Annotated in this window: 97 protein-coding genes and 2 pseudogenes; 61 read left to right on the forward strand and 38 right to left on the reverse strand. The window is 71.5% G+C overall.

Annotation, left to right across the window (positions count from 1 at the left end; all coding sequences use genetic code 11):
- From ABD481_RS10945 to ABD481_RS10960, 4 genes and pseudogenes are all read right to left on the reverse strand, one after another.
- Positions 1-434 (reverse strand): annotated as a pseudogene (locus ABD481_RS10945) (F0F1 ATP synthase subunit alpha); the annotation flags it as partial.
- Complete coding sequence (locus ABD481_RS10950; RefSeq protein ID WP_344665469.1) at positions 431-883, reverse strand: STAS domain-containing protein; 453 nt, start codon at positions 881-883, stop codon at positions 431-433. The pseudogene ABD481_RS10945 and the gene ABD481_RS10950, both read right to left, overlap by 4 nt.
- A 165-nt stretch (positions 884-1048) precedes the next feature.
- Positions 1049-1213: a hypothetical protein gene (locus ABD481_RS10955; protein WP_344665470.1), complete on the reverse strand. Its 165-nt coding sequence runs from the start codon at positions 1211-1213 to the stop codon at positions 1049-1051.
- 30 nt (positions 1214-1243) lie between these two features.
- Positions 1244-1600 carry a PRC-barrel domain-containing protein gene (locus ABD481_RS10960; protein WP_344665471.1) on the reverse strand — a complete coding sequence of 119 codons (357 nt, stop codon included), beginning with the start codon at positions 1598-1600 and terminating at the stop codon, positions 1244-1246.
- Between the two features lie 134 nt (positions 1601-1734).
- On the opposite strand from ABD481_RS10960, the gene ABD481_RS10965 reads away from it, so the two are divergent.
- Positions 1735-2979, forward strand: coding sequence for a HEAT repeat domain-containing protein (locus ABD481_RS10965; RefSeq protein ID WP_344665472.1), 1245 nt, complete (start codon positions 1735-1737; stop codon positions 2977-2979).
- A gap of 175 nt (positions 2980-3154) precedes the next feature.
- Here the strand turns inward: ABD481_RS10965 and ABD481_RS10970 are convergent, their stop codons facing one another.
- Both ABD481_RS10970 and ABD481_RS10975 read right to left on the reverse strand, forming a co-directional pair.
- Positions 3155-5143, reverse strand: a complete 1989-nt coding sequence (locus ABD481_RS10970) for a cell wall-binding repeat-containing protein (protein ID WP_344665473.1) — start codon at positions 5141-5143, stop codon at positions 3155-3157.
- 177 nt (positions 5144-5320) lie between these two features.
- On the reverse strand, positions 5321-5875 hold the full coding sequence (locus ABD481_RS10975) for a MarR family winged helix-turn-helix transcriptional regulator (RefSeq protein WP_344665474.1): 555 nt from the start codon (positions 5873-5875) through the stop codon (positions 5321-5323).
- Between the two features lie 65 nt (positions 5876-5940).
- Here ABD481_RS10975 and ABD481_RS10980 point away from each other — a divergent pair, with 65 nt between their 5' ends.
- The 12 genes from ABD481_RS10980 to ABD481_RS11035 all read left to right on the forward strand — a co-directional run bounded on the left by ABD481_RS10980 (position 5941) and on the right by ABD481_RS11035 (position 21277).
- Positions 5941-7251, forward strand: coding sequence for an amidohydrolase family protein (locus tag ABD481_RS10980; protein ID WP_344665475.1), 1311 nt, complete (start codon positions 5941-5943; stop codon positions 7249-7251).
- A gap of 76 nt (positions 7252-7327) precedes the next feature.
- Positions 7328-7615 (forward strand): hypothetical protein, encoded by a 288-nt coding sequence (locus ABD481_RS10985; RefSeq protein WP_344665476.1) that lies wholly within the window; start codon positions 7328-7330, stop codon positions 7613-7615.
- A gap of 109 nt (positions 7616-7724) precedes the next feature.
- Positions 7725-8705: a hypothetical protein gene (locus tag ABD481_RS10990; protein ID WP_344665477.1), complete on the forward strand. Its 981-nt coding sequence runs from the start codon at positions 7725-7727 to the stop codon at positions 8703-8705.
- A 121-nt stretch (positions 8706-8826) separates the two neighbouring features.
- Positions 8827-9825 (forward strand): LacI family DNA-binding transcriptional regulator, encoded by a 999-nt coding sequence (locus ABD481_RS10995; protein ID WP_344665478.1) that lies wholly within the window; start codon positions 8827-8829, stop codon positions 9823-9825.
- A gap of 364 nt (positions 9826-10189) precedes the next feature.
- A complete protein-coding gene (locus tag ABD481_RS11000) occupies positions 10190-11578 on the forward strand; it encodes an ABC transporter substrate-binding protein (protein ID WP_344665479.1) in 1389 nt (462 codons plus the stop codon).
- Between the two features lie 112 nt (positions 11579-11690).
- Entirely contained in the window at positions 11691-12419 is a 729-nt protein-coding gene (locus tag ABD481_RS11005; RefSeq protein WP_344665480.1) for a ThuA domain-containing protein, read from the forward strand.
- 173 nt (positions 12420-12592) lie between these two features.
- Positions 12593-13624, forward strand: a complete 1032-nt coding sequence (locus tag ABD481_RS11010; RefSeq protein ID WP_344665481.1) for a Gfo/Idh/MocA family protein — start codon at positions 12593-12595, stop codon at positions 13622-13624.
- A gap of 91 nt (positions 13625-13715) precedes the next feature.
- The gene (locus tag ABD481_RS11015) at positions 13716-16199 is read left to right on the forward strand and encodes a glycosyl hydrolase family 95 catalytic domain-containing protein (protein WP_344665482.1); all 2484 of its coding nucleotides are present in this window, start codon (positions 13716-13718) and stop codon (positions 16197-16199) included.
- On the forward strand, positions 16196-17095 hold the full coding sequence (locus ABD481_RS11020) for a carbohydrate ABC transporter permease (RefSeq protein ID WP_344665483.1): 900 nt from the start codon (positions 16196-16198) through the stop codon (positions 17093-17095). The genes ABD481_RS11015 and ABD481_RS11020 overlap by 4 nt, the downstream gene beginning before the upstream one ends.
- Positions 17095-17973, forward strand: a complete 879-nt coding sequence (locus ABD481_RS11025; protein WP_344665484.1) for a carbohydrate ABC transporter permease — start codon at positions 17095-17097, stop codon at positions 17971-17973. Before ABD481_RS11020 ends, ABD481_RS11025 begins: the two co-directional genes overlap by 1 nt.
- A gap of 9 nt (positions 17974-17982) precedes the next feature.
- Positions 17983-20193, forward strand: coding sequence for an alpha-galactosidase (locus tag ABD481_RS11030; protein ID WP_344665485.1), 2211 nt, complete (start codon positions 17983-17985; stop codon positions 20191-20193).
- Between the two features lie 40 nt (positions 20194-20233).
- Positions 20234-21277: an NAD(P)-dependent alcohol dehydrogenase gene (locus ABD481_RS11035; protein WP_344665486.1), complete on the forward strand. Its 1044-nt coding sequence runs from the start codon at positions 20234-20236 to the stop codon at positions 21275-21277.
- A gap of 69 nt (positions 21278-21346) precedes the next feature.
- Here ABD481_RS11035 and ABD481_RS11040 read toward each other — a convergent pair whose 3' ends face one another.
- Positions 21347-21943: a TetR/AcrR family transcriptional regulator gene (locus ABD481_RS11040; RefSeq protein WP_344665487.1), complete on the reverse strand. Its 597-nt coding sequence runs from the start codon at positions 21941-21943 to the stop codon at positions 21347-21349.
- A gap of 72 nt (positions 21944-22015) precedes the next feature.
- On the opposite strand from ABD481_RS11040, the gene ABD481_RS11045 reads away from it, so the two are divergent.
- Positions 22016-22204, forward strand: coding sequence for a hypothetical protein (locus tag ABD481_RS11045; protein WP_344665488.1), 189 nt, complete (start codon positions 22016-22018; stop codon positions 22202-22204).
- A gap of 1 nt (position 22205) precedes the next feature.
- Here ABD481_RS11045 and ABD481_RS11050 read toward each other — a convergent pair whose 3' ends face one another.
- Positions 22206-23117: a helix-turn-helix domain-containing protein gene (locus ABD481_RS11050; RefSeq protein ID WP_344665489.1), complete on the reverse strand. Its 912-nt coding sequence runs from the start codon at positions 23115-23117 to the stop codon at positions 22206-22208.
- 208 nt (positions 23118-23325) lie between these two features.
- Here ABD481_RS11050 and ABD481_RS11055 point away from each other — a divergent pair, with 208 nt between their 5' ends.
- Entirely contained in the window at positions 23326-23910 is a 585-nt protein-coding gene (locus ABD481_RS11055) for a papain-like cysteine protease family protein (RefSeq protein ID WP_344665490.1), read from the forward strand.
- An 11-nt stretch (positions 23911-23921) separates the two neighbouring features.
- Positions 23922-24743 carry a hypothetical protein gene (locus ABD481_RS11060; RefSeq protein WP_344665491.1) on the forward strand — a complete coding sequence of 274 codons (822 nt, stop codon included), beginning with the start codon at positions 23922-23924 and terminating at the stop codon, positions 24741-24743.
- A 335-nt stretch (positions 24744-25078) separates the two neighbouring features.
- Here ABD481_RS11060 and ABD481_RS11065 read toward each other — a convergent pair whose 3' ends face one another.
- Complete coding sequence (locus tag ABD481_RS11065) at positions 25079-25621, reverse strand: YbaK/EbsC family protein (protein WP_344665492.1); 543 nt, start codon at positions 25619-25621, stop codon at positions 25079-25081.
- Positions 25622-25630: 9 nt separating this feature from the next.
- On the reverse strand, positions 25631-26152 hold the full coding sequence (locus ABD481_RS11070; RefSeq protein WP_344665493.1) for a MarR family winged helix-turn-helix transcriptional regulator: 522 nt from the start codon (positions 26150-26152) through the stop codon (positions 25631-25633).
- Between the two features lie 117 nt (positions 26153-26269).
- Between ABD481_RS11070 and ABD481_RS11075 the strand changes: the two genes are divergently transcribed.
- The gene (locus ABD481_RS11075) at positions 26270-27796 is read left to right on the forward strand and encodes an MFS transporter (protein WP_344665494.1); all 1527 of its coding nucleotides are present in this window, start codon (positions 26270-26272) and stop codon (positions 27794-27796) included.
- 157 nt (positions 27797-27953) lie between these two features.
- A complete protein-coding gene (locus tag ABD481_RS11080) occupies positions 27954-28358 on the forward strand; it encodes a hypothetical protein (protein ID WP_344665495.1) in 405 nt (134 codons plus the stop codon).
- 21 nt (positions 28359-28379) lie between these two features.
- Here ABD481_RS11080 and ABD481_RS11085 read toward each other — a convergent pair whose 3' ends face one another.
- The gene (locus ABD481_RS11085) at positions 28380-28793 is read right to left on the reverse strand and encodes an organic hydroperoxide resistance protein (RefSeq protein ID WP_344665496.1); all 414 of its coding nucleotides are present in this window, start codon (positions 28791-28793) and stop codon (positions 28380-28382) included.
- 100 nt (positions 28794-28893) lie between these two features.
- Here ABD481_RS11085 and ABD481_RS11090 point away from each other — a divergent pair, with 100 nt between their 5' ends.
- Positions 28894-29424 carry a TetR/AcrR family transcriptional regulator gene (locus ABD481_RS11090; RefSeq protein WP_344665497.1) on the forward strand — a complete coding sequence of 177 codons (531 nt, stop codon included), beginning with the start codon at positions 28894-28896 and terminating at the stop codon, positions 29422-29424.
- Between the two features lie 47 nt (positions 29425-29471).
- Here ABD481_RS11090 and ABD481_RS11095 read toward each other — a convergent pair whose 3' ends face one another.
- Complete coding sequence (locus tag ABD481_RS11095) at positions 29472-31061, reverse strand: CocE/NonD family hydrolase (RefSeq protein ID WP_344665498.1); 1590 nt, start codon at positions 31059-31061, stop codon at positions 29472-29474.
- 94 nt (positions 31062-31155) lie between these two features.
- Here ABD481_RS11095 and ABD481_RS11100 point away from each other — a divergent pair, with 94 nt between their 5' ends.
- Entirely contained in the window at positions 31156-31893 is a 738-nt protein-coding gene (locus ABD481_RS11100; RefSeq protein ID WP_344665499.1) for a TetR/AcrR family transcriptional regulator, read from the forward strand.
- On the opposite strand, the gene ABD481_RS11105 is transcribed toward ABD481_RS11100, so the two are convergent.
- Positions 31829-32809: an AraC family transcriptional regulator gene (locus tag ABD481_RS11105; RefSeq protein ID WP_344665500.1), complete on the reverse strand. Its 981-nt coding sequence runs from the start codon at positions 32807-32809 to the stop codon at positions 31829-31831. The genes ABD481_RS11100 and ABD481_RS11105 overlap by 65 nt on opposite strands.
- 91 nt (positions 32810-32900) lie before the next feature.
- Here ABD481_RS11105 and ABD481_RS11110 point away from each other — a divergent pair, with 91 nt between their 5' ends.
- A complete protein-coding gene (locus ABD481_RS11110; RefSeq protein ID WP_344665501.1) occupies positions 32901-33731 on the forward strand; it encodes an NAD(P)H-binding protein in 831 nt (276 codons plus the stop codon).
- Here ABD481_RS11110 and ABD481_RS11115 read toward each other — a convergent pair whose 3' ends face one another.
- Positions 33732-34835: an FUSC family protein gene (locus ABD481_RS11115; protein ID WP_344665502.1), complete on the reverse strand. Its 1104-nt coding sequence runs from the start codon at positions 34833-34835 to the stop codon at positions 33732-33734.
- A gap of 170 nt (positions 34836-35005) precedes the next feature.
- Between ABD481_RS11115 and zwf the strand changes: the two genes are divergently transcribed.
- Positions 35006-36478, forward strand: a complete 1473-nt coding sequence (zwf, locus tag ABD481_RS11120; protein WP_344665503.1) for a glucose-6-phosphate dehydrogenase — start codon at positions 35006-35008, stop codon at positions 36476-36478.
- A gap of 96 nt (positions 36479-36574) precedes the next feature.
- Here zwf and ABD481_RS11125 read toward each other — a convergent pair whose 3' ends face one another.
- Complete coding sequence (locus ABD481_RS11125) at positions 36575-38014, reverse strand: sugar porter family MFS transporter (RefSeq protein ID WP_344665504.1); 1440 nt, start codon at positions 38012-38014, stop codon at positions 36575-36577.
- Positions 38015-38184: 170 nt separating this feature from the next.
- On the opposite strand from ABD481_RS11125, the gene ABD481_RS11130 reads away from it, so the two are divergent.
- Positions 38185-38817 (forward strand): class I SAM-dependent methyltransferase, encoded by a 633-nt coding sequence (locus tag ABD481_RS11130; RefSeq protein WP_344665505.1) that lies wholly within the window; start codon positions 38185-38187, stop codon positions 38815-38817.
- A gap of 74 nt (positions 38818-38891) precedes the next feature.
- Here the strand turns inward: ABD481_RS11130 and ABD481_RS11135 are convergent, their stop codons facing one another.
- Positions 38892-39722: a helix-turn-helix domain-containing protein gene (locus ABD481_RS11135; protein WP_344665506.1), complete on the reverse strand. Its 831-nt coding sequence runs from the start codon at positions 39720-39722 to the stop codon at positions 38892-38894.
- A gap of 85 nt (positions 39723-39807) precedes the next feature.
- Between ABD481_RS11135 and ABD481_RS11140 the strand changes: the two genes are divergently transcribed.
- Both ABD481_RS11140 and ABD481_RS11145 read left to right on the forward strand, forming a co-directional pair.
- A complete protein-coding gene (locus tag ABD481_RS11140) occupies positions 39808-40821 on the forward strand; it encodes a zinc-dependent alcohol dehydrogenase family protein (protein WP_344665507.1) in 1014 nt (337 codons plus the stop codon).
- A 145-nt stretch (positions 40822-40966) separates the two neighbouring features.
- Positions 40967-41890 carry an RNA polymerase sigma-70 factor gene (locus tag ABD481_RS11145; RefSeq protein WP_344665508.1) on the forward strand — a complete coding sequence of 308 codons (924 nt, stop codon included), beginning with the start codon at positions 40967-40969 and terminating at the stop codon, positions 41888-41890.
- Here the strand turns inward: ABD481_RS11145 and ABD481_RS11150 are convergent, their stop codons facing one another.
- The gene (locus ABD481_RS11150; RefSeq protein WP_344665509.1) at positions 41891-42694 is read right to left on the reverse strand and encodes an ABC transporter permease; all 804 of its coding nucleotides are present in this window, start codon (positions 42692-42694) and stop codon (positions 41891-41893) included.
- Complete coding sequence (locus ABD481_RS11155; protein ID WP_344665510.1) at positions 42694-43431, reverse strand: ABC transporter ATP-binding protein; 738 nt, start codon at positions 43429-43431, stop codon at positions 42694-42696. Before ABD481_RS11155 ends, ABD481_RS11150 begins: the two co-directional genes overlap by 1 nt.
- 133 nt (positions 43432-43564) lie before the next feature.
- On the opposite strand from ABD481_RS11155, the gene ABD481_RS11160 reads away from it, so the two are divergent.
- Both ABD481_RS11160 and ABD481_RS11165 read left to right on the forward strand, forming a co-directional pair.
- On the forward strand, positions 43565-44950 hold the full coding sequence (locus tag ABD481_RS11160) for a sensor histidine kinase (RefSeq protein ID WP_344665511.1): 1386 nt from the start codon (positions 43565-43567) through the stop codon (positions 44948-44950).
- The gene (locus tag ABD481_RS11165; protein WP_344665512.1) at positions 44947-45612 is read left to right on the forward strand and encodes a response regulator; all 666 of its coding nucleotides are present in this window, start codon (positions 44947-44949) and stop codon (positions 45610-45612) included. The genes ABD481_RS11160 and ABD481_RS11165 overlap by 4 nt, the downstream gene beginning before the upstream one ends.
- Here ABD481_RS11165 and ABD481_RS11170 read toward each other — a convergent pair.
- On the reverse strand, positions 45575-46594 hold the full coding sequence (locus ABD481_RS11170) for an RNA ligase family protein (protein WP_344665513.1): 1020 nt from the start codon (positions 46592-46594) through the stop codon (positions 45575-45577). The two genes, ABD481_RS11165 and ABD481_RS11170, sit on opposite strands and share 38 nt — an antisense overlap.
- Before the next feature lie 121 nt (positions 46595-46715).
- On the opposite strand from ABD481_RS11170, the gene ABD481_RS11175 reads away from it, so the two are divergent.
- The 5 genes from ABD481_RS11175 to ABD481_RS11195 all read left to right on the forward strand — a co-directional run bounded on the left by ABD481_RS11175 (position 46716) and on the right by ABD481_RS11195 (position 55581).
- Positions 46716-48626 (forward strand): DUF7507 domain-containing protein, encoded by a 1911-nt coding sequence (locus tag ABD481_RS11175; RefSeq protein WP_344665514.1) that lies wholly within the window; start codon positions 46716-46718, stop codon positions 48624-48626.
- A 373-nt stretch (positions 48627-48999) separates the two neighbouring features.
- Entirely contained in the window at positions 49000-51018 is a 2019-nt protein-coding gene (locus tag ABD481_RS11180; RefSeq protein ID WP_344665515.1) for a S53 family peptidase, read from the forward strand.
- Between the two features lie 201 nt (positions 51019-51219).
- Entirely contained in the window at positions 51220-52833 is a 1614-nt protein-coding gene (locus ABD481_RS11185; RefSeq protein WP_344665516.1) for a hypothetical protein, read from the forward strand.
- A 1-nt stretch (position 52834) separates the two neighbouring features.
- Entirely contained in the window at positions 52835-54049 is a 1215-nt protein-coding gene (locus ABD481_RS11190; RefSeq protein ID WP_425559142.1) for a sigma 54-interacting transcriptional regulator, read from the forward strand.
- Between the two features lie 44 nt (positions 54050-54093).
- On the forward strand, positions 54094-55581 hold the full coding sequence (locus ABD481_RS11195) for a vWA domain-containing protein (RefSeq protein WP_344665518.1): 1488 nt from the start codon (positions 54094-54096) through the stop codon (positions 55579-55581).
- A gap of 244 nt (positions 55582-55825) precedes the next feature.
- Here the strand turns inward: ABD481_RS11195 and ABD481_RS11200 are convergent, their stop codons facing one another.
- Positions 55826-56638, reverse strand: a complete 813-nt coding sequence (locus ABD481_RS11200; protein ID WP_344665519.1) for a 3-oxoacyl-ACP reductase family protein — start codon at positions 56636-56638, stop codon at positions 55826-55828.
- A gap of 106 nt (positions 56639-56744) precedes the next feature.
- Here ABD481_RS11200 and ABD481_RS11205 point away from each other — a divergent pair, with 106 nt between their 5' ends.
- On the forward strand, positions 56745-58241 hold the full coding sequence (locus tag ABD481_RS11205) for an SLC13 family permease (protein WP_344665520.1): 1497 nt from the start codon (positions 56745-56747) through the stop codon (positions 58239-58241).
- A 4-nt stretch (positions 58242-58245) separates the two neighbouring features.
- On the opposite strand, the gene ABD481_RS11210 is transcribed toward ABD481_RS11205, so the two are convergent.
- The 4 genes from ABD481_RS11210 to ABD481_RS11225 all read right to left on the reverse strand — a co-directional run bounded on the left by ABD481_RS11210 (position 58246) and on the right by ABD481_RS11225 (position 63673).
- Positions 58246-59349, reverse strand: coding sequence for an alpha/beta fold hydrolase (locus ABD481_RS11210; protein ID WP_344665521.1), 1104 nt, complete (start codon positions 59347-59349; stop codon positions 58246-58248).
- 146 nt (positions 59350-59495) lie between these two features.
- Positions 59496-62309 (reverse strand): helix-turn-helix transcriptional regulator, encoded by a 2814-nt coding sequence (locus ABD481_RS11215; protein WP_344665522.1) that lies wholly within the window; start codon positions 62307-62309, stop codon positions 59496-59498.
- 48 nt (positions 62310-62357) lie between these two features.
- Positions 62358-63071, reverse strand: a complete 714-nt coding sequence (locus tag ABD481_RS11220) for an AAA family ATPase (RefSeq protein WP_344665523.1) — start codon at positions 63069-63071, stop codon at positions 62358-62360.
- The gene (locus ABD481_RS11225) at positions 63068-63673 is read right to left on the reverse strand and encodes a VOC family protein (RefSeq protein WP_344665524.1); all 606 of its coding nucleotides are present in this window, start codon (positions 63671-63673) and stop codon (positions 63068-63070) included. The genes ABD481_RS11220 and ABD481_RS11225 overlap by 4 nt, the downstream gene beginning before the upstream one ends.
- Positions 63674-63933: 260 nt before the next feature.
- Here ABD481_RS11225 and ABD481_RS11230 point away from each other — a divergent pair, with 260 nt between their 5' ends.
- Positions 63934-64389 (forward strand): hypothetical protein, encoded by a 456-nt coding sequence (locus ABD481_RS11230; protein ID WP_344665525.1) that lies wholly within the window; start codon positions 63934-63936, stop codon positions 64387-64389.
- Between the two features lie 38 nt (positions 64390-64427).
- Positions 64428-64850: an Ohr family peroxiredoxin gene (locus tag ABD481_RS11235; RefSeq protein ID WP_344665526.1), complete on the forward strand. Its 423-nt coding sequence runs from the start codon at positions 64428-64430 to the stop codon at positions 64848-64850.
- 92 nt (positions 64851-64942) lie between these two features.
- On the opposite strand, the gene ABD481_RS11240 is transcribed toward ABD481_RS11235, so the two are convergent.
- A complete protein-coding gene (locus ABD481_RS11240) occupies positions 64943-66610 on the reverse strand; it encodes a tannase/feruloyl esterase family alpha/beta hydrolase (protein WP_344665527.1) in 1668 nt (555 codons plus the stop codon).
- A gap of 702 nt (positions 66611-67312) precedes the next feature.
- Here ABD481_RS11240 and ABD481_RS11245 point away from each other — a divergent pair.
- Positions 67313-70027, forward strand: a complete 2715-nt coding sequence (locus ABD481_RS11245; protein WP_344665528.1) for an AAA family ATPase — start codon at positions 67313-67315, stop codon at positions 70025-70027.
- Between the two features lie 130 nt (positions 70028-70157).
- On the opposite strand, the gene ABD481_RS11250 is transcribed toward ABD481_RS11245, so the two are convergent.
- On the reverse strand, positions 70158-73190 hold the full coding sequence (locus ABD481_RS11250) for a helix-turn-helix transcriptional regulator (RefSeq protein WP_344665529.1): 3033 nt from the start codon (positions 73188-73190) through the stop codon (positions 70158-70160).
- Positions 73191-73309: 119 nt separating this feature from the next.
- Here ABD481_RS11250 and ABD481_RS11255 point away from each other — a divergent pair, with 119 nt between their 5' ends.
- Positions 73310-74149: an oxidoreductase gene (locus ABD481_RS11255; RefSeq protein WP_344665530.1), complete on the forward strand. Its 840-nt coding sequence runs from the start codon at positions 73310-73312 to the stop codon at positions 74147-74149.
- A gap of 77 nt (positions 74150-74226) precedes the next feature.
- On the opposite strand, the gene ABD481_RS11260 is transcribed toward ABD481_RS11255, so the two are convergent.
- From ABD481_RS11260 to ABD481_RS11275, 4 genes are all read right to left on the reverse strand, one after another.
- Positions 74227-75486: a S53 family peptidase gene (locus ABD481_RS11260; RefSeq protein ID WP_344665531.1), complete on the reverse strand. Its 1260-nt coding sequence runs from the start codon at positions 75484-75486 to the stop codon at positions 74227-74229.
- Between the two features lie 265 nt (positions 75487-75751).
- Positions 75752-76426 (reverse strand): TetR/AcrR family transcriptional regulator, encoded by a 675-nt coding sequence (locus tag ABD481_RS11265; protein WP_344665532.1) that lies wholly within the window; start codon positions 76424-76426, stop codon positions 75752-75754.
- Positions 76416-77174, reverse strand: a complete 759-nt coding sequence (locus ABD481_RS11270; protein ID WP_344665533.1) for a hypothetical protein — start codon at positions 77172-77174, stop codon at positions 76416-76418. Before ABD481_RS11270 ends, ABD481_RS11265 begins: the two co-directional genes overlap by 11 nt.
- A 485-nt stretch (positions 77175-77659) precedes the next feature.
- Positions 77660-78367: an ABC transporter ATP-binding protein gene (locus tag ABD481_RS11275; protein WP_344665534.1), complete on the reverse strand. Its 708-nt coding sequence runs from the start codon at positions 78365-78367 to the stop codon at positions 77660-77662.
- 229 nt (positions 78368-78596) lie between these two features.
- Here ABD481_RS11275 and ABD481_RS11280 point away from each other — a divergent pair, with 229 nt between their 5' ends.
- The 3 genes from ABD481_RS11280 to ABD481_RS11290 all read left to right on the forward strand — a co-directional run bounded on the left by ABD481_RS11280 (position 78597) and on the right by ABD481_RS11290 (position 84782).
- Entirely contained in the window at positions 78597-83117 is a 4521-nt protein-coding gene (locus tag ABD481_RS11280) for an RHS repeat-associated core domain-containing protein (protein ID WP_344665535.1), read from the forward strand.
- Between the two features lie 18 nt (positions 83118-83135).
- Positions 83136-83948 (forward strand): barstar family protein, encoded by an 813-nt coding sequence (locus ABD481_RS11285; protein ID WP_344665536.1) that lies wholly within the window; start codon positions 83136-83138, stop codon positions 83946-83948.
- Between the two features lie 108 nt (positions 83949-84056).
- The gene (locus ABD481_RS11290; RefSeq protein WP_344665537.1) at positions 84057-84782 is read left to right on the forward strand and encodes an alpha/beta fold hydrolase; all 726 of its coding nucleotides are present in this window, start codon (positions 84057-84059) and stop codon (positions 84780-84782) included.
- A gap of 183 nt (positions 84783-84965) precedes the next feature.
- Here the strand turns inward: ABD481_RS11290 and ABD481_RS11295 are convergent, their stop codons facing one another.
- Complete coding sequence (locus ABD481_RS11295) at positions 84966-85394, reverse strand: MarR family winged helix-turn-helix transcriptional regulator (protein ID WP_344665538.1); 429 nt, start codon at positions 85392-85394, stop codon at positions 84966-84968.
- A gap of 121 nt (positions 85395-85515) precedes the next feature.
- Here ABD481_RS11295 and ABD481_RS11300 point away from each other — a divergent pair, with 121 nt between their 5' ends.
- From ABD481_RS11300 to ABD481_RS11320, 5 genes are all read left to right on the forward strand, one after another.
- The gene (locus ABD481_RS11300) at positions 85516-86364 is read left to right on the forward strand and encodes an SDR family oxidoreductase (protein ID WP_344665539.1); all 849 of its coding nucleotides are present in this window, start codon (positions 85516-85518) and stop codon (positions 86362-86364) included.
- 241 nt (positions 86365-86605) lie between these two features.
- Complete coding sequence (locus ABD481_RS11305; RefSeq protein WP_344665540.1) at positions 86606-86842, forward strand: hypothetical protein; 237 nt, start codon at positions 86606-86608, stop codon at positions 86840-86842.
- 11 nt (positions 86843-86853) lie between these two features.
- A complete protein-coding gene (locus ABD481_RS11310; RefSeq protein WP_344665541.1) occupies positions 86854-88191 on the forward strand; it encodes a hypothetical protein in 1338 nt (445 codons plus the stop codon).
- Positions 88192-88251: 60 nt separating this feature from the next.
- Entirely contained in the window at positions 88252-89124 is an 873-nt protein-coding gene (locus ABD481_RS11315) for a hypothetical protein (RefSeq protein WP_344665542.1), read from the forward strand.
- 124 nt (positions 89125-89248) lie between these two features.
- Positions 89249-90013, forward strand: a complete 765-nt coding sequence (locus tag ABD481_RS11320) for a hypothetical protein (RefSeq protein WP_344665543.1) — start codon at positions 89249-89251, stop codon at positions 90011-90013.
- 30 nt (positions 90014-90043) lie between these two features.
- Here the strand turns inward: ABD481_RS11320 and ABD481_RS11325 are convergent, their stop codons facing one another.
- On the reverse strand, positions 90044-90454 hold the full coding sequence (locus ABD481_RS11325) for an SgcJ/EcaC family oxidoreductase (protein WP_344665544.1): 411 nt from the start codon (positions 90452-90454) through the stop codon (positions 90044-90046).
- Between the two features lie 170 nt (positions 90455-90624).
- Here ABD481_RS11325 and ABD481_RS11330 point away from each other — a divergent pair, with 170 nt between their 5' ends.
- The 3 genes and pseudogenes from ABD481_RS11330 to ABD481_RS11340 all read left to right on the forward strand — a co-directional run bounded on the left by ABD481_RS11330 (position 90625) and on the right by ABD481_RS11340 (position 93013).
- Positions 90625-91587, forward strand: a complete 963-nt coding sequence (locus ABD481_RS11330; RefSeq protein ID WP_344665545.1) for a purine-nucleoside phosphorylase — start codon at positions 90625-90627, stop codon at positions 91585-91587.
- 29 nt (positions 91588-91616) lie between these two features.
- Positions 91617-92093: pseudogene (locus ABD481_RS11335) on the forward strand (cupin domain-containing protein); the annotation flags it as partial.
- Positions 92094-92209: 116 nt separating this feature from the next.
- Positions 92210-93013 (forward strand): SDR family NAD(P)-dependent oxidoreductase, encoded by an 804-nt coding sequence (locus ABD481_RS11340; protein ID WP_344665546.1) that lies wholly within the window; start codon positions 92210-92212, stop codon positions 93011-93013.
- Positions 93014-93120: 107 nt separating this feature from the next.
- Here ABD481_RS11340 and ABD481_RS11345 read toward each other — a convergent pair whose 3' ends face one another.
- From ABD481_RS11345 to ABD481_RS11360, 4 genes are read right to left on the reverse strand one after another with little or no spacing between them, the layout of a single operon-like run.
- Positions 93121-94065, reverse strand: coding sequence for a hypothetical protein (locus tag ABD481_RS11345; protein WP_344665547.1), 945 nt, complete (start codon positions 94063-94065; stop codon positions 93121-93123).
- 36 nt (positions 94066-94101) lie between these two features.
- Positions 94102-94578: a hypothetical protein gene (locus ABD481_RS11350; protein ID WP_344665548.1), complete on the reverse strand. Its 477-nt coding sequence runs from the start codon at positions 94576-94578 to the stop codon at positions 94102-94104.
- A gap of 24 nt (positions 94579-94602) precedes the next feature.
- Positions 94603-95415 carry a hypothetical protein gene (locus tag ABD481_RS11355; protein WP_344665549.1) on the reverse strand — a complete coding sequence of 271 codons (813 nt, stop codon included), beginning with the start codon at positions 95413-95415 and terminating at the stop codon, positions 94603-94605.
- Positions 95416-95422: 7 nt separating this feature from the next.
- Positions 95423-96148 carry a WXG100-like domain-containing protein gene (locus ABD481_RS11360; protein WP_344665550.1) on the reverse strand — a complete coding sequence of 242 codons (726 nt, stop codon included), beginning with the start codon at positions 96146-96148 and terminating at the stop codon, positions 95423-95425.
- Between the two features lie 392 nt (positions 96149-96540).
- Here ABD481_RS11360 and gadC point away from each other — a divergent pair, with 392 nt between their 5' ends.
- The 9 genes from gadC (at position 96541) to ABD481_RS11405 (ending at position 107600) form a co-directional block, all read left to right on the forward strand.
- Positions 96541-98028, forward strand: coding sequence for a glutamate/gamma-aminobutyrate antiporter GadC (gene gadC, locus ABD481_RS11365; protein WP_344665551.1), 1488 nt, complete (start codon positions 96541-96543; stop codon positions 98026-98028).
- On the forward strand, positions 98028-98504 hold the full coding sequence (locus ABD481_RS11370; RefSeq protein WP_344665552.1) for a hypothetical protein: 477 nt from the start codon (positions 98028-98030) through the stop codon (positions 98502-98504). Before gadC ends, ABD481_RS11370 begins: the two co-directional genes overlap by 1 nt.
- Positions 98505-98576: 72 nt before the next feature.
- Positions 98577-99926, forward strand: coding sequence for a dipeptidase (locus ABD481_RS11375; protein WP_344665553.1), 1350 nt, complete (start codon positions 98577-98579; stop codon positions 99924-99926).
- Between the two features lie 91 nt (positions 99927-100017).
- A complete protein-coding gene (locus tag ABD481_RS11380) occupies positions 100018-101139 on the forward strand; it encodes a M24 family metallopeptidase (RefSeq protein WP_344665554.1) in 1122 nt (373 codons plus the stop codon).
- A gap of 2 nt (positions 101140-101141) precedes the next feature.
- Entirely contained in the window at positions 101142-102716 is a 1575-nt protein-coding gene (locus ABD481_RS11385) for an MFS transporter (protein ID WP_344665555.1), read from the forward strand.
- A 122-nt stretch (positions 102717-102838) separates the two neighbouring features.
- On the forward strand, positions 102839-103771 hold the full coding sequence (locus ABD481_RS11390) for a hypothetical protein (RefSeq protein ID WP_344665556.1): 933 nt from the start codon (positions 102839-102841) through the stop codon (positions 103769-103771).
- A 1-nt stretch (position 103772) separates the two neighbouring features.
- Positions 103773-105566, forward strand: coding sequence for a peptidoglycan-binding protein (locus tag ABD481_RS11395; protein ID WP_344665557.1), 1794 nt, complete (start codon positions 103773-103775; stop codon positions 105564-105566).
- Between the two features lie 29 nt (positions 105567-105595).
- Positions 105596-106237 (forward strand): ABC transporter ATP-binding protein, encoded by a 642-nt coding sequence (locus tag ABD481_RS11400; protein ID WP_344665616.1) that lies wholly within the window; start codon positions 105596-105598, stop codon positions 106235-106237.
- Positions 106230-107600, forward strand: coding sequence for an ABC transporter permease (locus ABD481_RS11405; protein WP_344665558.1), 1371 nt, complete (start codon positions 106230-106232; stop codon positions 107598-107600). The genes ABD481_RS11400 and ABD481_RS11405 overlap by 8 nt, the downstream gene beginning before the upstream one ends.
- Positions 107601-107693: 93 nt before the next feature.
- Here the strand turns inward: ABD481_RS11405 and ABD481_RS11410 are convergent, their stop codons facing one another.
- Positions 107694-108167, reverse strand: a complete 474-nt coding sequence (locus ABD481_RS11410; protein WP_344665559.1) for a hypothetical protein — start codon at positions 108165-108167, stop codon at positions 107694-107696.
- 143 nt (positions 108168-108310) lie between these two features.
- On the opposite strand from ABD481_RS11410, the gene ABD481_RS11415 reads away from it, so the two are divergent.
- The 4 genes from ABD481_RS11415 (at position 108311) to ABD481_RS11430 (ending at position 114809) form a co-directional block, all read left to right on the forward strand.
- The gene (locus ABD481_RS11415; RefSeq protein WP_344665560.1) at positions 108311-111130 is read left to right on the forward strand and encodes a DUF6185 family protein; all 2820 of its coding nucleotides are present in this window, start codon (positions 108311-108313) and stop codon (positions 111128-111130) included.
- A gap of 257 nt (positions 111131-111387) precedes the next feature.
- Positions 111388-113439, forward strand: a complete 2052-nt coding sequence (locus ABD481_RS11420) for a cell wall-binding repeat-containing protein (protein ID WP_344665561.1) — start codon at positions 111388-111390, stop codon at positions 113437-113439.
- Between the two features lie 253 nt (positions 113440-113692).
- Positions 113693-114103 (forward strand): hypothetical protein, encoded by a 411-nt coding sequence (locus tag ABD481_RS11425; protein ID WP_344665562.1) that lies wholly within the window; start codon positions 113693-113695, stop codon positions 114101-114103.
- A 7-nt stretch (positions 114104-114110) separates the two neighbouring features.
- The gene (locus ABD481_RS11430; protein WP_344665563.1) at positions 114111-114809 is read left to right on the forward strand and encodes a TetR/AcrR family transcriptional regulator; all 699 of its coding nucleotides are present in this window, start codon (positions 114111-114113) and stop codon (positions 114807-114809) included.
- A 277-nt stretch (positions 114810-115086) separates the two neighbouring features.
- Here ABD481_RS11430 and ABD481_RS11435 read toward each other — a convergent pair whose 3' ends face one another.
- On the reverse strand, positions 115087-115329 hold the full coding sequence (locus tag ABD481_RS11435) for a hypothetical protein (RefSeq protein ID WP_344665564.1): 243 nt from the start codon (positions 115327-115329) through the stop codon (positions 115087-115089).
- Positions 115330-115343 lie beyond the last annotated feature (14 nt).

Genomic DNA, 115343 nt, shown 5'->3' on the forward strand with positions numbered 1-115343 from the left:
GACTGCCGCGCCATCACACCGGGAGCCTGCAACTCCAGGATGCGCGTGCCCTCGGCCTCGACCGGACCCAGACCGTCGATCGGCTCACCCAGCGGGTTCACCACCCGGCCCAGGAAGTTGTCACCGACCGGCGTGGACAGGATCTCGCCGGTACGCGTCACGGGCTGCCCCTCCGCGATCCGCCCGTAGTCGCCGAGCACGACCACGCCGATCTCGCGGACGTCCAGGTTCAGCGCGATGCCCAGGGTGCCGTCCTCGAACTTCAGCAACTCGTTCGTCATGGCCGAGGGCAGACCCTCGACCTTGGCGATGCCGTCGCCGATCACGGTCACCGCGCCGACCTCGTCCCTCGCGGCCTCGGGCTGTTCATAGGAGGCGACAAAGCGTTCCAACGCGTCGCGGATCTCCTCCGGACGGATAACGAGCTCTGTCATGAGTATCCCTGCTCTGTGTGTTCGGTCGAACCAGGTTCGACATCGGCGAAGGCATCGGCGGCGGTCGGATAGCAGCGCAGCGTCGAGCCGAGCCCCGTGACAGCGAGGACTTTCCGCAGCCTGGGGTCGGTACCGCAGAGCCTGATCCACCCGCCGTTGGCGAGAGCCCGCTTGTGGACGTGAAGAAACGCACTCAGACCCGCGCAGTCGCAGAAAGACAGTCCAGCGACGTCGACGACAGCGTGCGGGCGACCGTAGGTATCGAACGTATCGAGACAGACAGCCCTGAGCGCCGGAGCAGTGGAAATGTCCAGCTCGCCGGCCAGGGCGATCACCGGGCCGCCCGGAACCGTGTGGACCGAGATGCGCAGTGAGTCTGGTGATGTGCGGGTCAGTGTACGGGAACGCTGAATGAAATAGTCTTTCTCACCTAAGGGACTACCCGCCATGACGGCCTCTCTCGGAACTGCCGCTAGGTGTGCAAGAGTCACCGGGGTCCAGGGAGACCGCCCAGATCGGCTGGGCCTACCCCCAGCCTAGCCCCCTCGACGTGCAACGTCGCCTCAATCACCAGACCGGCCAAGAAACGCCCGACCAGGCAACGCCGAAAACCCTCACCGCAACCGCTGCCGCGGACGCCGCAACCGCACCACGCCGTAGACGAGGTCCGCGACCACGAGCACGCACCCGATGAGCAGCAGGTAGAAGAGGCCATGCGCGACAGCCCCGACGATGCCGAGCACCATCGCGACCAAGATGACGAGCAGAAACACAACCATGACGGCGCTTCTCCCTATTGAGCCAAACGGTCAACGACGGGCAAGCTGCCGCTCCCCAGCAGCACCCACCTCATAGGGCAACCCGTAATGCTGGAACACCACTTCCTCATCCTCGACGGGCAGAACATCATCGGTCCCGATCGCCGGACTGCTCTTGACCTGCGCCTTGACATAGTTGACCTTGACGTACCCGGGCCCGACAACCACATCGTCCAGAGGAACGAACACCAACCGCCGCCTAGTGGGCAGGCCCACCCGAACAGTCGCCATAGCCGGCTCGTCAGTAGCGGTGTCCACATAAACCGCCTCCAACGACCCGATCTTCCGCCCACCGGAGTCGACCACATCGCAGGTCCGCCACTCCCGCAGGTCCGCTGCCTGGATCATCGTGTCTCCTCCCGCATCGGCCGAGGGTGTGTGCTGCGTGACCTATGCGCTTCCCTTATGTGCTGATCTGCACGAATGAAACGGTGGGCGGAGCATCGGGCTGCTTGTCACACCCACCATCGAGAATCCCAGCCGTGACGACTGACGATGTCTACGCGGGGATCGACGATGTCGCCTGGGCCGAATCGGAGCATTGCCGGGGGCCGGCGGTCGACACGCCTGGCTACCTGCGGAAGTTGCGGTCGTCCGTAGCGGAGGAGCGCGACGAAGCAGTGGATGAGCTCGGCGCCAGCCTCTACCATCTGGGAGCGCGGTATCCCGCGACGCATCTGGCCGTGCCGTTTCTGCTGCGGATTGTGCATGCTCCGGACACCGATGGTCGTGGTGGGCTTATCGAGTTCCTGATCATGCTTGCCATCGGTGACGATACGGACCACTTTCCCAGTGGGTTCGATGTGGACGCCCAACGGCAGTGTCTTGCCGACTTTCGTTCGTGCACTGCGGAGGGCTGGGAGCGGCGGCTGGATGTATGGGTCGCCGCCGCAGTTGATCAAGGTCAACGTGGGCGACGCGAGCGCCATCGAAGGTACTGGGCTTTGGCCAGCGTCCTGCGCAGCGCAGAATCCGCGATGCTTGCGTATGAGGCCGTGCGCGCTGGTGTCCCGGGTATGCGTCAGCTGCTGGCTGACGAGGATCCGTACGTCCGGGCGGCGACAGCCTATTTGTTGGCCTGGTTCCCGGAGGACTCCGCCGACTCGGTAACTGCCCTGACCGCGCTGTTGCGTCGCGAGTCGGACTCCGGTGTGGTAATCAATGCACTGATTGCGCTTGGGCTTCTTCCGGGTGCGCCGACGGCCACGATCGCTCCCTACCTGAGCAGCGATGACGACCCAATCGCGTGGGCTGCCGCGGCTGCTCTGGTGGCGGCCGATGCCGTGGACGCGACGGTGATCGAGCGGCTCGGTGCCGCGCTGGGCTCGGATTCGTCGAACAAGACCGGGCTGTTGTACCGGTATGGAGAGTTCTCCAGGTGCGCATCGAAATGTCTGGCAGCAATCACCGGCGACTTGGTTCCGTTGGCCATCGATACCACCATCGATGCATTCTCCGAGAGTTCTCTGACCCAGATGTGGGCGGCGGCCCCCGCAGCTATTGCTCTTGCCTTCCAAGGTACTGCGCCTGCTCATGAGCCGGCCTTTGCTGAGCTCAATCCGTACCAAAAGCGAGCACTTCGAGCCCTGGTGGCAGCGGGCCCTAGGCCGTGGCGGCAGAACAACAAGCTCGGCCTTCTGCTGAAGCCGTTAAGGGTGCCCCATATTTACAATGATCTGCGTGCTTATGTCGAAAGTGGCGTGTCGATGGAAGCAGGACGGGCTTAGCTGTTGGCCTCTGGGTAAATGCGCATGGCGATGCAGCTTCCTGAGCCCCGCCCGCCTCCCCACCTCACACCAAGGGCCGGACCCCGAGACTCCCGTCTCGCAGTCCGGCCCTCATCACTTCACTCCCTACTTCACTCCCTCACCAGCGGCAACCAACCACCCCGCTGGACGTACCTCATCCCACCCGCACATCCGGCGTCGCCAACTTCGGCGCCACCGCCACGTTGTGCCCCGGCCCCGTTGTCGAGCCGGTCGCCGTTGCGATGTCCGCTGCCAGCTGCGTGTCGATACGTAGCGGCAGGGCGTTGATTCCGCCGAAGACGTAGCCCCAGTTCGCTGCGCCGCGGTTGGCGTCGAGGAGGGTGTCGTCGTCGTGGGACAGGCCGGCCTTTGGGTCGACGAGGAGGAGGGGGCCGTGTTCGGTGCCCATCATGGCGCCGCCGGACAGGGAGTCGGGCCAGTCCTCGCCGGTGGCCACGCCTACGGCGTCGAAGCTGCCGAAGATGCGGTGCGCCACCATGTACGAGGTCTGGTAGCGGTCGGCGCCGACCAGGGGGTCGTAGTCGGACCACTTCGCGGACTTGAGGGCCTTGTCGGCCGCGCCGCCGATCGCGGCCAGGTAGGTCAGCTGCGCGGCGCCCTTCTTGGCGTGGAGGTAGTCGTCCGTCGCCTTCGGCATGGTGTTGCCCGCGGTCAGGACCACGACGGTGCTGTCGTAGGCGCCGGCGGCGGCGCCGGCCGACAGGGCGTCGGGGAAGCTCTCGCCGGTGGCGACCAGGATGTGGTCGGCGTTCTTGTCGACGGTGTTCGCGATGTTGATCGCGGTCGTGTAGCGGTCCGCGCCGGCGATGCGCTGGATCGTGTAGCCCAGGTGCGCGAGCTTGTCCTGCACCGACTGGGAGATGGCCGCCGTGCCGCCGAGGATGTAGACCGTGCCGCCGCCGGGCAGGACGCGCTGGAGTTCGGTCAGCGTCTCCGGGCTCAGCGTCTTGCTGTTGGTCAGCAGCAGCGGCCCGTTCTTGTGGGCCGCCAGGGCCGCGCCGCCGAGGGCGTCGGCGAACAGGTCGTCTCGGGACAGGACCACCGACTGGGCGGCCTGGCGGGAGTCGTCGGCCGGTGCGCCGACGGTGCGCCACACCTGGTGGGAGGCCTTCACCGCGGTGTCGGTGCGGTCGACGCCCGCGAACCGGATCACGTGCGACGGGCTGTCGGGACGGACCGTCAGCTCGCCGGAGGCGCCGCTGAGGTCCTGCTCCAGGCCCGGCGCGGGCGCCGTGGCGGCGAGGGCGTCGGCGAGGTCCACCTTGCGGGTGCCCGGCGGCTCCTCGCCCTTGGGAGCGTTCGGGTCGGTGTACTCGAAGGCGACGGTCTTGCCGTCGGGGGCGAACACCGGCGTCGTGTGGTCGCCCTTCGCCCAGGTGATCTGCTTCGGCGTGCTCCAGCTGGTCGGCGAGCTGTCGCGGGTGATCGCGAAGAGTTGTGTGGTTTGGTCCGGCGTCTTCTTTGAGAACACGATTGTGTTGCCGTCGGGCGAGATCGTCGGCGAATGGCCGCCGGCGCCCTGGGATATGTGCCAGTACTGCGGCTGCCCATTGGCGTCGTAGTAGGTCAGCCCAAGCGTGTCCTCGACGTCAAGAGAGTGGACCTCCGTGACGGCGCTGCCATCGGCGGCGAAGTCCGGGAACAGGAGCATCGTGTTCCCCGGCAGTGTCCCCTTGAACAGCGGGAACGTCGGTTGTTGCGTGCCGAGCGACGAGCCGTCGGCAAACGCCCCCTTCACTACGGAAACGCCATTGGGTTCGGTCCAGTACACGGCTTTCCCGGACGGCTCCCAGACGGTGCGTCGGGGAGTGTTCCCTTGGGCGATCTTGATCGGATGCGATCCGTCGGTGTCGGCGGTGTAGATGGCGTCGTCGTCGCCGATATAGGCGAGACGGCCGCCGCGCGGAGCCCAGGAAACGTCATGGGCGCCCTCGGGCAGGGTGATCGTGGTGCTCTTGCCGTCCAGGACGTAGACGGTTCCGCCCGTCGTGATCGTGAACGGGCTGGACGGGCTGCCGGACGGCGTCGCGTGCGCGGCGCCCCCGGCCGCGAGCGCTGAAGCGATGGAGGAAGCCAGGATCGCGGCGACCGCGATCGGCTTCCGGGAGAACGTTCTCGACACTGGGAATCCCTCCCCGAGCGGGATGCCGACATCGGGTTCGACATCGTCAGAAAGTGCAAGGATACCCATACGGCCGCGTGTATCTGTGCTCTGATTCACCCGGTCGCGCTCTGTGGAGAAACCGTTACAGGCCTGCGCTTGCTCTCTGTCGCGCGTGGGTGACGCAGCGCCGACGACTCACGATCGCGCCCCCGGCCGCCGCGATCGCGCGGACTGTGCCGGACGCGGATCGAGCGGCGGCAGCGGCGGGACCGGGATGGCGCGCAGTGCCGCGGTCGCGGTCGCGATCGTCTCGGGCGTCAGGTCGGCGAACACCTCGTTGTGCGCGGCGGTGTTCACCAGGACCGCGCGCTCGGCCAGGGCGACGCCCTCGGGCGTCAGGCGGATCAGGGTACTGCGACCGTCGTCGGGATCCGGGTCGCGGTGCACGAGGCCGTCGGCGGCCAGCCGGTTGATCACGTTGCTGGTCCCGCCGGTGGACATCATCAGCGCGTGGGTGAGCTCGTTGGAGCGCATCCGGTACGGATCGCCGGCCCGGCGCAGCGTGACCAGTACGTCGAAGGCGGCCACGGTCAGGCCAAGTTCCGGCAGCACCGCGCGGGTCGCGGCGTCGAGCCGGCCGGCCAGCAGCAGCACCCGCTTGGTCAGCTCGCTGGCCGGACCCAGCACCTCAGGGAGCTCGGCCTGCCAAGCTGCCAGCAGCTCGTCGACGCGGTCCGGGGTGCTGGTCACGCTTGACAGCCTAACCCCCTTCCCGGATAGCTTTAAAGAAAGCTTTCTGTGAAGGGGGTTCCCCGATGAGTGCTTCCCGGCTGCTCGTCTCCGACATTGCCTGGCTCGTCGACTTCGCCGACGACCCGGCCGCCGCGCCGATCGTCCGTACCGGCGTCGACCTGCTGATCGAGGACGGCCGTATCGCGGACTTCGGTACCGGTCTGGATGTCCCGGATGCCGAAGTCGTGGACGGCAGACACCGCGTCGTGCTGCCCGGCTTCGTCGATACGCATCGCCATCTGTGGCTCACCGCGCTCCGCGCCCTGACCACGGACTCCGATCTCGGCTCCTACCTGGAGCTGGTCCTCGGCACGATGGCGCCGCGCTACACGCCCGAGGACGTATATACGAGTACGTATTTTGGCGCGCTGGAGTGCCTCGACGCCGGGGTCACGACGGTTCAGGACTTCGCCCACGTCATGTACTCGCCCGAGCACGCCGACGCCGCCGTCTCCGCGCTGGCCGACGCCCGCGTGCGCGCCGTCTTCGGCTACGGCTACCCGGCTTTCGACGCCGAGGCGCGCGACCTCGCCGATGTCCGCCGGGTCCGGGCCCAGCACTTCGCCTCCGACCACGGCCTGCTCACCATGGAGTTGTCCCCGGCCGGGCCGTCTTACGCCCCGATCGAGACCGTCCGCGAGGACTGGGAACTGGCGCGGGAACTCGGCCTGCCGATCACGGTGCACGTCGGAGCCGGTCCGGTTGCCGAGCGGCCGATCCTGGCGCTTCAGCGCGAGGGCCTGCTGGCTGCCGGGACGGTCTACGTCCACGGCAACTCGCTGCCGGACGAGGAACTCGCCCTCATCGCCGAATCCGGCGGTGCGGTGGCCATCGCCCCGGCGGTCGAGGCGCAGATGGGGCACGGCGCGCCGATGATCGGCCGGCTGCGCGCGGCCGGGGTCCGGCTGGGGCTGGGCGCCGACGTGGTCACCGCCACGGCCGGCGACATGTTCACGCTGATGCGCGCCGCGCTGGTCACCGGCCACCTCGGCGCCGGGTCCCGGCCCACCACCGCTGACGTGCTGCGCGCGGCCACCTTGGGCGGCGCCGAGGTGCTGGGGCTGGCCGATCGGATCGGCTCGCTGCGGCCCGGGAAGCGCGCGGATCTGGTGCTGCTGCGCGCCGACGACTCCAACCTGAGCCCGTTCGGCCACGACCCGGTCGGTGCCGTCGTCTCCTCGGCGCACCCCGGCAACATCGACGCCGTCGTCGTCGACGGCCGGGTGGTGAAGCGCGGCGGCGTGCTGGTCGGGGACCCCTCCGCGGGCGTGCTGGATAACCTCGTCAGCAGTGCGGAGCGGATGGTGAGGGCGGCCGCCGGAGGCGTCCGGTGACAGCCCCTCCCCAGAGATCCATATTTTTATAAACTCGACTGCGGACAAAGGTCACTGCCACGAGGGGGACGTGCACATGCCGGATCTCGTCGTCGACGTCGACGCGCTGGACACATTCGGGACGCAGCTGGAGTCCATCAGGACCCGGATGAACGCGGCGCGCGACTGGACGCATCAGTATGACGGACAAATGGGCGCCAAAGAGGTCGAGGACGCTCTGCACGACTTCTCCAACGGCTGGCGCGACGGCCGCAAGGAGATCGACGGATCGCTCCAGGCGTTGTCGCAGATGCTGACCAACTCCGCGGAGAACTTCCGTCAGGCGGACCAGAACCTGGCGCAGCCGTTTCAGCAGGGCGCCTGACGCTCCGGAACGGACGGCGGGCGGACCGGCCTTCGGGCCGATCCGCCCTACCGAGCACAGCTGGCGGTACCCTGTCAGCTGCTTGTCAGCAGTGTGGGAGGGACTTCTGATGACCGATCAGCCGATGCGCCATGCGCCGCCGCAGGGGCCGGGGGCTCCGCAGCAGCCGCCCCAGCAGCAGTATCAGCAAGGGCCGCCGGGGCCGCCGGGGCCGCCCGGCTACCAACAGCAGCCTTCGCAGCAGGCGCCGCAGGGTCCTGGCTATCAGCAGCAGGCGCCGTACGGCCAGGTGCCGCAGCAGTATCAGCAGCCGCAGATGCCGGCACAGCAATATCAGCCGCAGCAGCAGCCACCGCAGCAGCAGCCACCGCAGCCGCAGCCGCAGTACCAGCCGCAGCAGCCACCGAACCACCAGGCCACGGTGGTGCTCCAGCCAGGCCAGCAAGCGCCCGGCCAGCAAGCGCCCGGTCAGCAGGCACCAGGTCAGCAAGCGCCCGGTCAGCAAGTACCCGGCCAGCAAGCACCCGGTCACCAGGCGCCCGGTCAGCAGTGGCCCAACCAGCAGCAGCCGAACCAGCAGCCGAACCAGCCGCTGAGCCAGCAGCAAACCGTCCTGCTCCAGCCGGGCCAGCAGCTGCCGCAGCATCAGCAGTACCCGCAGCCTCAACAGCAGTACCAGCAACCGCCGCAGCAGTACCAGCAGCAATACCAGCAGCAGCCGGCGCCGCCCCAGGACGCGGAGCCCGCCAAGAAGCCGAAGAAGCGGCGCGGCTTCTGGGCGATCCTCCTGCTGGTCATCTTCAGCCCGTTCATCGGCATCGCGTACTTCTTCGTGGGCCTCTACTGGGTCTTCCTCTGGCTGCTGACGCCGGTCGCGATGGTCCTGCATTTCGTGTTCTGCGGGCTGGGCCTGATCTGGTACACGCCGGTGAAGCTGATGGCCTCCGGCAGCTCCAAGTACCGCATCCTCCAGCCGCGCTATCCGGCCTTCCCGCCGTTCTGGACCGGCCAGTACTGGGTGCGGATGCGGCTGCGGTCCAAGCAGACCTGCGAGTTCGCGTTCGGTCTGGCGCAGCTTCTGGCACCCTGAACCGGCGTCGTATCGAGTACGGTGAACCCCGTGGGGCGGTGTCGCCCCGCCCGAAGTGCATGCGGCGCCCCCGGTCCGGGGGCGCCGTTGCTTCGCGTCCGGCCCGCAGGAGGCGACCGTCTTGAACGTTTCCCCGGAGCCCCGGGCCAAGCGCGCGACGATCGAGGACGTCGCGAAGCTGGCCGGGGTCTCGCGTCAGACCGTCTCCCGGGCGGTCAACGACAAGGCGGAGATCGACGCCGAGACCAAGCGCCGGGTGCTGGAGGCGGCCCGCACGCTGAACTACCGTCCCAGCCGCTTCGCCCGCGGGCTGATCCGCCAGGACACCACCACGCTGGGCCTGATCATCTCCGACATCGGGAACCCGTTCTTCCCCGAGCTGGCCTCCGGCGTGCTGCGCGCGGCGCAGGCCCGGGACTGGCAGGTGGTGCTCTACGACACCGGCGAGGACCCCGAGCGCGAGGTCCGCGCCCTGACCACGCTCGCCGACCAGGCCGATGTCGGCGCCGGCTTCCTCAGCACCCCGGCGGTCCTGGCGCACGCGGTCAAGCTCGGCGTGCCGTTCGCGGTCCTGGACCCGGGCTGGGACACCGGATCGGCCCCCGGCGTCGGGATCGACGTGCCCAGCGGGGTCCGGCTCGCGGTCGAGCACCTGGCCGCCGCCGGCCACCGCCGGATCGGCATGATCGACGGCGCCGACGACCCGCGCGACAAGCGGCGCGCCAGCTTCCTGGCCATCGCCCGCGAGCTGGGGCTGGCCGTCGACGACGACGCGGTCGAGAGCGCCCCGCGGAGCATCGAGGGCGGCGCCGCCGCGGTGCGGGCCCTGACCTCCCGGCGTCCGGAGATCACGGGCATCTTCACCTACAACGACGTGCTGGCGGTCGGCGCGGTGCGCGGGCTGAAGGCCGCCGGGCTGCGCGTCCCCGAGGACTGCGCCGTGGTCGGCTTCGACGGTCTGCCCCTCGGCGAGCTGGTGGAGCCGCCGATCACGTCGGTCTACGTCGACATCCGGCGGATGGGCGAGCTCGCGGTGGCGGCCGCCGCCGAACTGCTGGCCGGGCGGGCCCCGGAGCCGGTGCTGATGCGACCCGAACTGCGGGTCCGCGGGTCGGCGTGAGCGGCCCGGCGGCTCAAGAGAAGTCCGGCAGCTGAAGCAAGCCCGGCAGCTGAAGTCCGGCACCTGAAGCGCGGCACCTGAGCGCGGCAGTCCGAAGCTCGCGCGGCCGAGCCCACCCCGCCCGCGGTTCCCCCTTGTTACCGGTCGTTCTCTAAGATCAAACGACCACCATCAGCCAGATCATCGCTTCCGATCCCCCCTCCCCTCCCGCACCCCGTTCCGCATCCAATCTGATAACGGCTCTTGACGAGACCGTGTGATCTGCCCCACGCTTACGTCCCGTGAGCGCTCCCGTGAGCGCTCACGGGACCCGGGCGAGGCTGGGCTCCCCGGGTTCCCACCCCTAGCCCCCAGGAGGCAGCGGATGTTTCCACGGCGTCACCTAGCACCGACACCCGTCCTTTCCACGTCCGGCGTCCCGGCCGCCCGGCAGCGCCGGGGCACCGCCCCGCGGCTCGCCGCCGGCGCCGCGGCCGCGCTCTGCGCGCTGGCGCTCTCCGCCTGTTCGGCCGCCGGCGGCTCGGGGGCCAAGTCCGGGTCCGGCGGCTCCGGCTCCGGCGACGACACCACCATCACGTTCCTGACCTTCGAGACCCCGAACCTGACCCCGGCCTACTGGGACGCGGCCATCAAGCGCGTCACCGACAAGTACCCCGGGATGAAGGTCAAGCGGCTGGTCTCCCCGACCGCGGACCGGACCAGCTACGCCAAGCAGCTCAAGGCCTCGGGCCAGTTCCCGGACGTGATGATCGCGGTCACCCCGGCCGGCTTCGCGCAGGCCGGCGACCTCTACGCGTGGCAGGGCAGCGACCTCGGCGAGTTCGAGGTGCCGGACGGCGGGGCCATCGGCGGCAAGGTCTACCAGCTGCCGGCCAACACCCAGACCATCCCGATGGTCTACTACCGCAAGTCGATGTTCGCCAAGGCCGGCATCGCCAACCCGCCGGCCACCTACGCCGAGCTGCTCGACGACGCCGCCAAGCTCAAGGCCGCCGGGGTGCTGCCGTTCCAGGTCGGCGGCGGCTCGGACGCCTTCGCCGCGGTGCTGCCGCTGTCCGCGACCGTCGCCACCCAGGTCTACCGGCAGGACCCGAACTGGCTGGTGGAGCGGCACACCGACAAGGTGAAGTTCTCCGACCCCGGGTTCGTCGACGCGCTCCAGCGGGTCGGGGACCTGGCCGCCAAGGGCTACATCGACCAGTCCGGCCTGTCGCGCAACTACGCCGACAGCCAGAAGGCGTTCCTGGACGGCTCCGGCGCCATGTACCCGATGGGCGTGTGGTTCGCCTCGGCCGCCGACGCCAGCCCGATCAAGGACGACATCGGCGTGTTCGCCTGGCCGACCGACGACGGCAAGCTCGTCATGCCCGCCTACACCGGCGGCGGCCTGGAGGTCAGCGCGCACGCCAAGAACCTCGACGCGGCCAAGAAGTTCGCCCTGGGCTTCCAGCTGGACAAGGACAACCTCGACAACAACGTGCTGCACGACGCGCTGTTCCCGGCGATCAAGGGCTACACCCCGCCGGCCAGCACCGGGCCGGTGTTCAAGGCGTCCTACGACCTGTACCAGAAGGCGAAGACCGAGGGCACCGTCGTGAAGGCGTTCAGCTGGGAGGCCGGCGACGACGCGCTGATCCCCGGCATGACCGACGCGGTCTACGGCGCGGTCGAGGACGTGATGCTCGGCAAGAAGTCGGCCAAGGACGCCGCGTCCTATCTCGACTCGGAATGGGCCAAGAAGGCTTCGAGCTGACGCGTCGGCGCGACCGGCCGCGGGATCCGGAGGGATGGCCGGATCCCCGCAGCCCACTGCTTTTCGAACCCCTCGCTCCACGGCACGGCACCACTTTGAGAGGACTTCCGCAGTGCGGATACTCGTGTTCAACGAGAACCACCACGAACTGACCCGCCCCGAGATCGCCGAGCGCTATCCGCTCGGCATCCACGGCACCGTCGCCGCCGCGCTGGCCGAGCGCCTGGGCCCGGCGGCGGAGATCGCCACCGCCACCCAGGACCAGCCCGGATACGGCCTCACCCCCGAGGCGGTCGACGCCGCCGACGTCCTGGTCTGGTGGAGCCACCTGCTGCACGCCGACATGGACGACGCCACGGTCGCCCGGCTCCGGCGCCGGGTGCTCGACGGCATGGGCCTGGTGGTGCTGCACTCCGGCGCCGGCTCGAAGCTGTTCACCTCGCTGATGGGCACCAGCTGCGACCGGCGCTGGCGGCACGGCGAGGACCGGCACCTGGTGTGGACCGTCAAGCCGGGGCACCCAATCGCGGCCGGCATTCCGCAGCCGCTGGTGATCCCGCACGACGAGATGTACGGGGAGCCGTTCGACATCCCGGAGCCGGACGAGCTGGTGTTCATCTCGTCCTTCACCGGCGGCGAGGTGTTCCGCAGCGGGGCCTGCTACACCCGCGGCGCCGGCCGGATCTTCTACTTCGGCGCCGGCGACCAGGAGTGCCCGGTGTACCACCAGGCCGAGGTCCAGGACGTCATCGCCAACGCCGTGCGGTGGGCCGCGCCCACCGGGCCGGTCGGCGGCCACTTCGTCGACGCGCCGTCGCCGGTCGGGTGGTGGGAGCGGTGAGCGGCGTGCCCGGGGCCGGATCCGAATCCGAATCCGCGACCGACCATCAGGGCCCTGCTATCGCTGAAGACCGAGACCGCCGACAGCACCGAGCCCGCCGACAGCACCAAGAAGGCCGACCGCACCAAGAAGGCCGACAGCACCACGAAGGCCGACAGCGCCGAGAGGACATCGTGTTCGCCACCGTCACCACCCCCGGGCCGCTGCGCGCGGTCGTCGTCGGCGCCGGTTTCATGGGCCGGAACTGGGCCCGCGAGATCGCGCTCCAGCCCGACACCGAGCTGGTCGGCTGGGTCGACCTCGACGAGGCCGCGCTCCAGGACGCCGCGAAGGAGGCCGGTGTCTCCGTCGTGCTCGGCACCGATCTGGCCGCCCTGCTCGACGACCTCCGGCCGGACATAGTCTTCAACAGCTCGCCCCCGGCCGCGCACCGGGCCGTGACCACCGCCGCCCTCGAACACGGCTGCGCGGTCCTCACCGAGAAGCCGATGGCCATGTCGCTGGCCGAGGCGCGCGACCTGGTCGCCGTGGCCGAGCGGACCGGCCGGCTGCTCGCCGTCACCCAGGACCGGCGCCAGCTCTCGGGCACGCGGGCGCTCAAGGAGGCCGCGCGCCGCCTGGCCCCGCTGACCCGGCTGGAGATCGACTTCCGTCTCCCGCACCGCGCCGGGCCCTACGTCCACCTCTGGGACGAGCCGCTGCTGCGCGAGATGGCGATCCACCTGTTCGACGCGGCCCGCGCCGTGACCGGGGCCGATGCAACATCCGTGTTCTGCAACGCCTATCGCACCCCGTGGTCCTGGTACCCGGGCAACGATTCGGCCGAGGCGCTGTTCCGGATGGACGGCGGCCTGCACTTCGCGTTCACCGGCTGCTGGACCGCGCGCTCGGACTTCACGTCCTGGACCGGCTCCTGGTACCTGGAGGGCGCCGGCGGCTGCGCGACCTGGGACGGCGTCAACGCCCCGGTGCTCACGCCGGCCCGGGAGGAGGGCCAGGCCGAGCCGCCCGCCGAGCCGCTGCCGGTCGCGCCGCAGTCCGCCGAGTTCCCCGGCCTGGCCGAGGTGCTCGCCGGATTCGTGCGGGCCCTGCGCACCGGCGAGGTCCCGGACGGCGAGTGCCACGACAACCTGCGCAGTCTGGCGATGGTCGAGGCCGCGGTGTTGTCGGCGCGGACCGGACAGTCCGCCGTCGTCGAGCACTGACCACACAGTCGGCCGCTTTCCACCCGGCCGGCCCTTCGATGTCCAGCTCAGTCCCACCGTTCCGCCCCCTTCCGCACCGTGAGGAGAGAACGTGAGCACCAACGAGCAACCGCAGGTCGGACGTCGCGCACTGCTCGGCGGAACCGCCGCCGGGATCGGCGCGGCGCTGGTCGGTACCGGCGCCTCCGCTGCCGACGCCGCCGAGGCCGCCGATCTCAGCTGGTCCGCCGCGCCGGCGGGCCAGGACGCGATCGCCGGTACAGCCGCAGCCGCGGCCACCTCCGCGGCCACCCCCGCCGGCACCGCCGCCGCCACCGCGACCGGCGTCGACTGGTCGGCCGTCCAGACCCAGCTCGCCGCCGTCGGCCCGAGCGTCACCGCGCCGATCAGCGGCGTCGTGACGAACAAGTACACGACCGGCATGCTGCTCGGCAACGGCTACTTCGGCGCCGTCGTCGGCGACTCCTCGGCCGCGCAGCAGACCTACCACTTCGGCTTCCACACCTTCTGGGGCAATGCCCGCAACGGCACGTCGTGGCAGAACTCGATCCTGGCCGCCAGCACGCTCACCATCGCCGCGCCCGGGGCCGCCACCGCCTCCGGCTACTCGATGAAGACCGACCTCGCGGGCGCGGCGGTGACGACCGTGCTGGCGTTCTCCGGGGTCAAGGTGACGCTCCGCTCGTGGACCGCCGACCAGGACAGCGTCCTGATCACCGAGATCTCCTCGCCGGCCGGCAGCTCCGCGATCAAACTCAGCGCGCAGCAGGTCGTCGCCTCGGACGCCGCCTACCCGTCGGCCGGCGGCGTGACCAACGGCGCGGTGTGGACGACCCGGCAGAACAACGCCTCCGGTTACAGCCCGACGACCCTGCTGTCCACCGTGGCCTCGGCGACCAAGCTGGTCGGCGCGGCGTTCAGCGGCACCAGCTCCACGGCGGTGTCCGGGGCCGGGACCTTCACGCTGACCGGGGGCAGCCCGGTCACGTTGGTCACCGTGCTGCGCGCGGCCGCGCAGGACGTGTCCGCGACGACCACGATGCCGACCCCGACCTCGTTGCGGGACAAGGCGATCACGAAGCTGGCCTCCATCGACGCGGCGTGGCTGTCGTCGTCCCAGGCCACGCACACCGCGTTCTGGCAGGACTTCTGGACCCGGTCGAACATCGCCGTCGGGGATTCGCAGCTGGAGTCGTACTACTTCAACGCGCAGTACGTGCTGGGCTCGGCGACCCGGAGCGGCGCGACGCCGCCGTCGTTGTGGGGGATGTGGCCGACCAACGACACTCCGAGCTGGGGCGGCCGGTACTTCCTGAACTACAACGAGGAAGCGCTGTACTACGGCGCCTTCTCCTCCAACCGCGCCGACTTGTCGGAGCCCTATCGGCGGCTCATCTACACCGAGGTACCCTGGCAGCAGAACAAGACGGCGGCCGCCGGGTATCAGGGCACAGCGTTCCAGCGGAGCCTCTCGCCGTTCCACCTGTTCGAGACGGCTCCGGCGCCGGTCACGGTGGCGTCGACGAAGGACTATACGAAGCTGCCCGCCGACCAGAAGTCCAACGCCACCTTTGCTGCGCTGCCGCTGATCTGGCACTGGGAATACACCCGGGACCAGACCTACCTCCAGAACCAGCTGTATCCGCTGTTGAAGCAGCTCGACGCGTTCTGGCGCGACTTCGCGGTGTGGGACGGCACGCGGTGGGTGTTCCAGCACACCTCCGCGCACGAAGGCGGCGACGACACCAATCCGAACCTGGACCTCGGGTTCGCGCGCAAGGTCGTCAATACCCTGCTTCAGACCTCGGTCATCCTCGGCGTCGACGCGTCGTTGCGGCCGACCTGGCAGGACTTCCTGACCAAGCTGAGCGCCTACCCGACCGGCACCTACAACGGCGTCACCGTCTTCTACACCGCCGAGGTCATCAACAACCCGCAGCTGCCGGACAAGTTCGAGCCCGGCAACCAGCCGATCAACATGGAAGGCGTCATCTTCCCCGGCGAGCAGTGCTCGATCGGCGGCGACGCCAACCTGCTGCAGTACGCGATCAACTCCCTGACACAGATGAATTCGTGGGGCGTCACCTCAGGAGGCAACTCCAACAACGGGTTCCCCAAGGAGTTCCCCATCGCGGCGCGCGTCGGCTGGCCGGCCGAGGACCTGTTCCAGAAGTTCAAGGCGGCCATCGCGCACCTGTGGCGGTCCAGCAACGACACCGTGTTCCAGGGCGGCGGCGGCATCGAGACCACCGGATCCACCGAGACCCTGAACTCGATGCTGATGCAGAGCGAGGGCGGCGTCGTCCGGGTCTTCCCGGCCTGGCCGACGGCGCGCAACGCCTCCTTCACGCTGCTGGCCAAGGGCGCCTTCCTGGTGTCCAGCGCCATCAGCGGCGGCAGCGTCGCCTCGGTCGGGATCACCAGCCAGGCCGGCGGCAGCGTGACGCTCGTGCTGCCGTGGAACACCGGCACGGCCGCCGTCACGGCCAACGGATCCTCCGTCCCCGTCACCGTCTCCGGTGGTCGGGCCACTTTCGCCACCACGGCGGGCACCACGTACAAGGTCACTCCATGACATCACGGCAAGGCATGAGGGCTCGGCGCGCGGACCTGGGGTACTTCCTCGGGTTCGGCGCGCCGGGGCTTCTCTTTTATGCGTGTTTCGTCTTCGCACCTCTGGTGCTGAGCGTCGGTTACAGCTTCACCAACGCCGACGCGTTCCTGCCGAACACGAAGTTCACCGGGTTCCACAACTACGTACGGCTGTTCCACGACTCCGACTTCCTGATGCAGCTGCGGGTCACGACGGTTCTGACGTTCATCATCGTGCTGGTGCCGAACCTCGGCGGGCTGGCGATCGCGGTGCTGCTGAACCGGTCGGGCCGGCTGTACCGGGCGCTGCGGACGGTGTTCTTCGTGCCGGTGGTCCTCAGTTCGGTGGTGGTCGCGGTGGTGTGGCAGGCCATGCTCACCGACGGCGGGCTGCTGGACCGGCTGCTGGGCTCGCTCGGGGTCGAGCACCCGCCGGGCTGGCTGTCCGATCCGTCGATCGCGCTGTACTCGGTGGGGTCGATCGCGAGCTGGCAGCTGCTGGGGTTCTGCACGGTCGTGTACCTGGCCGGGCTCCAGGGCGTGCCGGACGACCTGCTGGAGGCGGCGGCCATCGACGGGGCCGGGACCTGGACCCGGTTCCGGCGGGTCACGTGGCCGATGCTGGCGCCGTCCTTGACGATCAACACGGTGATGCTGCTGATCACCGGGTTCAAGACGTACGACTTCGTGCAGGTGATCACGCACGGCGGCCCCGGGACGGGGACCACGGCGACCGTGGCCTACGGGGTGATCCAGACCGGGTTCACGGAGAACAAGACCGGGCTGGCCTCGGCGATGGCGGTGGTGATGCTCGCGATCGTCGCGGTGGTGTCGAGTGTGGCGCTGCGGATCCTGCAGCGGCGGGAAGTGGAGCTGTGATGGCGGGCGAGGCGACGCCGACCAAGGACGCGAAGCGGGCCGGCCGGCGCGACGAGTCGCGGGCCCCGTGGGTCCGTCCGTTGTTCGCGCTGGCGGTGACGGCGCTGTTCGCGCTGCCGCTGTATCTGGTGGTGGCCAACGTGTTCAAGCCGGGCGACGACATCTCGGGCTCGCCCGCGTCGCTGCCGTGGCCGCCGACGCTGGACAACCTGAAAGCGGTGCTGAACCGGCCGGACAACCTGTACTGGAACGGCCTGATCAACAGCGTCGAGATCACGGTGGTGTCGATCGTGGTGCTCGCCGTGCTCTCGGCGATGCTCGGCCACTACCTGTGCCGGACCCGGAACCGGTTCGCCCGGATCATGCTGCTGGTGCTGCTGGCCGGGCTGATGATCCCGCCGCAGGTGATCCTGGTGCCGGTGGTGCGGATCCTGCGGCTGACGCACCTGATGACCACGCTGACCGGGATGGTCGCGTTCAACGTCGGGTACTACATCCCGTTCGGGGTGTTCGTGTTCGCGGGCTTCATCCGCTCGATCCCGATCGAGCTGGAGGAGGCGGCGGCGCTGGACGGCGCGGGACGGTGGCGGACGTTCTGGGTCGTCGTGTTCCCGCTGCTGCGGCCGGCCACCGCGAGCGTGCTGATCTTCCTGGGGGTCTGGATCTGGAACGACTTCCTCGACCCGCTGATCATTCTGGGACCCGTGGGAGGGACGACGGTGACCGTCGGCGTGTACCGGGCGCTGGGGGAGCACCAGTCGAACTACGGGCAGCTGTTCGGGCTGATGTTCCTGGCGGCGCTGCCAGTGGTGATCTTCTACTTCCTGTTGCAAAAGCACTTCGTCAAGGGCTTGACCGGCGGCGCGGTCAAGGGCTGAGAGGGAATCATGACGCTCATTCGGTCGATTCCCGGGGTTCGGGGCTGGATGCTGACCGCCGGCCGGTCGTGCTCGGTGCTGCGGGTGGACGCGAAGGACCGGTTGTTGTCGGCGCATTGGGGGCGGGAGCTGAGTCTGGAACAGGCGGGGGCGCTGCTGGGGGTGGTCGAGGGGTCCGGGTCTGGGTCCGGGTCCGAAGGCGGGCCCGGGTCCGGGGACGGAGCGCACGAGGCGGCGGAGAAGCCCGGATTCGGGCACGTCGGGGCCGGCGGGCAATGGCCGTTCGAGGACGACGTCGAAGGGCCGTTGGAACTGGCGGCGGGCGCGGCGTTCCAGTTCGGGCACGCGCAGCTGGCCGTGCGGTTCGGGGACGGGACGCGGGACCTGGAGCTGGTGTTCGCGGGGGCCGAGGTGGAGGTCGGGGCGGAAACCGAGGAGTTGGTGCTGACCTTTGTGGATCGGCACTATCCACTGGCTGTGGAAAGCCGGCATCGGGTGCGCAGCGGGAGCCCGGTGATCGAGCGGCACTTGGTGGTGCGGCACAGCGGGGATGCCGAGGACGCGCCGATCGAGGTGCTGCGCGCTGATTCGGCGTCGTGGACGCTTCCGCCGCTGCCGGACTACCGGCTGAGCCAGGTGCGGGGGCGGTGGGCGGCGGAGACGCGGCTGAACCGGTCGGCGCTGCCGTACGGGGAGACGGTGCTGACGAGCCGGCGCGGGATCACGAGCCACCACGCGAACCCGTGGGTGATGGTCGACGACGGCGGCGCGAGCGCGGTGCACGGCCAGGTTTTCGGCTGCACGCTGGCCTGGAGCGGGAGCTGGCAGCTCACGGTGGAGCGGACGCCGGCCGACCGGGTGGCGGTGGCCGCCGGCTTCGGGCACGAGGGCCTGGTCTGGCCCCTGGCCCCGGGGGAGGCGCTGACCACGCCAGTGACGGCGGGAGCGTGGACGGACGGCGGGTTCGACGCCGCGTCGCAGGCTTGGCACACGTACTTCCTGGGCCAGGTGCTCCCGCACGCGGGGGATCCGCGGCCGGTCGTCTACAACTCGTGGGAGGCGACCGGGTTCGCCATCTCCCTGGAGGGGCAGCTGGCGCTGGCCCGGCAGGCGGCGGAGCTCGGGGTCGAGCTGTTCGTGATGGACGACGGGTGGTTCGGGGGGCGGACGTCGGACCGGGCGGGGCTGGGCGATTGGTGGCCGAATCCGGAGCGGTTCCCGGACGGCCTGGCGCCGTTGGTGAAGGGGGTGCGGGAGCTGGGGATGGATTTCGGGCTGTGGGTCGAGCCCGAGATGGTGAACGCCGATTCGGAGCTGTACCGCGCACGCCCGGACTGGGTGCTGCATCAGCCTTTTCGGACGCGCAGTGAGCACCGGAACCAGATGGTGCTGAACCTGGCCCGGAAAGATGTGGCGGAGTGGGTGCACGGATGGCTCGACCGGCTGGTCGCGGAGAACGAGATCGGGTTTTTGAAGTGGGACATGAATCGGCCTTTCTCGGAGGTGGGGCCGGGAGCGGGCGACGAGGTCTGGCGGGGGTATGTGGACGGGCTCTACGGGATCCTGGATCGGCTGCGAGCGGACCATCCGGACCTGCGGATCGAGTCGTGCAGCGGGGGCGGCGGGCGAGTGGACGCCGGGATCCTGCGGCGGGTCGATCAGGTGTGGACGTCGGACAACACGGATGCTCTGGATCGGCTGGCGATTCAGGACGGATTCGCGCAGCTGTATCCGGCGCGGGTGATGTCGGCTTGGGTGACGGATTCGCCGAACCCTCATACCGGGCGCCGGATCCCCTTGGAGTTTCGGTTTCATGTGGCGATGTCAGGAGTTCTGGGGATTGGCGGGGACCTCGCGCGCTGGGACGAAGGGGAATTTGCGACCGCCAGAGAGATGGTCGCGCAATACAAGCGGATTCGGCCGGTGGTGCAGGGCGGGATTCGATATGCGTTGGGCGATGCCGCTGGGGATCTGAGCGGAGTGGAGTATGTCGCCGCGGACTTGGCCGAGGTGGTCGTGTTCGTCTACCGGCGTGAGCGGCGGTTCGCGCAGATGGAACGACCTGCGGTACTGCGGGGACTGGATCCGGCCGGGCGATACCGCGATGTGCGCAGCGGTGTGGTCCACCACGGCGCCGTGTTGATGAGCCGAGGGCTGCCGCTGGGGCTGGGGGGTGGGGATCCGGTCAGCGCGGTCGTGCATTTGGTGCGGGAGGGATGAGCTTGGGTCCGAGGTGAGGCAACAGGAGAGGCAAGAGGGAATGCGCGCGATACAGGTAGTGGAGTTCGGCTGTCCGGTGGCGGTGACGGAGATCCCGGAGCCGGAGATCCAGAAGCCTGATGACGTGGTCGTGAGGATCGCCGGGGCGGGGATCTGCCGTACGGACCTGCACATCGTCGAGGGCGGGTTGGAGGCCGCGTTCCAGCAGCGGCTGCCGCTGACGCTGGGGCATGAGAACGCGGGCTGGGTCGAGGCTGTGGGCAGTGGCGTCTCGCACCTGGCGGTGGGGGATCCGGTGATCGTGCATCCGGCGGTGACCTGCGGGGTCTGCGACGGGTGCCGCCAGGGGCGGGACATGCATTGCGGGACGTGGCGGTTCCCGGGGGTCGACGGGTGGGCCGGAGGTTATGCCGAGCGGATGGTGACGTCGGCGCGGGCGTTGGTGAAAGTGGGGAGGGCGGGCGCGGAACCGAGTGCTCTGGCAGGGCTGGCGCCGTTCGCCGACGCCGGATTGACGGCGATGCACGCCGTCCAGCGGCTCGTTCCGTTCGCGGGGGTGGGCGCGACCGTCGTCTGCCTTGGGTCAGGAGGCGTGGGGCAGGTCGCTGTGCAACTGCTGAAGATCCTGACCCCTGCTGCGGTGGTGGTCGTGGAGCCTGACGCGGAGCGCGCGCAGGCCGCCCGGGCGCTGGGCGCCGATGTGGTGCTGGAGCTGCCGGCCGAGCAGGCGGCGGACGCGGTGCTGGACCTGACCGGCGGGCGCGGGGCGCGGGCGGTGCTGGACCTGGTGGGAGAGGGCGGGGTGCCGGAGCAGGCGATGCGGATGCTGGCGAAGGGGGCCGTGTACTCGATCGTCGGATACGGCGGGGGAGTCCGGATCGAGCACCTCGACATGATCAATCGTGAGCTGACGATCCTCGGGAATCAGATTGGCACGCATGCGGAGCTCAGTGAGCTGATGATGTTGGTGGAGGCGGGAAAGGTCTCGCTGGCGACGGAGCTGTTCCCGCTGGAAGACGCTGCGGAGGCGATGGCCGCTGTCGCTGCGGGAAGGGTTGCGGGGCGGGCTGTTCTGGTGCCGTAGCCATTCGCGGCGTGTTCTGCAAGGTGTTCGCCCGCAGGATCGGCCACGGGTCGTCGGAGGTCGTTTGCCTCATCCGGTCAGATCCGCCAGCTGCTGCGCGATCACTTCCCGGGCCTCTTCCACGCCGACCCGCGGCGGCTCGGCCATCAGCTGGATCACCAGCCCGTCCAGCAGCGCGTGCAGCCGCCGCGCCTCCAACTCCGGGTCCCGCCCCTTGCGCAGGCGGCCGATCTGCTCCAGCGCCGTCACGATGCTCCGCACCGACTCGCGGATCATGTCGTCGATCTGCGTGCGGCGCTCGGCGACCCGGGCGTCGCTGTGCGCGAGCGTCACGAGCGCGAACCAGACCTCGGACTCGATGCGCCTGGTGGCGTCCAGCGGCAGCAACTGCTCCAAGTGCTGCTGGATCGTCTCGGGCGTCGCTTGCTGGTGTCCCTCGTAGACCGTCTGGATCCGGCCGGCCGATTCCTGGGCCACCAGGTCCATGGCGAACAGGACCATCTCGGCCTTGTCCGGGAAGTAGTGGCGGAGGGCGCCGGGGGACCAGCCGGCTTCTTGGGCCACGGAGCGGACCGTCACCGCGTCGAAGCCGTCGCGGAGGGCCACGCGCCAGAGGGCTTCGGTGAGTTCGGCACGGCGGGCGGCGTGGTTGACGACTTTGGGCATGGCGGGATTATCACACGGGTGTGTTAGATTGGGTTGTGATACGGGTGTGTTAAATACGAGGGGAGTCGGGCCGTGCCGAGGTTTCCGTGGGGCGTCTTCATCGTGCTGGCGATCGGGCTGAACGTGGCGCGGCAGCTGGTGTTTCCGCCGGGGCGGGTGGGGACGGCCGCGACCGTGGGGCTGTTCTTCGTCGTGCTGGGGATCTCGTACGCGGTGGTGGGGCTGCTGCGGGCGCTGGGGATGGGGCGCGCGCGGGAGTGAGTCAGATCCAGTCCCAGCGGATGCCGACGATCCCGGGCGGGACGGGGTCGACGTTGATGTGGACCGCGTGGTGGCCGGTCATCGGCAGTTCGTGCTCGGCCGCGCCCCGGTAGGCGAAGCAGGCCACGGGCAGGTGGGCCGGGTCGAAGCGGACCTGGAGGGCGTACTGGCCGGCCGGGAAGCGGAAGCCGCGGTGGAAGTCGCGGCATTCGACCGCGGCGTGGTCGGTCACCGCGTAGCGGATCAGGTGGGTCTGGTCCGGGCGCAGGGTCAGGTCGAAGAGGAGTTCGGCGACCAATAGGCCCGCTTCGGCGTCGCGGCGGACGCGGCCGAGGCGGCAGTTCTCCAGGGCTTCGACGTGGACGCGCTCGATATCGGCTCCAGGGTCGGCGTCGACGATGGCCACGTAGCGGTCGACGCCGTCCTGGTGGGCGCGCAGGATCTGGAAGTTCTCGCGGCGGGGCGAGCAGCCGGCGCCGTCGATCCAGACCTGTTCGTGCTGGGCGGCTATGTGCAGCTTGTTGTCGGCCACGGTGCCCAGGGAGGCGAGCAGGTCGGTCAGGGCGGCCCAGGTGGGGAGGATGTGCCGGTACTCGCGGCTGCCGGCGGGCAGGCCGACGCCGTGGCCGCGGGGCCGGGGCGGTCCGAGCAGGACCAGCAGCGAGCCGCCGGGCAGGCCGAGGATCTCCTCCAGGGCGGAGACGGCGCGCAGCGAGTCCGGGCGTTCGGGGCGGCGGCGGCCGTTCTGCCAGCAGCTGAGGGTGGCGGTGCCGACCCGGACGCCGCGGTCGGACAGCCGGCGTTGGAGGCTGTCGAGCGAGAGTCCGCGGGCGGTGATGGCGGCGCGCAGGGCCTCGGCGAAGGGGCCGGTGCGCAGGGCCGCGTTGGCGGGGGTGCCGGTGTGAATGTTCACAGGGAAACAGGCAACTGCGGTGTTCAGGAGCCTGTCAAGGTGCGCTGACCGGGGGTTTGCGCGGTGTTCACACCGGCCCGGCGCGTGAACGGCGACCGCGCCCTTCACCGTGTCCCGCAGGCGGCCTTCGGGACCCTGTCGGGCCTGGTCAGAGGGGTTCTACGCTCACGCCACCATCCCACCCGGACGGACCCGAAGGGAGTCCCCCGTGCCCCCCACCACCCTCGTCAAGCACACCGGACGGCGGCGTGCGGCCGTGATCGCGGCGGCCGCCGCGCTGTTCGCCGCCGTCGCGGTGCCCGCCTCCGCCGCGACCGCCAACCAGCTGAACATCACCATGCAGGCACAGCAGAACTCGAACTGGTGCTGGGCCGCCTCCGGCAACACCGTGGCGGCCTTCTACGGCTACAGCTATTCACAGAACCAGTTCTGCAACATGGCGTTCGGCAACTCCCTCAACGCCTCGTGCTCCAACTCGCAGGCGTCGCTGGCCAACGACCAGACCGCGTTCCAGCGGATCGGCATCTCGCCCGGCAACTACGTTACCGGCTACCTCTATTACTCGTCGATCATCCGCGAGGTCGACGCCGGGCGGCCGGTGCTGGCCCGCATCCAGTGGTCGTCGGGCGGCGGGCACATGGAGGTGCTCTACGGCTACGACCAGAGCCAGAGCTGGGTCTACTGGGGCGACCCCTGGCCGTCGGACTATCGCTACAACTGGGGCGCCTACAACTACTACGTGAGCAACGGGTCGTTCTCGTGGACCCACTCTCTCGACTACATCGGCGCGTGAGGAGGCGACGGATGATGAAGAAGACCAAGATCGGCAGGATCTCCGTCGCCGGTGCGGCGATGGCGGCGACGTTCGCGGTGACCGGCGCCGCGCACGCGGGGACGGCGGGGGCGTCGGTGCCGGCAGCGCCGTCCGGCACCGACGTGGCGGCGGCCCGGGACGCGGCGAGCAGCGCCCTCGGAACGGTCGGGCAGTTCTTCGCCTCGGGCGGCCAGAAGCCGCAAGGCGACGCCCGCCAGCTGGCGGCCGCGGCCACCGCCGCGGCGCCACGCATCGACAGCGCGACGGTGCCGGTCTACTACCTGGACCCGGCATTCGTCGCGGACACCTCATCAGCGGGGACAGCAGCCCCGGTATCGCAGCTGACGTTCATGGCCACGGACACGGTCAGCACCGCCGGCGCCCACGCATCGGTGTGGACGGCACAGGTCGACGGGGCATGGAAGGTCGTCAACATAGCCTCCGGCTCCGACGAGACGTCCTACACCGCCGGCGCCAAGCCGGGCGCCACCGTCTTCAAGGAGCCGCAGATCGGCGCCTGGTACCAGGTGCTGAACGGCCGGATCCTGCCCCTGAACGAGACGGCGCGGTCCTCGGTGGGCAACGGTATGACCATCGCGCAGTATCACCAGCTGGTGCGCGGCCGGTATGCCGACAAGCTCCCGGGCAGCGCCTACGACAAGGGCGGACGAGCCGGCGGATTCCAACCGCAGGGACCGGGCGAGAGCTCCTCGAACCTGGCCCCGCTCACCGGCGGCCTGACACTGATCGGCTTCGGCGTGGCCGGCGCCGGGGCCGTGGCCTGGCGCCGGACGAGAGCGCGGCGCGGGTAGGCAGGTTGGTCGGCCTGGCTGGTCAGGTCAGTCAGGTTAGGTCAGCCCTTTGACGCCGCCCGGTGCTTCCCACAAGCGCCGGGCGGCTTTCTGTCGGCATTCGGCGGTTCGGCGGTCCGGCGCGGAAGACCGGTTCGGCGCGGAAGACCGGGGCGTCCGCGAGGGTGCGAAGAGGCGCCTGCATCACTGATTCGAGGCTCGGGCTAAAACATTCGGGTGAAACGAGGCGTGAGGTAGCAACGCTTCGCTGGTCTCGAATCGTCCAATAGGAGAGAGCCGGGTTCTGGTCCGTGGGGCGGTCCAGAACCCGGCCTTCTGCGGGGCTTTACTCAGGATCAGCGCGCGACGCCGAGCCCTTCGAGCACCTCGGCTCCCGGCAGCGCGGCCAGCGCCGATCCCGGCAGCCAGAGCTTCGAGCCTCGGATCCCGGAGCCGACCACCGCTACTGGCGCCGCGGCCACCGCCGCGTCCACCAGGATCGGCCAGTCCTCGGGCAGTCCGATCGGCGTGATGCCGCCGTACTCCATGCCGGTCAGCTCGACCGCGGCGTCCATCGGTGCGAAGGAGGCCTTGCGTGCGCCGAGGTGCTTGCGGACCAGGGTGTTGACGTCGGCCTTCGTGGTGGCCAGCACCATGCATGCCGCGTAGGTGGTCTGCTCGCCGCGCCGTGCCGCCACGATCACGCAGTTCGCCGACTCCTCGGGGAGTACGCCGTAGGCGGCGCAGAACGCCTCCGTGTCGGCGAGCTCGGGGTCGATCGCGGCGACCTCGACCAGCGGGGCCAGGGCCGGCAGTGCGGTCAGGGCCGCGGCCACCGGCTTGGCGAGCAGTTCGGGGTGGTCGAGGGCGGGGGTGCGGACAACGGCTTCGGTCGACATGGAGCGAATCTACGCCCGCGCCGTCGTCAAGGTCTCGACACCCTTGGCGGAAGCGGGTCCGGCCGGGGCGGCCTGGTCCTGGGCGGCCTGGTCCGGGGCGGTCTCGGCCGGGGCTGTTCCGGCGGGGGCTGCTTCGCCCGGGTCGGTGCCGAACTCGGCGGCCAGCACCGCGCGGTGCGTCGGCCGGGCCTCGGCCAGCCGCGTCTTCCCCTCGTCGGTCAGCACCACGTAGACGCCGCGCCGGTCGTCGACGCACAGGCTGCGCGTCACCAGGTTCTGCGACTCCAGGCGGCCGATCATGCGCGACAGCGCGCTCTGCGTGATCGGGACGTGGTTCGCCAGTTCCTGCACTCGCGGGGGATGGGCGCAGTCGTACTCGGACAGCGTGTCGAGCACCTCGAACTCGCTGGCCGACAGGCCGTGTCGCCGGTCGAGCTCCAGCTCCAAGTTGTTCCACACGCGGGTCTTGCGCGCGACGAGCTCCCGCCACTGTTCGACGAGGCTTCGCTCAAGGAGGGACTCGGTCTCCATGTCCGCATGGTAACACATGCGAACGCACAAGGTGTAGTTGCATAAGGTTCCGGCGCACAAGGTGCTCCAACATAAAGTGTTTGCGCACTAAGTGCACGTGCATGTAATCTTCTCGGCATGAGCCACAGCGACACCTCCACCACCCTGCGTCCCGGCGAGTCCGCCGCGTCGGGACGCTGGCCGCTCCGCTTGTGGGGCGCCCTGATAGTCCTGTGCGGCGCCCTGTTCCTCGATGCCCTCGACACCTCGATGGTCGGCGTGGCCCTGCCGTCGATCAAGGAATCCCTGGACCTGTCCACCTCGTCACTGCAGTGGGTCGTCAGCGGCTACGTCCTCGGCTACGGCGGGTTCCTGCTGCTCGGCGGACGCGCGGCGGACCTGCTCGGCCGGCGCCGGGTGTTCCTGACGGCGCTCGCCGTCTTCGCCGTCGCCTCGCTGCTGTCCGGCATGGTCAACGACGGCGACCTGCTGATCGCCACCCGGTTCGTGAAGGGCATCAGCGCGGCCTTCACCGCGCCGGCCGGGCTGTCGATCATCACCACCACGTTCGCCGAGGGGCCGGACCGCAACCGGGCCCTGAGCATCTACACCACCTGCGGCGCCGCCGGCTTCTCGCTCGGCCTGGTGCTCTCCGGCCTGCTGACCGAGGCCGGCTGGCGCTGGACGCTGCTGGTCCCGGCGCCGGTGGCGGCGCTGATCCTGGTGGCCGGCTGGAAGCTGATCGACCACGACCGGCCCGCGCCGGCCGGCGCGGGCCGCGGCGGGTACGACATCCTGGGCGCGATCACCAGCACCGGCGCGGTGCTGGTGCTGGTCTTCGGCATCGTCCGGGCGCCGGAGGAGGGCTGGCTGGCCCCGGTCACGCTGGGCACCTTCGCCGCGGCCGTGGCGCTGGGCGTGGCGTTCGTGGCCGTGGAGCGGCGCGTCGCCAACCCGCTGGTGCGGCTCGGGGTGCTGCGCTCCCCGTCGCTGATCCGGGCGCTGATCGGCGGCGGCCTGATGTTCGGCGGGTACGCCTCGTTCCAGTTCGTGGTCACCCAGTACCTTCAGACGCTCTCCAAGTGGAGCGCCCTGCACACCGCGCTGGCCTTCCTGCCGGCCGGCCTGATCGTCCTGTTCTCCAGCTTCAAGATCGCCGACGTGCTCAACCGCTACGGCACCGCGCGGGTCGGCGTCGCCGGCTTCGCCTTCCTGTCGCTGGGCTACCTCCAGTTCCTGCGCATCGGCCAGACCCCGAGCTGGTGGGTGATCCTGCCCTCGATCGTCGCGCTGGGCCTGGGCTTCGGGATGGCGTTCCCGGCGATCAACGTGCAGGCCGCCTCCGGCATCGCCGACGAGGAGCAGGGCCTGGTCTCCGGGCTGCTGAACACCGCGCTCCAGGTCGGCATCACCGTGGTGCTGGCCGCCTCGACCGCGATCATCGCGGCCAACGGCGGCGCCGGGGCCCGGACGAACGCGCAGGTGCTGGCCAGCTACCGGCCGGTGCTGGTGTTCGTGGCCCTGGCCACGGTCGCCGGGCTGCTGATCCTGGCCGGGGGGCTGCTGCGGCGCGGCCGCACCCCGGTGGAGTCCACGCTGGCCGAGGAGCTGGAGGACGAGCTCGACGTCCTGACGCTGCGGCAGCGGGACGCGCTGATCGGCTGAGGCGTCGGCCGGTCGCCTGAACGGCCCCATCGGTGCCGGTCCCCCCAAGAATCTTGGGGGGACCGGCACCGATGAGTTCTCCGGCGGTGTCTCGTCTGATCCGGTGAGAGGGAAGAACACCGAAGTCGTCGGATCGCGAAAACGGAAGGACATCACCATGGCTGAGAAGACCGTCGCGGAGAAGCTCGGGATCAAGGCGGGCAAGGCCGTCTGGACCTCGCACCCGGAGCGGTTCACCGAGGTCGGCGAGCTGCCCGAGGGCGCGACCGTGGTCCCGGACCTGGCCGACGCCGCGGTCGCCGTGCTGTACGCGGACGACGCGGCCGCGGCCAAGGCGCTGCTGGAGGCGAACAAGGCCGACGTCACCAAGCCGCCGGCGGTGTGGGTGGCCTACCCCAAGGCGAACCGGACCGACATCAACCGCGACACCCTGTGGCCCATCGTCGTCGCCTACGACCTGCGGCCCAACGGCCAGGTCGCGATCGACGACGTGTGGTCGGCCCTGCGCTTCCGGGCGAACAAGCCTGGTGAGGAGGCGTTCACCGGTGGCGGCAAGAAGTAGCGCGCGGCTGCGTGCGGACTCCTACTCGACCACGATCTCGACCGGGATGTTGCCGCGCGTGGCGTTCGAGTAGGGGCAGACCTGGTGCGTCGCCTCCAGGAGCTCCTGCCCCTTCTCGTTGTGCAGTTCCTCCGGGAGCTCGGCGCGCAGCACGACCGACAGCCCGTAGCGGCCGCCGTCCAGGGCGTTCAGCGTGACCTCGGCGGTCACCGACGCCTCCGAGACGTCCAGCCCCATGCGCTTGCCGACCAGCTGCATCGCGCTGGCGAAACAGGCCGAGTAGCCGACGGCGAACAGCTGCTCGGGGTTGGTGCCCTGGCCGTTCCCGCCCAGCGCGGCCGGCGGCGCCAGGGTCAGATCGAGCGTGCCGTCGTCGGTGACCGAGCGGCCTTCGCGACCGACCGAGGTGGCGACGGCGGTGTATACGGGCTTCATGGCGGACCTCCTGCTGGACCGGCTGGGGACTGCTGAACCAGACAGATCTGTCTGTCTGGCAACTCCGATACTAGACAGATCTGTCTGGTATCGTCAAGGCGTGAGCTCCGCACGTGACCGCGTCCTCGGCACCGCCACCCGGCTGTTCTACGCCGAGGGCATCCACACCGTGGGCGTCGACCGGGTCATCGCCGACGCCTCGGTCGCGAAGGCGACCTTCTACCACCACTTCAAGTCCAAGGAAGACCTGGTCCTGGCCTATCTGGCCACGGAGTACGAGCGCCAGCGCGGCGTCCTGGACGCCGTCCCCGGCACCGGCCTGGACCGCCTGGCCGCGATCCTGGCCAAGCTCGCCGACCTCAGCGCCGGCCCCGGCTTCCGCGGCTGCCCCTTCCTCAACGCCGCCGCCGAGTACCCCGACGCCGACACCCCGGTCCGCCACCTCGTCGACGACTACCGCGCCTGGTACCGCACCCTGATGCGCGGCCTCCTGGTCGAGGCCGACCGCCCCGACCCGGACCCGAAGGCCGACCTGCTGCTGCTGGTCCGCGACGGCATCACGGTCGCCGGCGGCCTCGGCGACCAGGCCGCCGTGCAGGCCGGGGTGCGGACCGCGCTCGCCGTGGTGTGAGTACGGGCTGCCACCTGCGCAAGCTCGCCGAGCTGTAGTCCGCCGAGTCAGACCACGGGCAGGACCACTGCTGAACCGGAGCGGACCTCGATCTCATAGGCGCGGCGTCCTGCGGCGAAGCGCGGATGGGCCCCGGCACTGATCCGGATCCGTATTCGGTGGCCGGGCAGGAAGCGGTGTGCGGTCGACGACATCGTGATGGTGAGGGCGGACGGGGCCGGATTCGCGGAGCGGGCGTCGATCCGGGCGATTCCGTCGCAGACGTTGCGGGAGCGGCCGCGTTCGTCGACGTCGCAGAGCCGGACGAAGACTGTGGCGGCGCCGTCGAGGTCGGGGATTCGTGCCAGCAGCTCGGCGGCCACCGGGCCGATCACCTCGATCGCCTCGGGCAGCGGTGCGCTGGTGCGGACCAGGACTTCGGGGCGGCGCTCGGTCGCCTGGTCGTCGTGGGTCCCGGCGGTGCGACCCAGGCCCGCTCCGCCGACCGAGGGCGTGGGGTGGGCCGGGTCGTGGCGGACCGTGCCCACCGCTTCGTCTCCGCCGGGCGCGTTCCGGGCCAGTGTGCCGTCGGCCTGCGGGTACCAGGAGACCGGAACGGCGGCGGGCGGCCAGGCCGGAAGCTCGCGCCAACCGTCCTTGGGCCCCACCGTCACCTGCACTCGCCCCTTCGGGGGCGTCGGATCGGCGAGGTGTCCCCGGAGCCACGCCACCGACTCGCCGAACACCGTCCCGAAGCCTTGTCGCAGCGCCGAGGTGTGCGTCCATGGTCCGACCAGCAGCGACCGTCGCCCGGCCGGCAGTCGGCCGTACTGCTGGAGGGCCTGCTCCAGCGCCACGTCCGACCAGCCGCTGACGATCAGCGTCGGCACGTCGAGCCCGTCGGCCGCGCCCAGCAGATCGGTGCCCTGCCAGTAGCCGTCGGACGGATCGGGGTGGGCGGCGGCGCCGGCGAGCACTGGTATCCGGCGGCCCAGCACGCGCTCGTACTCCACCACCGGCTGTTCGGCCCGCACGATGCGCTTCATCCCGCGGGCCAACCGCAGGGTGGCGCCGAGGAAGGCGCGCGGCCCTCGGTGCTGCGTGTCGAAGGCGGTGGCGGCGATCAAGGCGTCTTCGAGGGCGAACACCCCGTTCCGGTAGAAGAACCCGTACGGGTTGTGCAGCGGGAGGTGCATCACCATCGCCTTCAGCTCCGGCGGCGGCTCGGCGGCCAGCGCCCACGCCGGGTACGCCATGGCGCTGGGCCCGACCAGCCCGAGCCGGCCGGTGAACCAGGACCGGGACCGGAGCCAGGCGACGGTTGCCCGGCCGTCGGGGCCGTCGTCGCGCCAGGGCTGGGCCGTTCCGCCCGATCCCGCGGTCCCCCGCGAGCTCTGCACCACGACATGGAAGCCCTGCTCCGCGAACGCCATCCCGAAAAGCGCCGCCCACGGGAGGCCGCGCCCGTACGGCGACCGCACCAGCAGCGTCGGGAACTCCCGCGCCCCGCCCGGATCCGGGAAGTAGCGGTCGGCGAGCAGCTCCACGCCGTCCGGCACGGGTATCCGGATGCCGGGCTCGTAGCCGACGCCGTGCTTCGGTATCGGCAGGCCGCGCAGGGCGCGGCGGAAGATCCGGGTGCTGCGGGCTGGCTTCATGGACCTCATCTCCTCGGCGCGGCGGTCATTCTCGTACGTTGTACGAGAATAGGGCTGGCAAGATTGTCTGCGCAAGTGAGGAGAGGGGGAAGGCGTGGATCCGGAAGCGCTGTGGTCCGACCGCCGTCATCGGCGCGGACGCCCGCCGGCCCACACCCGCGAGGCGGTCGTGGAGCGGGCGGTCGCGGTCGCCGACGCCGAGGGGCTGTCCGCGGTGACCATGCGCCGGGTCGCCGCCGCGCTCGGCTCCGGCACCATGTCCCTCTACACCTATGTCTCCGAGCGCGACGCGCTGCTGGAGCTGATGATCGACGCCGTCACCGGCGAGCAGGAGCTGCCGCCCGCGACCGACGACTGGCGCGCCGACCTGGCCGCTTACGCGCGCGGTCAGCGGGCCCTGATGCGCCGCCACCCCTGGCTCCCGGCGGCCCTGGCCGGCCGCCGGACCCTGGGCCCGAACACCCTCGCGGCCCTGGACCACGCCCTGGCCCTGCTGGTGCCGACCGGCCTGTCGCCCCTGGCCTGCCTGGAGGCCTTCGCGCTGGTCAGCGGCTTCGTGGCGAGCCACATCGGCTACGAGGCGGCGCAGGAGTCAGCCCTCGGCGACGCGGAGCAGGCCCGGCGGTTCGCCGAGGCCAACGCCCGCTACCTGACGAAGGCCGTGGAATCAGGGGCCTATCCGCACTTCGCCGCCGCCGCGGCGGCCTCCGGCACCGGCCCGCCGCCCGATCCCGACGCGACGTTCGAGCGGCTGCTCGGCCGGGTGCTCAACGGTCTGACAGCACCGGCGGACCCGCGGCCTCCGGCTCCCGGCTCCAGCGCGACGGGCTGACGCCCTTGACCCGCTTGAACGCGACACTGAACGCGAACGCGTCCTGGTACCCGACCGCCCGCGCGGCCGCGGCGACCGTGGTCGCGGAGCCGTCGCGCAGCAGGTCCGCCGCCACGGTCATGCGCCAGTCGGTGAGGTAGGTCAGCGGCGGCTGCCCGACCAGCTCGGCGAAGCGGGCGGCGAACGCCGCGCGGGACATGCCGGCCGCCGCCGCGAGCTCGGCGACCGTCCAGCGGTGCGCCGGATCGGTGTGGACCTGTTCCAGCGCCGCGCCGATCGCGGGGTCGGACAGCGCGTGGTACCAGGTCGGCCGTTCCAGGCCGAGCCGCGCGCAGCCTTCCCGCAGGGCCAGGACCAGGATCAGGTCCAGCAGGCGGTGCAGCACCGCGTCCTGGCCCGGCTCGTCCAGCGCGGCCTCGGCGGTGAGCAGGTCGAGCGCGGCGCCGGTGCGCGGGTTCGCCGGGACCCGGGCGACCGGCGGGAGCGCGGACAGGAGCCGGCGGCCGGCGTCGCCCTGCGGCGCGTAGGTGCCGCGGACCAGCGTGGTGGCGCCGGGGCCGCCGGCGCCGTAGGTGCGGGGCGCCAGCAGCCTGGCCAGTTCGGCATGGTCGCTGGGGGCGCCGAGGAAGTGCTTGCGCCCGGCTCGGATCACGACCCGCGACGCGGTGGCCAGGTCGTCGGAGACGGTGTGCCGGGAGCTGCCGGTGACCACGGCGATGTCGCCCGGGGCGAGGTCGCAGGGCTCGACGTCCGGCCGGTCGTCGAGCCGCAGCACCGCGCGGCCGCCGAGGGCCGCGAACAGGGTCAGCGGCGGAGTCCGGTCGAAGGTCATCGCCCACGGCGGGTGCTGGATCAGCTGCCGCACGTCGGCGTCGCTGGTGCGGGAGCGACGGAGCAGGTCGCTGAGGGCGTCCATGCCCTCACGGTAGCCGAGCCGTGGACGAACGCAAAGGTTCTGGGGACGATCTCCCATGGATCGTCCAGCGGATCGGCGATCTCCTGGAGGCATGAAGCAGAACCTGATTCTCGCCGGCACCGGCAAGACCGGCCGGCGCGTCGCGTCCCGCCTCGCCGCCGCCGGCCTTCCGGTCCGCACCGCGGCCCGGTCCGGCGGCGACGTCCCCTTCGATCTCGACGACCCCGGCACCTGGCCCGCCGCCCTCGACGGCGTCGCCGCGGCCTACCTCGTGGAGCCCAGCCTGGAGGCCGGCGCCGAGCACCCGCCGCGCATCGCCCGCCTGGTGGACGCCGCCGTCGCCGCCGGCGTCGGCCGCCTGGTGCTGCTCTCGGCGCCCGGTGCCGACCAGGAAGGACACGTCCTGCACACCACCGACCTCGCGGTCCGCGAATCCGGGCTCGAATGGACGGTGCTGCGCCCGAACTGGTTCTCGCAGAACTTCAGCGAGGACTTCTGGCAGCCGGCGGTGCGCGGCGGGACGCTGGCGCTGCCCACCGGCCGGGGCCGGGTCCCGTTCATCGACGCCGACGACATCGCCGACGTCGCCGCCGCCGCGCTGACCGAGGACCGCCACGCCGGCCAGGTCTACGACCTGACCGGGCCGCGCGCCCTGTCCTTCGGCGAGGCGGCCGAGCTGATCGCGGGCGCCACCGGACGGCCGCTGCGATTCGTGGACGTCGCCCCCGACGAATTCCGCCGCCAGCAGATCGCCCACGGAGTCCCGGAAACATCGGCCGAACGGCTGACGAACCTCCTGGTCCGCGTCAGCGCCGACACCGACAACGACATCCGCGACGGCGTCGAGCGGGCCCTGGGCCGGCCGCCGCGCCGGTTCGAGGACTTCGTGGTGGCTGCCGCTGCTAGCGGCTGCTGGGACTAATCACCCCAGCGCCTCCCGCGCCGTCTCCGGCTTGGCCCCGGCGAAGATCGCGAGATCGTGGACGACCCACCGCAGGCTCTCCCAGGCCGCCTTCAACCGCCCCGGCCCCTCCTCCGGCACTTGGCCGACCACGTCCAGCGCGCTGAACACGGTCAGCTGGCGCAGTGCCGGATCGGCGGGGTCGGAGGCGAGCATCTGGAGGAGCGCCGCGGCCTCGTTGATGGCCGGGGCGAACTCCCTGCGGTGCTCCGGAGGGACCGACTGCGATTCGCGCGAGAGCGTCAGGCAGCTGTTGCCCAGGAGGCTGAGGTGCGCGACGGAGAGCAGTTCGCTCTGCAACGGCGCGCGCTGATTCCTGCGGCGCGGTGAGCGCTGGGCCGAGGCGACCATCATGTCGCAGGCCTTGCTGAGCTCGGCCGCCGCGGCGTAGAGCGGCCGTAGGCGCTGCCACAGGGTGAACGCCGACGACCGGTCGTCGTGGCGCAGCGAGTGCGAGGTCAGGTCCAGGGCCCTGGCCAGGTCCGCGAGCAGCTCGGACTCGGAGCGGCGGAGCAGGCGGAGCGGGTCGGCCGGGAACAGGAGCTGGCTGAACAGCAGTGCCACGGCGCCGCCGAAGACCGCGTCCAGGGCGCGGGTCAGCCCGGCGTCGCCGCCCATCGCGACGGCGATGACCGCGCTGACGGCGGCCTGCGCCATCGTGGTGCGGGCGTTCCCGGCGGCGGCCGTGATGAGGAGGGCGAAGAAGATGGCGGCGGCCACGCCGACGTAGTTGCGGCCCAGGAGCGTGCTCGCGGCCTGACCGACCAGGACGCCCGTCACGACGCCCGCGACCACGCGGATCGCGTTGGTGCCGCGCTCCCCGCGCGGGGTGTTGAGCGCGACGATGGCCGCCATCGGCGCGAACAGCGGATCGTCGTGCTCGAAGACGTGCCGGGCCACCCACCAGGCCAGGGCGGCGGCGACCGCCTGCTGGAGGATGGGCCACCAGGCGAGGACGATCCGGTGCAGTGCGGCGTGCAGCGCGCGGTCGGCGGCGGCGCGGGCCTCGTGCCGGACGATCCGCACCTGCCGGGTCCTCGGCACCGGCTCGGGCCCAGCGGTCACGGCAGTCACCTTTCCGGAGCCGCAGGGCCGGCAAACGCACCGCTCCCGGTGTCACGCCAATGGCGCAACGCCCCCGGATGGCGGCAGCGGCGGGGCTCCCCGGGGGCGCGGGACTGCTTCGGCGGCTACTAAAGAGCCAGTGCCAGCGATCGTCAGCAAGGAGCGCGCTCATGCCCATGACCCCCGCGATCACCTCCATCCAGAACAACGACATGGAGAGCGCCGACGTCCTGGTGCTCTACGGCATCACCGGCGACCTGGCGAAGAAGATGCTGCTGCCGGCGCTGTACAAGCTCACCGAACGCGGTCTGCTCAAGGTGCCGGTGGTCGGGGTGGCCGCGTCGGACTGGGACGACGAGGCGTTGCGCAAGCACGCGCGGGAATCGGTGGCCGAGGCCGGCTACGAGATCGACGAGCAGGTCTTCCAGCACTTCGCCGAGGGCCTGAGCCTGGTGACCGGCGACTTCACCGAGGACGCGGTCTACGCGAAGATCGGCGCCGCGATCGAGGGCATGGGCTTCGCGGCGCACTATCTGGCGATCCCGCCGTCCCTGTTCGACAAGGTGGCGGCCGGGCTGGCGAAGGCCGGGCTCAACAAGGACTCGCGGCTGGTGGTGGAGAAGCCCTTCGGGCACGACCTGGCCTCGGCTCGGAAGCTGGAGGTCGACCTGGAGCGCTACTTCGACCGCGACCACCTGCTGCGCGTGGACCACTTCCTGGGCGACGAGTCGGTCGAGGGCCTGGGCACCTTCCGGTTCGCGAACACCCTGCTGGCGCCGGTGTGGAACCGCTCCTACATCGACAACGTGCAGATCACCCTGGCCGAGGACTTCGACGTCGCCGACCGCGGGTCGTTCTACGACGCCGTCGGCTGCCTGCGGGACGTGGTGCAGAACCACCTGCTCCAGGTCATGACGCTGCTGGCCATGGACCCGCCGAACGTCAGCGACCCGCAGGCGCAGGCCCTGGAGAAGTGGCGGCTGCTGCACTCGGTACGGACGATCGAGCCCGAGGACACGGTGCGCGGCCAGTACGAGGGCTACCTGGACGTGGAGGGCGTCAAGCCCGGGTCCAAGACCGAGACCTACATCGCCCTGAAGATGTTCATCGACAACTGGCGCTGGGCCGGCGTGCCGTTCTACATCCGCAGCGGCAAGGCGCTGGCGGTGACGGCGACCGAGGTGTGCGTGCAGCTGCGGCGGCCCCCGGCGGAGCTGTTCCGCGGGCTCGGGCACGACATCCCGCCGAACCTGATCCGGATCCGCCTGGAGCCGGGCGCGGGCATCGCGCTGGAGCTGATGGCCCGCAAGTCCGAGCCGGGGCAGCTGCCGGTCCCGTTCCCGATGGGGATCGACTTCGAGCGCGTGCTCGGCGGCCAGGCCAAGCCCTACGAGAACATCCTGAACGCGGCCGTCGTCGGCGATTCCAGCGGCTTCGCGTTCTTCCCGGCCATCGAGGAGTCGTGGCGGATCGTGAGCAAGGTCCTGGCGCCGTCCGACACGCCGGCGCAGTATCCGGTCGGGAGCTGGGGCCCGGAGGCGGCGATGGCGATGACCGGCGAGGACGGGTGGCACAAGCCGGCCAAGCACCTGTTCGCGCACGCGATGATCGAGTCCGGGTCGCCGGTGGAGTCCGACGGCTGACCCCGGAGCGGTTCGGCCGGGTCTGTTCGGCGGGGTCTGTTCGGCGGGGTCTGTTCAGGGGGGTCAGCTCGGCCGGGTCAGCTCGGCCGGGTCAGTTCAGCGGGCCGGCGCCAACTCCCGTCCGAACCGCTTGAACAGCGCCTCCTGCACCTCGTTCGTGTCCCGGTTCTTCGTCTCCGGCACGAACCGCCCGACGAACAGCAGTCCCAGCACGCAGACGCCGCCGAAGATCAGGAAGGTCTGCCCCTGCCCGATGCCGTTGGCGACGGTGAGGAACGACTGGCTGACGATGAAGTTCGACATCCAGTTGACGGTGGTGGCGGCGCTGGAGCCGTTGGCCTTCGCCTTGGTGGGGAAGATCTCGCCGACCAGGACCCAGAACACCGGTCCGAGGCCGCCGGCGAAGGCGGCGATGTAGGCGACCATGAACAGCAGCGTGAGGTTGCTGTTCCAGTTCCAGATGAAGCTGAACCCGAGCAGCGCCACGAAGCCGGCCATCAGGGCCAGCGAGGTCAGCAGCAGCTGGCGGCGGCCCAGGCGGTCGACGGTGTTGATGGCCACCACCGTCATCAGGAAGTTGATGACGCCGATGTAGACGGAGTAGATGATCGAGTTGCTGGCGCTGCGGCCGGTCTGCTCGATGATGGTCGGCGCGTAGTAGATGATCGTGTTGATGCCGCCGAACTGCTGGAGCGCGGCCATGGCGAGGCCGACGATCAGCGCGGGGCGCACCGCCGGGGCGAGCAGGACGCGCCAGCCCTTCTCGCCCTCGGGGCGCGACGCGTCCTGGCGGGCGGCCTGCGCGGTGCGCTCGCGGTAGACCTCGATGATCTCGTCGGCCTGCGCCTCGTCCGTGACCTTGAGCAGGCCCTTGCGGAGCTGTTCGATGCGGCCCTGGCCGAACAGCCAGGTGGGCGACTCCGGCACGACGAACCAGACCCCGAGGCTGAGGACCAGGGCCGGGACGGCCCCGAAGGCGAACATGGCACGCCAGTTCCCGCTGTGCGAGAAGGCCAGGTCGATCAGATAGGAGCAGAGGATGCCGACCGTGATCAGCAGCTGGTTCAGCGACAGGATCCGACCGCGGATGTTCGACGGCGAGATCTCGCCGAGGTAGACCGGCACGCTCGCGGAGGCGGCGCCGACCGCCAGGCCGAGGATGAAGCGGGCCACCAGCAGGGTCCCGTAGTTGTGCGAGACCACCGCGACCAGGGTGCCGAGCGCGAACACCAGGCCGAAGAAGGCGACCGCCTTCTTGCGGCCGAGCTGGTCGCAGATCCGGCCCGCCACCAGCGCCCCGATCATGGCGCCGATCAGCAGGACACTGACCACGCTGCCCTGCTGGGAGCTGGACAGGTCGAAGTCCTTGGTGATGTAGAGCAGGGCCCCGGAGACCACGCCGGTGTCGAAGCCGAACAGGAACCCCCCGACCGCGATCAGGCCCGCCCACAGCCAGATCCGCCGCTCGCCCGCCTTCGGCAGGGTGATGGTGTGGACCGGCCCGGTGGTGCCGGGTTCCCGGGAGAAGCCTTGCATGGGTCGCTCACCCTCTTGGCGCGGACGCGGTCGGGGCGGCCGCCGGAACGCTGTCGGACCGGGACCCGGCGTCGCCTCTGAGTTCCTGACCAGGGCCGGGGGCGGTGACACCCGCGGTGCTCCGAATGGTGTGGGGCCGAGCGTGGGATCCGAGGTGTAGCTTCCCCTCCGTGACGGCACACCAGGACCGGACCAGGGCCGCCTACGACGGGGTGGTCGAGCTGTACGCGTCCTTGTTCGCCGACGGCCTGGAGCAGCACCCGTTCTCGCGGAACATGATCGGCACGTTCGCCGAGCTGGTGCGCGCGACCGGGAACCGCCGGGCGGCCGACGTCGGCTGCGGGCCGGGGCATCTCACCGCCATGCTGCACGACCTGGGGCTGGACGCCTTCGGGCTCGACCTGTCCCCGGGCATGGTCGAGCACGCCCGGCGGGCCCGTCCGGCGCTGCGGTTCGACGAGGCGCGGATGGAGGCCCTGCCGATCGGCGACGGCGCGCTCGGCGGCGTGCTGGCGCACTACTCGACGATCCACACCCCGCCCGCGGAGCTGCCCGCGCTGTTCGCCGAGCTGGTCCGGGTCCTGGCGCCGGGCGGCCTGCTCCTGGTCTCGTTCTTCGCGACCGGCGGACCGGAGCCGGTCCGCTTCGACCACAAGGTGACGCCCGCCTACAGCTGGCCGGTGGACCCGTTCGCGGAGCTGCTCGCCGGGGCCGGGCTCGACCCGTTCGCCCGGCTGATCCACGATCCGGCCACCGAGCGGGGTTTCCTCGACGCCCACGTGCTGGCCCGGCGTCCGGCGTAAGGCGCGCACTGTGTGAACCGGCGTCCGGCGTGAGGCGGCGCACTGTGTGAACCGGCGTCCGGCGTGAGGCGGCGCTAGCCGCCCAGCGCGAGCAGCGGAGCCGCACCGGCGGCGGCGGCGCGCCGATCCCGTTCGGCGAGCACCGCCGTGGTCGCGGCGTCGGCCGGGAGGAACGACTCCAGCATCACCTCGGCGATGGTGACGTCCACGGCGGTGGCGAACGACGTCAGCGCCGTCATCAGCCGCAGCTCCCCGTCGGGCGACGCCAGGCGCAGCGGCACCGCGAAGCCGAGCGGCTCCTCGTCGGCCGGCGGCGCGGGAACGTAGCCGGCCAGCTCCGCGACCAGCGCGCCGAGGCCCGGGCTGGGGCTCCGCAGCGCCATCGCGTGCAGGTTGTCCATGACGTGCCGCCCCCACTGCCCGAGGTTGGCGACCCGCGGCGCCATCCCCGCCGGGTGCAGCATCACGCGCAGCAGGTTCACCGGCGGCTTCAGCAACGCCGGATCGCAGCCTTCGAGGAACACCGTCAGCGCGCGGTTGGCGATGAGCACGCGTCCCGGGTGCTGGATCGCGAGCGCCGGATACGGCAGGTGCCCCGCGATCACCTGGGCCAGCGCCTCCCGGACCGGCGTGAGGGCCGGGGCCTGGAAGCTGTGCTCCTCGTAGGCGGGCGCGAACCCGGCGGAGTGAAGCAGCGCGTTGCGCTCCCGCAGCGTCAGCCGCAGCGAGTCGGCCAGCCGCAGCACGATCGCCCGCCCGGGCTTGGACCGGCCCTGCTCCATGAAGCTGAGATGGCGCTGCGTGGTCCCGGCCTGGTTCGCCAATTCGAGCTGGCTCACCCTCCGCAGCGCGCGCCAGCGCCGCAGTTCGGTGCCGAACGCCGGCGGGGTCCTGGCGATGTCCACAGCCGAAGTCTTCGGCACAGGGCGGCCGCTGGTCCATTCCCTTCAGGGAATTGGTTTGTCGCACGGGCTTGAGCAGCCTGGCTCCATGCGTACTTACCGCCTCGCCGCCCCCGGATCCGAGAAGCCGATCGAACCCGGCACCGAGGAGCGTCCGGTCCCCGGCCCCGCGCAGCTCCTGGTCCGGACCCGGGCCGCCGCGCTCAACCGCCGCGATCTGATGATCACCACGGGCCGGTACCCGCTGCCGTCCCGGCCCGGGGTGGTGCCGCTGAGCGACGGTGCCGGGGAGGTCGTCGAGGCCGGGGCGGACGTCACCCGCTTCCGCGCGGGCGACCGCGTCACCGCGTCCTACTGGCCGCGCTGGATCAGCGGGCAGCTGCGGCCCGACCTGCTCGACCAGCTCGGCTGCACCGTCGACGGCTGGCTGGCCGAGTACGTGCTGCTCGACGAGGCCGCGGCGGTCGCCGTCCCCGGGCATCTGACGTGGGCCGAGGCGGCGGCGCTGCCGTGCGCCGGCGTGACCGCCTGGAACGCCCTCACCCGCTCCGGCCTGCTCACCGCCGGACAGACCGTGCTGACGCTGGGCACTGGCGACGTCTCGCTGTTCGCCGTCCAGCTGGCCAAGCTGATGGGCTGCCGGGTGATCACCACGACCTCCAGCGCCGCCAAGGCCGACCGGCTGAAGGCGCTCGGCGCCGACGAGGTCGTCGACTACGTCGCGAACCCCGACTGGTCCGGCGAGGTCCGCCGGCTCACCGGGGGCGCCGGCGCCGACCTGGTGGTCGAGACCCAGGGCCCGGCCACCATCGGCCAGTCGCTGCGGGCCGCCGCCACCTACGCGCAGATCTGTCTGCTCTGGGTGGTCTCGGCCCGGCCGGAGACCCTCGTGATCACCGAGGACGACCTCAGCGGCTCGCTGGCCACCATCCGCCGCGAGTTCGTCGGCAGCCGGACGGACCTGGAGGCCCTGTGCCGGGCCGTGGAGGCGGGCGGACTGCGGCCGGTCGTGGACCGCGCGTTCGCCTTCGACGACGCCGCCGAGGCCTACGCCTCCTTCCGTGACGACGCCGGCTTCGGGAAGGTGGTCATCGAGCTCTAGCGGCGCGGGCCGCCGGGTCACGAACAGCCGCTGTGTCACCAAGGGCACCATGTCACGATCGGCGGCCCTGCCTCGTCCCGTGTCGGGAAGACACGATTCGATGGAACGGCACCGTCCGGCGGCACCGCTCCCAGGAGGCACCGATATGACCCGCGAGCAGGAGTTCGAGGAACTGCGGCCGCTGCTGTTCTCCATCGCGTACCGGATCCTGGGCAGCGTCGTCGAGGCGGAGGACGCGGTGCAGGAGACCTGGATCCGCTGGCAGGTGGCCGGCACCGAGCCGGCCTCGACCAAGTCGTTCCTGTCCGCGGTGGTCACCCGGATCTCGATCGACGTCCTGCGCTCGGCGCGGGTGCGGCGCGAGGAGTACGTCGGACCGTGGATCCCCGAGCCGCTGCTCGCCGATCCCTATGAGGACCCGGAGCGGGCCGCGGAGCTGGCCGACTCGGTGTCGATGGCCGCGTTGCTGCTGCTGGAGCGGCTCAGCCCGCTGGAGCGGGCCGTGTTCGTGCTGCGCGAGGTGTTCGGCTTCGGGTTCGCCGAGGTGGCCGTGGCCGTCGGCCGGTCGGAGGCGGCCTGCCGGCAGCTCGCGCACCGGGCGCGGCAGCACATGGAGGCCGGCCGGACCCGGTTCGAGGCCGACCGCAAGGAGCGGGAGGAGCTCGCCGGCCGGTTCTTCGACGCCTTCCGCGAGGGCGACGTCGACGGGCTGCGCGAGCTGCTCGCCGCCGACGTCGTCATGGTCGGCGACGCCGGCGGCAAGGCGCCGCTGCTCGGCAGCAACTTCATCGGCGTGGACGCGGTCGGCACCGTGGTGGCCGAGCTGATGCGCTACTTCGGCCGCGCCGGCGTGACCTTCGAGGCCCACGACCTGAACGGCCAGCCCGGCGCCATCTTCCACGACGGCCAGGGCCGGGTCCTCAGCACCTTGACGCTGGACGTGCTGGACGGCCGGATCCAGACCATCCGGGGCGTCGTGAACCCGGACAAGCTGGGCCACCTCGGTCCGGTCGCGGACGCCGTCGCGCTGCACCGGGCCGCGATGCGGGAGCCGCCCGGCCAGGAGTGATCACACGTCGCGCCGGCGGATCGCGAGCAGGGCGAGCACCAGCGCCGTCAGCGGCCACAGCAGGAACACCAGCCAGCTTCCGTTGTTCGTCGGGTTCGCGAACCCGGCGGGCGGCGGCGGCAGCATCATGCCCGGCGGCGGCATCATGTGGGCCTGGGACGGCAGCACGAGCTGCTGCCACGCCGCGAACGGCGTCGCGTTGTGGAGGTCGTTGACCCAGGCGCGCTTCTCCGAGGTCACGAAGGTCGGCAGCAGCACCAGCAGCAGGCTGACGCCGACGATCGAGGTGGCGGTGTGCCGGACCACCACGCCGACCCCCAGCCCGACCAGGGCGCTGAGCGGAAAGAGCAGCACCGAGGCGGAGATCGCGCGCTGGAAGTCCGGACTGGCCAGCAGCCCGGACGGGAACCGGGTCTGCCCGGCCAGGATCATCGTGGCGACGAAGGACGCGACATACGTCACCAGGCCCGCCGCGGCCGTCACGGCCGCGACGACGATCGCCTTCGCGGCGATCACCTCCGTCCGCGCGGGCACGGCGGCGAAGGTGGTCCGGATCAGGCCGCTTCCGTACTCGCTGACCACCGTCATGGCGCCGATGCAGCCGAATATATAGAGGACGACGATGTGGGCGTTGTTGGTGAATACGCCACCGCCGCCATGCAGTCGGCCTCCCCGCCGCGCACTGTTGTCGGCGACCACCGCGTTCACATTGCAGTAGAGAACTCCGAGCGCGCCGAGAGCCAGCCCGGCGACAAAGGACCGCAGAGAGCGGATCTTGATCCACTCCGCGCGCAGCAAAGCCATCACTTCGCACCTCCGGCGCGGTAGTCGAGACGGTCGGCGGTCAGCTTCATGAACACGTCCTCCAACGACGCGGACGACGCCCCGCCGCGGGCCGCGAACTCCGCCACGCTCTCGTCGGCGAGCAGCATGCCGCGGCCGATGACGACGAGCCGGTCGGCCAGCTGCGCCATCTCGCTCATGAGGTGGCTGGAGACGAACACCGTCCGGCCCTCGTCGGCCAGCCGGCGGAACAGGCCGCGGACCCACGCGATCCCCGCCACGTCGAGCCCATTGAACGGCTCGTCGAAGATCAGCACCGGCGGATCGCCGAGCAGCGCGGCGGCGACGCCGAGCCGCTGCTTCATCCCGAGCGAGAACCCGCCGATGCGTCGGCGCGCGACGTTCTCCAACCCCACTTCCGCCAGCACCTCGGCCACGCGCCCGCGCGGCAGGCCGTTGCTCCAGGCCAGCGCCGCGAGATGGTCCCGGGCGCTGCGGCCGCCGTGCACACCGGTCGCGTCGAGCAGCGCCCCGACCCGGCGCAGCCCTCGGCGGTGCTCGCCGAACACCTGCCCGGCGACCGTCACCCGGCCGTGGTCCGGCCGGTTCAGGCCGAGGATCAGGCGCAGCGTGGTCGACTTCCCCGAGCCGTTCGGCCCGAGGAACCCGGTGACGTGGCCGGGGCGGACCGCGAACGTGAGGTGGTCGACGGCGGTGGTGCGGCCGTAGTGCTTGGTCAGTTCCTGGGCTTCGATCACCCTTCGAGGCTGGCGCCGCCCGGCCCCGGCCGGCGTCGGAGCCCGGAAGGCAATCCGGACCGGCCCGGTCTGCCATGGTCGTACACCCGGCGGCCGATGCCCAGAAGCCGCCCGCGCGGTTAGCATCGGGCTCATGGCCGGGGATCCGCGGTTCGTGCAGCTGAGGCGGGTGCCGCCCGGGGTGTGGGCGGCGTCGGCGTGGGCGGTGACCACCGTGTACGCGCTGTGGACCGCGCAGGCGGCCCTCTATGTGCCCCCGAGGCCGCCGGTGCCGCTGTGGGTCGAACCTGCCGGCCAGCCGGGCTACCGCGTGGTCCTGCTGGACGCCCATCCCTACGTCTACGCGGGCGCGGCCGTCCTGGTCCTGATCGGCAGCGCCCTGCTGGGCCGGATGCCCAGGACGGCGCTGGGGCTGCTGCTCGTCGGGTCGGCGACCAGCTCGATCGTGCTGCACACGGCGATGGTGATGATCCTCGAATTCTTCCCGGCCAACATCGCCCTCTGGAGCCTCGCCGACCGGGAGCTGCGGCGGAGGTCGCTCACCGCCCTGGCCATGGCGGCGGTTGTGTGGACGGCCTACATGGTGCTGCTCCGCATGCTGACCGACTCCGGCACCCTCGGGCCCCCGCCCGCCGCCGGGGTGCGCCAGGACTTCTCCGCCATGGACGCCGTGATCGTGCTGTCCGGCCTGGTGTTCTGGCTGGCCGGGGTGTCCGGGCGGCAGGCCCGGGCGCACAACCTCAGCGCCGCCGCCGAATCCGCCGCCGCCGAGCGGCTGCGACTCTCCCGCGACCTGCACGACAGCGTCGCCCACGACATCGGCATCATCGCGGTGCTGGCCGGGGCCGCCGTCCGGGTCCTGGACACCCGGCCCGAGGCCGCGCGCGAAGCGCTGGCCGGCATCGAGACCACCAGCCGGGACACCCTGACCGGGCTGCAACAGATGCTGCGGACTTTGCGGAACGCCGACGTGCGCGCCGATCCCGGAGTGCTGGACGTCGAGCGCCTCGCGGCGCGCGCCACCGGCGCGGGGGTGCGTGTGGAGCTGAGCTGGAGCGGAGAGCGCAGAACGCTGCCGCCGGAGATCGACCGCTCCGTCTACCGGATCATCCAGGAGGCGGTGACGAACGTGGTCCGGCACTCCGGGACCACCGCCTGCCGGGTCGCCGTCGGCTTCGAGCCGGACGCGGTGGCGATCGAGATCACCGATGACGGTTGCGGCGTGGCGCCGGGCTTGGTGCCCGGTATGGCGCCGGGCGTGGGGTCCGGCGTGGGGTCCGGCGTGGCGCCCGGTACGGCGGCCGACGCGGGCCCCAGCGGCGCCGACCCGGACGCGGCCACCGCCGGCACCCTCGTCGGCACCGGTTTCGGGGCCGACTGCGGCACCGGGCAGCTCGGATCCCGCGGCGGCTTCGGCCTGCTCGGCATGCGCGAACGGGTCACCATGCTCAGCGGCCAGTTCAGCGCCGGGCCGCGCCCCGAGGGCGGGTTCCGCGTCGCGGCCCGGCTGCCGGCATGAGCATCAAGGTGCTGCTGGTCGACGACCAGCCGTTGATGCTGGTCGGCCTGCGCATGGTCATCGGCGAGACCCCGGACCTGGAGGTGGCCGGGACCGCCGCCGACGGCCGCGAGGCCGTGCGGCTGGCCCGGGAGCTGCGGCCGGACGTCGTCCTGATGGACATCCGCATGCCCGGCATGGACGGGATCGCGGCCACCGGCGTGGTCGCGTACGGACCCGACGCGCCGAGGGTCGCCGTGCTGACGACCTTCGACGACGACGAATACGTCTACGCCGCGCTGAAGGCCGGGGCGAGCGGATTCCTGGTGAAGAACATGGCCCTGGACGACATCCTCGCCGCGATCCGTGTGATCGCGGCCGGCGACGCGCTGCTGGCGCCCGGCGTCACCCGCCGGGTGATCGAACGGTTCACGGCCCGGCCCGCACCCTCGGCGGCGGTCGCGGTCGCCGCCCGGCGGCTGGCGCCCATCACCGGACGGGAACGCGAGGTCCTGGTACTGATCGGCCGCGGGCTGACCAACGCCGAGATCGCCGAGCGGCTCGCCATCACCGGCACCACGGTCAAGACCTACGTCACCCGGCTGCTGGCCAAGCTCGACGCCCGGGACCGGGTGCAGCTGGTGATCATCGCCTACGAGACGGGGCTGGTCGCCGTGTCCTGAGCCGGTCCTCGGCGTCGAACGCGGCCAGAGCCCGCGCCGCCGGCAGCAGCGCCGCGGCCAGGCGGCTCGCCTGCGTCCGGTCCAGGCCGCCCAGACTCTCGGAGACCTCCTCGGCCGCGTCCTGCGCGATCTCCACAGCCACCGCCCCGGCACCGGCACCCGACCCCACCTTGCTCACGGCCGCCGCCGCCCGGGCCGGCGTCAACAACGCCGCGGCCTGCACCACCAGCCACGCCGGCACCCCGGCCGCCCCCTCCGTGGGCGGCAGATACGGCCGCGCCCCGGCGAACCGCTCATCCTCGGCGAACGCCTGCTGCTTCACTTTGAGCAGCGGCCGCGCGCCGTCGCCTTCCTCCCACGCCGCGGCCGGCTTCAGCACATACCCCTCGGCGAGGTTGTCCTCGATCTCGGGCAGCCCGAACAACGCCGGCACCCGGCTCGGGAACGCGGCCGGCAGTTCCCGCAGCCGGGTCAGCGGGCCGCGGGCCAGGGGCGGGACGACGGCCGACCTGGCCACGTCGGCGGCGGCGCGCAGCTCCCGCTCCGCGACCCACCAGTGCCGATCGCCGATCACCAGGCGCGCGTCGAACAGCAGCCAGAACAGGTCGGGCGCGTACCAGACACCGGTCTGCACCGGTCGGGCGAGCTCCTCCGCCACGACATCGGGGTGGGGATAGCAGCCGCCGGCCAGCTCGCCGTAGAGCGTGACTTCGGCCTCCCCGCCCGCCGCCTCCCGCAGCACGGCCGCACACCGCGCCGCCGCCACCGCCAGCGCCGGCCAGATCCGGCTGACGCCGAAGAACGCGTCCAGATCGTCCTCGTCCAGCAGCTCGCGCCGTTTGGCGGGGCGCGTGCCGGAGCTGTCGCAGAGCACCGCGAAGTGCGCGCCGTGGACCTTCTCCATGGCGACCCATTCCCCGGTCCCGGGGGTGTCGCCGTTCCCCTTCGACGCCATCTTGGGGTAGGGGCGCAATGCGGACATGGCCCGGATCCTCGCCGACCGGACCGTCACCGGCAACCGAGAAAACGGATACCAGCGTACGGCGACATGCCCACCTCAATAGCCACCATAACTGACAAAATGCCGTATACGGTAGTAGACCGTGAAGGTGTTGACATCCCGCCGCCGAGGACCGCTGACCGCCGCCGCCGGGTTCACCGGAGTCCTGTGCCTGATGCCGGCGTTCGCCGCGGCCGCGCCGTTGCCGGCCCAGATCGGCAACTCCGGCGGGACGGTCCTGGTGACGGAGTCCTTCACCGGGGCGACCGCCGACTCCCGGTTCCACAGCTACGGGCCCGCCTGCCTGACCGGGGCCCCGCTCGGCGGCGGCACCAGCGGCGCCCCGCTCGGCGGCTGCGCCACCGCGGGCGAGGGCCCGGTGCCGCCGCCGGCCGGCGCCCCGTACGGCTACCTGCGCCTGACCGACGCCTCCCGCGACCAGAGCGCGGCGGTGCTGTTCAACCAACCGTTGCCGGCCGCCGAGGGCGTGAAGGTCACCTTCGACCAGTGGCAGTACGGCGGGACCCCGGACACCCCGGCGTCGAGCCCCGCCGACGGCATCTCGTTCTTCCTCGTCGACGGCGCCGCGCAGCTCACCCGGCCCGGGGCGTTCGGCGGCAGCCTCGGGTACGCGCAGAAGCTTCCTGATGACGTGCCGAGCAACCCCTTCGTTCCCGGCGTGGAGCACGGTTACCTCGGCGTGGGCCTGGACGCGCTCGGCAACTACTTCGGCGACTGGGAGCGGCGCGGCTACACCTGCCCGGCGGGGCACCGTTCGCCGTCCGGCACCGCGTTCTACATCCCCGCGCCCGGCCACAACATGGTGACGGTCCGCGGCCCCGGCGAAGGCACCAACGGGTACTGCTTCCTGACCGCGACCGCCGACCACTTCGGCACCGCCGGGCCGTGGCTCAGCACCCTCCCCGGCCGGCTGCACGGCCCGACCACGGCGGCCGACCTGCCGGCCGGCACCACCCCGGCGCAGGCCGAGACCGTGCTGAAGGCGTCCCAGCGCACGTTCACGGTAGAGGTGACGCCCGCGCCGAACCCGCAGGTGGAGGTGTTCGCGGACTTCCACGACGGCGCGGGCGCGCGCCAGGTGCTGTCCGCGCCGGCGCCGCAGCCGGTGCCGGCCACCTACAAGTTCGGCTTCGCCTCCTCCACCGGCCTGTTCACCGATGTGCACCTGATCCGCACCACCACGGTGTCGACGATCAATCAGCTTCCCGCGCTGGACCTGGTCAAACAGATCGACGAGGCGCACGAACTGCCCGCCGAGCTCACGGCCGGGGCCAAGGTGCCCTACCAGTTCGTGGTCACCAACACCGGCGGCGGCTCGGTGAACAGCCTGCGGGTCGCGGACTCGCGCGTGTCCCATGTCATGTGTCCGGTGGAAACCCTGCACGCCGGGCAGACCGTGGTCTGCACCGGCGTCTACACGGTCACCGCCGCCGACGTCGAGCGCGGCTACACCGCGAACACCGCCGTCGCGCACGGCTCCGACTCCTCCGGCAGCGCCATCGAGTCGCCCGAGGCCGACCACACGCTGCCGCTGGGCGGCAAGGTCGCTCTGGAGTTGGAGAAGCAGGTCGACGATTCGCACTTTTACACGGTCGGGAAGGAAGTCGCTTACAGCTATGTGGTGAGGAACCGGGGCACCCGGCCGGCCGACCGCCTGGAAATCGCCGACGACCGCGTCACCGGTGTCACCTGCGAGGCCACCGTGCTGGCGGCCCGGGACCTGCCCGGCGACAGCGCCGTCTGCACTGGCCGCTACAAGGTGACCTCGGCCGATGCCGAGGCCGGGCACGTCACCAACGTCGCGGTGGCGGTGGGCGACGGCGGGGCGGTGCGCTCCGCTCCGGCGCACGCCCGGATCCGGATCCGCCGGCAGCTGCCGGCGACCGGGGCCGAGCTGCTCGGGCCCGGCGCGGCCGCCGCGGCGCTGGTGACCGGTGGCGCGCTGCTGGTACGGACCACCCGGCGCCGCCGGTCCGGTACCGCAGGACGTTGACGCCGCCGTTCGTTGCTCGCGCCCGGGGCCGGGATCGTCGGCCGACGATCCCGGCCCCGGGCATAGGAAAGCCCTCATTGACGCGAACCGGACGCCGTGCCGGAGGCCCCGGGACCGGTCCGGAGGCGGTTTCCCAGGACTCTGTCCGAACCGCTGGTGAACGCGTGGTGTAGGAGTGATCACTCCGGGTATTCACTTCGTAAAATTCTGATCAACTCGGCGGCACTCGACCAAACTCCCGTACTTTCCACCCTTGTTTTCGCCTTGCGGCGTCTATAGAAATGACCGACGCGGGCTCGTATCCCTTGCCCGGCACTCGTCCATTTTCGGGCAATGGATAACTTTCGTCCCTCTTTTCGGGAAGGGAACACCTATGACTGAAGCCGTACCCCGGCACCGCAAGCGAATAGCGACCGCCACCACCCTTACGGCCGTCGCCGCGTTCGTGTCCGCGGGCGTAGCGCTCGCCGCCCCTTCGAACGCCGACAGCGGGAGCACCACCCTGACCGGGACCACCCCGGGCTACGCGACCCCCTCGGCCGACCTCGGCCAGGCCGCCGCCGCCGCGCAGGTGACCGTCCGGGTCTACCTGGCCGGCCAGGACGCCGCGGGCCTGGACGCCTACGCCCAGAGCGTCTCGGACCCGAACAGCGCCAACTACAAGCACTTCCTGAGCACCACCGAGTTCCGCAACCGGTTCGGTGCCACTCAGGCGCAGGTCGACGCCGTCACCAAGTGGCTGAACGGCGCGGGCCTGAAGGTCACCAACGTCGCCCAGCACTGGGTCGACGTGACCGGCACGGTCGACGCCGCGCAGAAGGCGTTCGGGACCAAGCTGCACAACTTCGCGACGCCGGACGGCGCGCTGCGCAGCAACAGCACCGACGTGAAGATCCCGGCGGGCGTCTCCGCCGCGGTCCTGGGCGTCGCGGGCCTGGCCCAGAGCAAGCAGCACGCGGTGACGAACCACCAGAAGAACGACACCTCCGCGCGCGGCCCGGTCCAGAACAACGACCCGTCGTGCTCGGACTACTACGGCCAGAAGAAGGCCCCGGCCACCGCCCCGGCCGTGCCCGCGGGTTACACCACCCCGGCCACGCTGGCGCAGTGCTCGATGGTGCCCTCCGAGCTGCGGGACGCCTACGGGGTCTCGAAGACCGGCCTGACCGGCAAGGGCGCCCGGATCGCCATCGTGAACTGGTACGGCTCCTCCACCATGGAGGCCGACGCCAACCAGTACGCGGTCAACCACGGCGACAAGCCGTTCGCCGCGGGGCAGTACTCCGAGGTGAGCGACCCGTCGCAGTGGACCAACAAGGACCTGTGCGGCTTCGGCGACTTCGGTGAGGAGTCGCTCGACGTCGAGATGGCGCACGCCTTCGCGCCGGACGCCAAGGTGATCACCGTCGCGGCGAACTCCTGCTTCGACTCCGACCTGGTGGCCGCCGAGGCCAACATCGTCGACAACCACCTGGCCGACATCGTGTCGAACAGCTGGGGCGAGATCATGTACTCGACCCTCGGCGACATCGACCCGGCCTCGATGGCCGCGTACGACCAGATCTTCAAGCAGGGCGCGGTCGAGGGCATCGCCTTCGACTTCTCCAGCGGCGACTGCATGAACCAGGACACCCTGTCGACGCAGACCGGCCTGAACTGCGACTCGACCGCCTCGCGCGCGCAGGTCCAGTGGCCGACCAGCTCCGCCTGGGTGACCTCGGTCGGCGGCACCGCGCTGGGCCTGGACAAGCACGGCTACAGCTTCGAGGCGCCGATGGCGGACACCCGCAGCGGCCGTACCGCGCCGGGCGCGGCGTCCTGGACCCCGGAGGGCAGCACCTTCGGCGCCGGCGGCGGCGTGAGCGAGACCATCGCGCAGCCCTGGTACCAGACGTGGACCGTCCCCCGCAGCCTGTCCACCACCCTGATGGACGGCACCAAGACCAAGCAGCCCAAGCGCACGGTCCCGGACATCTCGCTGAACGGCGACCTGTACTTCAGCAGCACCCTGGTCGGCTCCACCGACGCGGCCACGGGCGTCTACTCCGAGGGCGGCTTCGGCGGCACCTCGGTCTCGGCCCCGTCCTGGGCGGGCATCCTGGCCGACGCGCAGCAGGCCCAGTGGGGCATCCCGGTCGGCTTCGCCAACCCGGCGATCTACGCCCGGTCCTGGCTCACCAACGACGTGGTCCAGAACCCGCGCCAGATCGCCACGTCGCCGACCCACTCGGTGATCTTCGAGTACCCGGCGACCAGCCCGGTGGCGGGCCTGTTCCGCCTGGTCTCGTACGGCGCGGACGAGGGCCTGCCCGCGTCCCGCGGCTACGACCTGGCCACCGGCGTCGGTTCGCCGACGGCGAGCTTCATCCGGTCGTTCGGGTTCGGCCACTGAGCCGTGCGCTGACGCGGTAGGACAACGGGCCGGCCGTCGCATCCCCCGGGGTGCGGCGGCCGGCCTTTTCGCGGGCCGCCGCACTGATCGCTTGCGCCCGCCGCCGCCCGGGTGCATCATCGGCTTGTCCATCGTCCCCGATGACCACCGACGAAGTATGCTGATGAAAGGATCGGAGGCCGCCGACACCGCCGTGACCCGATGACGGGAACGGAGCCGGTGCGGACGGCGATTCTCCCCGACACCCGAGCCCGGGCGGCCCTGACGGCCCGCCGGCACGGTGTCCCCCCGACCATGATCGCGGCGGTCGCCGAGCGGCGCGCGATCGGTGACTGGCGCGGCGCCTGCGCGGCGGCCGACGTCGATGTGTATGTGAATCCTGATACGGTCCGGCGCCGGTACGGTGCCGAGACCGCCGAACGGCTGCTCGGGTCGTTGCGGGGACTCGCTCCGGACTTGCTGCGGTGGCATCTGCCGCGGCAGGGCCATGGGGCCGGGGAGCTGCTGGCCGAGGTGTTGACGCCGTTGGCCGACCTGGGCGCGGCCGGCGCCGATGGCGGTGGGCTGTTGCTCGCCGCGCTGACCCCGCGGATCGCGCTCGACGCGGGGCAGCGGATCGTGCTGACCGTGCTGGAGGCCGGGACGCGGCGGCGCGCACTGCTGCGTTCATGGCCGAAGGCGGACGGCGATCCGGTGAAGCAGGCGCTGCTCGCCGGTGTGCGGACTCGGCAGGCGGAACGGTACGACCTGGTGCGGAACCCGGAGTTCTGGAACGCGTCGCAGGCTGTTGATCTGGCGGCGATGCGGGACGGAACGGCCGAGGCGCGGGAGCTCGCCCGGCTTCAGGACGCGGGCGAATTCGAGGCGGCTTGGCAGCTTGCGGGATTCTCGCTCAGCCATGACGCGGGGCTCCCGAGCCGGATGCGCTGGCTGGCGGCGCTCCCGGTGCGGTTGTCGGGGCTGGCGGAGCGGGTGCGCGCGGCGCTGCCGGAGGCCGACACGGCGGTGCTTCGATCGGGTACTGGCGCGGTGATCTTGTCCGGCTTGGCTCATGATGGCGGTGCGCCGCACGCGCACGCCGTCTCCCATCACGAAGCGCGCGGGCTTCCGACCATCGCCAATGCTGTCTGGGCGCGCTCAGTCGACGTCGATCTTCTGCGGCACGGGTTTCTCGGTGTCCAGGACCTGCATCCGCTGGTGGCTTCGGCGTTGGCGACGGATCTGATGCCTCTGAGTTCGCCGGAGGCAGAAGCTGAGGCTGGGTCAGAGGCCGCCGGGTGGCTGTACCAAGCGGTTCCCTTCATCGCAGAGCCCTGTTCCGATGCGGCTGTCCCCACCCTGTGGATTCAGTGCGGCGCCGCCCGGCATCGCGTGGCCTACGTCGACGGCACGTGGCAGCCGATCGACCATGTCGCTGGTGCCGCCCACGCCGCGCGCGAGTCGCTTCTGCACCGGCTGGGCGGCCCGGCGAATCCCTGTATGCAGGCCACGCTCTACCTGTCCTCCGGCCGCCACGTCATCGACCTCGCCGAGTCGCTTCTGCACCACGGCCGGGCTGCGGAGGTCGTGCGTGTCGTCACTGCGCATGCCGGTGCCCAGGCGGCCCTTGACGAGCTTGACCTTCCGGCCGGCGGCACCGTCGGCGAGGCGCTCGCGACGCTGCACGAGAACACCCTTCAGCTCCGCATGCTCCTTGCCGGCGCCACGCGTCAGCGCGAGACCCCGAGCTACCGGAGTCTGCCCACGCCCATGACCAACCCCAGCCGACGGCCCTCCCGAAAGGGGGTATCGTCCCGAACCCACAGGTGGACCTGACATGGCATTGATGACTGTTGACTCTCCAACCTCCGCCACCGAGCGCGATCAGCTGCTCGCCGCCGACCATCTCATTGCCCTGACGCGGGTCTCCGAGACCAGTCCCGGCACCGATCCCACCGTCCAGGCCCTGGCCCTGGCGACGGCCGCCAACCTGCCGGTCCTGCTGTGGGGGCAGCCGGGCATCGGGAAGTCCTCCACTCTCGTGCACTTGGCTCGGGGCCTGGACCTGCCGCTGGAGACGGTGATCGCGAGCGTCCACGACCCGTCCGACTTCGCCGGGCTGCCGATCATCGGCACCGACCCGGCGGCGCGCGGGGTGGCGATGGCGCCGCCGGACTGGGCTGTGCGGCTGCACCGCGCCGGACACGGATTGCTGTTCCTGGACGAGATCTCCTCCGCGCCGCCCGCCGTGCAGGCCGCGCTACTCCGCGTCGTGCTTGAACGGCATGTCGGGAGTCTCGCGCTGCCCGAGGGCGTCCGCATCGTCGCGGCCGCGAACCCGCCGGGCAGCGCCGCCGACGGATGGCAGTTGGCGGCGCCGCTGGCCAACCGGTTCGTGCACCTGGCGTGGGTCCACGATCCCGACGTCGTGGTCCGGGGCCTCGGCGGGACCTGGCCGCGCATCCCGTTGCCGCGCCTCGATCCCTCGCCGGAGCGGCTGGCCGCGTCGGTCGCGCGGGCCCGCGCCGGGGTCTGCGCGTTCCTGACCGTGCGGCCCGACTACACCCACCGCATGCCGAACACGCCCGCCGGGCGGGCCGGGGCCTGGCCGTCGCCGCGCACGTGGGAGATGGCGCTGCGGCTGCTCGCTTTCGGGTACGCGGCCGACGCCGACCTGGAGGCGGTCGCCATCGCGATCCGCGGCGCGGTCGGGGACGGCGCGGGGCTGGAGCTGATGGCGTTCCTGGAACGGCGGGACCTGCCCGATCCGGAGGCGGTGCTGGCCGATCCCGGCGGCGCCGAGCTGCCGGACCGCGGGGACCTGGTGCACGCGACGCTCGCCGCGGTCGTCGACGCGGTCGCTCGGGACACGACCAGGGAGCGGTGGGAGGCGGCGTGGTATCTGGTGGCGCGCTTGGCGGCGCGGGTGCCGGTCGACCTCCTCGCCGCTCCGGCCGGCCAGCTCGCCGCGCTGCGGCGGCCGGAGTGGGAGCTGTCTGAGCACATGGACGGTTTGGGGGCGCTCGAAGCGATGCTGGCGTTGAGCGAATGAGGGCGCCCATGAGTTCTCCGACGAGTTCTCCGATGAGTTCGCCGATGAGTAATCCGATGAAAGCCATCCCGACTCCGGCGGTGATGGCGGGCCGGAGCCGTCTCACGGCGCGACCGGTCTTCCCGATCACCGGCGCCACGTCGGGTACCGCTTCCGGCGGAACGATCGCGGTGCCGCGCATTCCGTCGCACCGCACCGTCGGCCCGGCGGGGCACAGGGCACCGGCGGCCGACGTCCTCGACACCCCGAAGCTGCTCGCCGCCCGCCACCTGGCCGTGACAGCGTGCCCCTACCTCGCCGTGGCGCTGCACGCCATGGCGATCGTGCCCACGTACGCGGTCCGCACGATGGCCGTCGACCGCTACTGGCGCTGCTACGTCAACCCGGGCTTCGTCAGCGAACGGCTGATCCGCGAACTGGCCGCCGTCTGGCTGCACGAGGTCTCTCACCTGGTCCGGGACCACCACGGCCGGGCCGACCGGCTGCGGGAGGCCAGCGTCCGGCACCAGGCCGCGGGCCGTCCGGGGACGGCGGCGCTCGACCCGGAGCAGCCCGCGCGGGAGCGGATCCGGCTGAACATCGCCATGGACCTGGAGATCAACGACGACCTGCTCAAAGACCTGACGGCCACCACCCCCGGACCCGGCACCCGACCCCGCCTGCCGGCCGGCGCCCTGACCCCGCAGACCCTCCGGATCCCCCAGCGCGACCTGTTCGAGGAGTACCTCCGCGACGTGACACCGAGCATCGTCGCCGACCACGAGTACCGCCTCGACTGCGGCTCCGGCGCCCACGACGCGTCAGCACCCTGGGAAGCCGACGGCGAGGGCGCCCACCCCCTGGGCAAGCACGAGGCCGAGGCGATCCGCATCAGCGTCCGCGACGCCCTCAACGCCGGCCGCGGCACCGCACCCAACGGCTGGAAACGCTGGGCCGAACGCCACGGCAAGGCCCCGCAGGACTGGCGCACCCTGCTCGGCGCCGCCTTCCGCACCAGCCTCGGCACCGCCGGCGGCGCGGGCGACTACACCTACCGCAGACCCAGCCGCCGCGGCCAAAGCCTGGGCAGCGGCCTGATCCTGCCGAGCCTCCTCCGCCGGCTACCGCACGTCGCGGTGGTCATCGACACCAGCGGCTCAGTCTCCGACGAAGACCTCGGCAGCGCCCTGACGGAGGTAGCGGCCATCACCCGCGCCACCGGCGTATCCGGCATGAACGTGTCGGTATACAGCTGCGACGCGGCAGTCCACACAGCCCAACGCGTCTGCCAGACCGAGGACATCGCCCTGGTGGGCGGCGGCGGCACCGACCTCCGCCTGGGCATCCGCCGCGCAGCGAGCCGCGCACCACGCCCGGACGTCGTAGTGGTGCTGACCGACGGCGACACCCCATGGCCCGAAACCGAACCGGGCTGCCGAGTGATCGCCGGCCTGTTCGGCTCCACGCGCCGGCAAAAGTACCGGTGGGACAGCGAGGGGAGGCTGATCGATCTACGGCCGCCGAGCTGGGTGGAGACGGTGGAGTTGGAGTAGGGGGGCGGCGGCGCGAAGAGTTCCACCAACTGCTGACCGCCGGGCGGTCGGCTGGTCGGCTGGCCTGAATAAGCCGACCAGCCGACCGGCCACCTGCCTGGCGCCGATCTCCTGAACGGTCGGCTTGCCCGCAAATGCCGACCGGCCGCCTGGCGCCGGGCCGACCAACTATGTGCTGACCGCCGGGCCGGGTCGGCTGGTTTGCAAATTGCCAACCGGCCGACCGGCCAGCGGTCACCCTTCCTCAAACCGTGTAGCCACCATCCACCGCGATCGCCGTCCCCGTGATGTAGCGCCCGCCGGGTCCCGCCAGGTAGGCGACTGCTTCCGCGATGTCGGTTGCTTCGCCGTAGCGGCCGAGGGCGGTCAGGCCGCGTTGGAAGTCGGCGCTGTCGCCGTCGGCGGGGTTCATGTCGGTGTCGATCGGGCCGGGGTCGACGATGGTGGCGGTGATGCCTCGGGGGCCGAGTTCGCGGGCCAGGCCCTTTGTGAGGCCGACCAGGGCGGATTTCGCGGTCGCCTGGAGTACGAAGTTCTCGCCCGGGACGCGGCCGTTGAAGCAGGAGCCGATGCTGATGATCCGGCCGCCGTCGGTCATGTGGCGGGCTGCTGCCTGCGTCGCGAGGAATATCGAGCGCACGTCGACGGCCAGGACGCGGTCCAGTTCCTCGATCGTCACCTCGGTCAGGGGGCCGTAGGTGAGGAAGCCCGCGTTGTTGACCAGGATGTCGATGCGGCCCAGGTCGCGGACGGTTTGTTCGACCGCGGCGGTCGCGGCTTCCGGGTGGGTCAGGTCGGCCTGGATCACCAATGCCCGGCCGCCCGCCGCCTCGATCTCGTCGGCCACGGCGCGCGCCTGCTTCTCGGAATGCACGTAGGTCAGCGCGACCGTCGCTCCCGCCGCGGCCAGTCGTGCCGCGACCGCCGCGCCGATTCCGCGGCTTCCGCCGGTCACCAGCGCCACTTTGCCGGTCAGCTCACCGGTCGGCTCAGTCCTCGGCTCACCGGTCAGCTCACCGGTCAGTTCACCTGTCGGTCCACTTGTCCGCACGCTCATCGCGATCCCTCCATCACCAGCTCGAACGCCTGCGTGATCGATGGTGCGACCCTGCCATTGACGTGAAGGTCAAGCGGCCCCCGCGCGCCTGGATACGATCATGCCTGTGACCGCACACGCCGCCCGCGAGGCAGTCTCCATCGCGCTGCTGTTCGGGGTGCTGATCTTCGCGGTGGTGCGCCCCCGGGGCTGGCCCGAGGCCGCGGCGGCGCTGCCGGCCGCCGGGATCGTGGTGGCGATCGGCGCGGTGACGCCGCATCAGGCCTGGTCCGAGATCACCGCGCTGGCCCCGACCGTCGCGTTCCTGGCGGCGGTGCTGGTGCTGGCGCAGCTGTGCGCCGACGAGGGCTTGTTCGCGGCGGCCGGTGCGGCGATGGCCCGGGCAGCGGCGACGGCGCGCGACGGCTCCGAGATCGGCGGTCCCCGACGCGCCCGACGCCTGCTGCTGGCGGTGTTCGTCGTCGCCGCGCTGACCACGGCGGTGCTGAGCCTGGACGCGACCGTGGTCCTGCTGACACCGGTGGTGCTCGCCACGACGGTCCGCGCCGGGGTGCGCGACCGGCCGCACGTCTACGCCTGCGCACACCTGTCGAACTCGGCCTCGCTGCTCCTGCCGGTGTCGAACCTGACGAACCTGCTCGCCTTCGCCGCCTCCGGCCTGACCTTCGGCCACTTCGCCGCACTGATGGCCGCCCCCTGGCTGCTGGCCATCGCCGTCGAGTACCTGCTGTTCCGCTGGTTCTTCGCGGACGACCTCGCGGCAGAGCCGGAGCCGGAGCCGAACACAAAAAACCAACCAGCCGCCGACCTCAACGCCGCGCCGGACCCCGACACCAACACCTCCTCCGACTCCAACACCGCGACCGACACCGGAACTGCCGCCGACCCTGAAGCCGCCGCCGCGTCCGCAACCTCCGCCGCGTCCGCAACCTCCGCCGACCCCGAAGCCGCCGCCGCGCCCGCAACCTCCGCCGACCCCAAAACCGAACCCACCCCCACCACCATCCCCCTCTTCACCCTCACCGTCGTCATCGCCACCCTCGCCGGCTTCGCCGTCACCTCCCTCGCCGGCCTCAACCCCGCCTGGGCCGCCCTCGCCGGCGTCCTCGTCCTCGGCGGCCGCGCGCTCGCCCAGCGCCGCACCACCCTCGCCGTCCTCGGCGGCGCCGCCTCCCCCTTCTTCTGCGCCTTCGTGCTCGCCCTCGGCGTCGTCGTCAAGGCCGCCACCGCCGGCGGCCTCGGCACCCATGTCCGCGACCTGCTCCCGCACGGTGCCTCGCTGCCGGCCCTGCTCGGCGCCGCGTTCCTGGCCGCCGCGCTGGCCAACGTCGTCAACAACCTCCCCGCCACGCTGGTCCTGCTCCCGGCCGCCGCGGTCGCCGGGCCGCCGCTGCTGCTGGCCGTCCTGCTCGGCGTGAACCTCGGGCCCAACCTCACCTACATCGGCTCGCTCGCCACCCTCCTGTGGCGCCGTGTCCTCGGCGCCCACGGCGAGCAGGTCAGCCTCGCCACCTACACGCGGCTCGGCCTGCTCGCCGTCCCCGCCACACTGCTGGTCGCGACCACCGCGCTCTGGGCCGCGATCCAGGTCATCGGCGTGTGAAGCCCTACATCCAGTCCGCGTCGACGACCGCCTGCGCGAAGGTGCTCGGCGCTTCCTGCGGCGTGTTGTGGCCGATGCCGGTCAGTACCCGGTGCTCGTACTTCCCGGTGAAGAACTTGCGGTACGCCGTGCCGTCCGTCGACGCCAGGAACGGGTCGCGGTCCGGGTCGATCGTGATCGTCGGCACGCCGATCGTCGGACGCGCCGCGAGCTTCGCCTCCAAGGCGTCGTAGCGGCGCTCGCCGTCGGCCAGCCCCAGCCGCCAGCGGTAGTTGTGGATCACGATGGCGGCGTAGTCGGGGTTGTCGAACGCGGCCGCGGTGCGGTTGTAGGTCGCGTCGTCGAACGCCCACGTGGGGGAGACGTCGTCCCACACCAGCCGGCACAGGTCGTTCCGGTTCTGCTTCGTCTGCATCGCCACCTTGCCGCGGTCGGTGGCGAAGTAGTACTGGTACCACCAGACCTGCTCGGCCTTCGGCGGCAGCGGTGTCTTCTGCGCCTCGACGTTGGTGATCAGGTAGCCGGAGACCGAGACCAGGGCCTTGACCCGCTCGGGCCACAGCGCCGCGACGATGTCGGCGGTGCGCGAGCCCCAGTCGAAGCCGGCGAGCACCGCCTGCCGGATCTTCAGCGCGTCCATCAGGGCGATGATGTCGACCGCGACCGCCGACTGCTGGCCGTTGCGGAACGTCGACCCGGACAGGAACGTGGTGCTGCCGTGGCCGCGCAGGTAGGGCACGATGACCCGGTAACCCGCGTCCGCCAGCAGCGGCGCGACGTCGACGAAGCTGTGGATGTCGTACGGCCACCCGTGCAGGCAGATGACGACCGGGCCGTGCTTGGGGCCGAGCTCGGCGTAGCCGACGTCGAGCACCCCGGCGCGCACCTGCTTGAGGGCCGGGAACGCGGTGTGGGTGCCCGGGGCGATCAGCGGGATCGCCGGCTTCACCGACGGCCGGTGCGGCCCGCCGCGCCCCGCTTCCGCAGCCGACGCTGAACTCACGGCCGAGGCCGAGGCCGAAGCCGTCCCCGCCCCGACCCCCACCGACACCGCGGTGGCCCCCACACCCATGCCCACCGCCTTGGTGAACGTACGCCTGTTGATCATGTCTGAACCTTTCCAAGAGCTCTGCTGGCGTAATCCACTGTCGTCCAGCGGGCCCGGACCCACATCAGTCACATGACGCCGAGACACTCAAGCCGCCCTCGCACCAGCACCGGCACCCTCACACCAGCACCCCCGCCCCGACCCCCTCACACCAGCACCCCCGCCCCGACCCCCACCCCGACCCCCACCGCCTCCTCGCTCCGACTCAACGCGTCCCGCAACGCCGCCCGCGTCGTGATGTTCAGCTTCGGAAAGATCCGATACAGATGCGAGCTCACCGTCCGCGGCGACAGATGCATCCGCGTCCCGATCTCCTTGTTCGTCAGCCCGCTCGCCGCCAGGTCCGCGATCCGCCGCTCCTGCCACGTCAGCGTCGCCAGGTGCAGCGTCGACGCCCGCGGCGCCGCGCCGGTGGCCCGCAGCTCGGACTGCGCCCGCTCGGTCCACCCGGCCGCCCCCAGCCGCTCGAACGCCTCCGCCGCCGGCAGCAGGTACTGCCGCGCCGCCGCCCGGCCCTCCACGTGCCGCACCCGCGTCCCGTGCGCCAGCCGGATCCGCGCCACCTCGAACGGGAACCGCGCCGCGTCCGGATGTGCCTCGACCAGTGCGAACATCTCCGCCGCCTCGCGCTCCGTCTCCGCCGTCATCGCCAGCGCCCCGTACGTCACCACCGCCAGCCGCGGCGAGATCGCGGGCAGCCCGGCGTCCAGCGCGGCCTGCGCGTGCCGCCGCGCCTCCTCCGCGCGCCCGGTGTGCAGCGCCGCCTCCACCAGGTCCAGCAGCATCCGCGGCGCCTGATGCGCGTACGGCTGGAAGGTCCCCGGCGCCGTGACCCCGATCGCGTACAGATACGCCGCCTCGTAGTCCCCGGCGCTCAACGCGGCGCTCGCCCCGGCGGCGTCAGCGGTCTGCGTCAGCAGCCCCAGGCCGCGCGGCCGGGCCCAGGCCTCGGTCTCGGCCTGGAGGTCCCGGGCCCGGGCGAGCTGCCCGCGCAGCGCCGCGACCTGCGCCAGGTAGGCGCGGCTTTGGGCGGCGAACAGCTCCAGCCCGTGCTCGACCGCGAGGCCCAGGACCCGCTCCCCGGTCTGCTCGGCGTCGGCCCACTCGCCGGCCGCCATCTGGTCGAGCATGATCAGGTGCAGCATCACCAGGCCGCTGGCGACGGCCCCGGTCTCCAGCTCGCGGTCCACGACCCGCTGGAGATGCGGCCGGTACTGGCTCAGCATGTCGAGGTGGTGCGCCGTGATCCCGAGCCGCGTGACGTCCCAGGGCTCCAGGTCCGGCAGCTTCGCGACGGCGTCGGCCACCGGCTCGGTGCGGCCCAGGCCGTGGCGGACCACGTCGCTCCAGACATCGCTGTAGAGCCTTGAGCCGTCGGTGACCAGGCCGCCCAGCGAGTCGAGCAGCTCCCGCGCGCGGTCCCAGGGTCCTTCCTCGCCCGCGAAGGAGCTGAGCCCGAGCAGCAAGTCGACCAAGCGGGCGACCACCTCGTCGGGCTCGGTCGCGCCGCTGTCCCGCACTTTCTCGACGGCGGCCGCGACCAGCCGGTGCGTGGAGCGGACGTCGCCGTCCTGATACAGCGCCTGGTAGGCGGCGGCCAGCACCGCGGCCGGGGACTCGGTGGTGCCGGACGCGAGATCGGCCAGCACCAGCCGGTGCGCCTGGCCCAGGCGGCCGGCGTTGCTGGCGATGAAGGCCGCGTCGGCCAGCCGCCGGGACCGGTCGGCGTGGTGCTCGCTGAGCTCGGCGGCCCGGGTCAGCCACGCCACCGCGGCCAGCGCGCCGCCGCGCCGCGTCGCCGACTCGGCCGCGGCCTCCAGCACGTCGGCGACCTCCTCGTCGGGGTCGACGGCGGCCGCCGCCAGATGCGTCGCGCGGCGCTCCAGGTGCTCCCGGTGCACCCGGGCCAGCTCCTGGTGCGCGGCCCGGCGCTGGTTCGGCGTGGCCAGCTGCACGATCGTGGAGCGCACCAGCGGATGCCGGAACGCGAACCCGCCGTCGGCCGGATCGATGTCCAGCAGCCCGGCGGCCACCGCCTCGTCGGCGTCCCGCATCCGGTAGCGCGCCCCGGGGGCGGCCCCGTCGTCGGGCCGCGCGCCGGCCCCGTCCAGCGCGCCCTTGAGCAGCTCGGCGCGGACCGGGTCGCTCAGGGCCTGGATCCGGGCGCCGTAGAGGTGCTGGAGCCGTCGCGGCAGCGGGACGCCGGGTTGTCCGGTGTGCTGCCCGAACGGGTCGTCGAGGAGCTCGCCGGACCGCCCGGCGAACTGCGCCGGCAGCTCCAGCAGCGCCAGCGGATTGCCCTGGGCCTGCTCCAGCACCACGCGCCGGACGGCGCGCGGCAGTTCCGGGTGGCGGCGGTCCAGCAGGACGCCGGCATCCGCCTCGGACAGCGCGGCGACCGGCAGCTCCGCCCACGCCGCGGTGTCGAACCGCGAGGGGACGTCGGAGCGCGCCGCCGCCAGCAGCTTCACCGGGCTGCCCGCCAGCCGGCGGCCGACGAAGCCGCAGACGTCGGCGCTGGCGTCGTCCAGCCATTGCGCGTCGTCCAGCGCGAGCAGCAGCGGCTGCCGCGCGGCGGCCCGGGACAGCAGGTTCAGCACCGCGATGCCCAGCGTCATCACCGAGGCCGGGCCGCCGGGCTCGGCGCCGGCCCCGCCGAACACGGCGTCGAACACCGCGCGGGTGCCGGCGTCGAGCTGGGCCAGGTCGCCGAGCAGCGGATAGAGGACCTGGTGCAGGCCGGCGTAGGCCAGGCCGGCCTCGGCCTCGACCCCGGCGGCACGCACCACCCGATGCCCGTCGCGCTCGGCCCGCGCCGCGGTGTCGTGCAGGAGCGCGCTCTTGCCCACCCCGGTCTCGCCGCGCAGGATCAGGGCGTGGCCGGCGGCGGCCGCCACGAACGCTGCGAGCTCCGCGCGCTCCCGGTCCCGGCCCACCAACGTCGTGTTCATGCTCTCCATGCCGCCTGCTTCTTCCTTCTACCTGCTTCTGACTGCTTTTGACTGCTTCTACCTGTGATCACGGTGCAGTTCGAGGAGCGCCAGCGGGTTGCCGCGGGACTCGGCGACGATCCGGTCCAGCACCCCGGGATCCACCGGCCCGGCCAGCACCGAGGCCAGCAGCTTCCGCGCCGGTTCGTCGGCCAGGCCCTCGACCCGCAGCTCCGGAAGCCCGGCCAGCAGCCGGTCGTTGGCCGGCGCCAGGGCCGAGGCGGTGGTGTTCACGGCGAAGACCAGGGCCACCGCCTCGGCGTCCAGCCGCCGGGCGACGAACGCGAGGATCGCCGCCGACATCCCGTCCAGCCACTGCACGTCGTCCACGACGCAGACCAGCGGCTCCTCGACCGCGGCCTCGGCGAACAGGTCCAGCACGGCCAGCCCGACCAGCAGATGGCCCGCGGACCCGTCGCCCATCCCCAGCGCCGTGCCCAGGGCCTCCTGCTGGGCCGGCGTGAGCCGGCCGAAACGGTGCATCAGCGGTGCGCACAGCTCGTGCAGATTCGAGTAGGCGATCTCCGACCCGGTCTCCACTCCCGCGGTGCGCACGACCCGCCCGGCCCGCCCGGCCCGCTCGGCCAGGTGCGCCAGCAACGTGGTCTTGCCGACGCCGGACTCCCCGCGCAGCACCAGGGCGCGGCTGCGGCCGTCGCGCAGCTCCAGCAGCAGGCGGTCCAGGACTTCCAGCTCGCGGGCCCGGCCGTGCAGCCCGGCGTCCGCCCTCAAGCGCCCAGCCCAGCCGCGCGGGCCATGTGGGCGGCGTACCAGGAGGGCCAGTCCTCGTCGTGGTGGCCGAGTTCGCGCTCGTACTCGCCGTGCGCTACCGCCGCCTCGCGCAGCGCCTGCTCCAGTTCGGCTGCCGAGCGGTAGACGACGTGGCTGATCCGCCCCGGACGCCGGGCGGTGATCTCCTGGAGCACGAAGGTGTTGCCGTCCGGGTCGGCGAACGACGCGAACGACCCGTACGACTGCCGCGCCGGATGCGGCCCCGGAACGCGCTCGGCGGTGCCGGCGTGGTGGAAGACGCCGCCGGCGTCGTGGAACACCTCGCTCACCGCCACGCCGGCCGCGACCAGCTCGGCCCGGGCCGCGACGACGTCGTCCACGACCAGGTGCACGCCGCGCTCCGAGCCCGGGGCGGCGTCGGTGACACCGCTGCCGATGATCACCGACGCCGCCGACCCCGGCGGGGTGAGATGGACGACGCGGAACCCGCCGGGGCCCGTGTAGTCGACGTCCTCGCGGAAGCCGATCCGCTTGTAGAAGTCCTTGGACCGGTCCACGTCCGAGACCGGCAGGACCACGACCTCGATCTTGAAGTCCACCATCGTCAGCTCCTTAGCCCGTTCGCGCTGGGGGCCGGCACTCGCCGGCCACCATCACCATCCCCCGGGACCCGGGCCCGTCGCCCCAGGGGCGAACCCTGGCCGGTACCCGGGCCCCGGGTCCCGGGCCCGGCACCCCGGGGCCCCGGGCGGGCGCGACCAGGGTCGGCCACCGGCTCGGCGCGCCCGCCCCCGGGGCGAGTCTTGGAGCAGTTGGAGCAGCACGAAGGAAACCGACAGACCGAGCACGAGGAGCGATCCCGATGGCGACCATCCACTTCAGCGAGCAGACGACGGTGACCCCCGAGCAGTTCGTGGCGAGCCTGACCGACTTCGGCCCGGGCCGGCAGGAGCTGTTCAAGAACAGCTCCGACGACTACCTCAAGGTCCACTCCTCCGACGCCACCCACGCCGACGTCACCGAGGGTTCCGGCGGCATCTGGGAGCGGCTGGAGTACGACTGGTCGGACCCGCGCCGCGTGGTGATGAAGACCGTCGACTCCAACATCTGGGGCGGCGCCTCCGGCCACACCTACACCTTCACGCCGCTGCCGGACGGCAAGACCCAGCTCGACGTCGTGGTGGTCCGCGAGGGCAAGAACGTCAAGGGCCGCGTCACCGGCCTGCTGCTGGGCAGCGTCGGCAAGGGCGTCCTGGAGAAGGCCCTGAAGCAGACCATCCAGGTCGTCGAGAGCCGGAACCAGCTGGTGCGTCCATAGCCGGAACCTCCGCCACCCCGACGAAAGAGAACCCCACCATGGCCGCCCGCTACACCGCCACCGTCGAAGTCTGGGGCGAAGGCCGCAACGGGGGCGTGGCCCGCGCGATGGACGGCATGCTCGAACATCGCGTGGCCGTCCCGAAGGAGCTCGGCGGCACCGGCGGCGCCACCAACCCCGAACAACTCTTCGCGGCAGCGTGGGGCGCCTGTTTCCTCGGCGCCCTGCGCACCGCCGCCGCCCGCCGCCACATCCGCCCCGCCGGCGCCGAGATCACCGTCGAGGTGACGCTCAGCGTCACCGGCGACGAGTTCGCGCTGTCCGCGATCCTGACGCCCCGCTTCGCCGGAGTGGATCAGCAGACCGCTGAGGAACTCGCCGCGGAGGCCCACCGGATCTGCCCGTATTCGAAGGCCACGAGCGGCAACATCTCGGTCGTCGTCAATCCGGGAACCATGTAGACGGAGACGGCTGGACAAAGGACTGGAGCCCTGGCGAATCGCCAGGGCTCCAGTCCTTTGGTTCTGTCTACGCGGTCCTCAGGCTCCAGGACTCAGGACTTCGACCACTGCGACGGGCTCACGCACCGGAAGCTGCCGGCCTTGGCCGGGTCGCCACCGGTGTAGTGCGACACCATCGGGTACCGGCACAGGTCCCGCTGCACGTTCTTCTGGTCGGCCGTGGTCAGCGTCGCGTGCAGCACCGCCGGCGCCTTGCCCTGCTCGACCCACGCGGTCAGCGCCGACAGGTCGTCCACCGTGGAACCGCCGACCAGACCGCAGTGCGCGGTCCCCGGCGCCAGGAACACCCGGTAGAAGTCGTCGACCTTCTTCGACCCGCCCATCCGGGCCTCGACGCGCTGCCGGTAGTCGATCGTCCCCGCCGTCGGGATCAGCTGGTCGGAGTCGCCGTGCCAGGTGATCAGCTTCCCGCCGGCGTTGCGGAACGCGCTCAGGTCGGCGTCGCGCGTGCCGATCTCGGCGTCGAACTTCGCGCGCGCCTGCTGGAAGATCCGGTCGTACTGCGCGTAGGTCAGGTTCGCGGTGTTGAACGCCGGATCCTGCTTCACGAAGGTCGACACCCACACCGACGGCACGAAGAACGGCGAGCCCACCGTGCCGCCGTTCCCGTCCGGCTGCGACGCCGCCAGGTAGTTGAACGTCGCGCCGACCGGCAGCCCGTACCAGAGCCGCTTCCCGTTCGTGTCGCGCGGACCGTCCCAGATCTTGCGCACCACCGCGGCGTCGGCGGCGGTGATCGTGACCTGCTTGCCGTCGCACACCACTGTGGTGCCGACCAGCCGGCGCGGGTCGAAATCGCACTTGCCCGGGTCGCTGATCAACCCGTCGACGAGCCCGTCGAGCTTGTCGCAGGACTTGATCGCCGCGGCGTTGAACGCGTCGAACTCGCACGCGGTCGGGTAGGTCTTGGCCTCGTTCATCACCACCTGCGGCCACAGCGTGGCCACCTCGAACTGGTCCCAGTTGATGCCCGGCGCGTCGGCGTTGATGCCGTCGAAGTCCGTCGGGTACTGCTGAGCCTCCATGTATCCCTGTCGGCCGCCGGTGGAGCAGCCGTTGAAGTACGAGTACGACGCCGCGTGCCGGTACCCGGTCGCGATGACCTGCTTGGCGACGACCGACATCTCATGCACCGACCGGGAGGAGAAGTTCTCCAGCAGCGTCTGGTTCAGCGATCCGTCGGCCTTCAGCGCCCACGAGACGTCCAGCCCGTTGCTCACCCCGGCATCCGTGGTCGCCACCGCGTATCCGGCCTTGACCTGAGTCGCCACCGCGCCCAGATCCCCGGCCTGATACGCCGCCCCGCCCACCGCCAGGAACCGGCCGTTCCATCCCGCGTCGGGCAGCCACACCTGCACCTTCGCGTGATCGCCGCCGCCGGGGTGCGTCAGTCCGACCGTCACCTCGCAGTGTGCCGGAACGTCCGGCACCGTGTACCCGCCTAGCGGCGCCGGTCCCGGCACCAGATACGGACCGGCCGCCACCTGCGCCGTGGACACCGACTCCACAACCGCGCCATCAGGAGCCGACACCTTGAAGGACGTACAGCTGAGGCTGCTCCCGCTGTTCCCGCCCTTCTGCGCCTGGCTCTGAGCCGGGCCGTTCACCGTATGAAAGGTGTCCGCCGAAGCGCTCACCGGAAGGTAGGCGGCGGCCGCGACCGGCACGGCGGCCGCGACTGTCATAAGCCGTCGTTTCATGACTCTCCTCAGAAGATTGCGGATGCGCGCCGAACCAGGCGAGCTGACTTCACTGTGGCCAGCTCGCCCTCGGCGGCACATCAGTCACGTGACGCGCAGTCGGCCTGCGGCCTGCGGCATCCGCGACGGGGACGGGTGGGGATGACTGAATGTGCTGTGATCAACCAGGCCGCAACGGCTCGAAGCGCAATCCGCCTCGCGACTCCGTCACCGACGCCGAGTGCCGATGCCTTCGCCAGCCCCGGCATCTGGTGTCCACACCGATTCGCCACGGAGCCACGGACTCGTCGCGTACGTCGAAAACGGCCGCCAGGCTCACTTTCCGCCGGAACCCGGCTCCGCACTTCGTGCAGGTGTCATGGGCCGTGGCGAACTCGTATGTCTGCCTCGTGAGCCACAAGTCGATCTCGGTCGGGGCGGACTCGCCGCCAGGATTCAGCTCCGTCTTCGTGGAGCGGGAAGACCCGTAGAACATCGCGCAGTACGCCTCAATGAACATCCATTCCATGCCGCTACGGTCTCCCGCGACCGCGAGGCCCCGAACCCGTGGCGAACACTGGCCGGGCCGGCCCCGTGCCGCCCCAGTGCCGCTCCAGTGCCGCCGGTGTCGACCTCCACCACCGCGTTGAGGTCAAAAGGCGCTGTTCCCCGCTCTGTGTAAGACTTCCCCCGGGGTTACGGAACCGGTTCCGGGAGATCAAGATGCTGTTCGGGCGCCGCGCGGAGTGCGCGAGGCTGGATGCGTTACTGAAGTCGATGCGCGAGGGGCGCAGCGACGTCCTTGTGCTGCTCGGCGAAGCCGGCGTCGGCAAGTCCGCGCTGCTCGACCACGCCCTGCAGTCCGCTTCGGACGTGCAGGTCCTGCGCGTCTCCGGCGTGGAATCGGAGATGGAGCTGCCCTACGCGGCGCTCAGCCAGCTCGGCCTGCCGCTGCTCGACGGCATCGACCGCCTCCCCGGTCCGCAGGCCGAGGCGCTGGCGACGACCTTCGGCCTCAAGGGCGGCGAGCCCCCGGGCCCGTTCCTGGTCGGCCTCGGCATGCTGAACCTGCTCGCCGAAGCCGCCCGCGACCGCCCCCTGCTCTGCGTCGTCGACGACGCGCACTGGCTCGACGACGCCTCGGCCCAGGTCGTCGCCTTCGTCGCCCGGCGCCTGCGCGCCGAGTCGGTGCTCATGCTGATCGCCACCCGCGAGCCCGTCCCCAGCATGCGCGGCCTGACCGGGCTGACGGTCCTGGGCCTCGGCCCGGAAGCCGCGCAGCAGCTGCTGAACTCGGTCGTCCGCTGGCCGCTCGACGACGGCGTGCGCGCCGCGCTGCTGGCCGAGGCGCGCGGCAATCCGCTGGCGCTGCTCGAACTCCCCCTCGCCTCGCCCGACCGCCTGGCCGGCGGTTTCGGCCTGCTCGAAGCGACCGCGCTGAGCGGACGGATCGAGGAGAGCTTCCGCCGCCGGATCGCCGAGCTGCCCGCCGATTCCCAGGAACTGTTGCTCCTCGCCGCCGCCGACTCGGCCGGTGATCCGGTCCTGATCTGGCGGGCCGCGGCCGCGCTCGGGCTCAGCCCCGAAGCCGGCGGCGCGGCCGAGGAAGCCGACTTGTTGAGCGTCGGCGTGCGCATAGCGTTCCGTCACCCCCTGGTCCGCTCGGCCGTCTATCGGCCCGCCGCGCCCGAGTCCCGGCGCCGGGTCCATCAAGCGCTGGCCGACGCGACCTGCGCGCAGACCGACCCGGACCGCCGCGCGTGGCATCTCGCCCACGCCACCGAAGGCCGGGACGACCACGTCGCCGCCGAACTCGAATCCTCGGCCGGACGCGCTCAGGCGCGAGGCGGTCTCGCGGCGGCGGCCGCCTTCCTGGAGCGCGCCGCCACGCTGACCGCGGATCCCGAGCTGCGCGCCGAACGCGAACTCGGCGCGGCGCGCAACAAGGTCCACGCCGGCGCCCCCGACGGGGCCCGGGTCCTGCTCGACAGGGTGGCGTCCGGGCCGGCCGACGAACTGCGCTCGGCCCACGTCGGCCAGCTGCGCGGCCATCTCGCGTTCGCCACCGGAGACGTCGCCGCGGCCCCGGTGATCCTGCTGGAGACGGCGCGGCGGTTCGAGCGGCTCGATCCGACGCTGTCCCGCGAGACGTTCCTCGACGCCATCACCTTCGCCCTGACGGCCGGCCGGTTCGCCGACCGCGCCACCGTCACCGAAGTCGCGGCCGCGGCGATGTCCGCGCCCGCGCCGAGCCGTACGCCGCGCGCTCAGGATCTGCTGCTGGACGCGTTCGCCGTCCTCTACACCGAAGGCCACGCCAAGGGCACGCCGCTGGTCCGTGCGGCGCTGGACGCCTTCCGCCGCGACGAACTCCCGGCCGCCGAAGCGCCGCGCTGGCTGGCCATCGCGGGCCACGGCAGCTACGAGATCTGGGACGACGCGGCCTGGGAGGCGATTGCCGAGCTGAACCTGCGCCACAGCCGGGACAGCGGCGCGTTGGTCATGCTGCCGGTCGCGCTGACTCAGCGGATCGCCGCGCATCTGCATGCCGGGCAGTTCAAGGCCGCCGCGGCGCTGCTGGAGGAATCGGAGGCGGTCGCGGAGGCCACCGGGATCGCGCGCCCCAACTACGACGCGGCGTCGGTGGCGGCTTGGCAGGGCGACCAGGCCCGGGCCACCGAACTGCTGCGCGCGGTGGAGACCACGGCGGCCGAGCGGAGCGAGGGCATCGGGTTCACGCTGGTCCACTACACGAACGCGGTGCTGCAGAACGGTTTGGGCCGGTTCGTCGAGGCCCGCAACGCCGCCGCGCTGGCCACCGCGAACAACCCGGAGACCGCGTTCGCGGCCTGGGCGCTGACCGAACTGGCCGAGGCGGCGGCGCGCAGCGGCGACAGCGCGCAGGCGCTGCAAGCCGTCGAGCGGCTGGCGCTGACCACGGCGCCCAGCATGACGGAGTGGGGCCTGGGCATCGAGGCGCGATCGCGGGCCCTGATCAGCAGCGGGGCGACGGCCGACGGGCTCTACCGGGAGGCGATCGAGCGGCTCGGCCGCAGCCGCGGCGCGGTCGCGCTGGCGCGGGCGCACCTCGTCTACGGCGAGTGGCTGCGGCGCGAGGACCGCGATCTGGAGGCGCGCGGGCAGCTCAGCAAGGCGCACGACCTGTTCCTGGAGATCGGGGCCGAGGCCTTCGCCGAGCGGACGCGGTTGGAGCTCGCCGCGTGCGGGGTGGCGGTGGCCCAGCCGGCCGCCGAGCGGGCCGTCGAGCTGACCGGGCAGGAGCGGCAGATCGCGCGGCGGGCCCGGGACGGGCGGTCGAACGCGGAGATCGGGGCGGAGCTGTTCCTGAGTGCGCGGACGGTGGAATGGCATCTGCGCAAGGTGTTCGTGAAGCTGGGGATCAGCTCGCGGCGGGAGTTGCGGACGGCGCTGGCTTAGGGGCGGATGGCTGGGGTTGGCGTAGGGCAGACCGCCGGAGCTCGCACAAGGCGACCGTCGGCGTTGGCACAGGGGCGGACCTGACCGGCGCTGTCTCGGGCTGTCGGTCGGGGTGACTTGATCAGGACTTTTAGGCTGCGGCGGTGGGGTCGTCGTTGGCCGAACCGTGGTCGGCCGAATCATCATCGGGGAGCGCGCCGTCGAGTTCGCGGCGTGAGGATATGCCGAGCTTGGTGAAGATCTTCCGCAGGTGCCACTCGACAGTACGAGGGCTGAGAAACAGCTGCGCCCCGATCTCCGCATTGGAGTCACCGGCCACCGCCAGCCTGGCGATCTGATTCTCTTGCGGGGTCAGAACCGGGGCGCCGACAGTGCGCTTGCGGACGGTCTCGCCGGTGGCCAGCTGTTCGCGGTGAGCGCGTTCGGCGAAGCCCTCCAAGCCCATTGCCGTAAAGGCTTCGTGCGCCGTCCGGAGCTCCGTGCGGGCCTGTGCGCGGCGGTTCTGGCGGCGGAGCCATTCGCCGAGAAGCAGGCGGGCGCGGGCCTCGAAGGTGCCGAGTCCGGCCCGGCCGAAGTGCTCGATCGCTTCGCGGTAGCGGGACTCGGTCCGGGCCGCTGTCTGCCCGGGCTCTCCGGCGACGGCGACGGCGACGGCGACGGCGAGCGCGTGGGCGCCGAGGGCCCAGGGTGTTCCGGCCCGGCTCCACGCCGCCAACTGCTCGCGCGCCTGCCCGGCCGCGTCCGGCGCGCCGGACCGGGCTGCCGCCTCGACCAGCTCGGTGAGGGTCCAATGATGCACGGACATGTTCTGGAACGCGATGCCGCGGAGCGCGGCCTCCATCGCCAGCGGGTAGTTGCCCAGACCGTTGTAGAGGACCGCGCGGGCGTACTCGGCGGCGCCGATCAGGCGGCCCAGGTCGCGCTGCCGGCCGTCGTCCTCCAGCGCCTCGATCAGCGCCAGCGCCGCCTGCTCCCGGCCCCGGTACGCCTCCAGCATGGTCGCGGCGACGATGTGCGAGTTCTGCCCGGTGATCTCCCCGGCCGCCTCGGCCTCGGCGGCGAACCGCCACGCCTCGGCGAACCGTCCCGAGTGCCCGAGCGCGACCGCGCGGTTCGTCAGCGCGGTCGGCAGCACCGACAACTGCCCGCTGGCGTCCGCGAACCGGATGGCGCGCTCGGTGATGTCCAGCCACATCCCGACGTCGCCCAGCACCACGGCGGCGTTGATGACCGACCACAGCAGCCCGGGGACGTCCTCGTCGGAGAAGGCGTGCACGGCCTGGCGCAGCAGGGGGACCGCGTCGTCGAAGCCGTCGGTAGCCCAAGCGGTGAAGGCGCGCAGCAGGATCCCCGCCACTTCCTCACCGGGCGGCAGATCGGCGGCGGCCTCGGCGACCCGTCGCAGCTCACCGCCATCGAGACGCCCGGCCCAGATCCCCGCACCGAGCGCCGCGAGATGCGTCTCGCGAGCGGCCACCGGATCCAGCCGCGCCAGCCGGCCGGTCGCGGCGAGCAGCGGCTCGACGGCGCCGGCACCGGGGTTGAGGAGGTAGGACGCCTTGGCCCGCAGGCGCGCCGCCTCGGCCTGTTGCGCAGGGTCCATCGCCCCGAGCTCGGCAGCGTTGAGCAGATCGGGCACGCGCGTGGGAGTCCCGGCGTCGAGCAGCGCGCGAGCGGCCGTTATGGCGCGGCGGGTGCGGTTCGCGGGGTCGGGTGTGAGGGCGACGGCGCGTTCGAGGAAGACGGCGGCTGCGGGGCGGCCGGGGCGCCAGGGGGGTGGGGTGGGTTTTGGAGTTGGGCCTGGGCCTGTAGCCGGGGTCGGACTTGTTTCTTCAGTCGTCGCTTCATCCGGCCTCGGATCGGCGGGCTGGATTCCGCGGGCCAGCGCTCGATACGCCGCGCTCTCCAGTGCCGCCGCTGCCACCTCGTCGGGCCCGGCGGCGGCGTGCGCGAGGTGCCAGGCATGCCGCTCCGAGTAGACGTCGGCGTCGATGGCCTCGCCGATCGCCCGGTGCACCGCGCGCATCGTCGCCGCGTCCGCGCCCCGCCACACTGCTCGCCGGATCAGCGCGTGCCGGAAGCGCACCGGCTCCTCGGATTCGAGCAGCCCGGCCTTCTCGGCGGGAGCTGCGGCGTCCTCGCCGATGCCGAGGACTCGTGCGGCGTCCAGCAGCAACGGCTGTTGCCCCGTCGACTCGACGGCGATGAGGACCAGCAGCGTGCGAGTGTCCGTCGGCAGCCCCTCCAGCTGTCGAGCGAACTCCTCCTCCATCCGCGACACTGTTCCGCCGCCGCCGCCGGTGCCGCCGGTCGCCAGGCCGCCGAACCCGAACGCCAGCTCCGTCGCCGACAGTTCGCGCGGCAGATCGAGCAGGGCGAACGGGTTCCCGCCGGCCTCCGCGACGATGCGGTTCCGCACCCGGGGTCCGATCGGCGCCGCCAGGACCGCGTCGAGCAGCGTCCAGGCGTCTTCGTCCGCGAGCCCGCTCACTTCCAGCGACGGCAGGCCGAGCAGCGCGTCGCCGCAGTGGTCTTCGGCGAACACCAGCCCGACGGCGACTGGCAAGCGCTCCAGCCGTTGCCCTACGACCGCCAACAACCGCCGCGAGGGCTCGTCCAGCCAGTGCGCGTCGTCGATCAAACAGAGCAGCGGCGCGTCGGCCGTCGCGGCGGTCAGCAAGCCGACCAGCGCGTTCGCGAGCGCGCCCGGCTCGGGCTCCGCGCCTGCCCGCAGCCCGAACGCCACGCTCAACGCGTTCTGCTGCGGTGCCGGGAGCCGATCGAGGTGGGGTACCAGCGGATCGCACAATCGCTGCAAGGCCGAGTAGGCGAACTGCGCCTCGGATTCGACGCCGCCTGCGCGGATCACCTGCGGTTGCTGCTTGGCGCGCGTCCGCAGCTCGGTCCCGGCTGCGGTCCCGGTCCCGGTCCTGGTCCAGGTCCCGGTCCTAGCTCCGGACTCGGCTCCGGCCCCAGACCCGGCCCCGACCTCAGCCCCGGCCCGTACCGCCAACTGACTCAACAACGCCGTCTTGCCGATGCCCGCCTCGCCCCGCAGCACCAGCGCCCGACCGCGTCCGGCGCACACCGCGCGCAACAGGCCGTCCAGGGCCTCGAGCTCCCGCTGCCGTCCCAGCAACTGCTGCTTCGCTTCGTGAGCCACCAAACCATCGTATGAACCGGCTCGCCCCACGTATCTCGGTCATATGACTGCTGCGCGATCCGCCTGCCCGCGCGACAGTGGTGGAGGAGGATCTCCAGCAGTCGGCGAAAGGAATTGTCATGTCCCGGACATGGTTGATCACCGGTGCGAGCCGGGGCTTCGGGCGCAGCCTGGCGGAAGCGGTGCTGGCGCACGGGGACCGGCTGGTGGCCACCGCCCGCCGGCCGGAGCAGCTGCGGGACCTGGTGGCGGCGTACGGCGAGCAGGTCCGCACCGCCGCCCTGGACGTGACCGACGCCGACGCCGCCCGCGCCGCCGTCCAGACCGCGGTCGACGCCTTCGGCCGCCTCGACGTGGTCGTGAACAACGCCGGCTACGCCAACAGCGCCCCCATCGAGGAGATGGCCGAGGCCGACTTCCGCACCCAGTTCGAAGCCAACTTCTTCGGCGTCTACAACGTGACCCGCGCCGCCCTCCCCGTCCTGCGCCGCCAACGCTCGGGCACCTTCGTCCAGTTCAGCTCGATCGGCGGCCGCGTCGGCGGCACCCCCGGCATGGGCTCCTACCAGGCCGCGAAGCACGCCGTCGAGGGCTTCTCCGAAGTCCTGGCCACCGAAGTCGCCTCCTTCGGCCTCAAAGTCGTCATCGTCGAGCCCGGCGGCTTCCGCACCGACTGGCAGGGCCCGTCGATGACCCTCCACCCCGTCGGCGAGGACTACGAAGCAACCGTCGGCATCATGAACCGCGCCCGCGCCGACACCGACGGCACCCAACCCGGCGACCCGTCCCGCGGCTCCCAGGTCATCATCGACACCGTGACCCGCCCCGACCCGCCCCGCCGCCTGCTCCTCGGCGCCCAGGCCGTGACCATGGCCATCGAGTCGGGCGAGGCCCGCTTGGCGGAGGCGCGCAAGTGGGCCGAGACGAGCGCGGCGGCGGATTTCCCGGCGGGGGAGTGAGGGCATACCGACGCACGAAAAGGCGGAGCCGGACCGCGAAGGGTCCGGCTCCGACGTGCTTTACGTATCGGCGTGCCTCACCCCGTGAAAGCCGCCAGCCCGTTCGGCGTCCCCAGCCCCGTCGGCCCGTCGTACCCGGCCTTCGCAGCGCACAGATACGCGGGCGTGCAGCTCGCCGTGGCGCCCGTCGTCACGTCGTTCAGGGCGGAGGCGTGGCTGTACAGGTTCGCCGCCGGGATGCTCGCGACCGGGGTGCCGGCGTCGGCGTAGACGGCGGCGATCAGGGGGGCGGCCACGGAGGTGCCGCCGTAGACGGCCCAGCCGGAGGCGCCGTAGGTCTGGTAGACCGCGACGCCGGTGGCCGGGTCGGCGACCGCTGAGACGTCGGCGACGGTGCGCTTCGCGCAGCCGGTGTCGGTCTGCCAGCTCGGCTTGGCGTCGTAGGCCGAGCAGCCGGAGCCCGCGCCCTCGCTGGCGCTGGTGGACCAGACCGACTCGCTCCAGCCTCGGGTGGAGCCGTCCTTCTTCAGCGCGGTGCCGCCGACCGAGGTCACGTACTTCGAGGCCGCCGGGTACTCCACGCCGTAGCCGCTGTCGCCGGAGGAGACGGTGATGGCCACGCCCGGGTGGTTGAAGTACGAGCTGTCGTAGCCGGTGTCGGCGCTGGACTCGCCGCCGCCGTAGCTGTTCGAGACGAACTTCGCGCCCAGGCTGACGGCGGTGTTGACCGCGGTGCCCAGGTTGGTCATCGAGGCCGTGGTGGCCTCGACCAGGATGATGTGGGCGTTCGGCGCGATCGCCGAGACCATGTCCAGGTCCAGCGAGATCTCGCCGGCCCAGCCGGTGTTGCCCTTGGGCAGCTTGCTGCCGCCCTTCTGGTTGACCTGCTTGAAGCAGCCGGAGGCCGAGGTGCACGCCGGCAGCCCGTACTGGGCGCGGTAGATGTTCATGTCGGCTTCGGCGTTCGGGTCGTTGTAGGCGTCGACGATCGCCACCGTCTGCCCGGCGCCGCCGTTGGCCGGCAGGTTGTAGGCCGAGCGCAGGTCGGCCGGGCCGAAGCCGGAGGGCGTGGCGTTCGGCGTGACGCCCAGCGCCCGGATGTGCTCGGGCGCGTTGGTGACGCGCAGCGCGTGGCAGGCCGCCAGCCCCGGGGCGGGGGTGTCGCAGGCCCGGGACCAGGTCGTGGTCCCGGAGTGCCCGGTGGTGGTGGCCGCGGCCGCCGCACCGCCGGCGGCGTTCGCGCTGGTGGCCACGGCGGCGCCGGACACGCCGAGCACGACGGCGCCGGCCAGGGATATCGCGGCGCGGCGCCCGGTGGGGCGCAGGAAGGATCGCAAGGTACTGCCTCCTGATCGAGGGGGTGGGGGTTACCGCGCGGCACGGGGGACCGCCCCGGGGCGTGGTGGGCGCCCGGGGACGGATGGATCCAGTGGGTGACGCGATGCCGCCCCGCGGTGGCGGCGCGGTTGAAACTAATGAAGGGTCAACGCGCTGACAAGGGACCCGGCGAAACTTTGCTTATCTATGACGGTCCGCACCATCACCGACGGTAATCAGTGCTGGGGACGGGGAAACTGGTGCATAGACTGCGAAAAGCCTCCGCTATCCCTCGGCCGTGTGCAGGCCGTGGAACAGAGCCCTGACAATGCGCTCGGCATGGCCGTCGGGCAGCTCCCGCACCGGGCCGTGCGCGCCCGGCGTGCCCAGGAACACCTGCGGCAGCACCAGATCGTGCGCGGCGCCGATCAGCAGCGTGGTCACGGCCTCCAGGTCGGCGTCGGCCGCGACCCGGCCGAGGTCCTGCTCGGCGCGCAGATAGGCGGCGAACAGCTGCGGCAGCCCGGCGTCGCCGGTGCCCATCAGGCCCAGCATGTGCGGCCCGGCGTGCTGGGAGATCAGGTCCCGGAACCGCTGGAGCACGGCCGGCTGCCCGATGGTGCCGGCGAAGGCCGGCATCACCCGGCCGAGCAGCGTCACGGCCTGCGTGAACAGCGTGACGAGGTTCGCCTCGACCGTGGCCGACCCGGGGACCGGCGCCGGCGCCCCGGCCCGCAGCACGGCGTGGACGTGGGCGCGCAGCCCGTGCGCGATCAGGTCGTCCTTGCCGTCGAAGTAGTTGTAGAGCACGCCGTCCGCGACCTTCGCCTCCTTGGCGATCTCGCGGACGGACAGCCCGGCGGTGCCGCGCCGGGCGATCACGGCGGCGGCGGTGGCGATCAGGTGCGCCCGCAGGTCCTGGTCGCCACCGCGCAATACGGCGGCTGGTCTAGGTGACATCGCGTTTCAGCGTAGTGGCCACGGCCACGGCGGCGAACACCGCCGCGTACCCGGCCAGCAGCGCGCCGCCGCCCCACCGCGGCAGCAGGTCCTTGCTCCCGGCCCCGACCGCCAGCGCGGCCGCCCGCCCGGCGGTGAACGGCAGCCAGCGCGCGGCGCTCGACCCGATCAGCTGCCCGACGATGCCCTCGACGATCGCCATCCACCCGAACGCCACGGCGATCGCCCCCGGCAGATTCGGAACGAGCGCCCCGAGCCCGACCCCGATCGCGGCGAACAGCGTGTCCGCCACCACCCCGCCCAACAACGTGGTCCACACCCCGCCGGACCCGAAGTCGAACGTGACGCCCTTGGCCGGCCACCACACCGCGACCGCCCCCAGCGCGACCCCGCCGGCCACCACCCCGGTGAGGGCCCCGACCAGCGAGTAGACCCCCAGCTTCGCGACGACCGGCACCCCGCGCCGCGGAGCGGACAGATAGGTGTCGGTGACCGTCTTGTGCCGATACTCCCCAGCGACCGCGAGAATGCCGAACACCAAAGTCAGGGCACTGACCAACCCGACATGCGCGACCGCCTGCGTCTGCGTGGCGGCCTGCCCCAGCTTCCCGGGATCGGACACCACCAACCCACTGACCCCGCCGACAACAATGAGCTGCGCGGCAGCCAGCACGATCCACGGCCCGCGGGTACTACGGAGCTTCAGCCACTCGGCGGCGAGCGCCGGGCCGAAGACGGATGGGTTCACGATGTGCTCCGGTTTCTCGGGATGATGGGGATGATGGGGATGGGGATGGGGAGGAAGATTCAGCCGGGTTCGACTGGTTGGTTCTGGATGGCGGCGCGCAGGCCCGCAGGCCCGGTGGCTCAGCAGCTCAGCGGTTCGATGGCGTGGTGGACCGGCGGTCCGATTGCTCGGTGGCTCGGTGGCTCGGCAGCTCAGTGGCTCGGCGGTCCGATGGCCTGGTGGACCCGTGGTCCGATTGATCGGCAGCTCGGCAGCTCGGCAGCTCGGCAGCTCGGCGGTCCGATGGCCTGGCGGTCCGGCAGGCGGGCTTGGGCTGGTTCGACCGGCTTCGGATGCCGTTCGGGTGGTTCGGTAGTCCGGTGGCTTGGCGGAAGGGTGTGCTGGTTCGCGGCGATGGCGGCGGTGGTTGTGCTCGCGAAGCCTTAAGCCCTGCCAGCCCAGCCCAGCCCGGCCAGCCCAGCCAGCCCTGCCACCCCAGCCCGATCTCAGCGACTCTCACCCGCAGTCAGCGCCAAGAAGTTGTCCTCCAGCGACCCGGCTCCCGGCAGCGCGTCGATCGGTCCCTCGAATCGCAGTCGGCCGCCGGCGACGATGACCACGTGGTCGGCGGTCTGTGCCACCTCCGACAGCAGGTGGCTCGACACCAGCACCGTCCGTCCCTCCGCGGCCTGAGCGCGTAGCAGCTTGCGCAGCCAGGCCACGCCCGCCGGGTCGAGGCCGTTCACCGGTTCGTCCAGCACCAGCACCTCCGGGTCGCCCAGTAGCGCCGAGGCCAGGCCGAGCCGTTGGCGCATCCCGAGCGAGTACTCGCGTACCCGCCGGTCGGCGTCGCTGCTCAGCTCGACCACCTCCAGCACCTCCGCCACCCGGGCGCGCGGTACGCCGCCGGCTCGGGCCAGCACGCCGAGGTGGGCCCGTGCGCTGCGCCCCGGGTGGAAGCCGGTCGCCTCCAGCACCGCGCCGACCACTCGGCGCGGTCGGGTCAGGCTCGCGTAGTCGCGGCCTCCTATCAGGACTCTGCCGCTCGTCGCCGCCACCAGGCCGAGCGCGGTGCGGAGGGTGGTGGTCTTCCCGGAGCCGTTCGGGCCCAGGAACCCGGTGACCTTGCCGGCCGGCGCGGTGAAGGAGAGTTCGTCGACGGCCGTGGTGTGCCGGAACCGTTTGGTGAGCGCGAGCGCTGCGATGTCGGTCATGGATGCCTCCTCGGAGCGTGGAACGGAACGGGGCGCCGCTGTGAACCAGTGTTCATGAACATTGGTTCATAGCGCAAGCGGCGGTGGCCCGCCCCATGTCAGAGGCCTCACCAGCGACGTTTCCGAACCCCGCGGTGGCGGACGCAGCAATCTGATTCGTAGACTGCTGCGGTCATACATCGCACGTTGTCGACAACGTCCGATGAACACGGGGAGCAGGGGGTATGCGATGGTTCGTCCATCGGGGTGGGACGTTCTGGGTCTGGACGGGGACCCGACACCCGGCGTGGTGGAGTCGGTCGAGGCCTTGGCGAAGCAGTTCGGGGACTTCGCCCATGATGTGGAATCCGCGTACCGGGGCCTGGGCTCCTTCGGCGGCGATGCCAATGCCCTGCAATGGATCGGCGCGACCGCGGACGCGTTCAAGACGACCTTCGGGCCGCTCCCGGGACGTCTGCAGAAGCTGTACACGTCGTATTCCGAAGCGTCCGACGCCCTGTCGGCCTACGCGCCCAAGCTGCTGGCCGCGCAGAACAAGGCCGACGCCGCGTTACATCAGGCCCAGGACGCCCACGCGGATCTGCAACGCGCGTCGACGGCGGCCACCAGCGCCGCGACCGACCTGAAGACCGCGCAGCAGAACCAGACCGCGAACCCGAATCAGCAAGCTGTCACCGACGCCCAGACCGCGCACGACACCGCGCAGAAGAACCTGGACGCCGCGAAAGGCAAGCTCGACGCTCTGGCCACCCAAGCAAAACAAGCCCACGACGACCGGATAGCCGCCGCCAAGGACTGCGCGAAAGCCCTTCACCACGCGCAGTCCGACGGCATCCACAACAAGCACTGGTGGGAACACGTCGGCGCGGCGCTGGCCGACTGGGGCGGGAAGATCGCCGAGATCGCCAACGAACTGGCCCCGTTCCTGGACGTCCTGGCGCTGGCGACCTCCTGGATCCCCGGCGTCGACGTCATCACCGCCGGCCTGGCCGAGGCCGACAACCTCATAGCCCTGGCCGGCACCGCGATGCAGATCGTCGGCGACGGCATGCAAGGCCACTGGGGCGACGCCCTCATGAGCGCCGGCATGCTCGGCCTCACCTTCGTCGGCGGCAAGGCCATCGGCTCGCTCGGCGGCAAATTGGCGGGCAAGCTCGGCCGCGAAGCCGAGGAAGGCGCCGAGGGAAGCATCGGCGCCCAGGCGCGCAAGGCCGAGGGCGGCAAGACCTCCTACTGCGAGCGCGACCCCATCGACGTCGTCTCGGGCTGGATGCTCTCCTCCAAGACGGACGTCGCCCTTCCCGGCGTCCTCCCGGTCGAGCTCCGCCGCTCCTACTCCTCCGGATACACCACAGGCCGCCTGTTCGGCCCGGGCTGGTCGAGCACCCTCGATCAGCGGATCGCGGTCAACGCCGCCGGGATCCACTTCGCCGGCGACGACGCGCAGACGGTTCAGTTCCCGATACCGGACGCGGCGGAAGCGGTGCGCCCCGATCGCGGCCGCCTGCTCTCGCTGGTCTGGGACCGAGACCTGGACGAGATCCGCATCAGCGACCCCGACACCCGCTGGACGCTGCACTTCCCCACGGTCCACCACCGCGACGAGATCGGCGAGATCCGCGACCTGACCGCGATCAGCGACCGCAACGGCAACCGCATCAGCATCCTGCGTGCCGAGGACGGAACCCCGACCCTGGTCGAGCACTCGGGCTATCGCGTCGCCATCGGCACCGTTGCGACCGCGCACGGTCCTCGTATCAGCTCCCTGGCTTTGCTCGGAGCGAGCCCCGATACCGAAACCCCCGTGGCCGGCTTCGGATACGACGACTACGGACGCCTGATCACCCTCCACGAAGCGTCCGACGCGGAGCCGACGCTGCGCTATGAGTACGACGCGGACGATCGGATCCGCGCCTGGACGGACCAGCTTGGCCACCGCTACGCCTACGAGTACGACCTGTCAGGCCGCGTGACCGGCACCACCGGCACCGCCGGATACCTGGCCGGCTCCTTCGCCTACGACGATGTCCAGCGGCAGACGATCCACCGGGACTCCTTCGGGCAGACCACGGTCTACGACTACGACGAGCTGGGCCACGTGACCGCGATCACGAACCCGCTCGGCGGCGTCAGCCGCCTCGTGTGGGACCACCGAGGCGAACTGCTGTCCTCCACCGACGAGGTCGGTGCCACCACGGCCTACCTGGTCGACGACAACGGCGACACCGTCCGCACGACCCGCCCCGACGGCGCCGTCACCACCACCGCGTACAACGACCTCCACCTGCCGATCCGCATCGCCACCCCCGACGGCGAGACCTGGAGCTACGAGTACGACGACCGCGGCAACATGACCGCGGCGATCGACCCGATCGGTGCGACGACCACCTTCTCCTACACGGCGCAGGGCTTCCTGACCGACCGGACGGACCCCCTGGGCAACGTCGAGACATACACCCCGAACGCGGCCGGCCTCCCCAGCCGGACGGTCGATGCCGCCGGTGCGGCCTGGACCGTCGACTACGACGTCTTCGGCCGCCCGGCAGCCGTCACCGATCCGCTGGGCGCTGTCACGACTTCCGCCTGGGACGTCGCGGGCCGCCCGCAGTCGCGGACCCTGCCGAACGGTTCGGTCCAGAGCTGGCAGTGGGATTCTCGGGGCAACCTGCTCGCGCAGACCGATGAGAACGGCAACACTCTGCGATTCGAATACGGACCCTTCCAGACAGAGATCGCCCGCATCGAGCCGGACGGGACCCGTTACGGCTTCACCTACGACAGCGAGCTGCGTCTGACCGGCGTCAGCAACCCGGCGGGTGCCACCTGGAGTTACCAGTACGACCCGGCCGGGCGGCTCAGCAGCGAGGAGGACTTCGACGGCCGCCGCCTCGAATACCGCCACAACCTCGCCGGCCGCCTGATCGGTCGGACCAACGGCGCGGATCAGGCCATTGACTTTGTACGGGACATCATGGGCCGGGTCGTCGAGCAGCGCGTGGAAGGCGAGACGGCGGTCTCCTTCGAGTACACCGCGCGCGGAACGCTGGCTGTGGCGCGCCGTGGAGCGGACGAGCTGGCGTACACCTACGATCCCCGCGGTCGCGTGGTCAGCGAGAGCATCAACGGCCGCGCGGTCACCTCCGGCGTCAACGCGATCGGGCAGCGGACCAGCCGGGTCACGCCGAGCGGACGCGTCTCGACGTGGGCCTATGACGCCGTCGGACGGCCCGACACCTTGAGCGGTCCGAGCTGGGGCATGAGCTTCGCCTACGACGCGGCGGGTCGGGAGACCAGCCTCCGGGTCGGAGCCGACATGGAGATCGCCAGCACGTGGGACCGGCTCGGCCGCCTCACTTCGCGCCGGGTCCTCAGCGGCGCCGACCAGCGGGTCCGGGTCGACCGGACGTGGACCTACCGGCCCAACGGCGCTCCCGAGGGCATCGCGGACCCGATCCTCGGCGACCAGGCGATCAAGGTCGACGCGCTCGGCCGGGTGACGGCGCTGCGCGGCGCCACGTGGTCCGAGGACCTCGCGTACGACGCACTGGGAAACATCGTTTCGCATACTGATACCCGGAATCCCGAATCGGACAGCGCCGGCCGTCGCGTCTATGCCGGAAGCCGGCTGCGGGAGGCCGGCCGGACCAGCTACGAGTACGACGGCCAGGGCCGGCTGGTGCGCCGGGTGCGCCGCCTGCTGACCGGTGGGCGCCGGGTATGGACGTACACGTACGACGCCTTCGACCACCTCGTCGAGGCCGTGGTCCCGGACGGTCATCGGTGGCGGTACGACTACGACGCGCTCGGGCGGCGGATCCGCAAGCAGCGGGTCGACGACCAGGGGGCGGTCCTGGAGCAGGTCGAGTTCGCCTGGGACGGCGAACTGGTTGCCGAGGAGCGGCATTCCGTCACCGGCGCCGACCAGGCCACGACGACGACCTGGGACTTCCGGCCCGGGTCGGGGATCCCGGTCGCGCAGGACCGGCGGACCCACGTCCTCGACGCGCCGCAGGACGCCATCGACGTCCGGTTCCACGCCATCGTGACGGATCTCGTCGGCGCGCCGACCGAGCTGGTCGGTGCCGACGGCCGGGTGGCCTGGCGCTCCGAACGGAGCGTGTGGGGCGGCCCGATCGGCGGTGGCGCGATCGGTGGCGCGCCCGACGCGGAGGACGGGACCGGCTGCCCGCTCCGCTTCCCCGGCCAGTATCGGGACAGCGAGACAGGGCTCGACTACAACTTCCATCGCTACTACGACCCGGAGAGCGGCCGGTACACGACTCCGGACCCGCTGGGCCTCGCGCCGGCGCCGAACCACTACGCGTATGTCGACAATCCCTACACGGACACGGACCCGCTCGGTCTGGCCAAGGGCAAGTCCGGAGGCGCCGCCGCCAACAGCGGACCGCCGGAGTGGGCGATCAACGAGCTCGCGAAGATCAAGGCGGGGAACGGGACCGTCCACACCTACTCGCCGTCGGATCCGAAATACGATCCGGCCGACCCTGGCAAGCAGGTCCTCTGGGAGGGTCGCAGCAGCGAGCCGCTGGCCAAGGTCCGGAAGTGGGGCAAGCAGCCCGCCGTCCTGAATTCCGACGGGACGGAGCGCCTGCCGGCCTTCGACGGTTCTCCGGAGTGGGAAGTCCCCGGAAAGCCCCAGAGCTACAAGATCATCGGGCCGAACCGCTACGGCGATTATGGTTACACCTCGAACCACTACAACAAGATCGACGAGTTCAAATGCCCGTGACGAGAGGTACCGCCGACCATGGCACGCGCTAGATATGCCCTCCGGGACGACGCCACCGGCCGGCGTCTTGCCCGATGGGTGGACCTGGACGGGTTCTTCGTCGGCACGTCGACGGCGGAGCAGTGGTGGGAGCAGACCGGTGAGGAGCCGCCGGAACAGCTGGAGATCAAGGTCGACGGCTGGTTGCCGGATCCCGCCCTGCTTTCGTTCCGTGACGAGGAGGACGGGTCCTTCGAGCTGGGCGACGTCCTGGTGGACGTCCTCGATGTCGACGAGGTGAGTCTTGGCGCGTACGACTTGTGGGGGGCGGCGCTCGAAGTCGACGAGCAGGGGCGCGGGACGTTGTGGGCGAACGCGTCCATGGCGCCGCACGTCTCCGCACGCGAGGTCTGGGGCCGGTGGCGCGAGCGGTTGCCGGACACGTCCGGGCAATGGGCCGCGTTGCCGGCCGGCGAGCGTGACGGGTGGGTCGAGGCGGCCCAGCTGCACTACTTCCACCAGGCCGGGGAGCGGCGGGCCTGGCCGATGCCCGAAGGCCGGATCACGCTGCACGGCGAGCACGTCGTCGATCTCGCGAGCTTCTTCTGTGCTGTCGGCGAGGCGTTCAACGGTCCCGGTGGCTACTTCGGGAGCAACCTGACGGCGTTGGCGGACTGCCTGGCGAATCTCGACCGGGAACCGGGCCAGCCGGTGCGGTTGCAGTGGACGGACATCGCGGTCGCCGAGCAAGGGCTGGCCCGCCGAGTGGAGACGAGCGGCGGGTGGAAGCCGATCTTCGACCTCGTGATGGAGGTCCTGGACCAGTACAACGTGGAGGTGCTGCGCAGGTGAGGGCCCGGGACCCTGGCCCGTGCGCGACGCGGGCCAGGGTCCCGGGCCCGGACCGGCCAGTGGTCAACGCGGGCGCGGTGCGGGCCCCGGCGCCGAGATCGTTGAGCCATGCAGACAACCACTGACCCCATCGCCGTCCTGGTCCACGGCGCGTTCGCCGAGTCCGCCAGCTGGAACGGCGTCATCGCCCGCCTCGCCGCCGCGGGAGTGCCCGCTCTCGCCGCCGCCAACCCGCTGCGCGGCGTCCAGTCCGACGGCCAGTACGTCCGCGACGTCGTCGCCTCCCTGGAGCGGCCGGTCGTGCTGGTCGGGCACTCCTACGGCGGCCACGTGATCACCGAGGCGGCGGCCGGAAACCCCGCTGTGCGCGGCCTCGTCTACGTCTCGGCCTTCGCACCGGAGATCGGCGAGAGCGCCCTGGAGCTGTCGAACCGCTTCCCCGGCAGCACCCTCGGCGACGCGGTGGTGCCCCGCACACTGACCGCCGGCGGCACCGAACTGTCCATCGACCCGGCGAAGTTCCACCAGCAGTTCGCCGCCGACGCCGACGCGACCACCGCCGCACTGATGGCCGCGACCCAGCGCCCGGTCACCGAAGCCGCCCTGACCGCCGGCCCGACCGGCGACGCCCCGTCCTGGCGAGAACTCCCCACCTGGTTCATCTGGGGCGCCGCCGACCGCAACATCCCCGCCGAAGCCCTGCGCTTCATGGCCGACCGCGCCGCCGGCCACCAACGCACCGAGATCCCCGCCGCCGGCCACGCCCTGCCGGTCACCCAGCCGGACGCCGTCGCCGACACGATCCTGCGCGCGATCGCGGCGGTAAAGGCCTGATTGCAGAACTCTGCGAAAGGCGGCGGGGGTCAGCGAGCTGCCCGGTCTCAAGCCCCCAGCCAGCTCAACTCCGCCGCCGCTTCAGACGCCTTGCCCGGCCTCGCAAAACCAGCCTCGCCTCCCTCTCAGCGGCCAACTCCGCCGCCACCTCAGGCACCTCGCCCAACCTCGGCAAAACGTCCCTCACCCCCCAGCCAGCAACTCCGCCGCCGCCTGGTGCACCTTCGCCAGCAACCGCAGCAGCTGCTCCCGCTCCCCATCGCCAAGCCCTGCGGTCAGCTCGGCCTCCAGTCGTCGCCGGTCCTCCTCGACCGGTTTGCGCAGCGCCCGGCCGGCGTCGGTCAGCCAGAGTCGGACCAGTCGGTTGTCCTGCTGGTCCCGGCGCCGGGTGAGCAGTCCGGCGGCCGCCATGCGGGTCGCGCCCTTGACGATCGTCGGTGTTGTCACGTCCAGTGCGGCGGCGAGCTCGCCGGGCGTTCGGCCGTCCTGTTCCCACAGCAGCGCCAGCAGGTGGTCCTGGCCCAGGTGGAGGCCGTGGCGGCGGAGGCGGGCGTCGGCGATTGCGCGGACCGCTTTGTTGGTGCGGCCGTGCAGGTCGAGGAACTCGGGCATCGGGCCGCCTTCCGTGGAGGGGGATCCCGCGCAGCCTATCGCGAGATCGATTGACGGCTAATCATTCACCGGCTAACGTTCGGCGAGGTCGTTAGACGGCAATCGAATTCTGGGAGAAGTCATGATCCTCATCACCGGTGCCACCGGGAATGTCGGCCGCGCCCTGGTCCGTGTCCTGGATCAAGAAGGAGCGGACGTCCGTGTCCTGGTCCGCGATCGCGACCGGGCCGCCGAGTTGCCGGTGCGCGCCGAGCGGGCGGTGGGCGACCTCACCGTGCCCGAAACCCTGGAGCCCGTCTTCCGCGGCGTCGACCGCGTCTTCCTGCTCACCCAGGGCATCGGCGTCGATCAGGCGGCGAACGCCGTGGCCGCCGCCCGCGCCGCCGGTGTCCGCCACATCGTGCTGCTCTCGTCGATGAACGTGATCCCCGACCCGATGCCGGCCATGGGCCACTGGCATCACGCCCGGGAGCAGCTCCTGCTCGACTCCGGGATCCCGACGACCTTCCTGCGCCCCGGCGGCTTCGCGACCAATGCTCTGGAGTGGGCCGGGACCATCCGCGCGGGCGGCTACGTCCTCGACCCGACTGGCCCCGGCCGATTCTCGATGATCGACCCCGCCGACATCGCCGCCGTCGCCGCCGTCACCCTGCTCCAGGACGGGCATCAGGGCCGTGCCTACGCCCCCACGGGCGACGAGACCGGCACCGTTGCCGACCACGTCAGCACCCTGGCCGCCGCGCTCGGTCGGCCGATCGAGGTGCGGACCGCAGCCACGCCGGAGGAAGCCGTGCAGGCGCGCTATCCGCAGGGCGCCCCGCCGGCGCTCGCCGCGGCCATCCTCGAAGGGTTCACCATGATGCGCGCCGACACCGTCGGCTTCCGCACCGACGACGTCGAGCGGCTCCTGGGCCGGCGCCCGCTCGGCTTCGCCCAGTGGTGCGCGCGGAATATCGATTTCTTTTCCTGACAACCCCGCGCCACCTGTGCGGAGATCGACGGGGACCGGTCCCGGCGGGGCCCTGAGAAGGTGTCGGCCTACTCGGAGTTTGTTCATTGTGGGTAGACTGCCGCCCTGCCCCGGCGAGGCTTACGCTCGCCGCCAAGGGATCATGTCAGGGATGCGCGGCTCGGCGCATTCACGGGAGGGCCCTGAGACAGTGAGTGATCTGCACATAAGTGCGCAGGTGCTGAACGATCTGCGTTCGACCATGACCAGGATCAGCTCGGACCTGGACGGCGCCTGCCGCCGCCTGCGGGCCGCCGACGCCACCGGCGTCGGCGCGGACCCGCTGGTGCACCGGGTCCACGACTTCGCCGACGAATGGCACTACGGCATCGGCCAGATCGGCAAGCACGCCGACGACTGCGTCTCGATGCTGGACCAGATCGGCAAGCACTTCGACGACGTCGACATCAAGCTCAAGAACCAGCTAGAGCAGGCGTAGGGGGAACCGCGATGACGACCACCCGCAGCCTGCCCGCGCTCGGCTTCGACCCCGCCCCCGGCGACGTCGGCGGCACCCGCGACCTGGGCCGGGCCCTGGGCGGGATGGGGACCGAGCTCGGCACCATCCTGTCCAGCATCGACGGCGCCGACCGCGGCAGCTGGCAGGGCCAGACCGCGATCGCGTTCATGGACCATCTGAACAGCGACCTGAAGCCCGCGGTCCAGAAGTGCCACGACTCCTTCACCCAGGCCAGCAGCCTGCTCTACCGGTGGGCCGACCAGCTCGACGGCTTCCAGGCCGAGGCCGACCGGCTGGAGCACGAGGCCGAGGGCAAGAAAAGCGCGGTCGCCTCGGCGAAGACCACCGCCTACGGCCCGAGCGGCACCCCGCACCCGACGCCGGCGCCGGCCGGCAGCCCGGAGGCCGCGCAGGACGTCAAGAACCAGAAGGCGCTCAGCGACGCGCAGGACGCGATGGGCGACGTGCTGCGTCGCGCGCACGACCTGCACGACCGCTACCTCGCCGCCGCGCGGACGATCGCCGACCAGCTGCACCACGCCGGGCAGCTGGCCCCGGACAAGCCCGGCCTGTTCGACTCGATCGTCGACGGCATCGGCGACGCCTTCAAGGGCGCCTGGCACTGGGTGGAGGAGCACGCCGACGCCATCAAGTTCATCGGCGACCTGCTCAGCGACCTGTCCGGGATCCTGGGCATCCTGGCCATCATCACCGCGCCGTTCGAGCCGCTGGGCGCGATCTTCGCGGTGGCGGCGATCGCCACCAGCGCCGCGGCGCTGCTGACGCACCTGGTGGCCAAGGCGGCCGGGGCCGACGTCAGCTGGATGAGCATCGGCGTGGACGCGCTCGGCGTGCTGCCCGGCGTCGGCATGCTCGGCAAGACCGCGAAGGTCGCCGACGAGGCCACCGCGGTGGCCCGGGCCGCCAAACTCAGCGGCACGCTGGGCAAGGCCTTCGAGGGCGGGGCCGAGGCCGCGCACGACATCGTGGGCCTGGCCAAGGAGGGCCAGACCGCCTGGAAGACCTTCGGCGTCTTCGGCAAGCAGGTGGCGGTGTGGGGCGACAAGACGGTCGGCGTCATCTCCCACGACGGCAGCTTCATCAGCCGCGCGCAGAGCGTCATCGAGACCACCTACCGCAGCGGCCAGCTGGTCGGCACCAAGGGCCTGAACCTGATCCCGAAGGTCGCCATCGAGCCGATGAGCGCGCTGGGCCGGACCATCGACGCCGGGATCAAGATCGCGCCGAAGATCTACTTCCTGCCCAAGGGCATCCACAACGACATGGAGATGCAGGTCGGCAACCCGTTCCACGCGTTGTTCGAGTAGCCGCGCCGAAACCTGCGCGACCGAAGCGAAGCACGACGGCACAAAGCCCTTGGAGCCTTGATGGACTGGTATCCCGACCCCGGCGAGACGCCGCTGTTCCGCGGCTCCGCGTCCTTCGCGTCCGGCCGCGCCCCGAAGGTCGCGGGCAAGCGCTGGTTCCGCGACGAGCAGGGCCGGGACATCGGCTCGGAGATCTTCGGCTGGCCGCCGGCGCCGGTCCACGAGCAGCGCGGCGACAAGGCCGTCAAGACCGGCAAGACGCTGGGCTTCCTGGGCAAGGCGACGGCGGTCGTCGTGGCCGGGACGCTGGAGCTGTTCAGCAGCTCCGGCGGCTCGCTCGTCAACTTCAAGGAGCCGGACGGCAGCACCCCGACCGATCCGGAGCGCGAGGTCGAGGACTTCCCGGTGCTCTGGGCGCCGGACGGCACCACGGCGCGCCGGACACCGTGGCAGCTGGACCCGGACCGCCGTCCCGAGCGGTACCGCACCGACCTCCAGCTCACCGACCGGCGGCTGCTGGTGCTGGGCAGCGCCTCGGTGACCGCGCCGGCCGAGGTGCTGTGGCAGCTCCCGCTGGAGCAGGTGGCCACCGCCCGGCAGCACGCCTTCTCCTCCCACGGGGCCGACGTCACCATCGACTTCGCCGACGGGTCCTGGATCCGGCTCGACCTCGGGAGCAAGGGCAGCGCGGCGAAGGCGGTCTGGGTCCTGGCCGGCAACACCGAACCGGTGCGGCTCACCGAGGCCCAGCAGGCGTGGGCGGTGAAGTTCACCGAGCGGATGCCGGGGACGATCGAGACCGTGGGCACCCCGGTGCCCGGCGCGCCGGCCGGCACGCTGTCGATCGAGATCATCGTGCACCGGGACGCCGAGCACTTCCTGAAGGTCGGACCGATCACCGTCGACGCCGACGGCAAGCCGGTCGTGGCCTGAACGGCGCCACCTGAACAGCACCACCTGCACAGCGCCAACTTTGCACAGCACCACGACCTGCACAGCACCACCTGCACAGCTCAAGGAACGTCGGGCACTGAACCATCGACCAGCGGGGAACGCCATGACCATCGACACCGACCAGGCCCCGGCGGCCCCGCCGGCCGCCCTCGACCAGCTCGACGCGACCCAGATCGCCCGGGCCTTCCAGCGGAACGCGAGCGGCGTCCCCGAGATGCGGTTCGAAGTGCCGGCGAACTTCCTGGCCTACCCGATGCAGGAGGACCCGGCCGAGCGCCAGGCCGCCGCCGACCAGTTCGTCCGCGAGCTGTACAAGAACGGCGACGAGGAACTGTGGCGCACCACCGCTCCGGCCATCGCCGCGATGGGCGAGATCACGGCCGGTGCCGGTGTCGGCTGGGCCGGCCTGGGCGTGTTCGACAACGAACAAGGCGGCGTCGCCACCTGCACGCTGACCCTGGCCGCCACCGAGTCCGACCACATGGACCCCGAGGTCGCGGTCCTGGGCCTGCGCGAAGTCCTGGTCCGCGACGAGTTCAACGACTCCCGGTGGCTCAACCTGCCCTGCGGGCCCGCGGTGTCCCGCATCACGGTCACGAAGTACCCGCTGGACCCGGAGCTCTCCGGCGGTGCGGAAGGGGCCGAGCTGGTCCAGGGCCAGATCCAGGTCTACATCCCGTTCCCCACCGGCCCCTACATGGCGATCATGACGATGCAGACCGCCAACATGGAGGTCTGGACGGAGTTCAGCCAGATGATGGCGGTGATCGTGCGGTCCGCCGTGTTCCCCGGCGCGCCCGGGACCCCCGAGACCCCCGGGACCCCGGGCCCCGCCGAAGCGGGATCCGGGGCCGCGGCTCGGCCCTGAGCCGGCGCTGTGGCGCTCACCGGCCGTCGCCTACTGGGCCAGGGCCAGTACCGGGCTGTTGTGGTAGGCGGCGACCAGCCACTCGCCGTCCTGCCGCTCGAACACCCAGGTGGCGTTGACCTTGCCCGCGTCCGGCACCTCGTCCTGCCCCGGGAACAGGATCCCGGACTCGGTGACCACGATCGCCGCGTCCTGGCCCAGGAACCGGATGCTCAGCTGCTTGTTGTAGGTCGAGGTGCCCTTCAGCGGGCCGGCGAACGCGGCGGCCATGCTGTCCCGGATGACGGTCCGGCTGCCCCGCAGCGATCCGGTCATGATCGCGGTCGCGTCCGCGGTGTAGTCGGCGACCATGCCGTCGGCGTCCCCGGCCTCCCACGCCTTGTAGGAGTCGACGAGGACGGCCTGGATCGCGGCCTCGTCGGCCGCGCGGTTCTCTGACATTGGATTCTCCCTAGTGCCCGGTCCGCCGTGTGCCAGCGGGCTCGTCAGTACATACCGGGGGCGCGGGCCGGACTCATCGCGGACGGGCGCGAATTTTTCGCGGGGGACCCGGCTTGGGTAGCGTGCCGGGTAATGGCCGCGCGCCGCGCGACGACGAAAGCGGGAAACCAGTGCCCCACCAGGTCCGGGTCCTCGTGATCACGATGTTCGACACCGATCCGGCCGAGGCCCACGGCGAAGCGTTCCGCTGGCGCACCCGCGACGGGCTCGACACCGCGGTCGCCGTCCCCGGCCTGAGCGCGGACGCGCCCGCCGTCCACGGCCGGTCCGACGGCCTGTGGCTGCTCACCACCGGGATGGGGGAGGCCAACGCCGCCGCGTCGGTCATGGCGCTGGCGTTCAGCGGCCTGTTCGATCTCTCGCGGGCCTACGTGCTGGTCGCGGGCATCGCCGGGATCCACCCGGGCGTCGGCACGGTCGGGTCGGTGGTCTGCACGGACTTCGCGGTCCACGGCGGCTACGCGCACGAGCTGGACGCCCGCGAGATCCCGGAGGGCTGGCCGCACGGATTCGTGGCGCTCGGCGCCGCCGCCCCGCACAAGCCCGCGGAGCTGCGGGTCCCCGGTGAGGTGTTCGAGCTCGACGAGCGGCTGCGGCAGGCGGTGGCCGCGCTCGGTGCGCGGGTGCGACTCGCCGACGATCCCGGCGTGGCCGCGCTGCGGGCGCGCTATCCCGGGGCCGGCGGACAGCCGCCGGAGGTGCTGACCGGGTCGTCGCTCACGCAGAGCGTGTTCTGGTCCGGGGAGTTGTTGGGCCGCCGGGCCGAGCAGTGGGTGCGGGACTACACCGGAGGACTGGGCCGCTACGCCGTGACGCAGATGGAGGACAACGCGACCCTGGTCGCGCTGGACCGGGCCGCCCAGGCCGGCTTCCTCGACTTCTCGCGGGTCGCGGTCCTGCGGGCCGCCGCCAACTTCGATCGCGCCGCGCCCGGCGAGCCGTCCGAGTCGGCCTTCTCCGAAGCCGTCGGCTGGGGCCTGGCCGCGGAGAACGTCTGGCGCGTCGGGTCGAGCGTCGCCGGACACATTCTCGGCGACTGGCCGGCCTGGGCCGACGGTGTGCCGTCGCGCTGACGGCGCGGTGGCTGAGCGATGATCGATCAATGAGCGAGAACGCTGACGCCATCGCCGCGCGCCTCGGCCTGGTACCGCTGCCGGCCGAGGGCGGGCGTTTCCGCCGGACGTGGGCCGGGCCGGACGACGGGACCGGCCGTCCCGCCGGGTCCGCGATCCTCATGCTGCTCACCGCCGAGCCCGGCGACTTCTCCGCGCTGCACCGGCTGCCCATCGACGAGGTCTGGCACTTCTATCGCGGTGATCCGCTGCACTTGCTGCTGCTGCATCCCGACGGTCGCAGTGAGCTGCGACAGCTCGGAGGCGACGGCGAGGACCTGATGCAGACCGTCGTGCCCGCCGGCGCCTGGATGGGAGCCCGCGTCGCTCCGCGCGGGGCGTGGTCGCTGTTCGGCACCACCATGGCGCCCGGTTTCGTTCCGGCCGACTACGAAGGCGGCGACGCCGAGGAACTCGCCCGCGATTATCCGGATCGCGCCGATTTGATCAGAGCCCTGTCACGGCCGGGCGCGCCGATGCGGATGCCCGTCCTCGCCGACCCCGACCCTGAACCCGACCCCGACTCTGGTCCCGACTCCGAACCCGCCGATCCCGAACCCACCACCTCCGAAGCGGCCACCTCATGACCCACACCGACCCGGCCCGGCTCGACCCCGGCTTTCCCCGGCGGTCGCTCCCCGACCTCACCGGCACCGTCGCCCTCATCACCGGCGCCAGCGGCACCATCGGCGGCGGCGTGGTCCTCCGCTTCGCCGCGGCCGGTGCTTCGGTGGCGCTCCACTACGGCCGCCACCCCGACGCGGCCGAGGCGCTGGCCGGCCGCATCCTCGCCGACGGCGGCCAGGCGACCGTGTTCGGCGCCGACCTCACCGACGAGTCCGCCTGCCGGGCGCTCGTCGCGGAGGCCACGGGGTGGCGCGGCCGGCTCGACGTGCTGGTGAACAACGCCGGGATCCAGCCGGTCCGCCCGCTCGACGACCTGACCGCGCAGGCCTGGCGCGAGGTCATGGACGCCAACCTCACCAGCGCCGTCAGCTGCACCCGGGCGGCGGCCGAGGTCATGGAGCCGGGGTCCTCGGTGGTCCACATCGCTTCGATCGAGGGCACCCAGCCCGTGGTGGGCCACGCGCACTACAGCGCGTCCAAGGCCGCGCTGATCATGTTCGCCCGCTCCGCGGCCCTCGAATACGGTCCGCGCGGGATCCGGGTCAACACCGTCTCCCCGGGCCTGATCCAGCGCGCCGACCTCGACCGGGCCTGGCCCGAGGGCGTCGCCCGCTGGCACGCCGCCGCGCCGCTCCACCGCCTCGGCAGCCCCGACGACGTCGGCAACGCCTGCGTCTTCCTCGCCTCGCCGCTGGCCGCCTGGATCACCGGCCACGACCTCGTCGTCGACGGCGGTGTCAGCGCCCGCCCGACCTGGTGACGCGGACTCTCAGAGCCCGCAGCTCACAGCTCACAGAGCTCGCATCCCTCAAAGTCCGCAGCCCTCAAAGCCCGCAGCAGCCCTCGCCCTAACAGCCTTCACAGCCCTCAGACCGGGAACCGCTCCGCCAGCGGCGCCAACGGCGTCGTCCGCGCCCGCGCCGTCTGCGCCGTGTTGTCGAACACCATCGTCAGCAGCGTCCCGCGCTGTCGGTCGGCCGCCGTCCGGACCAGCGACTGCGGGCTCACGGCCATGGTCTGCCCGTCGTGGTAGCCGATCATCGGGTACCAGTGGTACATCCCCTCGCCGGTGTCCCACCGCGCGTCCTCGCCGGCCCGCACGTAGACCTCGCCCAGGTAGCGCGCGCAGCGGTCGATGAACCCGGCGTTCACCCGCTTCAGGTCCGAGTCCTCCTCTTCCAGCCGCTCCATGATCACGGCCTCCAGCCGCTCCAGGGAGGCCCGGTCGTAGGTGAGCTCGAAGCCGGCGGGCAGGTAGCCGGCGAGCTGCTCCTCCAGCCCGACCTGCATGGAGCGCAGCCAGATGGCGAGCGCCTCGGCGTTGTCCGGCGCGGGCGGCATCGTCGCGTCCTGATACCGGTCCTCGACGCTGTCCAGCGGCGTGGTGCGGCCCGGCACCAGCTCGGCGACGCCGTCGTACAGATCGGTGAGCACCTCGCCGTCGCGGCGGCGCACGATCACGTCGATCAGTTGCTCGGGGCAGGTCGGCTGGAAGATCCCATCCGGGATCGCCAGCACCGGCACGCCCTCGAAGGTGCCGTAGCCCTCCCGCCAGAAGCAGCCCTGGAAGTTCCAGATCAGCGTCTCGCCGACGTAGCGGGCCGCGATGTCGACGAGGCGCTGCGCGTCGCGGTCCTCCGCCGAGAACTTGTCCGGCAGCCGTTCCAGCAGGATCGTCTCCAGCGCCGCCAGCGAGGCGCGGTCGGCGTTCGCGGCGAAGCCCGGCAGCTCGCGCCGCAGGCCCTCGGTCAGGGCCTCGCCCATGTCCTGGAGCCAGGCGTCCAGGTCCCGTGCGACGTCGGCCTGGGTCATGGTCGTTCTCCTCAAGAATGAAGGTCGGGCCCGGGTTCAGCCCAGGTCGGCGTAGCGCTCCTCCAGCGGAGGCAGCTCGGTCGTGCGGGCCGGCACCGCGGCCGCGACGGCGTCGTAGGCGCGGGTCAGCTCGTGCCCGGTCCGCCGCTCCAGCGCGATGTTGAGGCGGGACAGCGGGCTCTCCTGGAGCCCGGTGCCGTCCGGCACCCCGATCACCGGCAGGCCCGCGTAGCGGCCCTCGCCCGGCTGCCACGCGCAGCCCTCGAAGCGCTCGACGAGCGTCTCGCCGAAGTAGCGCGCGGCCCAGTCCAGGTGGTCGATGTAGTCGGGCTTGGCGGCCAGCGCCGGGTCCGGGATCGCCTGGAGCAGGAAGGCTTCCAGCACGTCCAGCGAGTCCCGCTCGTAGGTGTCGTCGAAGTCCTCGGGGCCCTTGTCCCACACCTCGTTGACGAGCTCGAACCACATGGCACCGAGCCAGGTCTCGACCTCTTGCCGGGCTTCAGCAGTAGCCATGGCTCACTCCTGTCTTCCGCCGAGTCATCGCTTCCGCCGGTAATGGAACGGGTTGCTGCCGTCGTCGTGGTGCCACGATATACCGTGCTTATCCAGCTCCGGTTTGAGCCAGGCGGGGGGTTCCGGGGTCTGCCCGACCCAGCGGATGTCCCAGCCCTGGGCCGCCAGCCGGCCGTCGAGCTCGACCTCCTTGCGGATGTCCTCGCTGTTGTTGATCCGGCCGCCCTTGTACTCGATGCCGATCTGCCGGTCGGGGTGGGCGATGTCGATGCGGCGGACCGAGCCGTCGGGGAACGTGATGGAGTGCTCCTCCTGGTTGTTCCCGAACAGCCAGCCGTCCTCCTTCTTGTGGCCGGCGCGGTCGGCGAAGTTCTCGACCTGGGCCTGGGCCTTCTTCGCCTTGTTCCAGTTGGCGTCGTAGTTGTTGTCCCAGGCTTCCTTGCTCAGCGCCGGGCGCCCGCCCTCGGCCACCTTCTTCTCGAACTCCGGCGTGCTGGTCCGCTTCTGGTACTTGGCCCAGCGGTCCGCGCGGTGCTCGTCGGTGCCCGGCTTCAGCTTGGGCGCCTTCGGCGGCCGGACGCTGCGCGCCGCGGCGGCGTCGGCGGCCAGGTGCTCGGCGGTCTGCGCGCCCTCGGTCTCGGCCTTGCGGGCGGTCTTGCCGACCTCGCCCTCGGCCAGGTGCGCGAGCTTGCGCTCCTCGTCGTCGAAGCGCTCGGCGGCGCCGTGCAGATGGGTGCCGAGCTTGTTCACCGAGCCGCCGGTGTGCTCGCCGACCCCGTGGAAGTGGCCGGTCAGGCTGGTCAGCTTCGAGATGATCTTCTTCTCCGGGTTCGCCATGAACCGCTCAGCCCCCTGTCGCGTAGTTCAGCGAGCCCAGCCCGTTGACCAGGTTCCGGCCGTGCAGCTGGTGGTTCATCGCGTCGTCCTGGATCATCCCGGCGTGCCGCCGCATCTCGTCGGTGTCCAGCTTCAGGGTGCCCGGCCCGGACCCGAGGACCGCGCCGGTGACCTCCTGGAAGGCCAGCCGCTCCAGCTTGTCGCCCAGGCGCTCCAGCAGCGGCCCGATGGTGTGGTCGATGATGTAGTCGACGATCTCGTTCTCGAATTCCTGCATGATGGCGTTCAGCAGCCGGTTCTGGGCCTCGTAGAGCAGCGGCAGCGCGGTCTCGGCCAGCCCGAGGGTGGCCACCGACGCCGCCTGGTCGGCGATGAACTCCGCGGAGGCCAGGCCCAGCTGGACCAGCACCTTGGCCTTCATCGCCACGACGCCGTCGGCCAGCAGGTCGATCGCGGTCGCGACGCCGCGCGCGATCTCGACCAGCTCGTCCATGTGCTTCTTGGAGCCCTCGCCCCAGGCCTGCGCCAGCGTCAGGTACGACTGGCTCTGGTAGACGGCGGCGACGTCGACCGTGATCCGCTGGTGCGTACCCCGGTTGAGCTCCTCGGTGTGGTCGGCCCAGTCCCGCAGGTGCTTGGCCGCGTCCCGCATCTGGTCCTCGTCGATCTCCGGCCAGTTGAACCCCAGGAAGTCGACGACCTCCACGAGCCAGTGCGGCAGGTTCATCGCCATGACAAATCACTCCCCCGTTCGGCTGCTCCCCGTGGGCCCCCGCCGGCGGTGGAAGCCGGGCCGAGCCCCGGCCCCGGCGCCGGGAATCGGGCCGAGCTCCCGACTCCGGCACGGCGTACCCGTATGCCAAATTAGCGTGATGATAACAGAATGTTCCTATGCTTGCGCACCCCCGCGCGGCGATCTTCAGCGGTGATTGAATCAAGACTCTGATTCCGTGCGCCGATCCCGGCGCGCCGGTCTCCGCGCGCCGATCCGGGCGCCGAACCGGGCGTGACCTCGCGCCGCTGCCCGAATGGGCTATTCGGGCGCGCCGCCCGAGCCACGGGACTCGACGATTGCACCATCGGACGCAACCGCGTCTCTGGTGATCCGGATCAGCAGGAGTACCGATGACCTCGATGGACGTGCCGTACGAGGGCGGTGGGAAACGCGCGGCCGCCTCGAAGGCCGCCCGGGTCGCCGCCGTCGCCAAACCCCGCCTGACCTGGCTGACGCTCGCCTTCATGACCACCAGCTCGGTGGCCAGCCTGCGCTCCGCGCCGACCATGGCCGTCTACGGCCTGGCCTGCGTCTTCCTCTACGTGGTCCCGGCGATCGTGTTCCTGCTGCCCACGGCGCTGGTCTCGGCCGAGCTCGCCTCCGGGTGGGACGGCGGCGTCTACAACTGGGTCGCGCAGGGCCTGTCCAAGCGGATGGGCTTCCTGGCCGTGTGGTGCCAGTTCGCGATGACGATCTTCTACTACCCGACCCTGCTCGGCTACGTGGCCAGCACGATCGCCTACGTCATCAACCCCAGCCTGGCCAACAACGGCCCCTACACGGCCATTGTGATCATGGTCCTCTACTGGGCCGGTGTCTGGGTGTCCGCGCGCGGCACCAGCGGGGTCGGCGGCATGGCCTCGTTCGGGCTGATCATCGGCACGCTGATCCCCGGCACGCTGCTCGTCCTGCTGGGCATCGTCTTCCTGGGCCAGGGCAACCCGTCGGCGGCGCCGATGAACGCCGGCGCCATCTTCCCGCAGTGGACCGGCATCGCCAGCCTGGTGCTGATCGTCAACAACTTCCTGAGCTACTCCGGCATGGAGATGAACGCGGTGCACGTCTCCTCGCTGAAGAACCCGGCGAAGGAGTTCCCCAGGGCGATGTTCCTCGCGATGGGCCTGGTGCTGCTGATCTTCATCCTCCCGGCGGTCGCGATCAGCTGGGTGGTGCCCTCCGCGCAGCTGAGCCTCACGGCCGGCGTCATGCAGGCCTTCGACGCCTTCTTCCAGCACTTCCACATCGGCTGGCTGACCCCGCTGGTGGCGGTCGGGCTGGTGTCCGCCTCGCTCGGCGGCATGCTCACCTGGCTGGCCGGCCCGTCCAAGGGCCTGCTCATGATCTCCCGCCAGGAGGGCTACCTGCCGCCGTTCCTGCAACGGCTCAACAAGAACGGCGTCCAGCAGAACATCCTGGTCGTGCAGGGCGTCGTCACGACGATCATCGCGCTGATGTACGCCCTGATCCCGAGCGTGTCCAGCGCCTACTGGATCTTCTCGGTGATCACCACCCAGGTCTACCTGATCATGTACCTGTTGATGTTCGCCGCGGCGATGCGCCTGCGCAAACTCCAGCCCGACCATCCGCGCGGCTACCGCGCCCCGATGCTCGGCGCCCTGTGCGTCATGGGCCTGCTCGCCTCGCTGGCCGCGATGGTCATCGGGTTCGTCCCGTCCTCGCAGTTCGGCGGCGGCAGCGTCTGGTCCTACATCGCGCTCATCGGCGGCGGTCTGCTGCTGCTCGGCGTCATCATCCCGTTCGCCTTCCTCAAGGCCAGCAAGCCCGCGTGGCGGCAGCCCGGCGCGGCGGACGCCGCCTCGGCCGAGGGCGGTGCGTGATGACCAGCGCCAACGCCACGCCCCAGACGCCCCAGCCCCGCGGGACCCATCACCGCGAGCACAACAAGTGGGTGTACTTCGTCGCCCTCGGCCTGCTGATCGTCATGGCGGTCATCTTCCTGATCACCTTCACCCAGCGGAAGCACTCGGCCGAGGCCGTCGACAAGGCGCAGCAGCTCCAGACGAAGCTCGTCGCCGCCGGCTACACGGCGCCGGAGCAGCAGGTCCTCGTCTCGATCTTCGGCCGGGACGGCGGCGCGGTCTGCGACAACCCCACCGGGGCGCTCACCCGGGCGCTGTGGCTGGACAACAACATGTCCAACGGGGCGACCGGCCCGGGCATGCGGCCGGTGATCGCCGACCACAAGGCCCTGGCCGCCGAGGCCCTGGTGATCAGCGTCTACTGCCCGGACCACCTGCAGAAGTTCCAGGACAAGCTCGACGACCTCAAGACCGGCACCACGGTCCGCCGCTGAGGCCGATCCGGCGCCGACCCCGACTCCGGCCCGATGCCGGACCCGACGCGGACGTCCCGAGGAGACCCACCCATGACCGACGACCTGGCCGCACGCATCGCGGCGCTGATGCCCCGGGCCAAGAAGGACCTGGCCGAACTGGTGGCCATCACCTCCGTGGCCGACCCGAGGCAGTATCCCGCCGAGGAGTGCCGCAAGGCCGCCGACTGGGTGGTCTCCGCCTTCACCGACGCCGGGCTGCGCAACGTCCGCCTGGAGCCCACCCCCGACGGCAGCCTCGCCGTGCTCGGCGAGCGCCCGGCCCCGCCCGGCGCGCCGACCGTGCTGCTGTACTGCCACTACGACGTCCAGCCGCCGCTCGACGACGACGCCTGGACCTCTCCGCCGTTCGAGCTGACCGAACGCGACGGCCGCTGGTACGGCCGCGGCTCGGCGGACTGCAAGGGCAACATCGTCATGCACCTGACCGCCCTGCGCGCCCTCGGCGACGACATCCCGGTCGGCCTGAAGTTCGTCGCCGAGGGCTCCGAGGAGCAGGGCACCGGCGGCCTGGAGGCGTTCGTCCCGGACCATGCCGACGACCTGCGCGCCGACGCCCTGCTGATCTGCGACACCGGGAACGCCGCGGTCGGCGTCCCCACCGCCACCACCACCCTGCGCGGCCTGGCCAACGTCGTGGTCACCGTGTCCACGCTGGCCGGCAACATCCACTCCGGGATGTTCGGCGGCCCCGCCCCCGACGCGCTGGCCGCGCTGATCCGGCTGCTGGACTCGCTGCGCGACGAGGACGGCGGCACCCGCGTCGACGGCCTGGACTGCGACGGCGCCTGGGACGGCGTCCAGTACGACGAGCAGCAGTTCCGCACCGACGCCGGGGTCCTGGACGGAGTGCGGCTGACCGGCTCGGGCACGGTCGCCGACCGGCTCTGGGCCAAGCCGGCCGTCACGGTGCTCGGGATCGACTGCCCGCCGGTCGTCGGCTCGGCGGCGGCGGTGCCGGCGACGGCGCGCGCCCGCGTCAGCCTGCGGGTGCCGCCGGGCATCGACGCCAAGGCCGCCCGCGCGGCCCTGGACGCGCACCTGCGAAAGGCGGCGCCCTGGAACGCCCAGGTGACGGTGGAGGACGAGAGCCTCGGCTCGCCGTTCCGGGCGGCGACCGGCGGCAAGGCCTACGCCGCGCTCGACCGGGCCGCGAAGGACGTGTACGGCAAGGAGCTGGCGTTCCTGGGCCAGGGCGGCTCGATCCCGCTGTGCAACGTGCTGGCGGCGACGTATCCGGACGCCGAGATCGTCCTGATGGGCGTCGAGGAGCCGCGCTGCCTGATCCACGCGCCGAACGAGAGCGTCGATCCGTCGGAGATCGAGCACATGGCCCATGTCGAGGCCCTGTTCCTGCGCCACTACGGCGCCGAACACGCGTAGCCCGGGACCCGGGACCCGGGACAGGGACCCGGGACCCGGGACAGGGACCCGGGACCCGGGCCGGAGCCGAACTTCGAGGAGGCCAGTGACCATGCCGCGCCCATTCACCGCCGACGACTACGAGGAACGGATGCGCCGCGCCGCCGAGGCCGGCGCCGCCGCCGGGCTGGCCGGCCTGGTCATCACGCCGGGTCCGGACCTGGTCTACCTGACCGGGTACCGGCCGGTGGCCATCACCGAGCGGATCACCGCGCTGGTGCTGGTCCCGGGCCGGGAGCCGGCGCTGCTCATGCCCAAGCTCGAACGGCCCGACGTCGAACGCTCCGCGGCGGCCGGGCGGCTGCGGCTCAGCGACTGGATCGACGGCGACGACCCCTACGCCGCGCTCGCCCCGCTGCTGCCGGATCCGGCCGGCCGCTACGGCATCGCCGACACGGCCTGGTCCCTGCATCTGTTGGGCCTCCAGGAGGCGCTGCCCGACAGCCGCTACTCGGCGCTCACCCAGGCGCTGCCGATGATGCGCGCGGTCAAGGACACCGCCGAACTGGAGCGCCTCGCCGCCGCCGGACAGGCCGCGGACGACACCTATCTGGAGATCCTCAAGGTGCCGTTCGCCGGCCGCCTGGAGACCGAGGTCGCCGCCGATCTGGCCGCCGGGCTCACCCGCCGCGGCCACTCGCAGGTGGACTTCACGGTCGTCGGGTCCGGGCCCAACGGCGCCAATCCGCACCACGAGGCGGGGGACCGCCGCATCGAGGACGGGGACACGGTCGTGCTGGACTTCGGCGGGCTGATGGACGGCTACGGCTCGGACACCACGCGGACCGTGCACGTCGGCCCGGACGTGCCGGCGCAGGTGCGCGAGGTCCACGACGTGGTGCGGCTGGCCCAGCAGACGGCCTTCGAGGCGGTCCGGCCCGGGGTGGCCTGCCAGGAGATCGACCGGGCCGCGCGCAAGGTCATCACCGACGCGGGCTACGGCGAGTACTTCATCCACCGCACCGGGCACGGCATCGGGACCACCACGCACGAGCCGCCGTACATGGTCGAGGGGGAGACGCGGGAACTCGTCCCGGGGATGTGCTTCTCGATCGAGCCGGGCATCTATCTGCCCGGCCGGTTCGGGGTCCGGATCGAGGACATCGTGACGGTGACCGAGACCGGCGGGCGGCGGCTGAACAACAGTCCGCACGAGCTGGGGACGGTGGGTTGAGCGTGAGCGTCGGCGATACTGCGGGTGCGGGTGCGGATGCGGATGCGGGCTCCGGGCCCGCCAAGGCCGCGGGCGGAGTCCTGGCGGCCACGTGCATCTCGGCCTTCGTGGTCAACGCGAACACCTCGGCCGTCAGCATCCTGCTGCCCGCGATCAGCGAGGACACAGGCGCGTCCCTGACCTCGCTGCAATGGGCCGTGACCGGCTATTCGCTGGTCGGCGCGGCGGTCATCGTGACCTCCGGCGCCCTGGGCGACGTCTTCGGGCGGCGCCGCATCTTCATCGGCGGCCTGCTGCTGTTCGTGGCCTCGTGCGTGCTCATCGCGCTGGCGCAGGGCGGCGGCCTGGTGATCGCCGGCCGCGCCGTCCAGGGCGCCGCCGGCTCGACGATCCTGGCCTGCGGCCTGAGCCTGCTGTCGGCCGGCATCAGCGGCAAGGCCGAGATGCAGGCGGTGTCGTTGTGGGGCGCGGCCTCGGCCGCCGGGGCCGCGGCCGGTCCGCTGCTGGGCGGCGTGCTCGTCGACGTCACCGGCTGGCAGGGGCTGTTCTGGATCGACGCCGCGATCGCGGCCGCCTGCATCCCGCTGACCCTGCGCACCGTGCCGGAGTCCAGCGATCCCACGCGGCCCCGCTCGATCGACTACGCGGGCACGGTCCTGGTCGCGGCCATCCTCGCGCCCTTCGTCTTCGCCGTCACCGAGGGCTCGAACTGGGGCTGGCTGGACATCCGCACCCTGGGGTGCTTCGCGGTCTCGGTGGCCTCGGTCTTCGGCTTCGTGCTGGTCGAGAAGCGGGTCGGCGCGCCGCTCATCGACCTGGCGCTGCTGCGCAACAAGGTCCTGGTCGGCTCGACGGTGGCCATCCTGCTGGTGGCCGGCGTCATCAACGCGATCATGTACATCTGCAGCCTGTACTTCCAGAACCCCGCCGCGCTGGACATGTCGCCGCTGGAGGCCGGCCTGGCCACCCTGCCGGCGGCCCTGGGCATCGTGGTGACGGCGCCGCTGGTCACCCGGTTCGTCGACAAGTTCGGCGGCCGCACCGTGATCGCCGGCGGCTTCGCCATCGCGACCGTCGGGCTGCTGGTGCTCGCCTTCGTCCAGGACTCCTGGACCTACGCGGCCTTCGCCCTCCCGATGATCGTCCTGGCCGTCGGCCTGGGCCTGGCCAACGGCCCGTCCTCGGCGATCGCCACCGCCTGCGTCCCGGACAACCAGGTCGGGGCGGCCTCCGGGATCTCCAACATGGGGCGCTACATCGGCTCGGCCGTCCTGACCGCGGTCATCGCCGCCGTCTTCAACGCGGTCGGCCTGCACAACAAGGCCCTCGGGGCGTCCACCTCGGAGGCGCTGGCGAAGGGCTTCGCCCGCTCCTCGCTCGCGCTCCTGCTGTTCACCGCCTTCGGCATCGCGCTGGCGCTGCTGGTCGGCCGGGTCCGGCCGATCGGCAAGCCGCAGGCCCAGCACTACGCCGCGGCGGCGGCCGGCACCGCGCACACCGTGCCGACCAAGTCGGTGCCCAAGCCCGCCTTGTCGCCGGCGTCCGGACCACCGCCGCCGCCGACCACGCACGCGTAACGCCGGAGCGCTCCCGGGCGTCGAACCGGGTGGCGAGCGGTCGCAGACCGACTGAGCCCCCTGACATCGACCTCGGGCAGGACTCCATGTTGCGCACCAAGACTTTGACAGGTTTTTTCCTTGTGGCGGCCGTCGCCACGGTTCTGACCGGCTGCTCCTCCGCCAAGTCCGCCGGCCCGGCCGCGGCCGGGAACGTCGGCGCCGCGGCCCCGGCGTCCGGCTCGGCCCCCGGTTCGGCGAGCGCCGGCGGCGCCACGCCGTCCATGGCCCTGGGCGCGCTGCCGATGGACGCGTACTACTTCATGTCCGAGAAGGACACGCGCGTGGTCCAGCAGGCCATGGACCTGGTCACCCGGGACTGCATGAAGCGCTTCGGCTTCGACTACAAGCCCCCGGCGCCCGATCCGGGCGCGGCGGAGCAGGCGAAACAGCACTCCGGCCTCGGCAACGACGACGTGAAGCAGGCCCAGCTGTGGGGCTACCACAGCCCGCAGCAGCCGGCCGCGCAGAATCTGCCGCCCGAGCCCGGCGACGGCAAGAACTCGCCGGAGCACCTGGTGCTGATCGGCGAGGTGAAGACCTCCGGCGGCCAGGCCGTGCCGTCCGGCGGCTGCAAGGGCGAGGCCGAGAGCCGGGTCCTGGGCCCGGACCTGCCCCCCGACCAGTCGGCGGTGCTCAACGGCCCCGGCGGCGACGGCAAGGACAGCACCCCCGGCGGCCCGGCCGGCCACGACCCCCGGGTGCAGGCCGCGCTCAAGGCCTGGAAGGACTGCATGGCCAAGGCCGGATTCAGCTACTCGGTGCCCTCCGACGGCCCGATGAAGTTCCTGAAGGGCCCCGGCCAGTCCGCCCAGCCCTCGGCCCCGGAGATCGCCGCCGCCGTGGCCGACGCCACCTGCAAGAAGCAGGTCAACCTGAACGGCATCTGGTTCCAGGCCGAGACCGATGTGGAGAACAAGTTCATCGAGGAGCACGCCACCGCGATCAACGAGCTCAAGAAGTCGCGCGAGGCCGAGGTGAAGCGGGCCACCAGCATCGTCGGGGCGGGGTCCTGAGATGCGCGACGACGAGGCCGGGCAGGCGTTCCCGGGATCGGAGGACCCGACCGAGACGCTGCCGGTCGTCGGGGCGGGGGAGCCGGGCGGGGCGGCTCGGACGTCCGATCCGGGATCCGGAGGTTCGGGGCCGCCGGATCCGGCGTCGGAGCGGGGATCAGGGCCCGATGACGCGCCGGACCTCGCCGACGCCGGCCGCTCCCGCCTGAACCGCCGCCGCCGGACCTTCATCGCCGTCACCCTCGGCGCCGCCCTGGTGGCCGGCGGCGGCCTGGCCGCCTCGGCGTTCGTGAAGTCCCCGGCCGAACTGGCCGCCGAGACCAAGGCGCCCACCGCGTCCGTGTTGGCCGCGCCGGTGGAGAAGCGGGTCCTGACCGACGTGCTGACCACCCGCGGCCTGGTCGCCGCCACCACCCAGACCCAGGTCACCCCGGCCGCGTCCTCGGCCCAGGGCGCCTCCTCCTCGGTGATCAGCGCCCTGCGGACCTCGGTCGGCAAGCCGGTCCACGCCGGCGATGTGCTGCTGGACGTCTCCGGCCGGCCGCTGATCGCGCTGCCCGGGACCATCCCGGCCTTCCGCGACCTGAAGCCGAACGACGACGGCGACGACGTCGCCGAGCTGCAGGCCGCCCTGGCCGGGCTCGGCTACGCCACCGGCGGCGACCGGAAGGGGCACTTCGGGCCCGGCACCAAGACCGCGGTCACCAACTTCTACAAGCACCTCGGCTACGACGTGCCCACCACCGGCGGCCCGAACGACGCCGGCGACCAGCCGCAGCTCGTGGCCGCGCAGAACGCCGTCGACAGCGCCCAGCGCGACCTGAACGACTTCGACCGGAAGGCCTCGGCGAGCTCGGCGAACTCCTCGATCTCCTCGGCTGCGTCGGCGTCGTCCTCCTCGCTCGCGGCCCGCTCCTCCTCGGCGTCCCGGACCTCGGCGCCGGCCGACGGCACCCCGACCGGCGGCGGCACTGCCGCGCCCACCGGCACGAACACCGCGCCGAACACCGACCCGAACGCCGGCCCGAACCCGCCGCAGCCCACCCCGACCGGAACGCTGAGCAGCGTCCCCGGCGACGAGCCGGCCTCCGTGCAGCGCGGCTACCTGGTGAAGGCCCGGGACCAGGCCAAGACCGCGCAGGCCACGCTGATCGCCACCACCGGGCCGATGGTCCCGCTGGCCGAGACCGTGTTCCTGCCCGGATTCCCGGCCCAGGTGACGCAGCTCCCGGCGAAGGTCGGCGACAAGGTCACCGGCCCGGTGATCACCCTGTCCTCGGGCACCCTCGGCATCACCGCCCGGGTCACCCCGGACCAGGCCCGGCTGCTCAAGACCGGGATGAAGGCGGACATCGTCGCCGAGGCCATCGGCCAGAATTCCTCCGGCACCGTGGCCGCCGTCGGCGCGGTCACCGTCGACAGCCCGCAGGGGCAGGGCGGCCAGCAGGACGGCCCCCAGGCCGCCGCGCCCGCCGGGGGCGGCGGCGACGGCACCCCCTACGTCCCGGTCACCATCACCCCCGGTGTCAGCCTGGACGCCAAGACCTGGGCCGGCCAGGACGTCCGGGTGACCATCACCTCCGCGGCCACCGCGGGCCCGGTGCTGGTCGTCCCGCAGTCCGCGGTCTCGGCCGGCGCCGACGGCCGCACCACCGTGTCCAAGCTCGGCCCCGACGGCCGCGCCACCGTGCGGACCGAGGTCCGGGCCGGCATCTCCGGGGGCGGATTCGTCGAGGTCGCGCCGGTCGCCGCCGGCGCGCTGGCCGAGGGCGACCGCGTGGTGATCGGCCAGTGACCCCGGTCATCGCCCTGCGCGGCGTCGGCATGACCTACCCCGGTCCGCCGCCGGTCCGCGCCCTGCGCCCGGCGGACCTGGCCGTGGCCCGCGGCGAGTACGTCACCGTCGTCGGCCCCTCCGGCTCCGGGAAGTCGACCTTCCTCAACGTGGTCGGCCTGCTCGACCGGCCCACCGAGGGCACCTACGAACTGGACGGCATCGACGTCTCCACCCTGCGCGAGAGCGAGCGCACGGCGCTGCGCGGCAAGCGGATCGGCTTCGTCTTCCAGTCCTTCCACCTGCTGCCGTACCGGACCGCGACCGAGAACGTGCTGCTGGCGCAGCTCTACAACGGCACCCGCAGAGCCCTGCGACGCCCGGCCGCCCGGGAGGCGCTGGCGCGCGTCGGGCTCGGCCACCGGCGCGACGCGGTGCCCACGCACATGTCCGGCGGGGAGCGCCAGCGGGTCGCGATCGCCCGGGCGCTGGTCAACCGGCCCTCGCTGCTGCTGTGCGACGAGCCGACCGGGAACCTCGACACCGCGACCGCTTCGGGCGTGATGCAGTTGCTCGACGAGCTGCACGCGGCCGGGCTGACCATCGTGGTCATCACGCACGACGAGGCGGTCGCCCGGCGCGGGCAGCGCACCGTGACGATCCGGGACGGCGTGGTGACGTCGGATGGCTGACCTGGTCACCACCGCTTCCCCGGACTCCGCGAAGCCGGATCCGCCCGGCCGCTCCGGCGGCACCGGCGGCTCCGGCCACCCCGGCCACCCCGGCCGGCCCCGCCGCCCCGCCCGCCGCCGCTCCCGGGTCGCCGAACGGTCCCGCCTGGGCCTGCGCGACCTCGGCGCCGAGGCGCTGGCCGGCATCCTGCAACGGCCCGGCCGCTCGGTCCTGACCATGCTCGGCACGGTGCTGGGCATCGGCGCCTTCGTCGCGATCCTCGGCCTGACCGCGACCGCCGCCGGACAGATCGACAAGCGGTTCACCGTCCTGTCGGCCACCGAGGTCGGCGTCGACGACACCGGGACCGCGCGCAGCCAGGGCGAGCAGCCCGACCCGGCGATCTCGTTCACCGCGGACGCGGGCGCCCGGGTGCAGGCGCTGAACGGCGTCGTCCACGCCGGCGTCTACTGGCCGGTGCCGTTGCAGTCCCCGCGGCTCGGGGCCGCCCCGGACCTCCAGTCCGGCTCCGCCGGCGACGGCTCCGGCCTGGCCATCTACGCGGCCGACCCCGGCGCCCTCGCCGCGATGCACCCGACGCTTACGGCCGGCGTGCTCTACAACGGGTTCCACGAGGCCCGCCAGGAACGCGTCGCCGTACTCGGCGCCGCGGCCGCCGCCCGCCTCGGAATCACCCGGCTGGACGCGGAACCCGCCGTCTTCATCAACGGCACCGCCTACACCGTCGTCGGCATCATCGGCGACGTCGAACGGCGCCAGGAGATGCTGCTGTCGGTGATGATCCCGACCCGCACCGCCCTGGCCGCCTACGGCCCGCCCTCCACGCCGTCGCGGGCCAAGATGCTGATCGAGACCAGGCTCGGCGCCGCGCAGCTGATCGCCCACCAGGCCCCGATCGCGCTGCGCCCGGACGACCCGTCCCTGCTCACCGCGATCGCGCCCCCCGACCCGAAAAGCCTGCGCAACGACGTCACCGGCGACTTCAACACCCTGTTCCTGCTGCTGGCGGCGCTGTCCCTGGTGATCGGCGCGGTCGGCATCGCCAACACCACCCTGGTCGCGGTCCTGGAGCGCACCGGCGAGATCGGTCTGCGCCGGTCCCTCGGCGCGCGTCCGCGGCACATCGCCGGCCAGTTCCTCGCCGAGTCCACCGTGCTGGGCACGCTGGGCGGCCTGATCGGCACCTCGGTCGGGGTCGGGCTGGTGGTCGGCGTCGCGGTCTCTCGGGACTGGACCGCGGTGCTCCAGCCGTGGGCCGTCCTGCCCGCGCCGCTGATCGGGTCGGTGGTCGGGCTGCTCGCCGGGCTGTATCCGGCGCTGCGGGCCGCGTGGATCGAACCGGTGGAGGCGCTGCGGCGGTGATGGGAAGGCACTGAGCCCGGCCCGGCGCGTCCTGGTGGAGTCGGACGCGCCGGGCCGGGCTCGCGCCGGGCCAGGCTCTCGCGCCGGCCCGGATCAGACGGGGATCCCGCACCCCGAGGCCGGGGGCGGCAGCAGGGTGACCGAGGCGTCGATCGACTCGCCGTCGCCGAGGTTTGTCCCGACCGCCGACATGACCTGATCCCCGGTGCCGACCGGGGGAGTGGTGCCCATCGCCGCGACCCCGGAGGCCGTCGACTGGACCACCTTGTCGAAGAACACGACGCCGTTGTCGGCCAGTTGCACGTGCCACAGCTGGCCGGGCGCCGCGGTCTGGATCTGGAACTGCTCGGCCACGACGACGCCCGACGGGACGGCGGTGTCGTACTTGGCCCTGAGGATCCAGGGGGTGCCCAGCGATCCGGTCCCTGCCGCGCTGTGGGTCGCGCCGCAAGGTCCGTGGCCCGGTCCGCCGTCGGCCGCGGCGAAGGCGTTCGGCCCCATGAACACGGCCGACGCGATGGTGGCCGCGCCGACCGCCACCCCAATGCCCAATCTGCGAGAACGCATGGAATATCTCCTTCGTGGACGACAGGAATCCCTGTCGTTCGGAGATAGGCGCGCGGGTTACGCGAAGCGGGCTACACCCCAGGTCAGGGCTCGGATACACTGTCGCGACCCGCGACCGCGCGTGTCTCCCGAGGGGGGATGAGATGCTCCGTGCTCTGGGCTTGGCGTTGACGCTGCTTGTCTCGAACGGACCCCTCGCGGGGTCCGGCGCCGTGCCCGCCGGCGACCCGTGCTCCGCGCCGGAGCTGAAAGCGGCCACGGTGCAGAACACGATCACGGTGGCGGCGCGCCACCGGGACAACCCGGTCGTCAGCGTCAGCACCGAGGTGAAGGTGCCCAGCCGCTGGCCGGGCGCGGCGGGCCTGCGGGCGGATCCGTACGGGGACCAGTTCCGGGCCTCGGCGGTGTGCTTCCTCCCGACCTGGAAGTCCGACTACCGCGCGGACGATCCGGTCGTCTCCGAGAGCGACGACTTCGTGACGCTCGACGACACCGTCGTCGAGCCCGAGGACAACTTCGCCTGGAACGACTTCCACGGCGTGCCCCACATCGGGATCTGGGGCGTCGTGCCGGCCGGCGAATCGCTCCAGCTGACCGCCGACGCGCTGCCCGAGTCGGTGGCCACCTGGACCGTCACGGTCGCCACTGACGGGCTGCCGGTGCGCACCACGACCCCCGCGCCGGCGACGGACGACGGCGGCGGGACCGTGAGCTGGACCGGGCTCACGGCGGACGAGGCGCGGCAGATCGACGTCGCGGTGCGGTGGCCTTCCGGCCTCGCGGTCGAGCGGGTGCTGGGACTGTGGCCGGCCAAGAGCTTCACCGAAGTGCCCTGGGACTTCTGCTGGTGGGTGGTCTTCCTCCCGCCGCTGGTGCTCGTCCGCCGGTATCGCAAACGGCAGGCCGCTCAGCTGCCCGGCGATCCGGCGCAGCCGCACGGCGATCCGGCCCAGGACAACACCTGGCAGCGAAGCCGGATCCTGGTCGGGGTGTGCGTGGTCGGGATGGTGCTCACCGTGCTCAAACCGTTGGACGACCTGGTGTCCGACGAGGGGTTCGGCGTCTTCGAGCGCTGGTTGAAGGACATTTACTTCCCGGGATGGATGCCCGGTGAGGACCACGCCGGCGACGTCTATTACATGTTCCATTGGCAGGTGCTTGTCCTCCTCACCGGCGGGCTGTATCTGTGGGGGTCGTACCGGCCCGACCGGAGCCGTGCCAACCTGCTGCGACACGTCGCGGTGACCTGGACGGTCGTCACCCTGGGGATGCTGCTCGTGGGCGTGACGCGGATTTGGGCGCCCTCCGGTTCGCCGTGGACGGACTACGACCTCGGACAGACGACGCTGGGCCGGTCCTGGAGAGCGCTGGCCGTCCTGGGCGCGGTGGCGACACCCATGGCGGTCTCCGTCTACTTCATGCTGGCCGCGCTGATGTGCTTGATAGTGAAGCTGTGGCCGGTCGACCGCCACGGCGCTCCCCGTGACCTCGAACCTGCGCGGCGGACCTGGGTGGCCGTCCACTGGGCCGCGTTCGGCCTCACCGTGGTCGTCATCGGGTTCGCGATCATGTTCAGCCGGTCGGACTGGCAGCACCTGAGCGTCCTGGGCAACGACACCGCCATCGGCCAGCCGGACTGGGTCGTCTGGGAACTGTGGACCGCGCCGTATTCCCTCTTGATAGAGCTGCTCGGGCTGTTGACGAACGTCGCGGTGGTGGGCGTCATCGCCCTCGTCCACCCCTTCCACCTCGGGACCGACGGGCCGCGCCGCGTGTTCTTCGGCGCCGACGCCCTGCGCTTCGAGGTCCCGGCGCTGGTGTTCGTGTTCGCGGCCTGGTCGCTCGGCTCGGCCGGGGAGGTGGTCACCCTCAACGCGCCGATCGTGTTCGTGGTGGGCTATTTCCTGCTCAAGAAGGTCGCGCTGTCCACGCGCCTGGAGGTGCTGGACGGTGCTGTCGTGGCTGACGGGACCGCGGCCGCCGGTGGTTCCCTGATGCGCTACCAGGCGGAACTGCTCGACGCCGGCGCGCGCAGCGAACAGCTCGTCAAGGAACTGGGCCAGCTCGATCGGGAGAAGCCGGCCGACGGGGTCGAGGCCGTCGCCCGGCGCCGCGAGATCGTGGACACGCTGAAACTCCTGTCCGTGGAATGGGAGCGGCCGACCGGCGACACCACCACGACCACGACCAGCACCACTGAGACGAAGCCCCGATGGACGGTGCGGCTCGGGAAGCGCCGGCTGGACATCGGCAGCCACGTCGTGGAGTCCACGGCGGAGGAGACGACCGCCGTGACGGAGAAGATCCGGGCGCCGCAGCCGATCGACCCCGGCCAGACCGCGCTGTCGCTGGGGCCGACGGACTGGTGGTGGACCAACGGGCTCCAGGCGGTGCAGGTCGGCGCGATCCCGATCCTGCTCGTGTCCGGTTACTACTTCTACCGGAACTGGATCAACGGTGCTTTCTGGCCGCTCAGCTACCAATACGGAGTCCTGGGGCTGATAACCACGGTCGGGTTCCAGGTCGTCGCCTGGGTCACCGCGGCCTTCGTCCTCGGATGCCTCTTCCCTTATCTGCGGGGCCGCACCGGGCCGCAGAAGGGCGCCGTCTTCGGCCTGGTCTGGGCCGTCGCCCTGGTCGCCGACGCGGTGCCCGACTATGTCTTGGGCGGCCTGCCGAACAACAGGATCCTGCTGGACTGCATCATTGCGGTGGCGTTCGGAGCCGTCCTCGGGCTGCTGCTGGATGCCAGGACTCTGCGACTGCATCATCGCGAGTTCTCGCGGGTGGTCACCATTTATCGGCTCGCCAGTGTCCGCGTCGCTGTTTCCTATGGGCTTACAGTGGCTCTCGCGGTGGTCGGGGTGTGGCAGCAGGCGCATGTCGGCGATCAGATCGCGCAGCAGCGGGATTCGATCATCTCGGGGATCATCAAGGACATGCGGACGCAGGCGGGTCGGTGACGGCGGCGGTCACGGAGTGGGTCACGGCGGCGGCCACGGAGCCGGACTCGTTCCGGGTCCGCCGGTTTACCGCCGCCTGGGCCGGATTTGTATACCAGAGCCCTGATTAAACAGCCTTCGACGGCCGTCGCGCCACACACTCGGAACTCCGATTGACGCACAGGTCACGAAGGTATAGAACAACTCGGTCCGCCGCGATCAGCGCCGGGCACGCCGACGGCTCTCGGCGTCTTTCGGAATACGGGGGCTTCGCCATAGTGCGCTCACGTCGTATCACCTCCTCGGCCATATCGGCCCTTTCAGCCCTGGCGACGGTCGTCGCCACCGCGGGCAGCCTGGTAGCCCTCCAGGTGTCTCCCGCCAACGCCACCGAGTCCGGCTCCGACGGCCTCATCCTCACCTCGTCGAACCTCGGCGTGATCGTGCAGAACGCCGACGGCAGCAACCCGCACACGTACACCGCGCACTCCGTCGGCAACGTGTCATGGTCCTCCGACGGCTCCCGCATCGCGTGGGCGAACCGGGCCGGCCTGTGCGGCATCTACACCAGCGCCCCGGACCTGACCGCGGACTGGGCCATGCCCGGCGGCGGCCTGGGCACCGACTGCTACGGGGACCACCCGACCTGGTGGGACGGCAACCAGAAGCTCGTCTACAGCGCGGGTGGCGGCACCTCGGGGACCGACCAGCTGTACGCCGAGCCGATCCAGCCCGGGGCCGGCGCGCCGACCCTGCTGCTCGGCGCCGACTCCGGCTTCGAGGACCGGCACCCGGTCGCGGTCGGCAACCTCGTCGCCTTCACCCGCACGCCGCAGTACGCCATCCAGCCGCCGCAGGTCTGGATCTACGACAAGGCCACCGGCACCGCGCACAAGGTGCTCGACAACGCCCAGGACGCGGACATCTCGCCGGACGGCAAGTCCCTGGTGTACACCGTGCCGGGCGACAACGACCTCTACACCTCGGCCATCGACGGCACCGGGGCGGCCAAGCTGACCAGCGACGGCGCCACCGTGCAGCACCAGACGCCGGCCTGGTCGCCGACCGGTACCCGGATCGCCTTCTTCGACGGCTCGCACAGCGAGGTGCTCGACGTCGCCTCCAAGGCCGAGACGGTGCTGGCCGGCAGCGGCTCGCAGCCGGTGTGGCAGCCGGTGAACCCCAACGCGCCCAAGCCGCCGCTGCCGCCGGCGCCCCCGCCGCCGCCGGAGCCCACGGCGGTGCAGCGCGTCGCCGGCTCCGACCGCTACCTGACCGGCGTCAAGGTCTCCCAGCAGTACTGGTCGGACAAGGGCGACACGTCGAAGGATGCCGCCCTGGCCAAGTCCGTCGTGCTGGCCACCGGCGCCTCCTTCCCCGACGCGCTGGCCGGCGGCCCGCTGGCCTCCGCGGTCGACGGTCCGCTGCTGCTCACCGAGCCCGGCACGCTGACGCCGCAGACCCAGGCCGAGATCCAGCGGGTGCTGCCCGCCGGCAGCACGGTCTACGTGCTCGGCGGCACCGCCGCGATCAGCCCGGCGGTGGCGAACAAGGTCGCCTCCCTGGGCTACCGCATCGACCGGCTCGGCGGCTCGGACCGCTTCGGCACCTCGATCGCGATCGCCCAGGAGGTCGAGCGCCTGGTCCCGGCCGAGCCGGGGCAGCCCCGCCTGGCCGTGGTGGCGACCGGCCAGTCCTTCGCCGACGCCCTGTCGGCCGGTCCGCTGGCCACCACGATCGGCGCCCCGATCCTGCTGACCGACGGCTCGGCCCTGAGCAGCAGCACCAGGAAGTTCCTGACCGGCAAGCTCTCGATCCCGGTCGGCGTCCCGGCCTACAAGGCCCTGGGCGTGGCGCCCCGCCCCGACAGCCCGTGCACGATGCTGGCCGGCAGCGACCGCTACAGCACCAGCGCGAACGTCGCCCTGTGCCTGAGCCACCTGCGGGCCGGTGCCAACCTGGCCCCGATCGGCCTGGCCGGCATCGCCACCGGCACCGCCTACCCCGACGCCCTCACCGGCGGCGCCCTCATGGCCTACTTCGGCTCCCCGCTGCTGCTGACCGACCCGCTGAGCCTGTCCTCGGCGACCGCGGGCGCGCTGCGCAACGCCACTCCGCACTTCTACCTGGTCGAGATCTTCGGCGGGTCGAACGCGGTGTCCCAGGGCGTGGAGCGCTCGGTGGTCAACCTGCTGGGCGCCCGGGACCTGGCCCCGATGCTGTCCGGCCGCTCGACCGAGATCCGCGGCCTGATCCAGAAGCAGATCGCGACGGACATCATCGGCTCGTCGAAGCGGCCCGCCGCGGCGGCGCGGTCGGCGGTGCAGTAGTAAGTCGGCGGTGCAGCATAACCGGCAAGTGCAGTACACGCAGTAGTAGCAGTGCTCGACCCTTGACAGGGTTCTGACAGCATGGCGACCGGGTTCGGTCGGACGGAGCGGATTACGCGACGTCCGGCCGGACCCGGTTTCGCGTTGGCGGAGCCGGCTGCCCGTCGAACTTGAACACGTTCAACTCCACTGCTACGGTTCCCGTGTCGAAGGAAGTTGAACGTGTTCAACTTCCGAGCTTCGGAGGGGAAGCATGGACCTGACCGTCGTGTCCTATGTGATCTACCTGCTCATCAGCGTCGTCCTGACGGTCTGGGTGGCCCGCACCCTCAGCCGCACCGGGCGGGTGTTCCTGACGCAGGTCTTCCCGGGTTCGGACCTGGGCGAGGCGGTGAACCACCTGCTGGTCGTCGGCTTCTACCTGGTGAACCTCGGCTTCGTGAGCCTGTACCTCAAGAGCGGCTCCACCGCCGAGACCGCCCGCGAAGTCTTCGAAGGGCTGTCGGTCAAGGAGGGCGTCGTACTGCTGGTCCTGGGCGGCATGCACCTGGGCAACGTCTTCGTACTCAACAAGCTGCGTTCCAACAGCCGACGCGAGCACCGGCCCGCGCCGGTTCCCCCCGTCGTCCAGCCGGCCGGCTTCCTGCCCGGAGCCGAGCGGTAGCGACAGCATGCCTGTGGAGAACACCACCCCCCGCGGTGACGAACGCAAAGCCCTGATTCTCGACACCGCACTCCGCCTCTTCGAGCGCGACGGCTACGAGAAGACCACCATGCGCGCGATCGCGAAGGAGGCAGGCGTCTCCGTCGGAAACGCCTACTACTACTTCGCCTCCAAGGACCACCTGGTCCAGGCCTTCTACGACGAGGTCTCCGACCGACACGCCGAACAAGCCCTCGCCGCCATGCGCCCCCACCGCACCCTCGCTGCCCGCTTCGCCGCAGACCTCCACACCTGGGTCGACGTGGCCGAGCCCTACCGCGAATTCGCCACCCAGTTCGTGAAGAACGCGGTGGACCCCAACTCCCCGCTGAGCCCCTTCTCCCCCGAGTCGAAACCGACGCGCGACAAAGTGATCGAGGTGCACCGCCGCGCCGTCCAGGGCTCGACCACGAAAGTGGACCCGGAAATCGCGGCGAACCTCCCAGACCTGCTGTGGATGCACCACATGGGCATCGTCCTGTTCTGGGTCTACGACCGCTCACCCGGAGCTCGACGCACCCGGGACCTGATCGACCGAACGTCACCGATGGTGGCCCGAGTGATCGGCCTGAGCCGCTTCAAGGTGGTGCGCCCGCTGTTCCGGGAGGCGGACAAGCTGATCCAGGACTTCTTGCTGACGGGCGACGAGGCCGCCGACAAGAGCTAGCCCGAGCTCTCCTGCTTCTGCCGCGATTCGGACGCGCTCTGATCCGGCCGCAGCGGTTCACTACCACCGCCTCTACGCAGCCCTCCTCGGCCGCAAAGGCAGCCCCTGGTTCTACGTGGCTGAAAAAGGCGCCCGCTCGGTTGGCGATGTCGCTCGCGCTTGCATCGACCCAGGCGAGCAGCTCTGCTTGATGCAGGATCAAGACAGAGCTCGCCATCAGGAGGCTGGCGAACGCTTAGGCGCCTCGCCTCATATCGCCGCTGGCTGTGATCCCTAGCTACCGTCCCGCTTCGGCAATCGGCTGCCAAGATCCCCCGACTTTGGGGCGGTAGATCCACACCGAGTGCTCGTCAGCGCTGAGGGTCCCCATGTGGACCTGAAATCCGCACCGCCGGGCTTCCCGCTCCAGGAACTCGCGGAGAGTCGTGACGTCCTCGACGCCGTATTCAGCGGCGTAGCCGTGACGCTTCACTTTGTCGATAAGCCGGAGCGCAAGCGCTTCGAGGTCTACGCGATCCATGGTACGAGCCTACG

Source organism: Catenulispora yoronensis (assembly GCF_039531695.1).
Taxonomy (GTDB): Bacteria; Actinomycetota; Actinomycetes; order Streptomycetales; family Catenulisporaceae; genus Catenulispora; species Catenulispora yoronensis.

Excerpts from the sequence above, each read along its gene's own strand:
- ABD481_RS10950 (WP_344665469.1), bottom strand. The coding sequence starts at position 883 with ATGGCGGGTAGTCCCTTAGGTGAGAAAGACTATTTCATTCAGCGTTCC.
- ABD481_RS10955 (WP_344665470.1), bottom strand. The coding sequence starts at position 1,213 with ATGGTTGTGTTTCTGCTCGTCATCTTGGTCGCGATGGTGCTCGGCATC.
- ABD481_RS10960 (WP_344665471.1), bottom strand. The coding sequence starts at position 1,600 with ATGATCCAGGCAGCGGACCTGCGGGAGTGGCGGACCTGCGATGTGGTC.
- ABD481_RS10980 (WP_344665475.1), top strand. The coding sequence starts at position 5,941 with ATGAGTGCTTCCCGGCTGCTCGTCTCCGACATTGCCTGGCTCGTCGAC.
- ABD481_RS10985 (WP_344665476.1), top strand. The coding sequence starts at position 7,328 with ATGCCGGATCTCGTCGTCGACGTCGACGCGCTGGACACATTCGGGACG.
- ABD481_RS10990 (WP_344665477.1), top strand. The coding sequence starts at position 7,725 with ATGACCGATCAGCCGATGCGCCATGCGCCGCCGCAGGGGCCGGGGGCT.
- ABD481_RS11000 (WP_344665479.1), top strand. The coding sequence starts at position 10,190 with ATGTTTCCACGGCGTCACCTAGCACCGACACCCGTCCTTTCCACGTCC.
- ABD481_RS11020 (WP_344665483.1), top strand. The coding sequence starts at position 16,196 with ATGACATCACGGCAAGGCATGAGGGCTCGGCGCGCGGACCTGGGGTAC.
- ABD481_RS11025 (WP_344665484.1), top strand. The coding sequence starts at position 17,095 with ATGGCGGGCGAGGCGACGCCGACCAAGGACGCGAAGCGGGCCGGCCGG.
- ABD481_RS11030 (WP_344665485.1), top strand. The coding sequence starts at position 17,983 with ATGACGCTCATTCGGTCGATTCCCGGGGTTCGGGGCTGGATGCTGACC.
- ABD481_RS11035 (WP_344665486.1), top strand. The coding sequence starts at position 20,234 with ATGCGCGCGATACAGGTAGTGGAGTTCGGCTGTCCGGTGGCGGTGACG.
- ABD481_RS11040 (WP_344665487.1), bottom strand. The coding sequence starts at position 21,943 with ATGCCCAAAGTCGTCAACCACGCCGCCCGCCGTGCCGAACTCACCGAA.
- ABD481_RS11060 (WP_344665491.1), top strand. The coding sequence starts at position 23,922 with ATGATGAAGAAGACCAAGATCGGCAGGATCTCCGTCGCCGGTGCGGCG.
- ABD481_RS11065 (WP_344665492.1), bottom strand. The coding sequence starts at position 25,621 with ATGTCGACCGAAGCCGTTGTCCGCACCCCCGCCCTCGACCACCCCGAA.
- ABD481_RS11070 (WP_344665493.1), bottom strand. The coding sequence starts at position 26,152 with ATGGAGACCGAGTCCCTCCTTGAGCGAAGCCTCGTCGAACAGTGGCGG.
- ABD481_RS11075 (WP_344665494.1), top strand. The coding sequence starts at position 26,270 with ATGAGCCACAGCGACACCTCCACCACCCTGCGTCCCGGCGAGTCCGCC.
- ABD481_RS11080 (WP_344665495.1), top strand. The coding sequence starts at position 27,954 with ATGGCTGAGAAGACCGTCGCGGAGAAGCTCGGGATCAAGGCGGGCAAG.
- ABD481_RS11085 (WP_344665496.1), bottom strand. The coding sequence starts at position 28,793 with ATGAAGCCCGTATACACCGCCGTCGCCACCTCGGTCGGTCGCGAAGGC.
- ABD481_RS11095 (WP_344665498.1), bottom strand. The coding sequence starts at position 31,061 with ATGAAGCCAGCCCGCAGCACCCGGATCTTCCGCCGCGCCCTGCGCGGC.
- ABD481_RS11105 (WP_344665500.1), bottom strand. The coding sequence starts at position 32,809 with ATGGACGCCCTCAGCGACCTGCTCCGTCGCTCCCGCACCAGCGACGCC.
- ABD481_RS11110 (WP_344665501.1), top strand. The coding sequence starts at position 32,901 with ATGAAGCAGAACCTGATTCTCGCCGGCACCGGCAAGACCGGCCGGCGC.
- zwf (WP_344665503.1), top strand. The coding sequence starts at position 35,006 with ATGCCCATGACCCCCGCGATCACCTCCATCCAGAACAACGACATGGAG.
- ABD481_RS11125 (WP_344665504.1), bottom strand. The coding sequence starts at position 38,014 with ATGCAAGGCTTCTCCCGGGAACCCGGCACCACCGGGCCGGTCCACACC.
- ABD481_RS11140 (WP_344665507.1), top strand. The coding sequence starts at position 39,808 with ATGCGTACTTACCGCCTCGCCGCCCCCGGATCCGAGAAGCCGATCGAA.
- ABD481_RS11145 (WP_344665508.1), top strand. The coding sequence starts at position 40,967 with ATGACCCGCGAGCAGGAGTTCGAGGAACTGCGGCCGCTGCTGTTCTCC.
- ABD481_RS11150 (WP_344665509.1), bottom strand. The coding sequence starts at position 42,694 with ATGGCTTTGCTGCGCGCGGAGTGGATCAAGATCCGCTCTCTGCGGTCC.
- ABD481_RS11160 (WP_344665511.1), top strand. The coding sequence starts at position 43,565 with ATGGCCGGGGATCCGCGGTTCGTGCAGCTGAGGCGGGTGCCGCCCGGG.
- ABD481_RS11165 (WP_344665512.1), top strand. The coding sequence starts at position 44,947 with ATGAGCATCAAGGTGCTGCTGGTCGACGACCAGCCGTTGATGCTGGTC.
- ABD481_RS11170 (WP_344665513.1), bottom strand. The coding sequence starts at position 46,594 with ATGTCCGCATTGCGCCCCTACCCCAAGATGGCGTCGAAGGGGAACGGC.
- ABD481_RS11180 (WP_344665515.1), top strand. The coding sequence starts at position 49,000 with ATGACTGAAGCCGTACCCCGGCACCGCAAGCGAATAGCGACCGCCACC.
- ABD481_RS11185 (WP_344665516.1), top strand. The coding sequence starts at position 51,220 with ATGACGGGAACGGAGCCGGTGCGGACGGCGATTCTCCCCGACACCCGA.
- ABD481_RS11190 (WP_425559142.1), top strand. The coding sequence starts at position 52,835 with ATGGCATTGATGACTGTTGACTCTCCAACCTCCGCCACCGAGCGCGAT.
- ABD481_RS11195 (WP_344665518.1), top strand. The coding sequence starts at position 54,094 with ATGAGTAATCCGATGAAAGCCATCCCGACTCCGGCGGTGATGGCGGGC.
- ABD481_RS11200 (WP_344665519.1), bottom strand. The coding sequence starts at position 56,638 with ATGAGCGTGCGGACAAGTGGACCGACAGGTGAACTGACCGGTGAGCTG.
- ABD481_RS11210 (WP_344665521.1), bottom strand. The coding sequence starts at position 59,349 with ATGATCAACAGGCGTACGTTCACCAAGGCGGTGGGCATGGGTGTGGGG.
- ABD481_RS11215 (WP_344665522.1), bottom strand. The coding sequence starts at position 62,309 with ATGGAGAGCATGAACACGACGTTGGTGGGCCGGGACCGGGAGCGCGCG.
- ABD481_RS11225 (WP_344665524.1), bottom strand. The coding sequence starts at position 63,673 with ATGGTGGACTTCAAGATCGAGGTCGTGGTCCTGCCGGTCTCGGACGTG.
- ABD481_RS11230 (WP_344665525.1), top strand. The coding sequence starts at position 63,934 with ATGGCGACCATCCACTTCAGCGAGCAGACGACGGTGACCCCCGAGCAG.
- ABD481_RS11235 (WP_344665526.1), top strand. The coding sequence starts at position 64,428 with ATGGCCGCCCGCTACACCGCCACCGTCGAAGTCTGGGGCGAAGGCCGC.
- ABD481_RS11240 (WP_344665527.1), bottom strand. The coding sequence starts at position 66,610 with ATGAAACGACGGCTTATGACAGTCGCGGCCGCCGTGCCGGTCGCGGCC.
- ABD481_RS11245 (WP_344665528.1), top strand. The coding sequence starts at position 67,313 with ATGCTGTTCGGGCGCCGCGCGGAGTGCGCGAGGCTGGATGCGTTACTG.
- ABD481_RS11255 (WP_344665530.1), top strand. The coding sequence starts at position 73,310 with ATGTCCCGGACATGGTTGATCACCGGTGCGAGCCGGGGCTTCGGGCGC.
- ABD481_RS11265 (WP_344665532.1), bottom strand. The coding sequence starts at position 76,426 with ATGTCACCTAGACCAGCCGCCGTATTGCGCGGTGGCGACCAGGACCTG.
- ABD481_RS11275 (WP_344665534.1), bottom strand. The coding sequence starts at position 78,367 with ATGACCGACATCGCAGCGCTCGCGCTCACCAAACGGTTCCGGCACACC.
- ABD481_RS11280 (WP_344665535.1), top strand. The coding sequence starts at position 78,597 with ATGGTTCGTCCATCGGGGTGGGACGTTCTGGGTCTGGACGGGGACCCG.
- ABD481_RS11285 (WP_344665536.1), top strand. The coding sequence starts at position 83,136 with ATGGCACGCGCTAGATATGCCCTCCGGGACGACGCCACCGGCCGGCGT.
- ABD481_RS11290 (WP_344665537.1), top strand. The coding sequence starts at position 84,057 with ATGCAGACAACCACTGACCCCATCGCCGTCCTGGTCCACGGCGCGTTC.
- ABD481_RS11295 (WP_344665538.1), bottom strand. The coding sequence starts at position 85,394 with ATGCCCGAGTTCCTCGACCTGCACGGCCGCACCAACAAAGCGGTCCGC.
- ABD481_RS11300 (WP_344665539.1), top strand. The coding sequence starts at position 85,516 with ATGATCCTCATCACCGGTGCCACCGGGAATGTCGGCCGCGCCCTGGTC.
- ABD481_RS11305 (WP_344665540.1), top strand. The coding sequence starts at position 86,606 with ATGACCAGGATCAGCTCGGACCTGGACGGCGCCTGCCGCCGCCTGCGG.
- ABD481_RS11310 (WP_344665541.1), top strand. The coding sequence starts at position 86,854 with ATGACGACCACCCGCAGCCTGCCCGCGCTCGGCTTCGACCCCGCCCCC.
- ABD481_RS11315 (WP_344665542.1), top strand. The coding sequence starts at position 88,252 with ATGGACTGGTATCCCGACCCCGGCGAGACGCCGCTGTTCCGCGGCTCC.
- ABD481_RS11320 (WP_344665543.1), top strand. The coding sequence starts at position 89,249 with ATGACCATCGACACCGACCAGGCCCCGGCGGCCCCGCCGGCCGCCCTC.
- ABD481_RS11325 (WP_344665544.1), bottom strand. The coding sequence starts at position 90,454 with ATGTCAGAGAACCGCGCGGCCGACGAGGCCGCGATCCAGGCCGTCCTC.
- ABD481_RS11340 (WP_344665546.1), top strand. The coding sequence starts at position 92,210 with ATGACCCACACCGACCCGGCCCGGCTCGACCCCGGCTTTCCCCGGCGG.
- ABD481_RS11345 (WP_344665547.1), bottom strand. The coding sequence starts at position 94,065 with ATGACCCAGGCCGACGTCGCACGGGACCTGGACGCCTGGCTCCAGGAC.
- ABD481_RS11350 (WP_344665548.1), bottom strand. The coding sequence starts at position 94,578 with ATGGCTACTGCTGAAGCCCGGCAAGAGGTCGAGACCTGGCTCGGTGCC.
- ABD481_RS11355 (WP_344665549.1), bottom strand. The coding sequence starts at position 95,415 with ATGGCGAACCCGGAGAAGAAGATCATCTCGAAGCTGACCAGCCTGACC.
- ABD481_RS11360 (WP_344665550.1), bottom strand. The coding sequence starts at position 96,148 with ATGGCGATGAACCTGCCGCACTGGCTCGTGGAGGTCGTCGACTTCCTG.
- gadC (WP_344665551.1), top strand. The coding sequence starts at position 96,541 with ATGACCTCGATGGACGTGCCGTACGAGGGCGGTGGGAAACGCGCGGCC.
- ABD481_RS11370 (WP_344665552.1), top strand. The coding sequence starts at position 98,028 with ATGACCAGCGCCAACGCCACGCCCCAGACGCCCCAGCCCCGCGGGACC.
- ABD481_RS11375 (WP_344665553.1), top strand. The coding sequence starts at position 98,577 with ATGACCGACGACCTGGCCGCACGCATCGCGGCGCTGATGCCCCGGGCC.
- ABD481_RS11380 (WP_344665554.1), top strand. The coding sequence starts at position 100,018 with ATGCCGCGCCCATTCACCGCCGACGACTACGAGGAACGGATGCGCCGC.
- ABD481_RS11395 (WP_344665557.1), top strand. The coding sequence starts at position 103,773 with ATGCGCGACGACGAGGCCGGGCAGGCGTTCCCGGGATCGGAGGACCCG.
- ABD481_RS11400 (WP_344665616.1), top strand. The coding sequence starts at position 105,596 with ATGACCTACCCCGGTCCGCCGCCGGTCCGCGCCCTGCGCCCGGCGGAC.
- ABD481_RS11405 (WP_344665558.1), top strand. The coding sequence starts at position 106,230 with ATGGCTGACCTGGTCACCACCGCTTCCCCGGACTCCGCGAAGCCGGAT.
- ABD481_RS11410 (WP_344665559.1), bottom strand. The coding sequence starts at position 108,167 with ATGCGTTCTCGCAGATTGGGCATTGGGGTGGCGGTCGGCGCGGCCACC.
- ABD481_RS11415 (WP_344665560.1), top strand. The coding sequence starts at position 108,311 with ATGCTCCGTGCTCTGGGCTTGGCGTTGACGCTGCTTGTCTCGAACGGA.
- ABD481_RS11425 (WP_344665562.1), top strand. The coding sequence starts at position 113,693 with ATGGACCTGACCGTCGTGTCCTATGTGATCTACCTGCTCATCAGCGTC.
- ABD481_RS11430 (WP_344665563.1), top strand. The coding sequence starts at position 114,111 with ATGCCTGTGGAGAACACCACCCCCCGCGGTGACGAACGCAAAGCCCTG.
- ABD481_RS11435 (WP_344665564.1), bottom strand. The coding sequence starts at position 115,329 with ATGGATCGCGTAGACCTCGAAGCGCTTGCGCTCCGGCTTATCGACAAA.